The 115,343-nt window shown below is 62.0% G+C and carries 99 protein-coding genes, 1 tRNA gene and 3 pseudogenes (1 of these 103 cut by a window edge); 25 read left to right on the top strand and 78 right to left on the bottom strand.

The genetic code is table 11. The features are described from left to right. Window positions 1–21: 21 nt before the first annotated feature. The 5 genes from ACVIGB_RS34055 to ACVIGB_RS34035 all read right to left on the bottom strand — a co-directional run bounded on the left by ACVIGB_RS34055 (window position 22) and on the right by ACVIGB_RS34035 (window position 4,717). Entirely contained in the window at window positions 22–789 is a 768-nt protein-coding gene (locus ACVIGB_RS34055) for an SDR family oxidoreductase (RefSeq protein WP_092122178.1), read from the bottom strand. A gap of 38 nt (window positions 790–827) precedes the next feature. Beyond that, window positions 828–1,268 carry a TIGR01841 family phasin gene (phaP, locus tag ACVIGB_RS34050; protein ID WP_456719373.1) on the bottom strand — a complete coding sequence of 147 codons (441 nt, stop codon included), beginning with the start codon at window positions 1,266–1,268 and terminating at the stop codon, window positions 828–830. 60 nt (window positions 1,269–1,328) lie between these two features. Then, a complete protein-coding gene (locus ACVIGB_RS34045; protein ID WP_092122169.1) occupies window positions 1,329–2,138 on the bottom strand; it encodes an esterase/lipase family protein in 810 nt (269 codons plus the stop codon). A gap of 180 nt (window positions 2,139–2,318) precedes the next feature. Further along, on the bottom strand, window positions 2,319–3,401 hold the full coding sequence (locus ACVIGB_RS34040; RefSeq protein WP_456719374.1) for an AraC family transcriptional regulator: 1,083 nt from the start codon (window positions 3,399–3,401) through the stop codon (window positions 2,319–2,321). A 293-nt stretch (window positions 3,402–3,694) separates the two neighbouring features. Then, window positions 3,695–4,717 carry an AraC family transcriptional regulator gene (locus tag ACVIGB_RS34035; protein WP_456719375.1) on the bottom strand — a complete coding sequence of 341 codons (1,023 nt, stop codon included), beginning with the start codon at window positions 4,715–4,717 and terminating at the stop codon, window positions 3,695–3,697. Between the two features lie 311 nt (window positions 4,718–5,028). On the opposite strand from ACVIGB_RS34035, the gene ACVIGB_RS34030 reads away from it, so the two are divergent. The 3 genes from ACVIGB_RS34030 (at window position 5,029) to ACVIGB_RS34020 (ending at window position 8,092) form a co-directional block, all read left to right on the top strand. After that, a complete protein-coding gene (locus tag ACVIGB_RS34030; RefSeq protein ID WP_456719376.1) occupies window positions 5,029–5,787 on the top strand; it encodes an acetoacetate decarboxylase in 759 nt (252 codons plus the stop codon). A 21-nt stretch (window positions 5,788–5,808) separates the two neighbouring features. Further along, a complete protein-coding gene (locus tag ACVIGB_RS34025; protein WP_456719377.1) occupies window positions 5,809–6,783 on the top strand; it encodes a 3-hydroxyacyl-CoA dehydrogenase NAD-binding domain-containing protein in 975 nt (324 codons plus the stop codon). Between the two features lie 109 nt (window positions 6,784–6,892). After that, window positions 6,893–8,092 (top strand): CaiB/BaiF CoA transferase family protein, encoded by a 1,200-nt coding sequence (locus ACVIGB_RS34020; RefSeq protein ID WP_456719378.1) that lies wholly within the window; start codon window positions 6,893–6,895, stop codon window positions 8,090–8,092. 328 nt (window positions 8,093–8,420) lie between these two features. On the opposite strand, the gene ACVIGB_RS34015 is transcribed toward ACVIGB_RS34020, so the two are convergent. The 5 genes from ACVIGB_RS34015 to ACVIGB_RS33995 form a co-directional block, all read right to left on the bottom strand. Further along, window positions 8,421–9,494, bottom strand: coding sequence for an AraC family transcriptional regulator (locus ACVIGB_RS34015; RefSeq protein WP_456719379.1), 1,074 nt, complete (start codon window positions 9,492–9,494; stop codon window positions 8,421–8,423). A 171-nt stretch (window positions 9,495–9,665) separates the two neighbouring features. Continuing rightward, window positions 9,666–11,066: an L-serine ammonia-lyase gene (locus ACVIGB_RS34010; protein WP_171948205.1), complete on the bottom strand. Its 1,401-nt coding sequence runs from the start codon at window positions 11,064–11,066 to the stop codon at window positions 9,666–9,668. Continuing rightward, on the bottom strand, window positions 11,063–12,232 hold the full coding sequence (locus tag ACVIGB_RS34005; RefSeq protein WP_456719380.1) for a M20 aminoacylase family protein: 1,170 nt from the start codon (window positions 12,230–12,232) through the stop codon (window positions 11,063–11,065). Before ACVIGB_RS34005 ends, ACVIGB_RS34010 begins: the two co-directional genes overlap by 4 nt. Window positions 12,233–12,254: 22 nt before the next feature. Beyond that, window positions 12,255–13,604, bottom strand: a complete 1,350-nt coding sequence (locus tag ACVIGB_RS34000; RefSeq protein ID WP_456719381.1) for a DUF3100 domain-containing protein — start codon at window positions 13,602–13,604, stop codon at window positions 12,255–12,257. A 245-nt stretch (window positions 13,605–13,849) separates the two neighbouring features. Continuing rightward, on the bottom strand, window positions 13,850–14,443 hold the full coding sequence (locus tag ACVIGB_RS33995) for an N-acetyltransferase family protein (protein ID WP_456719382.1): 594 nt from the start codon (window positions 14,441–14,443) through the stop codon (window positions 13,850–13,852). Between the two features lie 197 nt (window positions 14,444–14,640). On the opposite strand from ACVIGB_RS33995, the gene ACVIGB_RS33990 reads away from it, so the two are divergent. Together ACVIGB_RS33990 and ACVIGB_RS33985 are read left to right on the top strand one after the other, a co-directional pair. Beyond that, a complete protein-coding gene (locus ACVIGB_RS33990) occupies window positions 14,641–16,248 on the top strand; it encodes an AMP-binding protein (RefSeq protein ID WP_456719383.1) in 1,608 nt (535 codons plus the stop codon). Window positions 16,249–16,425: 177 nt separating this feature from the next. Continuing rightward, the gene (locus tag ACVIGB_RS33985; RefSeq protein ID WP_342725785.1) at window positions 16,426–16,620 is read left to right on the top strand and encodes a hypothetical protein; all 195 of its coding nucleotides are present in this window, start codon (window positions 16,426–16,428) and stop codon (window positions 16,618–16,620) included. Between the two features lie 111 nt (window positions 16,621–16,731). Here the strand turns inward: ACVIGB_RS33985 and ACVIGB_RS33980 are convergent, their stop codons facing one another. The 4 genes from ACVIGB_RS33980 to ACVIGB_RS33965 form a co-directional block, all read right to left on the bottom strand. Beyond that, the gene (locus tag ACVIGB_RS33980) at window positions 16,732–17,646 is read right to left on the bottom strand and encodes a DUF5996 family protein (protein WP_456719384.1); all 915 of its coding nucleotides are present in this window, start codon (window positions 17,644–17,646) and stop codon (window positions 16,732–16,734) included. A gap of 97 nt (window positions 17,647–17,743) precedes the next feature. After that, complete coding sequence (locus tag ACVIGB_RS33975; protein ID WP_092122139.1) at window positions 17,744–17,953, bottom strand: hypothetical protein; 210 nt, start codon at window positions 17,951–17,953, stop codon at window positions 17,744–17,746. 293 nt (window positions 17,954–18,246) lie between these two features. After that, on the bottom strand, window positions 18,247–18,438 hold the full coding sequence (locus ACVIGB_RS33970) for a hypothetical protein (protein WP_092122137.1): 192 nt from the start codon (window positions 18,436–18,438) through the stop codon (window positions 18,247–18,249). A 133-nt stretch (window positions 18,439–18,571) separates the two neighbouring features. Continuing rightward, entirely contained in the window at window positions 18,572–19,468 is an 897-nt protein-coding gene (locus tag ACVIGB_RS33965) for a bestrophin family protein (protein ID WP_456719385.1), read from the bottom strand. 355 nt (window positions 19,469–19,823) lie between these two features. Here ACVIGB_RS33965 and ACVIGB_RS33960 point away from each other — a divergent pair, with 355 nt between their 5' ends. The 4 genes from ACVIGB_RS33960 (at window position 19,824) to ACVIGB_RS33945 (ending at window position 24,777) form a co-directional block, all read left to right on the top strand. Beyond that, complete coding sequence (locus ACVIGB_RS33960; RefSeq protein ID WP_456719386.1) at window positions 19,824–22,088, top strand: FdhF/YdeP family oxidoreductase; 2,265 nt, start codon at window positions 19,824–19,826, stop codon at window positions 22,086–22,088. Window positions 22,089–22,238: 150 nt separating this feature from the next. Further along, window positions 22,239–23,651, top strand: a complete 1,413-nt coding sequence (locus ACVIGB_RS33955; protein WP_456719387.1) for a cytochrome ubiquinol oxidase subunit I — start codon at window positions 22,239–22,241, stop codon at window positions 23,649–23,651. A gap of 5 nt (window positions 23,652–23,656) precedes the next feature. Continuing rightward, entirely contained in the window at window positions 23,657–24,661 is a 1,005-nt protein-coding gene (cydB, locus tag ACVIGB_RS33950; protein WP_456719388.1) for a cytochrome d ubiquinol oxidase subunit II, read from the top strand. Continuing rightward, on the top strand, window positions 24,661–24,777 hold the full coding sequence (locus tag ACVIGB_RS33945) for a DUF2474 domain-containing protein (protein WP_456719389.1): 117 nt from the start codon (window positions 24,661–24,663) through the stop codon (window positions 24,775–24,777). Before cydB ends, ACVIGB_RS33945 begins: the two co-directional genes overlap by 1 nt. 80 nt (window positions 24,778–24,857) lie before the next feature. Here ACVIGB_RS33945 and ACVIGB_RS33940 read toward each other — a convergent pair whose 3' ends face one another. From ACVIGB_RS33940 to ACVIGB_RS33850, 19 genes are all read right to left on the bottom strand, one after another. After that, window positions 24,858–25,154: an Hsp20/alpha crystallin family protein gene (locus ACVIGB_RS33940; protein WP_456719390.1), complete on the bottom strand. Its 297-nt coding sequence runs from the start codon at window positions 25,152–25,154 to the stop codon at window positions 24,858–24,860. A 69-nt stretch (window positions 25,155–25,223) separates the two neighbouring features. Next, window positions 25,224–26,189, bottom strand: a complete 966-nt coding sequence (locus ACVIGB_RS33935; protein ID WP_456725015.1) for a Dyp-type peroxidase — start codon at window positions 26,187–26,189, stop codon at window positions 25,224–25,226. A gap of 412 nt (window positions 26,190–26,601) precedes the next feature. Then, a complete protein-coding gene (locus ACVIGB_RS33930; protein WP_456719391.1) occupies window positions 26,602–26,856 on the bottom strand; it encodes a DUF2171 domain-containing protein in 255 nt (84 codons plus the stop codon). A gap of 89 nt (window positions 26,857–26,945) precedes the next feature. Then, on the bottom strand, window positions 26,946–27,173 hold the full coding sequence (locus ACVIGB_RS33925; RefSeq protein WP_456719392.1) for a DUF2171 domain-containing protein: 228 nt from the start codon (window positions 27,171–27,173) through the stop codon (window positions 26,946–26,948). 57 nt (window positions 27,174–27,230) lie between these two features. After that, window positions 27,231–29,843, bottom strand: a complete 2,613-nt coding sequence (clpB, locus tag ACVIGB_RS33920; protein ID WP_456719393.1) for an ATP-dependent chaperone ClpB — start codon at window positions 29,841–29,843, stop codon at window positions 27,231–27,233. A 50-nt stretch (window positions 29,844–29,893) separates the two neighbouring features. Beyond that, on the bottom strand, window positions 29,894–30,307 hold the full coding sequence (locus tag ACVIGB_RS33915; RefSeq protein WP_229165128.1) for a thioesterase family protein: 414 nt from the start codon (window positions 30,305–30,307) through the stop codon (window positions 29,894–29,896). Between the two features lie 3 nt (window positions 30,308–30,310). After that, window positions 30,311–30,907, bottom strand: a complete 597-nt coding sequence (locus ACVIGB_RS33910) for a superoxide dismutase (protein ID WP_456719394.1) — start codon at window positions 30,905–30,907, stop codon at window positions 30,311–30,313. 361 nt (window positions 30,908–31,268) lie between these two features. Further along, entirely contained in the window at window positions 31,269–31,661 is a 393-nt protein-coding gene (locus ACVIGB_RS33905; protein WP_456719395.1) for a hypothetical protein, read from the bottom strand. Window positions 31,662–32,278: 617 nt separating this feature from the next. Beyond that, the gene (locus ACVIGB_RS33900; protein WP_456719396.1) at window positions 32,279–34,282 is read right to left on the bottom strand and encodes a sensor histidine kinase; all 2,004 of its coding nucleotides are present in this window, start codon (window positions 34,280–34,282) and stop codon (window positions 32,279–32,281) included. A gap of 11 nt (window positions 34,283–34,293) precedes the next feature. Beyond that, the gene (locus ACVIGB_RS33895; RefSeq protein ID WP_229165124.1) at window positions 34,294–35,682 is read right to left on the bottom strand and encodes a sigma-54-dependent transcriptional regulator; all 1,389 of its coding nucleotides are present in this window, start codon (window positions 35,680–35,682) and stop codon (window positions 34,294–34,296) included. A gap of 137 nt (window positions 35,683–35,819) precedes the next feature. Continuing rightward, on the bottom strand, window positions 35,820–36,101 hold the full coding sequence (locus ACVIGB_RS33890; RefSeq protein WP_456719397.1) for a chaperone modulator CbpM: 282 nt from the start codon (window positions 36,099–36,101) through the stop codon (window positions 35,820–35,822). Further along, a complete protein-coding gene (locus ACVIGB_RS33885) occupies window positions 36,098–37,006 on the bottom strand; it encodes a DnaJ C-terminal domain-containing protein (protein WP_456719398.1) in 909 nt (302 codons plus the stop codon). Before ACVIGB_RS33885 ends, ACVIGB_RS33890 begins: the two co-directional genes overlap by 4 nt. A gap of 83 nt (window positions 37,007–37,089) precedes the next feature. Then, on the bottom strand, window positions 37,090–37,272 hold the full coding sequence (locus ACVIGB_RS33880) for a hypothetical protein (RefSeq protein WP_456719399.1): 183 nt from the start codon (window positions 37,270–37,272) through the stop codon (window positions 37,090–37,092). An 83-nt stretch (window positions 37,273–37,355) separates the two neighbouring features. Next, window positions 37,356–37,853 carry a DUF992 domain-containing protein gene (locus ACVIGB_RS33875; protein WP_456719400.1) on the bottom strand — a complete coding sequence of 166 codons (498 nt, stop codon included), beginning with the start codon at window positions 37,851–37,853 and terminating at the stop codon, window positions 37,356–37,358. Between the two features lie 149 nt (window positions 37,854–38,002). After that, window positions 38,003–39,901, bottom strand: coding sequence for a molecular chaperone DnaK (dnaK, locus tag ACVIGB_RS33870; protein WP_456719401.1), 1,899 nt, complete (start codon window positions 39,899–39,901; stop codon window positions 38,003–38,005). Between the two features lie 190 nt (window positions 39,902–40,091). Continuing rightward, window positions 40,092–40,685, bottom strand: coding sequence for an Hsp20/alpha crystallin family protein (locus ACVIGB_RS33865; RefSeq protein WP_456719402.1), 594 nt, complete (start codon window positions 40,683–40,685; stop codon window positions 40,092–40,094). 169 nt (window positions 40,686–40,854) lie between these two features. Continuing rightward, window positions 40,855–41,472: a nucleotide exchange factor GrpE gene (gene grpE / locus ACVIGB_RS33860; protein ID WP_456719403.1), complete on the bottom strand. Its 618-nt coding sequence runs from the start codon at window positions 41,470–41,472 to the stop codon at window positions 40,855–40,857. Between the two features lie 58 nt (window positions 41,473–41,530). Continuing rightward, window positions 41,531–42,094, bottom strand: a complete 564-nt coding sequence (locus tag ACVIGB_RS33855; protein WP_456725016.1) for an HdeD family acid-resistance protein — start codon at window positions 42,092–42,094, stop codon at window positions 41,531–41,533. A 337-nt stretch (window positions 42,095–42,431) separates the two neighbouring features. Further along, window positions 42,432–42,596, bottom strand: a complete 165-nt coding sequence (locus ACVIGB_RS33850; protein ID WP_171947950.1) for a hypothetical protein — start codon at window positions 42,594–42,596, stop codon at window positions 42,432–42,434. Between the two features lie 512 nt (window positions 42,597–43,108). On the opposite strand from ACVIGB_RS33850, the gene ACVIGB_RS33845 reads away from it, so the two are divergent. Next, on the top strand, window positions 43,109–43,972 hold the full coding sequence (locus ACVIGB_RS33845; protein WP_244549730.1) for an AraC family transcriptional regulator: 864 nt from the start codon (window positions 43,109–43,111) through the stop codon (window positions 43,970–43,972). A gap of 42 nt (window positions 43,973–44,014) precedes the next feature. Here ACVIGB_RS33845 and ACVIGB_RS33840 read toward each other — a convergent pair whose 3' ends face one another. From ACVIGB_RS33840 to ACVIGB_RS33785, 12 genes are all read right to left on the bottom strand, one after another. Beyond that, window positions 44,015–45,247: an ABC transporter substrate-binding protein gene (locus ACVIGB_RS33840; protein ID WP_456719404.1), complete on the bottom strand. Its 1,233-nt coding sequence runs from the start codon at window positions 45,245–45,247 to the stop codon at window positions 44,015–44,017. 81 nt (window positions 45,248–45,328) lie between these two features. After that, a complete protein-coding gene (locus ACVIGB_RS33835; RefSeq protein ID WP_456719405.1) occupies window positions 45,329–47,200 on the bottom strand; it encodes an AMP-dependent synthetase/ligase in 1,872 nt (623 codons plus the stop codon). 1 nt (window position 47,201) lies between these two features. Beyond that, window positions 47,202–47,981, bottom strand: coding sequence for an enoyl-CoA hydratase/isomerase family protein (locus ACVIGB_RS33830; protein WP_456719406.1), 780 nt, complete (start codon window positions 47,979–47,981; stop codon window positions 47,202–47,204). A gap of 29 nt (window positions 47,982–48,010) precedes the next feature. Then, the gene (locus ACVIGB_RS33825) at window positions 48,011–49,141 is read right to left on the bottom strand and encodes an LLM class flavin-dependent oxidoreductase (protein ID WP_456719407.1); all 1,131 of its coding nucleotides are present in this window, start codon (window positions 49,139–49,141) and stop codon (window positions 48,011–48,013) included. Window positions 49,142–49,336: 195 nt separating this feature from the next. Beyond that, window positions 49,337–50,104, bottom strand: a complete 768-nt coding sequence (locus tag ACVIGB_RS33820) for a creatininase family protein (RefSeq protein ID WP_456719408.1) — start codon at window positions 50,102–50,104, stop codon at window positions 49,337–49,339. Further along, window positions 50,105–50,872 carry an enoyl-CoA hydratase/isomerase family protein gene (locus tag ACVIGB_RS33815; RefSeq protein WP_456719409.1) on the bottom strand — a complete coding sequence of 256 codons (768 nt, stop codon included), beginning with the start codon at window positions 50,870–50,872 and terminating at the stop codon, window positions 50,105–50,107. A gap of 165 nt (window positions 50,873–51,037) precedes the next feature. Continuing rightward, window positions 51,038–51,757 (bottom strand): ABC transporter ATP-binding protein, encoded by a 720-nt coding sequence (locus tag ACVIGB_RS33810; protein WP_456719410.1) that lies wholly within the window; start codon window positions 51,755–51,757, stop codon window positions 51,038–51,040. After that, window positions 51,750–52,475 (bottom strand): ABC transporter ATP-binding protein, encoded by a 726-nt coding sequence (locus ACVIGB_RS33805; RefSeq protein WP_456719411.1) that lies wholly within the window; start codon window positions 52,473–52,475, stop codon window positions 51,750–51,752. The genes ACVIGB_RS33810 and ACVIGB_RS33805 overlap by 8 nt, the downstream gene beginning before the upstream one ends. Further along, on the bottom strand, window positions 52,472–53,473 hold the full coding sequence (locus ACVIGB_RS33800; protein WP_456719412.1) for a branched-chain amino acid ABC transporter permease: 1,002 nt from the start codon (window positions 53,471–53,473) through the stop codon (window positions 52,472–52,474). Before ACVIGB_RS33800 ends, ACVIGB_RS33805 begins: the two co-directional genes overlap by 4 nt. 13 nt (window positions 53,474–53,486) lie before the next feature. Beyond that, the gene (locus ACVIGB_RS33795) at window positions 53,487–54,356 is read right to left on the bottom strand and encodes a branched-chain amino acid ABC transporter permease (protein ID WP_456719413.1); all 870 of its coding nucleotides are present in this window, start codon (window positions 54,354–54,356) and stop codon (window positions 53,487–53,489) included. Window positions 54,357–54,362: 6 nt separating this feature from the next. Further along, window positions 54,363–54,872, bottom strand: coding sequence for a flavin reductase family protein (locus ACVIGB_RS33790; RefSeq protein ID WP_456719414.1), 510 nt, complete (start codon window positions 54,870–54,872; stop codon window positions 54,363–54,365). Window positions 54,873–54,951: 79 nt separating this feature from the next. Further along, window positions 54,952–55,302, bottom strand: a complete 351-nt coding sequence (locus ACVIGB_RS33785; protein ID WP_456719415.1) for a VOC family protein — start codon at window positions 55,300–55,302, stop codon at window positions 54,952–54,954. A 417-nt stretch (window positions 55,303–55,719) separates the two neighbouring features. On the opposite strand from ACVIGB_RS33785, the pseudogene ACVIGB_RS33780 reads away from it, so the two are divergent. Both ACVIGB_RS33780 and ACVIGB_RS33775 read left to right on the top strand, forming a co-directional pair. Further along, a pseudogene (locus ACVIGB_RS33780) lies at window positions 55,720–55,815 on the top strand (AsnC family transcriptional regulator); the annotation flags it as partial. 54 nt (window positions 55,816–55,869) lie between these two features. Beyond that, window positions 55,870–56,346, top strand: coding sequence for an Lrp/AsnC family transcriptional regulator (locus ACVIGB_RS33775; RefSeq protein WP_456725017.1), 477 nt, complete (start codon window positions 55,870–55,872; stop codon window positions 56,344–56,346). A 277-nt stretch (window positions 56,347–56,623) separates the two neighbouring features. Here ACVIGB_RS33775 and ACVIGB_RS33770 read toward each other — a convergent pair whose 3' ends face one another. The 6 genes from ACVIGB_RS33770 to ACVIGB_RS33745 form a co-directional block, all read right to left on the bottom strand. Beyond that, complete coding sequence (locus tag ACVIGB_RS33770) at window positions 56,624–59,863, bottom strand: ABC transporter substrate-binding protein (protein WP_456719416.1); 3,240 nt, start codon at window positions 59,861–59,863, stop codon at window positions 56,624–56,626. A gap of 746 nt (window positions 59,864–60,609) precedes the next feature. Next, window positions 60,610–62,319, bottom strand: coding sequence for an arylsulfatase (locus tag ACVIGB_RS33765; protein WP_456719417.1), 1,710 nt, complete (start codon window positions 62,317–62,319; stop codon window positions 60,610–60,612). Then, a complete protein-coding gene (locus tag ACVIGB_RS33760; protein WP_456725018.1) occupies window positions 62,316–63,239 on the bottom strand; it encodes a formylglycine-generating enzyme family protein in 924 nt (307 codons plus the stop codon). Before ACVIGB_RS33760 ends, ACVIGB_RS33765 begins: the two co-directional genes overlap by 4 nt. Window positions 63,240–63,495: 256 nt before the next feature. Next, window positions 63,496–64,530, bottom strand: coding sequence for an HAD family hydrolase (locus ACVIGB_RS33755; RefSeq protein ID WP_456719418.1), 1,035 nt, complete (start codon window positions 64,528–64,530; stop codon window positions 63,496–63,498). Window positions 64,531–64,755: 225 nt separating this feature from the next. Beyond that, the gene (locus ACVIGB_RS33750) at window positions 64,756–66,477 is read right to left on the bottom strand and encodes an arylsulfatase (protein WP_456719419.1); all 1,722 of its coding nucleotides are present in this window, start codon (window positions 66,475–66,477) and stop codon (window positions 64,756–64,758) included. 188 nt (window positions 66,478–66,665) lie between these two features. Continuing rightward, window positions 66,666–67,622 (bottom strand): helix-turn-helix domain-containing protein, encoded by a 957-nt coding sequence (locus ACVIGB_RS33745; protein ID WP_456719420.1) that lies wholly within the window; start codon window positions 67,620–67,622, stop codon window positions 66,666–66,668. A gap of 343 nt (window positions 67,623–67,965) precedes the next feature. On the opposite strand from ACVIGB_RS33745, the gene ACVIGB_RS33740 reads away from it, so the two are divergent. Beyond that, window positions 67,966–68,244 carry a hypothetical protein gene (locus ACVIGB_RS33740; RefSeq protein ID WP_456719421.1) on the top strand — a complete coding sequence of 93 codons (279 nt, stop codon included), beginning with the start codon at window positions 67,966–67,968 and terminating at the stop codon, window positions 68,242–68,244. Here the strand turns inward: ACVIGB_RS33740 and ACVIGB_RS33735 are convergent. The 3 genes from ACVIGB_RS33735 to ACVIGB_RS33725 form a co-directional block, all read right to left on the bottom strand. Continuing rightward, the gene (locus ACVIGB_RS33735; protein ID WP_456749388.1) at window positions 68,235–68,678 is read right to left on the bottom strand and encodes a helix-turn-helix domain-containing protein; all 444 of its coding nucleotides are present in this window, start codon (window positions 68,676–68,678) and stop codon (window positions 68,235–68,237) included. The genes ACVIGB_RS33740 and ACVIGB_RS33735 overlap by 10 nt on opposite strands. Before the next feature lie 144 nt (window positions 68,679–68,822). Next, a complete protein-coding gene (locus ACVIGB_RS33730; protein ID WP_456719422.1) occupies window positions 68,823–69,239 on the bottom strand; it encodes a hypothetical protein in 417 nt (138 codons plus the stop codon). An 826-nt stretch (window positions 69,240–70,065) separates the two neighbouring features. Then, window positions 70,066–71,244 carry a helix-turn-helix domain-containing protein gene (locus tag ACVIGB_RS33725; RefSeq protein ID WP_456719423.1) on the bottom strand — a complete coding sequence of 393 codons (1,179 nt, stop codon included), beginning with the start codon at window positions 71,242–71,244 and terminating at the stop codon, window positions 70,066–70,068. A gap of 685 nt (window positions 71,245–71,929) precedes the next feature. Between ACVIGB_RS33725 and ACVIGB_RS33720 the strand changes: the two genes are divergently transcribed. Next, window positions 71,930–72,733: an LssY C-terminal domain-containing protein gene (locus ACVIGB_RS33720; RefSeq protein WP_456719424.1), complete on the top strand. Its 804-nt coding sequence runs from the start codon at window positions 71,930–71,932 to the stop codon at window positions 72,731–72,733. A 34-nt stretch (window positions 72,734–72,767) separates the two neighbouring features. On the opposite strand, the gene ACVIGB_RS33715 is transcribed toward ACVIGB_RS33720, so the two are convergent. The 5 genes from ACVIGB_RS33715 to ACVIGB_RS33695 form a co-directional block, all read right to left on the bottom strand. Beyond that, complete coding sequence (locus tag ACVIGB_RS33715; RefSeq protein ID WP_456719425.1) at window positions 72,768–73,058, bottom strand: helix-turn-helix domain-containing protein; 291 nt, start codon at window positions 73,056–73,058, stop codon at window positions 72,768–72,770. Between the two features lie 341 nt (window positions 73,059–73,399). Next, on the bottom strand, window positions 73,400–74,080 hold the full coding sequence (fabG, locus tag ACVIGB_RS33710; protein ID WP_456719426.1) for a 3-oxoacyl-ACP reductase FabG: 681 nt from the start codon (window positions 74,078–74,080) through the stop codon (window positions 73,400–73,402). 650 nt (window positions 74,081–74,730) lie between these two features. After that, on the bottom strand, window positions 74,731–76,176 hold the full coding sequence (locus ACVIGB_RS33705) for a coniferyl aldehyde dehydrogenase (protein ID WP_456719427.1): 1,446 nt from the start codon (window positions 76,174–76,176) through the stop codon (window positions 74,731–74,733). 84 nt (window positions 76,177–76,260) lie between these two features. Next, window positions 76,261–76,458 carry a (2Fe-2S)-binding protein gene (locus tag ACVIGB_RS33700; RefSeq protein WP_456719428.1) on the bottom strand — a complete coding sequence of 66 codons (198 nt, stop codon included), beginning with the start codon at window positions 76,456–76,458 and terminating at the stop codon, window positions 76,261–76,263. A gap of 237 nt (window positions 76,459–76,695) precedes the next feature. Beyond that, window positions 76,696–77,592: a sterol desaturase family protein gene (locus tag ACVIGB_RS33695; RefSeq protein WP_456719429.1), complete on the bottom strand. Its 897-nt coding sequence runs from the start codon at window positions 77,590–77,592 to the stop codon at window positions 76,696–76,698. Between the two features lie 114 nt (window positions 77,593–77,706). Here ACVIGB_RS33695 and ACVIGB_RS33690 point away from each other — a divergent pair, with 114 nt between their 5' ends. Next, a complete protein-coding gene (locus tag ACVIGB_RS33690; RefSeq protein ID WP_456719430.1) occupies window positions 77,707–78,612 on the top strand; it encodes a LysR family transcriptional regulator in 906 nt (301 codons plus the stop codon). 379 nt (window positions 78,613–78,991) lie between these two features. Here ACVIGB_RS33690 and ACVIGB_RS33685 read toward each other — a convergent pair whose 3' ends face one another. Further along, a complete protein-coding gene (locus ACVIGB_RS33685) occupies window positions 78,992–79,747 on the bottom strand; it encodes a bestrophin-like domain (RefSeq protein WP_456719431.1) in 756 nt (251 codons plus the stop codon). Between the two features lie 509 nt (window positions 79,748–80,256). Here ACVIGB_RS33685 and ACVIGB_RS33680 point away from each other — a divergent pair. After that, window positions 80,257–80,495, top strand: a pseudogene (locus tag ACVIGB_RS33680) (hypothetical protein). A 1,894-nt stretch (window positions 80,496–82,389) separates the two neighbouring features. On the opposite strand, the gene ACVIGB_RS33675 reads toward ACVIGB_RS33680, so the two are convergent. The 4 genes from ACVIGB_RS33675 to ACVIGB_RS33660 all read right to left on the bottom strand — a co-directional run bounded on the left by ACVIGB_RS33675 (window position 82,390) and on the right by ACVIGB_RS33660 (window position 85,737). Further along, the gene (locus tag ACVIGB_RS33675) at window positions 82,390–82,620 is read right to left on the bottom strand and encodes a hypothetical protein (RefSeq protein WP_456719432.1); all 231 of its coding nucleotides are present in this window, start codon (window positions 82,618–82,620) and stop codon (window positions 82,390–82,392) included. A gap of 377 nt (window positions 82,621–82,997) precedes the next feature. Next, window positions 82,998–84,116 (bottom strand): SphA family protein, encoded by a 1,119-nt coding sequence (locus ACVIGB_RS33670; protein WP_456719433.1) that lies wholly within the window; start codon window positions 84,114–84,116, stop codon window positions 82,998–83,000. 788 nt (window positions 84,117–84,904) lie between these two features. Further along, window positions 84,905–85,168: a hypothetical protein gene (locus tag ACVIGB_RS33665; RefSeq protein ID WP_456719434.1), complete on the bottom strand. Its 264-nt coding sequence runs from the start codon at window positions 85,166–85,168 to the stop codon at window positions 84,905–84,907. Window positions 85,169–85,647: 479 nt separating this feature from the next. Next, a tRNA-Ser gene (locus ACVIGB_RS33660) sits at window positions 85,648–85,737 on the bottom strand. Window positions 85,738–86,678: 941 nt separating this feature from the next. Here ACVIGB_RS33660 and ACVIGB_RS33655 point away from each other — a divergent pair. Beyond that, a pseudogene (locus tag ACVIGB_RS33655) lies at window positions 86,679–87,461 on the top strand (IS30 family transposase); the annotation flags it as partial. A gap of 213 nt (window positions 87,462–87,674) precedes the next feature. On the opposite strand, the gene ACVIGB_RS33650 reads toward ACVIGB_RS33655, so the two are convergent. The 4 genes from ACVIGB_RS33650 to ACVIGB_RS33635 all read right to left on the bottom strand — a co-directional run bounded on the left by ACVIGB_RS33650 (window position 87,675) and on the right by ACVIGB_RS33635 (window position 94,053). Continuing rightward, complete coding sequence (locus tag ACVIGB_RS33650; RefSeq protein WP_456719435.1) at window positions 87,675–89,129, bottom strand: trehalose-6-phosphate synthase; 1,455 nt, start codon at window positions 89,127–89,129, stop codon at window positions 87,675–87,677. Between the two features lie 214 nt (window positions 89,130–89,343). Then, window positions 89,344–90,177, bottom strand: coding sequence for a trehalose-phosphatase (otsB, locus tag ACVIGB_RS33645; RefSeq protein ID WP_456719436.1), 834 nt, complete (start codon window positions 90,175–90,177; stop codon window positions 89,344–89,346). A gap of 3 nt (window positions 90,178–90,180) precedes the next feature. After that, the gene (locus ACVIGB_RS33640) at window positions 90,181–91,671 is read right to left on the bottom strand and encodes an MFS transporter (protein WP_456749253.1); all 1,491 of its coding nucleotides are present in this window, start codon (window positions 91,669–91,671) and stop codon (window positions 90,181–90,183) included. Between the two features lie 348 nt (window positions 91,672–92,019). Next, window positions 92,020–94,053, bottom strand: coding sequence for a methyl-accepting chemotaxis protein (locus ACVIGB_RS33635; RefSeq protein ID WP_456719439.1), 2,034 nt, complete (start codon window positions 94,051–94,053; stop codon window positions 92,020–92,022). Window positions 94,054–94,515: 462 nt separating this feature from the next. On the opposite strand from ACVIGB_RS33635, the gene ACVIGB_RS33630 reads away from it, so the two are divergent. Both ACVIGB_RS33630 and ACVIGB_RS33625 read left to right on the top strand, forming a co-directional pair. Beyond that, entirely contained in the window at window positions 94,516–95,688 is a 1,173-nt protein-coding gene (locus tag ACVIGB_RS33630; protein ID WP_092121940.1) for an FIST N-terminal domain-containing protein, read from the top strand. Next, window positions 95,685–97,058, top strand: a complete 1,374-nt coding sequence (locus ACVIGB_RS33625; RefSeq protein ID WP_092121937.1) for an ATP-binding response regulator — start codon at window positions 95,685–95,687, stop codon at window positions 97,056–97,058. Before ACVIGB_RS33630 ends, ACVIGB_RS33625 begins: the two co-directional genes overlap by 4 nt. A gap of 102 nt (window positions 97,059–97,160) precedes the next feature. Here the strand turns inward: ACVIGB_RS33625 and ACVIGB_RS33620 are convergent, their stop codons facing one another. The 4 genes from ACVIGB_RS33620 to ACVIGB_RS33605 all read right to left on the bottom strand — a co-directional run bounded on the left by ACVIGB_RS33620 (window position 97,161) and on the right by ACVIGB_RS33605 (window position 101,806). Continuing rightward, a complete protein-coding gene (locus ACVIGB_RS33620) occupies window positions 97,161–97,901 on the bottom strand; it encodes a LuxR C-terminal-related transcriptional regulator (protein WP_456719440.1) in 741 nt (246 codons plus the stop codon). A gap of 117 nt (window positions 97,902–98,018) precedes the next feature. Then, on the bottom strand, window positions 98,019–98,699 hold the full coding sequence (locus ACVIGB_RS33615; RefSeq protein WP_456719441.1) for a response regulator: 681 nt from the start codon (window positions 98,697–98,699) through the stop codon (window positions 98,019–98,021). A gap of 138 nt (window positions 98,700–98,837) precedes the next feature. After that, window positions 98,838–100,064 (bottom strand): c-type cytochrome, encoded by a 1,227-nt coding sequence (locus ACVIGB_RS33610; RefSeq protein WP_456725020.1) that lies wholly within the window; start codon window positions 100,062–100,064, stop codon window positions 98,838–98,840. Between the two features lie 26 nt (window positions 100,065–100,090). Further along, the gene (locus ACVIGB_RS33605; protein WP_092121926.1) at window positions 100,091–101,806 is read right to left on the bottom strand and encodes a PQQ-dependent dehydrogenase, methanol/ethanol family; all 1,716 of its coding nucleotides are present in this window, start codon (window positions 101,804–101,806) and stop codon (window positions 100,091–100,093) included. A 403-nt stretch (window positions 101,807–102,209) separates the two neighbouring features. Between ACVIGB_RS33605 and ACVIGB_RS33600 the strand changes: the two genes are divergently transcribed. The 4 genes from ACVIGB_RS33600 to ACVIGB_RS33585 all read left to right on the top strand — a co-directional run bounded on the left by ACVIGB_RS33600 (window position 102,210) and on the right by ACVIGB_RS33585 (window position 107,297). Beyond that, a complete protein-coding gene (locus ACVIGB_RS33600) occupies window positions 102,210–102,695 on the top strand; it encodes a (2Fe-2S)-binding protein (RefSeq protein ID WP_097675807.1) in 486 nt (161 codons plus the stop codon). 90 nt (window positions 102,696–102,785) lie between these two features. Further along, window positions 102,786–105,125 carry a xanthine dehydrogenase family protein molybdopterin-binding subunit gene (locus ACVIGB_RS33595; RefSeq protein ID WP_456719442.1) on the top strand — a complete coding sequence of 780 codons (2,340 nt, stop codon included), beginning with the start codon at window positions 102,786–102,788 and terminating at the stop codon, window positions 105,123–105,125. A gap of 10 nt (window positions 105,126–105,135) precedes the next feature. Further along, on the top strand, window positions 105,136–105,936 hold the full coding sequence (locus tag ACVIGB_RS33590; protein ID WP_456719443.1) for an FAD binding domain-containing protein: 801 nt from the start codon (window positions 105,136–105,138) through the stop codon (window positions 105,934–105,936). Between the two features lie 248 nt (window positions 105,937–106,184). After that, window positions 106,185–107,297 (top strand): CaiB/BaiF CoA transferase family protein, encoded by a 1,113-nt coding sequence (locus ACVIGB_RS33585; protein WP_456719444.1) that lies wholly within the window; start codon window positions 106,185–106,187, stop codon window positions 107,295–107,297. 186 nt (window positions 107,298–107,483) lie between these two features. Here the strand turns inward: ACVIGB_RS33585 and hppD are convergent, their stop codons facing one another. After that, window positions 107,484–108,602, bottom strand: coding sequence for a 4-hydroxyphenylpyruvate dioxygenase (gene hppD, locus ACVIGB_RS33580; RefSeq protein WP_456719445.1), 1,119 nt, complete (start codon window positions 108,600–108,602; stop codon window positions 107,484–107,486). Between the two features lie 123 nt (window positions 108,603–108,725). On the opposite strand from hppD, the gene ACVIGB_RS33575 reads away from it, so the two are divergent. Together ACVIGB_RS33575 and ACVIGB_RS33570 are read left to right on the top strand one after the other, a co-directional pair. Further along, complete coding sequence (locus ACVIGB_RS33575; protein ID WP_212316585.1) at window positions 108,726–109,202, top strand: Lrp/AsnC family transcriptional regulator; 477 nt, start codon at window positions 108,726–108,728, stop codon at window positions 109,200–109,202. Between the two features lie 85 nt (window positions 109,203–109,287). Continuing rightward, complete coding sequence (locus tag ACVIGB_RS33570; protein ID WP_456719446.1) at window positions 109,288–109,599, top strand: DUF1272 domain-containing protein; 312 nt, start codon at window positions 109,288–109,290, stop codon at window positions 109,597–109,599. Between the two features lie 246 nt (window positions 109,600–109,845). Here the strand turns inward: ACVIGB_RS33570 and fahA are convergent, their stop codons facing one another. From fahA to ACVIGB_RS33545, 5 genes are all read right to left on the bottom strand, one after another. Beyond that, a complete protein-coding gene (fahA, locus tag ACVIGB_RS33565; protein ID WP_456719447.1) occupies window positions 109,846–111,117 on the bottom strand; it encodes a fumarylacetoacetase in 1,272 nt (423 codons plus the stop codon). Window positions 111,118–111,265: 148 nt separating this feature from the next. Beyond that, complete coding sequence (hmgA, locus tag ACVIGB_RS33560) at window positions 111,266–112,612, bottom strand: homogentisate 1,2-dioxygenase (RefSeq protein ID WP_456719448.1); 1,347 nt, start codon at window positions 112,610–112,612, stop codon at window positions 111,266–111,268. After that, a complete protein-coding gene (locus ACVIGB_RS33555) occupies window positions 112,612–113,568 on the bottom strand; it encodes an MBL fold metallo-hydrolase (protein WP_092121897.1) in 957 nt (318 codons plus the stop codon). Before ACVIGB_RS33555 ends, hmgA begins: the two co-directional genes overlap by 1 nt. A 28-nt stretch (window positions 113,569–113,596) precedes the next feature. Beyond that, a complete protein-coding gene (locus ACVIGB_RS33550; RefSeq protein WP_092121894.1) occupies window positions 113,597–113,824 on the bottom strand; it encodes a DUF2783 domain-containing protein in 228 nt (75 codons plus the stop codon). Between the two features lie 10 nt (window positions 113,825–113,834). Then, window positions 113,835–115,343: the 3' portion of an FAD-dependent oxidoreductase gene (locus ACVIGB_RS33545; RefSeq protein WP_456719449.1), read on the bottom strand. Its footprint extends 120 nt past the window's final position; 1,509 of the gene's 1,629 nt are visible here — the last part of the coding sequence; the start codon falls outside the window, past its right edge; it ends in the stop codon at window positions 113,835–113,837.

Genomic DNA, 115,343 nt, shown 5'->3' with positions numbered 1-115,343 from the left:
TCCCTTCTATGGTCTCTCGGATCAGACGGCGGTCACGCCGCCGTCGACCGCGATGGTCTGGCCAGTGATGAATGCACAGGCATCGGAGGCGAGGAGCGCGGCGACGCCCTTGAGATCTTCGGGGCCGCCCTCACGATTCATCGGCGCCATATGCGCGGTCGCGCTCTGGTCGAGCTGCGCGGTCATCTTGGTCGGGAAATAGCCCGGCGCGATCGCGTTGACGTTGATGCCGAGCGGCGCCCATTCATTGGCGAGCGTGCGGGTCAGGTTGACGACCGCGCCTTTGCTCGTGTTGTAGGCCAGCGTCGGCGTGCCTTCCGGATAGCAGCCGGTAAGGCCCTGGATCGACGCGATGTTGATCACCTTGCCGCTCCGCCGCGGCACCATGCAGCGGCGGCCGACCTCCTGGGTGGCGATGAAGATCGCAGTTACATTCAGGTTGATCACCTTGTTCCAGCCGTCGAGCGTATGCTCGATCGTGGCAGCACCCCAGGAAGTACCGGCATTGTTGACGAGGATGTCGACCGGGCCCAGCGCGGCCACGACCTGCTCGATCATCGGCGCGATTGTCTCCAGCCTGCCCATGTCGCAAACCACCGGAAGCGCCTCGATGCCAAGCCCTTTGAGGTGAGCAGCCGCGGCATCAAGCTCATCCCGCTTGCGCGCGGTGATCGCGACCTTGGCGCCGAGTTCGCCCAGCACCTCGGCGATCTGAAGACCGAGACCTCGCGATCCGCCCGTGACGAGCGCGACGCGACCTGTCAAGTCCTGCAACTTGGCCAGACTCATGGCTTTCCCCCGCTTGTTGGCGCCTCACACGCGCAGCACTACTTCGGCTGCAACAGCTTCTGAAGGTTCGTAAGGTTCTCCTGCATGCGCTCTTGCATGACCATCCAGGCGTTGTTGCGCGCCTGCGCCTCCATCTGCGACAGCTCGCGGAAATCCGCGACCGCCTTCTCGACCTGCTGCCTGGCGGTCTCCGTCTGCTTGGTCATGGCTTCACCGCTCGCGAAGCCCTTCATCGCCGCCTGCCACTGCGCGAGCGTCTCCTGCAGGATCTCGTTGCGCCGGCTGACCAGCGCCTGGATGCCTTCGTAAGCCTGCCGGTTCGCCTCCACCAACGCTTCGATGTCCTTGCGCTGCCACTCGACCAACGCGGCGACATCGAACCCGGGCAGCGCGAACTTCTCGGCCATTTTCTTCAGATCCCCGAGCCACGGCATCGCGCCCGTGCCACCTGCGTCGGATTGCCTGTCATCGGTCCCCATCGACGTCCTCCTTCTGGTGTTTGGCTGGCGGCGGCGAAACGCCGATCCTTGGACTACGCGTCAGGCCGCCGGCCAGCGCGGCCGAAACAGGGCGACGCTGTCATCGGCCCGATCCGGATCGGGGTAAACCATGCCGCGGAGACCGCTGCGGTCGAATGGCGACCATTCTTCCTCCCCGAGCGCGAGGCGGTCCGCAATCGCATAGAGCACGGCCGGATTGTGCCCGAGCCCGCAATGACTGCCTTCGACCTCGATGTTCTGCGTCCGGTCGGCATGCTGCTCGCGGCAACCCCACCACGAGACGATGCCGTCGGTGCGTGAGTAGATCGCCGTGCTCGGTACCGGCGGCGGCAACTTCATCATGTCCCTGTCGGGCCAGTCGTCGACCTGGCGCTCGCTCAGGATCTCGTAGAGACGCCAGGCATTGCTTGCCTTCGGCTCGTTGGCGAACGGGCTGCCAAGCGTGATCACCTGGCGGACCAGATCGGGTGCGCGCCGTGCAATCTCGCGGGCAAAGACGCCGCCGAGGCTCCAGCCGATCAGGCTGACCTTGCGCTTATATCGCTCGGCGAGCTCGGCCAGCCTTGCGTCCATGGCAGCCTCGACGCCGGGACGCGGTCCGCGATTGGGTCCGAGCTTCCAGCCATGTACCGCGTAACCTTGCGCCTTCAGGTAGGCGCGCAACGGTCGCGTCGAGATATCGCTGGCGGAGAGCCCCGGCAATACGAGGACCGGATGTCCGTCGCCGCGCGGCGCGCGGCGAAGCAGCGGGTAGCTTGCGAAGAACGCCTGCAGCTCCCAGATCCCACGCACCTCGAGCGCGAGCAGCAATTGCGACGGCGGCGCAGAGCGGTCGACGACCGTATTCATGCAGAATGTCCCCTCCCGAATCATGCAGCGTGTCCCGCACGACCCGACATTTTATGATTGCTGCCTCGCTCCGCGAGCGGCTCCGTGCGGACCCGATCGCGCAACCGCGCATCCTCTTGGTCTCAAAACGCTATCGAGCAGGTCAGACCCGTAAAAGGTGCAATTGGCCCGCTTGACCGGTTAGTTTGGGACATCCGCCAATAAATCTTGCGCCCCTGCTGCGATGCGTGATGCCCGGCGATCGCGGAAGTCCGAAGGGCTCTTGCCGGTCCAGCGGACAAAAGCGTGGCGGAAGTTCGCCGCGTCACTGTAGTCGAGCCGCGCGGCGATCTCGTCATTGGTCATTTGCGTGTTGCGCAGATAGCCGACGGCGAGCTGCATACGGACCTCGGAGACGATCTGCCGGTAGGTTTTCCGCTGCAGCTGTAGCCTGCGGCGGAACGTCCGCGGATGAATCGCGAGCTCCTCCGCCATTGTCTCGATACTCGGGAAGCGGCCGGGATGCTCGACGAGCCGTCGCCGGATGTCGGCGGCGAGGCCGTCGTCCCGCGCCACATGATCGAAAAGCTGATCATAGAATCGGCCTGCCATCGCCCTGGTCATCTCGTCGGGGCAGACCGCCGGATGGTCGATCCAGGCCGCGTCGAATTCCAGCGCGTTCCTGCACTGGTCGAACTCGACCGGACACTGGAAGATGCGATCGTAGGTCCGAGCGTGCGGCGGCGGCGCATAGGCGGCGCTCAGCTTCGAGAAGCGGAACGAGCTGCCATAGACGTCACGGCTCAGCGTCTGATAAGTCGCAAAGGCGAATTCAAGCGCGAACCGATAGACGTCATCGGCCGGATCGCGTGAGAGCAAAGGCTCGAGCAGACAGCTCACCGTATCGTCCTTGCGGGCAAGGTCGATGTCGGCGACCGTTCCGAGGATGCGACCATACTTGGCCGCGAAGTCGATGACTTCTGCCCGCGTCCGGCTGCTCAGCATGGCATAGCCATACATGCCGTAAGCCATGACATGCATTCGTTCTCCGGCGCGAAACGCGACCGACGGATCCCGCGACAGCCGCATCGCATTGCGAAAGACCGTCGCGACCTGCCGATAGGAGACGCGTACCGATGAATCCCTCAGGTCGGCACTCGTCAAATTGGCCCCGCCGAGCGCGCGTGACGCGGAGATCCCGTCCTCGGCCAGGACGTCCACCACCGCAGCGATCCGTTGCGGCGAATAGAGACACTGCAAGAGATTTGGTGACGGGTGATACACGAGCTTCCTCGTCCGCCTTGCGCGCCCGTTTCCGGTCCCGCAATCCGGGAGGGTAGTAAGCCGGACCAGGCAAGGGAAGGTTCGATTGGTCGCGTTTGGGGGTGAGTTCCGGACAAGACCGGCCAAAAGAAAGACCGCCGAGGGAGGGCGGTCCAGGTTGGGAGAACGCGATCGCGAGCGCAACCACGGCGCCAAGCTTACGCGCGCTTCGGCCGCGCAAAAGGTTCGATTGAACCAATTTGCCGGTGAACTACGGACAGAGCCGGCGAAGCGCCCCTTCGATATCTCGGGTTTTAAAGACCCGCGTCGCCCCGGAACTCGGATGGATTCCTGCCGGTCCAGCGCGAAAAGGCGTGGCGGAAGTTGGCCGCGTCGCTGTAGCCGAGGCGGCTCGCGATCTCCTCATTGGTCATGCGCGTCTTGCGCAGATACTCGATCGCGAGCCGCATGCGCACCTCCGCAAGCAGGCCGCGATATGAGGTTCCCTCCGCCTCGAGCCTGCGCCGCAGCGCGCGGGGATAGATGTCGAGCTGCTCGGCGATCGCCTCGATACTTGGATAACTGCCCGGCTGCTCGATCAAGATCCGGCGGATATCGGCAGCAACGCCGCCGGCGCGGTTCACCTCGCCGAGGATCTCCTCGCACATCTCGCGCGCCATGGCGTGGGTACGCGGATTTGCCAGCGTCCGCGGGCCGTCATTGCGTGCGTATTGGTATCCACAATGATGCTGATCGAACAGGACCGGGCATCCGAAAAGATCACGATACGCCGCTGTGGATGGCGGCGGTGCGTAGTCGAGCAGCACGCGCGAGAACCCGAAGCCCTGACCGGAGCGGTCGCGAATGGTCGTCAGATGCGCGGCCAGTGCGAACTCCACTGCGAAGCGATGCACGCTCTCGGTCGGATTCGGCCAGTGCATGGGCTGGAACGTCGCCACCACCGTCTCACCATCATAAGAGAGGCCGAAATCGCAGAACGGACCCACCACGCGGATGTATCGCGCTGCGAAGTCGCGGGCCGCCGCATGCGTTGCACTGCTCAGCAGCGCGTATCCGTACATGCCATAGGCGGTAACATGCATTCGCGCTCCGGAGCGCAGCGCGATGGCGGGGTCCCTTGCCAGCCGCAGCGCATTGCGGATCACCGTGTCGAGCTGTCGATAGGATATTCGCGTCGTATGAGACTCGAGCTGGCCGATCACAAGCCCGGTGCCCTCGAGAACCTCAGCTGGATCAATGCCCTGCTCGCGAAGCTCGGCCGCGATGGCCGCGATCGAATGCGGCGGGAATATTCGCTGCGCGAAGCTGGGCAGCATTCGGCTCGGCGATTGGCTTGCGTGCGAATCTTGCCTAGTCATTCCGATCGCATGTCCCTCGCATTCCGCGCGTTCCCGCTCCACGATTGATCTACCGCTCCAAACGTAAGCCCGATCACGCAGGCGACGCAATGATCGGGTACCCGCGCGCTGCGCGCCGCATTCCGCGTCCGGAAGTCACCCGGTCGGCGGTCCAATCGCACCTTTCTCCGCCTCGCGAGATCGCTAGGCTCGCGATGCCTTGCTCGACAACCGGCACGCAGCCGGAGGGCCCACACGGACCGCGGCAAGCGCCATCAAGGGAGGAGCGGATGCGACGGGAGGACATTCTCAAGCAGCTGACGACGCCAATCGGCGCCCAGGCATTTCCCCGCGGACCGTTTCGCTTCACCAACCGCGAATACCTCAACATCCTGTATCGCACCGACATCGAGGCGTTGCGCGCCGTCGTTCCCGAGCCGCTGGAGATCGACGATCCGCTGGTCCGCTGGGAGATCATGCGGATGCCCGACACCTCCGGTCTCGGCGACTACACCGAATGCGGCCAGGCAGTCCAGGTGCGCTTTGGCGACGAAAAGGGTGAGTACCTGCACGCGATGTACCTCGATAGCCTGCCGGCGCTGGCGTCCGGCCGCGAAATCAGCGGCTATCCCAAGGTGATCGGCAAGCCGAAGCTCTATATCGATTCCGACACGCTGGTCGGCACAATGGATTATGGCAGCCTGCGCGTGGCCACCGCGACGATGGGTTACAAGCACCGCGCGCTGGACCTCGAAAAGGCAAAGGCCGAGATCTGCGTACCGACCTTCATGCTGAAGATCCTGTGGACCTATGACAGTCCGAAGCCGGCGGGCGAGCCGCGCATCTGCGAGCTGCTGCGCTCCGAGATCACCGACATCACCGTTAAGGGCGCATGGACCGGCCCGGCCCGGCTGGAGCTGTTCGCCCACGCATTGGCCCCGATGGCCGATTTTCCGGTGCGCGAGATCGTCGCGTGCAGCCACATCATGACCGACTTGACGCTGTCCCGCGCCAAGCGCTGCCACAACTATCTCGATCAGCCGCGGTAAGCGGACACGTCGGAGAAAGCCATGCCATCATCCGCAGATCGCGCCGCGGCGCTCAACCGCTATCGCAATGTGTGCGTTATCGGGGCCGGCGTCATCGGCTCCTCCTGGGCAGCGCTGTTTCTCGCGCACGGGCTCAATGTCGTGATCAACGATCCGCAGCCCGGCATCGAGGCCACGACCAAGGACGCCCTGATCAAGATCGCGCCGACGCTGCTGAAGCTCGGCCTGCCGCATGAGCGGTTGGAGCGCAACCTGCGCTTCGAGCCGGATCTCGCCCGCGCCGTCGCCGGTGCCGACCTCGTGCAGGAGAATGGCCCGGAGAAACCCGAATGGAAACAGCAGCTCTGGGCACAGATCGAGGCAGCGGTGCCGAGGCATGCGTTGCTGTTGTCCTCGAGCTCGGCGCGGCCGGCCACCGAGCAGGCGCAAGAGATGAAGGATGCAAGCCGGCTGCTCGTCGGCCATCCCTTCAACCCGCCGCATCTGATCCCGCTCGTCGAGGTCGTTCCCGGCGAACAAACCGATCCGCAGGCGACCGCCGACGCCGTGGCGTTCTACGAGGCGCTCGGCAAGGTGCCGCGCGTGCTCAAAAAGGAGATTCAGGGCTTTGTCGCCAACCGGCTGCAGCGCGCGATCATGCGCGAGGCCTGCTACCTCGTGCAGGAAGGCGTCGTGACGGTCGACGAATTGGACGACATCGTCACCAGCTCGATCGGGTTGCGCTGGGCCGTGAACGGGCCGTTCAGCTCGTTTCACATGGGCGGTGGACCGAAGGGACTCGAATCGTTCTTCCAGCACCTCGGCAAGAACATGGCCGCGTCGTTCAAGGTAATTCCGCAGGTCGATCTCGACGATGCGCTACAGCGCAGGATCATCGACCAGGCTGCGGCGTCTTTCGGCAGGACGCCGATCCCGCGGATGGAGCGCGAACGCGACGACACGCAGGTGGCGCTGTTGCACGTGCTGGCGGCACGCAACGGCAGGGATCGCACATAGTCGGCTCGCCCTCAAAGCTGCGCGCGCTCGCAGACACAGGCGGTCGCCATCTTTCGGAATCCAGACGCGCCCGGGATGATCCTCGGGCATCAAGCGGAGACGGACGCTCATGAGCATCTTCGAGGGATTGAAAGTCATCGACTGCGGCAGCTTCATCGCCGCGCCAACCGCCGCGACACTGTTGGGAGACTTCGGCGCCGACGTGATCAAGATCGAACCGCCCGGCGCAGGCGACGCGTTCCGTCAGGTGCCGAAGCTACCGGGCATGCCGAGATCCGACCAACCGTATGGCTGGCTGCTCGATAACCGCAACAAGCGCGGCCTTGCGCTCGATCTATCGAAGCCCGAAGGCCAGGCGGTGCTGCATCGCCTGGCCTCCACCGCCGATGTATTCATCACCAATTATCCGCTCGCCGTCCGCAGGAAGCTCGCGATCAGCTACGAGCGGCTTGCCGCGGCGAATGATCGGCTGATCTACGCATCCTTCACCGGCTATGGCGAAACCGGCGACGAGGCGGGAAAGCCGGGCTTCGATGTCACTGCCTACTGGGCGCGTTCAGGCCTGATGGACATGGTGCGGAGCGACGCCAGCACGCCGCCGGCGCGGGCGCTCGCCGGCATGGGTGATCACCCGTCGGGTGTTTCGCTGTTCGCGGCCGTCGCGGTGGCGCTGTATCAGCGCGAGCGGACCGGCCGCGGCACCCGGGTCGGCTCCTCGCTGCTCGCCAACGGCGTCTGGTCGAACGGCATCATGGCGCAGGCGGCGCTGTGCGGGGCGACGTTCACGCCGCGGCCACCGCGCGAGAATTTGTTCAATGCGCTCGGCTGCTATTACCGCTGCCGCGACGGCCGCTGGCTGCTGCTCGCGATCGTCAACGAACAGCGCGACTTTCCGACCGTGGCGAAATGCCTGGGCCTCGACGATCTGCTCACTGATCCGCGCTTTGCCAAGCAGGCTGATCGCTTCGCCCGTTCCGCGGAACTGATCGCTCTGTTCGACGCGGCATTTGCGACGCGGGACCGGGACGAATGGCGGGCGCGCCTCGATGAAGCCGGCATCGTCTTCGAATGCGTTGCCGAGATGGGCGACCTGTGCGCCGACCGGCAAATGCTGGCAGCCGGCGTGCTGGTGCCATTCGAGAACGACGAGATGCTGACCATCGACAGCCCGTTCTTTGTCGACGGTGCGACCAAGGTGAAGCCGCGCAAGGCACCCGCGGTCGGCGAGCACAGCACGCAGATCTTGCGCGAGGCCGGCTACGATGACGCGGCCATCGCCGGGATGCGCGAAAGCAAGATCCTGGCATGATGCGCTGACCACCGGCCGCCTTCATCGCGCGCACGAGAAAAGGCCGCGCCCTCGGGTGAGGAGCGCGGCCAGTCTCGAGGCGCCCGAACCGGGGGGCACCACAGCGGCGATGCGGCGCAGCTGAGGTTCGGAGGACGCCCCCGAGCAGAAACGATCAGCGCCCGACGCGTCCCTTACTCCTTGACCAGCCATCGCGCTTACTGTCGATCGCCAATCTATGCGTGGAGTTCGACCACGAGGAGGTTCGACGAGGCCGGTCCGGAGGTGACTTATGGACAGCGCGACGTAACGAACGGCCAGACGCGGCGCCGTCCTGCCCGCACGGTCTTCACATCGGCGAAGAGACCCGGAAGTCGGAGGGGCTCTTCCCGGTCCAGCGGATGAAGGCATGCCGGAAGTTGGCGGCGTCGCTATAGCCCAGCCGGTTCGCGATCTCCTCGTTGGTCATCGCGGTCTTGCGCAGATATTCGATCGCAAGCCGCGTCCGCACCTCGGCGAGCAGCTCACGATATGATGTATCTTCCGTTTCGAGCCTCCGCCGCAGCGCGCGAGGATGCATCGAGAGCCTCTCGGCGATCGCCTCGATGTTCGGATACCTGCCGGGCTGCTCGATCAGCACCCGCCTGACATCGGCGGCGATCCCGCCCGCATGATTGACCTCGGACAACACCTGCTCGCACATCTCGCGCGCCATTCCGTGGGTGCGAGAATCGGCCAACGCCACCGGCCCGTCGGCCTGCGACAGCTGGTACCTGTACTCGTTGCCGCGCTGGCGAAACAAGACCGGGCAGTCAAAGATCACCTGGTAGGCGCGGGCATGCGCCGGTTCGCCATAGGCGAGGGAAATCTGCGAGAAGCGGAATGACTCGCCCGCCAGGTCCTTCATCGTTGTCAAATGCGACGAAAGGGCGAACTCGGCTGCAAAGCGATGCACGTCCTGCGTCGGATTCGGCCAATGCAACGGCTCGAACGCACAGACGACCGCCGCGCCGTCATACGAGTATTTCGCATCGCACAGCGGGCCAACGACCCGAAGGTATCGATTGGCGAATGCGCGCGCATCGTCATAGGTCGCGCTGCTCAGCAACGCATATCCGTACATTCCGTGCGCCGTCACCCGCATGCGCTGTCCGGCATTGAGTGCAACGGTCGGTTCGTTCGACAGCCGCAATGCATTGCGAACCACGATGTCGATCTGCCGGTACGAGATACGCGTCGTGTGAGCTTCGAGCTGATCCTCGGTCAAGCCGGTGCCCGCCAGCGCCACGGACGATCGAACCTGTTGCCTGCCGAGCTCGGCGATGATGGCAGCAATCAACTGCGCCGAATACACATGCTGGTCGAAATCCGGCGGCAATTGACATTCCGGCACGGCGTCTCGCAGACGCCTTCCAGCGCTCATGGTCGTATTCCTCCCTAGGCTTGGAGTCTTGCTTAAATCGAAATCATTCGCAATGCTGGCGGCAGCTGGCCGGCTACCCCTATCCCCAGCAACGGGCAGCGCGCAGCGGGTCGTATCCAGCGATGCCGAATTCGGTCGCGAGGTATTCCGTCGGCGCCGCCGTGCTTCTGGTCAGCACTCCACGACATTCACCGCGAGCCCGCCCAGCGACGTCTCCTTGTATTTGGACTTCATGTCCTCGCCGGTCTGCAGCATCGTCTTGATGACGGCATCAAGCGAGACATAGTGCTTGCCGTCGCCACGCAGTGCCATTCGGGCGGCGTTGATGGCCTTGACGGCCCCCATCGCATTGCGCTCGATGCAAGGGATCTGCACGAGGCCCCCAACCGGATCGCAAGTAAGACCGAGATTGTGCTCCATCCCGATCTCGGCGGCGTTCTCGACCTGGGCCGGCGCACCGCCGAGCACGGCCGTCAGGCCGCCTGCGGCCATCGAGCAAGCGACGCCGACCTCGCCCTGACACCCGACTTCCGCGCCGGAGATCGAGGCATTCGCCTTGTAGAGCATGCCGATCGCAGCCGCGGTGAGCAGGAAGGTAACGACGCCGTCGTCGGTCGCGCCCGGACAGAACTTGACGTAGTAGTGCAGCACCGCCGGGATCACGCCGGCGGCGCCGTTGGTCGGCGCGGTCACGATCCGTCCGCGCGCTGCATTCTCCTCGTTTACCGCCATCGCGAAGGCGTTGACCCAATCCATCGCCGCCAGTGGATCGACACTCTCGGTATCGCTGTTGCGGGCCGACAGTTCGCGATAGAGAGCCGGCGCGCGACGGCGAATGTTCAGCGGCCCAGGCAGCGGTTCAGCCGCGCCCGCATTGTCGATCCCGAAGCCGCGGTCGACGCATTGCTTCATCGTCTCCCAGATCTTCAGGAGGCCGGCACGGACGTCGGCGTCGGTGCGATGCACGCACTCATTGGCCAGCACCATGTCGGCGATCGAGCGCCCGCTCGACTGAGCGCGTGCGACCAGCTCGGCGCCGGTTCCGAACGGATACGGCCAAACCGGAAGCTCGCCGCCCGCGCCGCCAGCCACGTCGCCCAAGCCACGTTCGATCACGAACCCGCCGCCGATCGAGAAGTAATAGCGCTCCGCCAGCAGACTGCCGTCGGCCGTGAACGCCGCAAGACGAATCCCGTTGGGGTGTTCCGGCAGCGCGCTGTCGGGCTGGAAGATGATGTCGCGCCCGCGCCGGAACGGGACCGGGTGAACATTGAGCAGCCGCAACTCGCCGGAGCGCCGGATATCCGCAAGCTGCGGCGCCACCTGGGCCGGATCGACCGTATCGGGCTTTTCGCCGAGCAGACCGAGGATCACGCCGAGATCGGTCGCATGCCCGCGCCCGGTCGCGCCCAGCGAGCCATAGAGGTCGGCGCGGACCTGCGCCGTGCTCGAAAGAAGCCCATCCCGCTCGAGCGCGCGGACGAATTGCCCGGCCGCCCGCATCGGCCCCACCGTATGCGAACTCGAGGGGCCGATGCCGATCTTGAATATGTCGAAGACCGAAAGCATCAGGCAGCAGGCAGTTGTTGCTTTACCAGCTCGACCCAATAGGCGGCGCCGAGCGGCAGGATGGCGTCATTGAAATCGTAATATGGATTGTGCAACGGCGGATCGTTGGCGGTCTCGCCCGCACCGATGCAGATGTAAGCTCCCGGGCGCTCTTGCAGCATGAAGGCGAAATCCTCCGATCCCATCGCTGGCTTGATGTCGGTTTGCACCTGTTCGACGCCGACGAGGTTTGCGGCTGCCGACGCGGCGGCATCGGTTTCCGCGGGCGTGTTGATCACCCCCGGATAACCTCGCATGTAGCTCAGATCGATCTTTGCGCCATGGGTTTGCGCCACGCCGGCGCACACCTGCTTCATGGCGGCCTCGACCTGATCCTGTATCTCGGCGTCCAGCGTTCTCACCGTGCCACGTAGTGTAACGGTTTCGGGCACCACATTCCAGGTGTCGCCGCCGTGGATCTGGGTAACGCTCACGACAGCGGCGTCCATTGCGCCGATGCGACGGCTCACGATGCCCTGTAGCGCGGAGACAAGATCGGCCGACACCAGGATCGGGTCGATGCCCCTCTCCGGCGTCGCGGCATGACAACCGCTCCCGGTCACCACGATCTCGAAGGTATCGAGGAAGGCCGTCGCAATGCCGGTCCGGATCGCGAATTTTCCGCGCGGGATATTCGGAATGTTGTGCATCCCGTAGACCGCGTCGGCGGGAAACATCTTGAACAACCCTTCCTCGACCATCTTCTTGCCGCCGCCTTCATTCTCCTCGGCGGGCTGGAAAACGAAATGGACGGTGCCGCGGAACGGCCGGTGACGGGCGAGCTGCACGGCAGCCCCAAGCAGCATTGTGGTGTGGCCATCATGGCCACAGCCGTGCATCTTGCCGGCGCGGGTTGACTTGTGGACGCGGTCCCCGAGTTCCTGGAGATCGAGCGCGTCCATGTCGGCGCGCAGCACGATCGTCGGGCCATCGCCATTCTTCAGCGTTCCGACCACGCCGGTTCCGCCGAGGCCGCGATGGACCGGAATCTGCATCTCCATCAGCGCATCGGCCACGAGCTGGGCGGTGCGGTGCTCCTGGAACGCGGTTTCCGGGTTGGCATGGATATCATGACGCCAATCCAGCATCCGGGCACAGATATCGTCGGCGATTCCAAACTTCTTTGACATGCGTTGGTCCACCTGTCGTTGGTTAGCGATGGAAGAATTCGGCGATCAATGTCGCACCGAGGAACGTGCCCGAAGCGGCCGTCAGCGAGACCACCACGATACGCCAGCTCAGCTTCCTGAAGATCGGAAGATCCTTGGCGACCGAGAAGCCGGCGAGCGTCAGCACGGGGGTCGTGAAAGCCAGGAAGTTCAGCTTGTCGACCGAGCCGATCATCGCGTTGGAGAACGGCAGCAGGCCGGGAATACCGAGCACGGTGGTGACCACGACCAGGATCAGGATGTGCGGCACTTTCGACAGCAGACGGGCAAGGACGTCGACCAGCAGCACGACCGCGAGCACGACCAGCAGACCTGCGCCCGATTCCAGCAGCGGAACCTTGTAGGTAAGCGAATTGCCGATCAGGACGCCGCCCGCAACGGTGATCCAGGCGAGCAGCGAGTCGGAGAAGCCGAACGTGCCGTGCTTGGTCTCGCCGGCGCTGGCGATCGAGGGCCCGAGGTTTCCCGACGAGAAGTTCGAGAACCGGCCGAGCACGGGCTCCAGCCTGTCATACAGCCAGGAGCACACCGGCAGCGAGAAGAACAAGGCGAAGTAGAAGCCGAGAACGGCGGTCATCAGGTTCGCCGCCGAGGCGATCGCAATCAGCTCCTTCGCCATCTCGGGCTGACTGTGGCCGTTGATGGTGCCGATCGCGGCCGCCATCATGCTGCCCGAACCGACGCCAGCGCCCATCGCAAGCGACCGCGGATCGAAGATGTGCAGGCTTGCCACAAAGCCGGCCAATAGCGCGATGAACAGCGCGCCGAGCACGGTGCCGGTGATGTACTCGGCCAGCACGCCGCGTCCTTCGGCGGAGTTCATGCCGTATTTCTCGCCGATGATCACCATGTTGCCTTCACGGCCGATCGAGAAGGTCGCGCCGACCGCTTCGCGCTTGACCCCGAGCAGGAGCGCAATCGGCAGGCCGAGGACGAGCGTCCCGAAGGTGTGCCCGAGCTCCTGGAAGATCAACGCCCAGCCGGCCTTCTGCACCTCCGGCAGCGCGCCGCCGACCGTGAATGCCATCTTGATCACGAAGAGCAGCAGGCCTGCGTTGAGCAGTTGTCCCGCATAGGTCTGCAGGCCGGGCCCGATCCGCGTGGCGGCAGGCAGATAACGCCCTGAGAGGCCCCATGCGGCCGCAATCAGCAGCGCCCACACCATCGGTTGAAGCAGCACCTTGCCCGGTCCGATCTGGAACTGGACGATCCCGACCGTCTCGGCGACGGCAACGATGATCAGAACGGCAACGAACAGCGTGAGCTTGCCGGTGCTTGCGGGATTGACCGCCTGGGCGGCCAGGTCTGCGGAAGGCGAAGAGGTCGACGTCATGATGCTGGACACCTCCAGAAAATGATTGCGAGGCAATGCGGTGAACGGTGAACCAACTTGCCCGCGCAGCATCGGGGAGAAAGCATCTTGCATCAATGATCGTGTCGACCAGTCTTTGTTGCATTTTTTGCAACACTGGCGGGACGAAGATCCGGCCCGCAAAAGCCGGCATGACCGCGACCGTTGCCGTCATGGATGCGAACGGTGCGAGGACGGCGAAGCCATTCCTCGGCTAGTCCCCCGTGCTAGTCGAGCGCTCCGGACGAGCCGCCCGGTTCGAGCTTCTGCACATCCGCCACGTTGACGCCAAGCACCACGATGTCGTGCGTCTTGCCCTGAAGGTCTTTCACCTGGTCGCGCAACAGAGCCTCGGCGCGGAAGCCGAGTGCTTCGAAAATCGCGATCGCGCGGGTCTGGTCGGACGTCATCTGTACGGTCAGGCGTTCCAGGCCCATCGACAGCGCGAGGTCAAACGCCTCATTGGAAAGTGCCCGTCCGATGCCGGTGCCGCGCACATGCGAGGCGATCACGGTCCTGATCTCGCCGACATGGGCCGACCACGACATGGGGTCCCGCACGATCGTGCCGCACCCCACAACGATGTCGTCCTTGACCACCAGCAGGCTGACGATCGAGCCGCGCTCGATCTCCTTGAGCCATGCCGAGAGCACCTTCGGCTCGCGGATATTCCGCGGCAGGAACAGCATGTCGTGCACGGCAAGCGCGTTGGCAAACTCCAGGACGGCGGCCTCGTCGGCAGGCCCCATCAACCGAAACTCGACGTCCCCGCTCTCGAAGTTGACGCGACGCGGATAGGATCGCATCTTGGTGTTCCTCATGCAGATCGCTCACTCAATCCGGAATCCAGACTTCGCCGCAACCACCTTGCGAGGATCGCAGCGCTCTTTCCGCCTGTCCTGCACGCAGGAGCCAGATCAAGCAAGCCGGGTGTACCAATGTCCTAATATAACTCCTGAAACGGCCCGTTTGCACCTTTCCGTCTCGATATGAGCACATAAGCCTGGCGACAATGACCATGAGCGCTTCCAACGACACCCTCGAACGACCGCTGCACGAAATACTGCGAAGGCATGCCCGTGAGCGGCCAGAGAAACCGGCCTGCATCTGGTATGGCCGCGCCATCACGTTCCTCGAGCTCGACCGCGCGAGTGATGCATTCGCGGCGCGCCTGCAACAGCTCGGCGTCGCCAAAGGCGAGCCGGTCGCGTTGTTCATGAACAACTGCCCGCAATATCTGATGGCGCAATACGGCATCCAGAAGATCGGCGCCATTGCCTCGCCCTGCGGGGCGCTGAACAAGGAGCACGAGCTCGCCTACCAGCTCGACGATCTCGGCGCGCGCGTGATCGTCGCGGCCGAACCACTATTGCCGATCGTAGGTCAGGTCCGCGACAAGACGAAGCTCGAGCATGTCTTCGTGGTCCGCTACCCGGACCTGCTGCCCGAACGGCCACCGATCGGTATTCCGGATGAGCTGCTCGCATCCGGCTCCGAGCCGGCCGGTACGGCCGGCGAAGTTGAGGACTTCCTCTCCGTCGCTGCAAGCGGCGCGGCGCCGCGCGATGTCGCGATCGACATGAACGATACGGCGCTGATGATCTACACGTCCGGCAGCACGGGCCGGCCCAAGGGGGCGATGCTGTCCTATCGCAACGTCATCTTCAAGACGGCCGCGACCGTGAACTGCAACGGGATCGGCACCGATGACGTCCTGCTCTCGATCGCGCCGCTTTATCACATCGCCGGCATGGTGATGGGCGTGAATGCTCCGGTCTACGCCGGCGCGACGTCCGTGCTGCTGTACCGGTTCGATCCGCTCGTGACGGCACAAGCGATCGACCGCTATCAGGTAAGCTGGTGGTACAGCGTGGCGCCGATGAACGTCGCGATCACGCAGCTCCCGAACATTTCCGACTTCGAATTGAGGAGCCTCCGCGTCAATCCCGTGACCAGTTTCGGTATCGACTGGACCGAAGCGCTTGCCAGGCAGTGGCAGGCCGTCGCGCCGAACTGCGAGAGCTTCGAGGCGGCGTATGGGCTGACCGAGACCCACACGGTCGACACCTTCATGCCGCGCAACGCAATACGCTGGGGTACCCATGGCAGGCCGGTGCCCGGCAACGAGATCCGGATCGTCGATCCCGACTCCGGCGCAGACCAGCCAGCCGGCGTCCCGGGCGAAATCGTGATCCGCGGCCCGGGCGTATTCAAGGGCTACCGCAATCGTCCTGATGCGACCGCGGAGGCGCTGCGCAATGGCTGGCTGCACACCGGCGACATGGGCCGCCTCGATGCCGAGGGCTATCTGACCTTCATGGGACGCTTCAAGGAGATGATCAAGGTCTCCGGCTACAGCGTCTTCCCGGAAGAGGTCGAATCGATTCTGAACAAGCACCCCGACGTGGCGGCGTCAGCCGTGATCGGCGCGCCCGACGCAACCAAGGGCGAGGTGGTCAAGGCCTTCATCGTCCTGGTCCCGCGTGCCGAACTGGACACCGCCCAGCTCGTGGCATGGGCGCGCCAGAACATGGCGCCTTACAAGGTACCGCGCGATGTCAGCTTCGTTGCCGAGTTGCCGCGCTCACCGGCCGGCAAGCTGTTGCGGCGGTTGCTCAAGGACTAACGCTGCAGCGAACTTGCCCCGACCGGCCGACGGCGCCAGCCAGAAATCCCGATCGGCCATGTCCCAAAATCACTCCCAATTTGGTCCGACAGCACCTTTTCGGGAATCGATGTCCATTGGACATGTCGTTTTTGGATCCCGGCGATTCATCGATAAGAGCAAATTGCAGCCTGCGACATGTTCAGTCACGACAACGAATGCTCGAGCATCAAGTACCAGCGACGCATGAAACGGATGATCGAAGCGCTCACAGGAGAACTGACGCTACAAGGCATTATCGGTCAGGGGACCACCACGGATCTGCGGGTGGACATCGTCAGCCTGGCCGAAACCGCACTCATGGCGTGCGACTTCGATAAGGTCGCGGACTGATGCGGCCACCTGAGCAGAAAAACCTACCAATTGAGCTACTGCCGAAGTCTGGCGTTTCGCCTCCAACACGCCGTCGTGATACACGAGCGGTTGTGGGTGCAAGGTCGCGTGTCACTCCGGCCGGCCGCCACCCAACAGCCCGGAATCCCACCCTGCAGCGGTTGCGCCAGCGTGATAGGTGGATACGAGGAAGCTCAGCAGGTCTCGTTCGGGATCACCGGACTGGCGAAGGTCATCGTAGTCGAGAAGGAATTCGCCCATGCCGGCGTCCCAGCGGGCCGCGGCCGGAGCGACCTTGGCGTTCTCGATGCCTTTCGGCTGCGGGTACGTGAAGGAGTAGAACGCGGGCCTTGGATAGGAGGAATCGCCCGACCACCACCCCATCTCGATCAACTCCGCATTCATCGCATTGCGTCGAATGAAGCCGATATCTTGCGCGGGTGTGACGGGCTTGCCGTTGTAGAACACCACGCGAATGTCCAACGTCCCCCACATCAGGCCGATGGGTTGCGTCTTGCCCGTGAACCGGCCTTGAAAGACCTGGAGAACGCGTTGCGTGCTGAGGAGGATGCGCCACCACGCGTTGACCAGGTCGCGATCGTACGGGCGCACTTCCTTGTCCTCATTGAAGGGGATCCGAAGGGGTACTTCCTGCGGCAAGGGAGTGATTGAAGCGTCAATGCCGGCATGCCGCAGCTGACCGAGCAGAGCCTCGACGAGAGCGGCAACGGATGTTGGCCCCAGCGGCAATTGTCCCGATGCGCCCGAACTCGTGAGCCACTGCAGCTCGTGCGAGATGAAGTCCGCGCGGACCTCGTAAACGCCGCCGGCATAGCGGATCGGGCCGGTGGTCAGCCCTCTCGCGCTGAGCCACAACGGCACCTCGGCCCACTGCGCCTGAAACGGTTCGGCCAGCTTGAGCTTGCCGACGGCCTGTAACGCCATGTGCAGAAGATTTCGCGTCGGCTCGAAGGCTGAGCAGGAAAGGGCCGGCCAGAAATCGGAAGTGCTCTTGTCAGCAGTCATGGCGTGTCCTCACACAAGGCACTTGGACGGCCTGGCGGCAGGATCGACTCAGCGAACATTCGTCGCCATATAGCCTCTTCCAACGTGCCGCTTCCGGTTAGCGGTTCGCGTCGAGGTTATCGGCAATGACCTTGTCGATGACACCTTCATTATGCTGGATGAACTCGTCTCGCGACATGCCGGAGGCCTGCCACAAGGCCTGAAGGCCGGCGTCCCTGTGAAGCCATTCGTTTCGGGTCTGATGGTCGATCTTGTGCCGCCGTGCGTCCTGTGATCCGTGGGAGGCTTTGTCATGATCCTTGGACATTGAGGTTCCTCCTTGTCGCTATCAATGACGTTCAACGTTGCGCTCTACCGGATTGTTCGAACCAGCAGGAGTTTCCGATCCGCCGGAGCATCGAAAGTCCTGATGGCAAAGAATGCGCCAACTTGGGCACAGAAACAATGTCAATGGCTTGGAAGCGAGACGGCTGGCGACGACGGACATTTTGTCCGTTCCGTTGAGGACAGGCTGTCCATCGGCGATGCCTCACCTGCCCCGCGCACGCTTTTGTGAGCCACGCGCCCGGCACCTCCATTGCGCATGAATCTGTCCCGAGCCTAATCGGCCTCGTCGAGCGGCGGCCGGGGCGCCTGAAAGCCGTGCGCATCCGCGAACCGAAGCGCCTCGACGATCATCGTCTTCATGGCCTCGGGTCCGTCATCGTGCGTGATCTCATACTCCAGGAGGAACGAGGCAAACGCATCCTCGTCGATCTTTTCGAGCGCGTCGGCGAGTTCATTCATCTTCATACGGACCTCCTGGACCTCAATCCCACTCGGATAGGCTCATTCAGTATATGCCACGGCAACCATCATATGAAGGTCGAGGCGTTGCGCGATCGAAGGGAAGCTCGCGCTGACCTGCCTGGATCGGAGGTTCCGCCTACTTCAGCACATTGTCACGCGCCTCGATCGGCGCCGGAAGATCCCGCTCTCCGAGCAGGAATAGAATCTCGCGCTCGATCATGCGCCGCATTGCGTCCAGCGGGAGAGCGTTCGGCTCCAGTCCGAACGGATCCTCGAGTTGGTGGCCGAGCGCGTCGAGGCCGAAGAAGGTGTATGCGACCAGCAAGACTGGCAGCAGCGTCCACCAGTCCAGCGATCCGGCAAGCGCGAACGGCAACGTCACGCAGAAGATCAGGGCGGTCCGGTGCAGCAGCAGGGAATAGGCGAACGGCACGGGGGTGGATGCGATGCGTTCGCATCCGCCCTGCACGTCGGAGAGCGCGCTCAGCTGCCCCTCGAGGACGGAATAGTGGATCGGCTCAATCCGGTCCCGCTTCATCAATGTCAGGCATTGTGTTCCGATCTGGTTGAGCACGGTATTGGTCGGGTTGGGCCCGCCTGACGCGGCATCGATGTCGCGCCAATGTCCGATCGCCGCCAGTTCATCCTCACCGCGCAAGCGGGCTGCCAGTCCGGCGCAGAAGCCGCACAGGCCGCGGAGCAGCACGCGCCGCTCGTCATCATCGAGGGTGGAGGTCTGACGCGCGAACGAGCGACAGGCGATGATCAGCTTGCCCCAAAGCTCCCGGCCTTCCCACCAGCGCTCATAGCAGGCGCTGTTGCGGAAGCTCATGAAGACCGATAGCGCGATGCCGATCAGCGTGAAGGGAACGGCGCTGATCCGCGCAAAAATGCCCGGATGCTCCATTGCGGCGAGCACTGCCAGCACGCTGATCAGGGCAATCGCGACCAGATGCGGCGCGATCCGCGGCAGGATCGAGCCGTTGACCGCAAACACGATGTCCCTGAAGCCGGGCTTGGAGCGCACAATCATGTCGACCTCCGCGGCACGCAGGAGCCCTCCTCGAGATTGCAACTCGAGCCTGACGTCGCGCGCGTATCGTCACCGGCGATGCCGAGTACATCGGTCGCCACGATCAAATTTGGACATCGTCGGAAGCGACCTTCCGACATGGACGATTGGTGGTTCACGCAGTCTCCCCGATTCAACCGGGCGTACTGAAGCAACCTCCGCGCCAATTCCGGAATGAAGTCCAGTCAGTCACTTAGAGCGCGATCGGCTTTTAACGCCGGACATTTTGTCCGCGCAAAAGGACAAAATGTCCATAGAAATCAATATGATAGCGTGATCTAATTCCGGCATCGCGGATGACTGGGGAGTGCTTGCAATGACCGACCACAAGCCTCGTTACAAGGCCTACCATCATCCTGCGGGCGGCTGGGGCGCAGCCGGCGCAACCGCCAAGGTGCTGCTCGAGCAGAGTGTCGTCACCAAAGGATCGCGCGCATTGCTGGCGATGAACCAGCCCGGCGGCTTCAAATGTCCGAGCTGCGCTTTCCCCGATCCTGACTGCAAGAAGACGCTGGAGTTCTGCGAGAACGGCGCCAAGGCGCTGGCGTTCGAGGCGACCAAGCGAAGGGTCACGCGAGAATTCTTCGCCACATACACAGTGTCCGAACTGATGGAGAAGTCGGACTACTGGCTTGAGATGCAGGGCCGCCTGACCGAACCGATGCGCTACGACGCGGTTTCCGATCGCTATGTGCCATGCGAGTGGGACGAAGCCTTTGCGATGATCGGAGATCATTTGCGTGCGCTGGAGAGCCCGCACCACGCGGAATTCTACACCTCGGGACGCACGCCCAACGAGGCGGCGTTCCTCTACTCGATCTTCGTCCGCGCATTCGGCACAAATAATTTTCCCGACTGCTCGAACATGTGCCACGAGCCGACCAGCCGCGGTTTGCCTCCCTCGATCGGCGTCGGCAAGGGCACCGTGGTGATGGAAGACTTCGAGCACGCCGAAGCCATCTTCGTGATCGGGCAGAACACCGGCACCAACTCTCCGCGCATGATGACCAATCTGGTCGAGGCGCGAAAGCGCGGCGTGCCGATCGTGGCCGTCAATCCGATGCCGGAGCGCGCACTGATCCGCTTCACCGAGCCGCAGGATGTCATTCAGATGGCGACCTTCGGATCGACCCCGATCGCCAGCGAGTTCGTTCACATCAAGATCGGCGGCGATCTTGCCTTGTTCAAGGGCATGATGAAGGTGATGTTCGAGCGCGAAGCGCAGGGCGAGACGGTCCTCGATCACGACTTCATCCGCGAGCACACTGTCGGGTTCGATCTGGTCCGACAGGACGTTCTGGCCCAGTCGTGGCCCGACATTGTCGAGATTTCCGGCATCGAGGAGGCACAGATCCGCCGTTGCGCCGAGATCTACATGCGCTCCCGGGCAACAATGATCTGCTACGGAATGGGACTGACCCAGCACCAGGAAGGATCGCGGCTGCTTCAGCAAGTCGTGAATCTGCTGCTGATCAAGGGCAATTTCGGCAAGCCCGGCGCCGGCATCGCGCCGATCCGCGGCCATTCGAACGTCCAGGGCGACCGCACCGTCGGCATCGACGAGAAGCCGACCGACGACTACCTCGACCGCGTGAGCGACGTCTTCGGCTTCGAGCCGCCGCGCGGACACGGCCACCATACCGTCGAGACCGTCGATGCGATGCAGAACGGCACGGCCAAGGTCTTCATCGGCATGGGCGGCAACTTCGTCCGTGCGGTCCCCGATACCGAGCGATCGTACGCGGCAATGAGGAAGCTCGCCCTGACGGTCGGCATCAACACCAAGCTCAATCGCGGACATCTCGTCCACGGGCGTGATGCGCTGATCCTGCCGGTGGTCGCGCGGTCCGAGGCCATCTACACCTTGGCCGGCGAGCAGTTCGTCACGATCGAGGACTCGATGTCCACCGTCACGGCATCGCGCGGCGTGCTGGCGCCGGCAAGCTCCGATCTGCTCCCGGAGGTCGAGATCGTCTGCCGGATGGCGCGCGCGACGCTTCCCGACAGCAAGATTCCGTGGGAGAGCTATATCGAAGACTACAGTCTGATCCGCGACAAGATCGCGGAGGTCTATCCCGAGATCTACAGCGACTTCTCGGAGAGAATCAAACGCCCGCAGGGCTTCCACCTCGACGTGCCGCCGCGCCGGCTGGTCTGGCCGACCCCCAACGGCAAGGCCAATTTCCTACTGATGCCCGGCCTCGAGGTCAATGCTCCGGTTTCGGATCCGGCGATGTTGCGATTGGCGACAGTTCGTTCGCACGACCAGTTCAACACCACGATCTACAGCTATAACGACCGCTATCGCGGCGTTTACAACGACCGGATGGTGCTGTTCATGAACGCCGATGACCGGGCGGCGCGAGGGCTCGCTTCGGGCGCGCGCATCGCCCTCGAGACGATCAGCGATGACGGCGTGCGGCGCCGGGTCGAGGGTCTCACGGTGCTGGACTATCCGATGCCGCGCGGCGCGGTCGCGGGATATTATCCCGAGCTGAACCCGCTGCTGCCGCTCGAATATTACGACAAGATCAGCGGCACGCCGGCCGCCAAATCCATTCCGGTTCGTGTCGTCGCGTAGAGCGTTTTCGGGCGAAGTGGGCACCGGTTCGCGTGAAGAAAGCGCGTCAATACGAAAAGCTGGAGCTTCGGCTCTGATTCAATCAGAACCGAAGCTCTAGCGGGCGACTCCACGGATTGCGGAGAACTTCGGTTTCATAGGGAGGCAACATTGCTTGGGCAACTCGACCCGGTAATCCTGGCGCGTGCGCAGTTCGCGTTCACCGTCTCCTTCCATTTCATCTTCCCGGCCTTCTCGATCGGACTCGCAAGCTACCTCATGGTGCTGGAGGCGCTCTGGCTGAAGACAGGAGAAGGCGTCTACGCCAATCTCTACCGCTACTGGCTCAAGATCTTCGCGGTCACGTTCGGCATGGGCGTGGTGTCGGGCGTCGTCATGTCCTACCAGTTCGGCACCAACTGGTCGGTGTTCTCCACCAAGGCAGGACCGATCATCGGTCCGCTCATGGCCTATGAGGTGCTGACGGCGTTCTTCCTCGAAGCCGGCTTCCTCGGCGTCATGCTGTTCGGCATCAGCAAGGTCGGCAAGGGCCTGCATTTCTTCGCGACCTGCATGGTGGCGCTCGGCACGCTGATCTCGGCGACCTGGATCATCGCGGTGAACAGCTGGATGCAGACGCCCGCGGGCTTTGCGATCAACGCCAAGGGGCAGTTCGTGCCGGCCGACTCCTGGCTGCCGATCATCTTTACCGCGAGCTTTCCATTTCGCCTCGTCCATACCGTGATCGCGGCCTATCTCACCACTGCCTTCGTCGTCGGCGCCGTCGGCGCCTGGCATCTGCTCAGGGACCGCAGCAATCCGGGCGCACGCAAGATGTTCTCGATGGCGATGTGGATGGCCGCGATCGTCGCGCCGATCCAGATCCTGGCCGGCGACGCGCATGGGCTCAACACGCTGGAGCATCAACCGGCCAAGGTGCTGGCGATGGAGGGCGACTATCAGCCGAGTCCGAACGGCGCCCCACTGATCCTGTTCGGCCTGCCGAGCAATGACGAGGCGCGCGTCCGTTACGAAGTCTTGATACCTCACATCGGATCGCTGATCCTGAAGCATGATCCCTATGCGCCGCTTCAGGGCCTCACCGACTTCCCGCGCCAGGACTGGCCGCCTGCACATATCGTGTTCTGGTCGTTCCGGATCATGGTGGCGCTGGGATTTGCGATGCTCGGTGTCGGCCTCTGGAGCCTCTTCGCCCGCGCGCGCGGCAGGCTCTACGACTGGCGCTGGCTGCATCGCGTCGCGGTTGCGATGGGACCGGCCGGCTTCATCGCCGTGATCGCCGGATGGGTCACGACCGAAGTCGGCCGCCAGCCCTTCACGGTGTACGGCCTGCTGCGGACCGCGGAATCGCATTCGCCACTCGCTGCCCCCGCGGTCGCCGCCTCGCTCGTCGCCTTCGTGCTGGTCTATTTCAGCGCGTTCGGGGCCGGCACCTATTATCTGCTGCGGCTGATGGCCAAGCCGCCGGAGCGCAAGGAGCCGGAGCTGCCGAACCTGCCGCAGCGCGCGGCCGGCATCACACCGGCGGCAGGTGTCGGGGCGCCGCTGACGGCGGGGGAGTAAACGCCATGATCAGCATCGACCTCACCATCTTCTGGGCGGCGATCATCGGCTTCGCGGTGATGGCCTATGTCGTGATGGACGGCTTCGACCTCGGCATCGGCATCCTGTTCCCGAGTTTCGCGGTCGGCGACGAGCGCGATCAGGCGATGAACTCGATCGCGCCGGTGTGGGACGGCAACGAGACCTGGCTCGTGATGGGCGGCGGCGGGCTGTTCGCAGCTTTCCCGCTGGCCTACGCCATCATTCTCCCGGCGACTTATCCCCTGATCATCGCGATGCTGCTCGGCCTCGTCTTCCGCGGCGTCGCGTTCGAATTCCGCTGGCGAGACGCTGGCCATCGCGCGCTGTGGGACATGGCCTTTTCGCTGGGCTCGGTGGTCGCAGCACTGGCACAGGGCATCACCCTCGGCGCGATATTGCAGGGCGTCCGTGTGGAGAACGACGCCTATGCAGGCGGCTGGCTCGACTGGCTGAGCCCGTTCAGCCTGCTGACCGGGATTGCCGTCGTCATCGGCTATGCCCTGCTGGGCGCAACCTGGCTGATCTGGAAGACGGAAGGAACGAGCCAGCGCCACGCGCGCCGCCTCGCCTTCTGGCTCGGTCTCGGGACGCTCGCTGCGCTTGCGGCGGTGAGTGCGGCGACGCCTTTCCTGCATTACGATTACTGGCGGCGTTGGTTTGCGCTACCCGGTGTGCTGCTCACGGCGCAAGTGCCGCTGCTGGTCGCGATCTGTGCGGCGACCCTGTTCTGGGGCCTCAAGCGCGATTTCGAGCGGCTGCCCTTCGCGATGGCACTCGCGCTGTTCCTGCTCGGCTTCCTCGGTCTCGGCATCAGCATCTATCCCTATGTCGTCCCCCGCGCGGTAACGATCTGGGATGCCGCCGCGCCTCCCGAGAGCCAGTCCTTCATGCTGGTCGGCGCGCTGGTCATCGTCCCGGTCATCCTCGCCTATACGGGCTGGGCCTATTGGGTGTTCCGCGGCAAGGCCGGCGTTCACGGATACCATTGATGGAGAACCGGCTTCCGCTCTGGCAACGGCTCGCCTGGATGGCCGCGATCTGGGGCGCGAGCGTCATCGCGCTCGGGTTGGTCGCCGGCCTGATCCGCCTCGTCCTGACAGGCTGACGTCGCCCCAACGGAAGAAGCAATCAGGCGGCGGCGTAACGTCGAACCGGTCAGCGATCCTCGGCCGGATCGCGTCGCGCTCAGCTCTGCTCTCGGGCTTTTCGCTTCGGCAGCCGCACCGTCAGCACGCCATCATCGAAATCAACGCGCATTCGATCGGGGTCGACCGAACATGGCAACCGCATCACGCTCAAAAATCTGAACGAGCGTCCCACGCGACAACGGCCTTCCCGCTTGTGCCGTCCCTGGCTTGGTTCGGCGAGAATGGTGAGCACCTCACCGTCGACCATGACCTCGATCTCGTCTTCGCTCAGGCCAGGCAGGTCGGCAATGACCACCACATCGCGTTCGTCTTCGTACACGTCAAGGTCAAGCATGCGGGGACTGTGCGGTTACGAGACTGCCTCGATCACCCCGTCGCCATGTCAAAATTGCACGGATTTCCATCATTTGGATTTGGCAGCCGGCACCTTCGACGCAAGTTCCGGCTCGACGTCGTCGAGGAAACTCGCCGATGGCACGAAGAACAGTGCGCCGGTCACGGCGCGGCTGAAGTCCAGCAGCCTGTCGTAGTTTCCGGGCGGCCGGCCGACGAACATGTTTTCGAGCATCTGCTCGATACGATGCGGCGATCGCGCGTATCCGATGAAGTAGGTGCCGAACTCGCCCTTGCCGAACTCGCCGAACGGCATGTTGTCGCGAACGATTTCCAGTTGATCACCATCCTCGACAATGGTCGTCAGGACGTTGTGCGCATAAGGCGCCTTCGCCGCGTCCAATTGCTCGATGTCGGAGAGCTTGTGTCGACCGATGATGTTTTCCTGTTGCTCGACCGGCACTGCATTCCAGCGCGCCAAATCGTGCAGATACTTCTGCACGATGACGTAACTTCCGCCGGCGAAGGGCGCATCCTCCTCGCCGACAACGGTTGCGCGTTCGGCGTCTGCGCCGACGGGGTTTTCCGTCCCATCGACAAAGCCCATCAGATCGCGGTCATCGAAGTATTTGAAGCCGTGCACCTCGTCGATAACGGTCACGACGTTCCCGAGCCGCGACATGATCTGCGCTGCGAGCTCGAAACACATATCCATGCGAGTGGAACGGATGTGGAAGAGAAGATCGCCCGGCGTCGAAACCGCATGATGCACGCCGCGAATTTCTTGAAACGGATGCAGATCCTTCGGTCGCGGCGCGCCAAACAGCCGGTCCCAGACGCTGGAACCTATGCCCATGACGCACGACAACCGCCCCTCGAGGTCACGGAAGCCGACGGCCCGTAACAGCGAGGACAGGTCCGCGCAGAGACCACGCACGGCGACGTCGCTTTCAGGTCCCGAATTGACCGTCACGACCAGGAAGATGGCCGCCCGCGTGAGACGCGCGACGACCGGTTGCGGAACAGCAGACGGCACACCTTGCTCCTTTGGACACCTCTGAGAGGTCTCTAATCCATGTCTCGAAAAGCGTGCCCGTCGGCTTTCACGCCCAAGATGACACTCGAGGGCACCAGGTCCTGGGCACAGGTGCCGTCGAACATCCAATCGCCCTTGTCCGCAAGGTCAGGGAGATTTGCGCCCTTGCGTACATACAGTCCGATCGCCGGTTTCTTCACATTGATGTAGAGATCGTACTCTTCCATTTTACCAACCTTCCTGAAACACGGGACCTACCGTCTTCCGCTCCGGGATCGCGCAAGCGACGTGCCAGAGCGCAGGCGTCACGACGTCAACCGCTAGCTTGGGAGCCCTGGCTCTCGGGAGTGCCTGTCCGGCCCAGACCGGACAAGCCGTCTCTCGCACCTGGCACGAGCGACACGACTGCCGATCACAGCTTGACCGGCCGCCCCGACTTCTCCTCTTCCAGAGTGACGGCAATATCCGCATTGGCGGAGAGGCGAACCTTGTCGCCTTCGACACCCGCTACGAAGCCCATTTCAATGTAGTGATGATGACCTTCGTGATGAGCAAAGCTGTCGGACTTCTTGAGCCTGATGCGATCGCCCTCGACACGATCGACTGTGCCGACGTGAACGCCGTCCGCGCCGATGACTTCCATATTCCCTTTGATCTGGTCCGCCATGAGTTGGTTCTCCTGTCCAATTTCTAACTAGTCCGAGATTGTTTTCAGCGGCCTGGGAGCCCTCGACACGCTCCCCTGCCGCCACGCCATCAGTCCTCGAAAAGCCTGGCGATGTCGGCGTCGCAGCAAAGCCGAACCTTGTGGCCCTCGACGTTGTTGACGAGATCGAGGCCGATATAGTGATGATGCTTCTTGTGCGAACCGCCGTCGCGCTTCTTGAGCTTGATACGATCACCCTCGATGCAGTCCACCGTGCCCAGATGATCGCCATCGAAGCCGACGACCTCCATGTTCTCCCTGATTTCGTCCGTCGCCATGCTTCCTCGTCAGTCCTCGCTTCGCCCTGATGTCCGCCGCCGCCTCGGATCACGGCCTCAAATCATGACTTCATCGTCCTGGTCCGCGGTCGGCGCGGCCTTGCCGTTGAAGTTGAGGCCGTCCTTGCCCGCCGAGATCTTGACCTGCGAACCGTCGCGCACATCACCAGCGAGCAGCATCTCCGCCAGCGGGTCCTGCAGGTAGCGCTGGATGACGCGCTTCAACGGACGGGCACCGTATGCCGGGTCCCATCCCTTGTTGGCCAGCCAATCCCGCCCCTTGGCGTCGAGCGACAGCTCGATCTTGCGATCGTCCAACAGCCGACGGAGCCGCGCAAACTGGATTTCGACGATCCGGCCCATCTCGTTCTTCTGAAGCCGATGGAAAAGAATGATGGCGTCGATCCGGTTGAGGAACTCGGGCCGGAAATGAGCCCGCACCATCGTCATGACCTGCTCGCGCACCGCGCTGGTTTTCTCGCCTTCCCCCTGGTTGACGAGCAGCTCGGCCCCGATATTCGAGGTCATGATGATCAGCGTATTGCGGAAATCGACGGTGCGGCCCTGGCCGTCGGTCAGGCGTCCGTCATCGAGCACCTGCAGCAGGATATTGAACACATCCGGATGCGCCTTCTCGATCTCGTCGAACAGCACCACCTGATACGGTCGCCGGCGCACCGCCTCGGTCAATACGCCGCCCTCGTCATAGCCGACATAGCCAGGCGGCGCGCCGATCAACCGCGCGACCGAGTGCTTCTCCATGAACTCGGACATGTCGATCCGGACCATCGCCGTCTCGTCGTCGAACAGAAATTCGGCAAGCGCCTTGGCGAGCTCGGTCTTGCCGACGCCGGTCGGTCCGAGGAACATGAACGAGCCCATCGGGCGATTGGGATCCTGCAACCCCGCACGCGCGCGGCGCACCGCCGTCGACACGGCGCGTACGGCTTCGGCCTGACCGACGACGCGCTTGCCGAGCGCCTCCTCCATGTGGAGCAGCTTCTCCTTTTCGCCTTCCAGCATCTTGTCGACCGGAATCCCGGTCCAGCGCGACACGACCTGCGCGATGTTGTCGGCGGTCACCGTTTCGCCGGTCGACGTGCTCTCGCTGGTTTCGACCGCGGCAAGCTTCTTCTCGAGTTCGGGGATCCTGCCGTAGGCAAGCTCACCAGCTTTCTGGAATTCGCCCTTTCGCTGTGCATTCGCGAGTTCGGTGCGAAGCCGCTCGAGCTCGCTCTTCATCTTCTGTGCGTCGGAAAGCTTGCCCTTTTCGGCCTGCCATTTCGACGTCAAATCGGCCGACCTCTTCTCGAGATCGAGCAATTCCTTCTCCAGCGTCTGCAGGCGGCTCTCCGAGCCGGCATCGTTCTCCTTCTTGAGCGCCTCCTGTTCGATCTTCCGTCGGACGATCTCGCGATCGAGGTTGTCAAGCTCCTCGGGCTTGGAGTCGAGCTGCATCTTCAGCCGGGCGGCCGCCTCGTCGACGAGGTCGATCGCCTTGTCCGGCAGGAAGCGGTCCGTGATATAGCGGTTCGATAGCGTCGCCGCCGCGACCAGCGCCGAATCCGAGATGCGAACACCGTGATGAAGCTCGTACTTCTCCTTGAGACCGCGCAGGATCGAGATCGTATCCTCGACCGTCGGCTCCGACACGAACACCGGCTGGAAGCGCCGCGCCAATGCCGCGTCCTTCTCGACATGCTTGCGGTACTCATCGAGCGTGGTGGCGCCGATGCAGTGCAATTCACCGCGGGCCAGCGCCGGCTTGAGCAGGTTGGAGGCGTCCATCGCGCCGTCGGTCTTGCCGGCGCCGATCAACGTATGCATCTCGTCGATGAACAGGACGATGCCGCCCTCGGCCACCGTCACCTCGTTCAGGACCGCTTTTAACCGCTCCTCGAATTCGCCGCGATATTTCGCACCGGCGATCAAGGCGCCCAGGTCGAGCGCAAGCAGCTTCTTGTCGTTCAAGCTCTCCGGCACGTCGCCGTTGACGATGCGCAACGCCAGCCCTTCGACGATGGCGGTCTTGCCGACGCCGGGTTCACCGATCAGCACCGGGTTGTTCTTGGTGCGGCGCGAGAGCACCTGGATGGTGCGGCGGATCTCCTCGTCGCGACCGATCACCGGATCGAGCTTGCCGTCGCGCGCGGCCTGCGTCAGGTCACGGGCGTACTTCTTCAGCGCGTCATAGGCGTTCTCCGCCGATGAGCTGTCGGCCGTGCGCCCCTTGCGCAGCGCGTTGATCGCAGCCTCCAGATTTTGCGGCGTGACGCCACCATCTCTCAGAAGTCCAGCCGCATCGCTGTTTCGATCCGAAGCCAGGCCCTGAAGCAGCCGCTCGACCGTGACGAAGCTGTCTCCCGCCTTCCCCGCTGCCTGCTCTGCCGCGGTGAACACGCGGGCGGTCTCGGGCGCGAGATAGACCTGTCCCGAGCCGGCTCCCGATACTTTCGGGAGCTTGTTCAACGCTGCTTCCGTTGCTTTGAGGATCGCCCGCGAATTGCCGCCGGCGCGGTCGATCAGGCCGCCCGCCAGACCTTCGCCGTCATCGAGTAGCACCTTGAGGATGTGAAGAGGCGTAAACTGCTGGTTGCCCTCCCGCGTCGCCAGCGACTGTGCGGACTGGATGAAGCCTCTCGCGCGATCGGTATACTTTTCAACGTTCATGGAACCACCTCAAGCCAGCAACACCGGCGCATGTCGTCTCCGTTCCGATTTTATCGACCCGTCGGCGAGCGCGCCCTTTTCGCCTCGAGGTGCTGTTCCAATCGACCGAGGTCGATCACCATGCGCTCATGGGTGCCGCTGCCGATCTCTTCGGATTCGTCATGGGCGGTCACCGCGAAGACCAGGCGCCGTCCATCGACGCCGGTGACTTCGGCCTCTGCGGTCACCCGCTGTCCCGCCGGCGTCGCGGCGATGTGCCGGACGTCGACCGCAGTCCCGACCGCCGCCTCTCCGGGTTCGAGATAGCTCCGGACGGCGTTGAGCGCCGCATTCTCCATCGCAAGGATCATCACCGGCGTCGCGAGAACCGGCGGTAGCGTCGGGTCCTTGAACTGGCTGGCCAGATGTTGCGGCTTCACGTCGAGCGTGAAGCGGCCCTTTGCGCCAAGAGGCACCGGCTTCATGTTTCACACCGCCTTCTGGAACAGTTCCTCGACATAGTCCCAGTTCACGAGGTGATCGAGAAACGCCTTGACGTAATCGGGCCGGCGATTGCGATAGTCGATGTAGTACGAGTGCTCCCAGACATCGCAGCCGAGAATGGGTTTGGCGCCGTGCACAAGCGGACTTTCGCCGTTCGCAGTCTTCATCACGACGATCTTTCCATCCTTCACGGCCAGCCAGCACCATCCAGAGCCGAACTGGCCAATACCAGCTGCCACGAAGTCGTCCCTCATCTTCTCGGTCGAGCCGATATCCGCGTTGATCCGCTTCTCGAGGCTGCCAGGGATCGCGCCGCCGCCTCCTGGCTTCATCCACTTCCAGAAGTACGTGTGATTGAGATCCTGGCTCGCATTGTTGAAGAGCGGCGTGCTCCTTCCAAAGGAGCCGACGACGACCTCCTCGAGGCTCTTGCCTTCCCATTGCGTGCCCTTGATCAGCGTATTGAGAGCGTTGACGTAGGCCGCGTGATGCTTGTCGTGATGATACTCGAGCGTTTCTTTCGACATGTAGGGAACGAGCGCATCATGGGGATAGGGTAGATCGGGGAGGGAAAACGACATGTGACTTCTCCGGCTCATGATCTGCTGTGTGAGCGAACATCCGGGTTTGCTATCGACGTAGGCTCGATCGCTCATGCCGATAGTGCGTATCGCGATCCGCCAGGTCGCAATCGCGCCGATCCGACGGATACTTCCTCAGCAACCGACGTGCCAACTCAAACGGCGCGGAATATCAATACGTTACAGAGCGACAAGAACGCGCCGTTGGACAAGTTGTCGAGACAACGCGAGACAAACTGTCCGAGATGGCAGGAACCAGACGAGGCTTGAACAGACGTTCTTGCGACAGCAAGCGACGTACGCGGTTCACTCGACGCATCGGATGCTCGCACAAGCCTTGATGCGCGACCCGCCCGCCGTCCTACGTCTTCGGTCCGTACATCAACTCGAGTGCTGCAAGCGCAGTCAGGATATATCCGCCATCATTGTCCATATCGTCATCCGTAGAGAGATCAAATTCCCTCCAAACGCCCTCAAGATTGCCGGCCCTTCTTTCGTTGATGACCTTGGTAGCCAGATCACTTATGACGCCGAACTGCACAAGGTCGTAGTGCAGGCCGTCGGCATCGGAAAACAGACCGTGCTTGCGCAGGAACGCGGCCATCGGCATCGACGTTTCGCTGAGGTAGAAAAGCAAGTCGCCCGCGTCCAAGGGCCGATCCATCGCCTGGGGCACGAAGCCGACCTGCTCGACAAGTTGAGCAGCGTATGATCGAAGATCGGTCGTGAGCTGGTTCAGCGATACAACAGGCATTGCGGATCTCCTCACCTGTGAAAACGGATCCTCGACCGGCCCGGGTTTGATCGGTCCCTGGCTCTAGCCGCCTGATCGGATAACGACGCGCGCACTCAGGTCTCTACTTGACCCTGCGGCCATGGAAGAACCCGGCATTCGTCGTGTTCTCACGAATGTTGGCCGTTTCGCCTTGCTCCGCCGTGTTCTTCGCCTTTCCCTTCGGCTGCGGCCCGGCATTGCGGTCGGGTTCCGATCCGGTCCCCTTTGGACTCCGGTTCGCAGGCGGGACAGGTGGCATCTTGTTGTGACGTGACATGGCGGCAACTCCCTTTGAAGACAACGGATCGCAACTCCTGCCGATATCGTGGGAGATCGAGCAACTGACGTGCCAAATCGAACCAGCAACGAAATCAGCCTCATAGCGTGACAGTTCTCACCGGGATAAAGACAATTTGTCAGTGCCAGGTCAAACAAACTGACCGGCGAATTTGTTCGTCGAAATCCTCCATTGTAATTGACCATCGCGCGACGCAATTCGCGCCACGTCGCTTTCACGTGTCTAACGCTGCGCCACGGCGAATCGTTGCACCGCGATCGCCTTGACCTCGAAAGGTCGGGCAAACTATCTCTCGCGGTCAGCCGGGAGCTTCTCGCAGCCAGACCGAAAAGGTCGTGCCCTTTCCCAATTCGCTTTCGACCGAGATCCTACCACCTTGTCGGGTCACGAGCATCTGGCTAATTGATAGCCCGAGGCCGGTGCCTTCCCGTCTCTTGGTCGTGAAGAAGGGATCGAAGATCCGTTGCATGATATCGGGCGTCATGCCGGCGCCGGTGTCGCCGACCTCGATCACAACGCCACGACGGAGACCTTCCTGGCGATCAAACGTCCGCAGCGTCAGCCGTCCGCCGTCGGGCATTGCGTGAATCGCATTGACGATCAGATTCACAAGCACCTGCTGTAGCTCGGTCCTGTTCATCGAAATCGGGCGCGATGCGCGATACTCCTTGTCGACGGTGATCGTCGTCTTGTTCAGCAGGTGCTGGACCAGCGGCAACGTATCGTTCACGATCTCGTCCGGCTGATACTGCTCCACGAAGCCCGCGTATTCCTGCGGCTTGGCGAACTGAAGCAGTCTGGTGACGATCTCGCTGATCCGTTGCAACTGCTCGTCGATGAGCCGGAACTCGGTCTTCGCGGCATCGACCTTGCTCCCCATCAGGTCGCGGATGACTTCGAGATTTCCCTGCACGACGGCGATCGGATTGTTGATCTCATGCGCGATGCCGGCGGTGATTTCACCGATCGCAGCAAGCTTCTCCGACATGATGAGCTGCTTGGTGGTTGCCTCCAGCTGCTGGTTGGCGAGTTGCAGCTTGCTGGTACGCTCCTCGACGCGCTGATTGAGCTCCTCATTCCATTGCCGCAGCTGGGTATCGCGCTCGTGAAGCTGGTCGAGGAGCCGATCGAGGTGGAGCGCAACCCGACCAATCTCGTCCTGATCGCCAGCATGCCCGGTTCGGGCGTCGAGCTCACCCCGTTCGACCCGGGTAATTGTACCTGTCATGCTCTCGAGAGGACGGAAGATCGCCGCGGCCCATCTCAGAAACAACGGGACAGTCGCGGCAACGGCAACCAGGAAAGCAACCGCGATCTCGATCAACGTCCGGCGCTTCGCTTCGGTGAAGGGCTTTTGAAGAAAGCCGGCGTAGAGCATTCCCACGCGATGATTGTAGCTATCGAGCAGCGGCTCATAGCCCGAGACATACCAGTCGTTGACGACGAATGCACTGTCGAACCAGCTGCCGCCGTCGTCGAGGACGGCCTTGCGGACCGCCGCCGACACACGGGTGCCGATCGCACGCTGCGTCTCGAACAACTCCACATTGGTGCTGATGCGTACGTCATCGAGAAACAGGGTGACAGTGCCACGGCTCTCCTGAGGCAGGCCCAGGCCATGATAGATAAGATCATTGATCGTATCGACGAAGGCGAGATTCTGATTCAAGAGGATGCCGCTTACCAGCGCAGCACGCCGACCGTCGGGCAGCATCAGCGGGTTGGCCGACTGAAGGATCAGGCCGCGCGTTTCCTCCGCCTTTGTGCTCGGAGCGCTTCCGACCGTCGGAACGAGATCGATTCGTGCCCGCCGCGCGAGATCAGGCGATACCGCCGAAAGCTCGGTCGCCTCGAAAACGTCGATCGCCGTCCTTGCGTGCCCGTCAAGCGCGGTGCTGATGACCGGCCAGTTCCAACGGACGGAGGCCGACGCAAGGGGATATTCGCTGGCCACGATATGTCCGCCGTCGACCACGATATAGAGAAAATCAAACCCGCGGGCTTGCGCAGTTTCATTGAGAAGTGCCGCAAGATCGTCATCAGCACCACCTTGCTTCTGCAAAATCTTCTGAAACCGCGCGGAGCCGGTGACGAAAGCCAACTGATCTTCCGTATTCTCCATGATGCGGGTGAGATACTGATGCGCGATGGTCAGATCATCGTGGACCTTGGAGAGCAGCGCTTCGTCGAACTTGGTGTTCCAGCGATAGATGCTGATCCCCAGCAGTAGCGGGAGGATCACGAGCATCGGCACGAGGGCGATCGCCAGCAATCGATAGCGAACCGAGGGCCGATTGCTCATCGAGCGAACGGCTATACTTTCCAGCTTGCGCATTTGCGGTCGACCGTCTTACGCGAGATGCCAAGCCGCCGCGCAGTTTCGTCGCGATCTCCGCCTGTCTCGCGAAGGATAGCCAGGATATGGCGTCGCTCCACCTGAGCAAGACTCTCCCCGCCGCTCTCGCCATGATCAAGGGCTCTCTCGAAATCCTCTGGGAAGGTTCCGAGAATGATGGTCCGCTCGATCAGATTGCGCAGCTCCCGGATATTCCCGGGCCACTCGTAGTGCGTCAGGGCCGCGCGCACACGCTCGCCCATGGGCACGGCAGGCATGCCGAGCTGCTGGGAAATATCGCGCATGAATATTGCGGCGAGCTCAAGGACGTCCTCGCCGCGGTTTCGAAGCGGCGGCATGCCGATTTGCATGATATTCATTCGGAAGTAGAGATCAGCGCGGAAACTGCCGGCCTCGACCCGGCTTGGCAGATCGGCATTGGTGGCGAAGACGAAGCGGGCGTCGAACGGGACTTCTCGTTCCGCCCCAACGGGACGCACGCGGCGATCCTCGAGAACGCGCAGCAGCTTGCTTTGCAGCGTGTACGGCAATTCGCCGATCTCATCGAGAAACACGGTCCCGCCCTGTGCGTGCATGAACAGGCCCTCGCGAGCCCGTCCTGCACCCGTGAACGCTCCCTTGAGATGGCCGAACAGTTCGCTCTCGATCATATCGGCGGGAATCGCGCCGCAATTGATCGGCACGAAGAGCTTGTCAGCGCGATTGGAGAGGGAATGAAGCGAGCGGGCGGCAACCTCCTTGCCGGTTCCTGATTCGCCGGTAAACAAGACTGGCGTCGGCAACGGAGCAACTCGCGCGATGATATCGCGCACCTGTTGTATGGCGCCCGACTGACCCAGCAGCTTGTTACGCAGGAACGTTTCGTATGAAGCGGATGTCAATTCATGACGCAGCACGTAATTCTCTCGCTGCAGCCGCGTTCGGTCCAGGCATCGGGCCACGGCGTTGAGCAACTGATTGGAACGGAACGGCTTGATAACGAAATCGACGACGCCGGCCCGCAAAGCCACGATGGCTGTATCGAGGTCGGCGTAGGCCGTCATCAGGATCACATCGGCGAAGAAGCCGATCGCCCGTTGTTCGGCAAGCCAATCGAGACCGGCTTTCCCGGGCATGACGTTGTCAAGGATGACCACATCGAAATGCCGGCTGTCGAGCTTGCGCGACGCCTCCTTGGCATCCGCCGCCTCCTCGATCAGCTTGCAACGCGGCCGCAGAATCTTGACGAGAAAGTTGCGGATGCCGGGCTCATCATCGATAACCAATATCGACGCCTGCGAGAGCCAAGGGCCGAACTCCGGGCCGCCGACAGGTTCGACAACTTCCTGGGTTGAATCCTCCGACATTCGGCCCTTCTCCTGACGCCGCCTGTACCCTAACAGGGGACAGGCCCAAGAACCACAGCATCACATCCGTGCAAAAGCCCGTTTCAACGTTCGTACGCCGGCGCCGACCCGATTTCCGGCTGCCGCCACGGCGAAGACTAGGTCGCCTCTCCGCTGACCTCATCATGCAGCCGCGCAAGCACCCGCCGCATGCCATGAAGCTGGTCCACGAGATGAAGCACCACATCGATGCCTTCGTCGTTGACTCCCATTCCGGCCGCAAGATCCTGAATGAAGCGCGCGCGGGCGACGTCGCCCTCGGTGAATGTCATCCCGGTGATGGTCCGCTCCGGGATCAGCCACTCCTGCTCGAGCCAGAATTCCAAGGTCTGCCCCCGCACACCGGAAGCAATCAGAAACTCCTGCCTGCTCATGATCATGATGCACCGCCTTCGCGCGGGTTGAATTCCTTGCCCTTGCCCCATCCCGACACGAACGCCTCAAGCTCCGGGTCCGGCGAATTCGGCAGGACGATCTTCAACTTCACGAGTTCATCGCCGCTTCCGCCGCCATGGCGCGGTGCGCCCTTTCCGCGCAGGCGAAGCGTCGTCCCGGTGTTCGATCCCTTCGGGACCGACATCGTCACTTCGCCGGTCGGCGTCGGGACGCGCACCCGCCCGCCCAGAACAGCCTCAGACAGCGAGATCGGCAATTCCAGCGATATGTTGTCACCGTCGCGCGTAAAGCGCCGGTCGGGCAGGACTTCCACATCGATAAGCGCATCGCCAGGCCCGCCCCTGCCGGTGCCGGGCGCACCTTTGCCTTTCAGGCGCAGGATCTGACCGTCGACCAGCCCGGGTGGGATCTTCACATCCAATGCGCCGCCGTCCGGCAACGTGATGCGCTTGTTCCGACCCGTGATCGAATCCACGAAATCGATTGCAAGCCGATAGTGCAAATCTGCGCCGCGACGATTCGCGCGCGCCCGTTGACTGCGCTTGAGAAGCTCAGCGAACGGGTCCTCGCCGTCCATGAAATCGGCGAAGCCGGCGCCGCTGGTGTAGGGATGACCGTCGTCCGCGCCGGCGAAATCCCGGTAGAAATGATGTTGCGGCTGTTCCGCACCTGACGCGTCGATCTCTCCATCGTCGAACCGTTTCCGCTTCTCGGCATCGCCGAGCAGATCGTAGGCGGCCGCGACTTCCTTGAACTTCTCTTCGGCTTTCTTGTCGCCGGGGTTGAGATCCGGATGAAGTTTCTTTGCCAGCTTGCGATAAGCCTTCTGGATGTCGGCGGCGGAAGCCGACGATGAGACGCCGAGCACATCGTATGGATTGGTCGCCACTTCAGGTCTCCCGGCATCGGGACGTCGGGATCGCGTGACGGAAAAGTTCGCGAGCCGCGGTGCTGTTCGATGGCAGGCTGACGCTATGCAACATGGCCCGGGTCCACATATCCTGAATAGTTCTTGGCCTGCTGCGGCGTCATCCGCGTCGGATCCGGCTCCCCCGGCACACCCCGCGGGCCGAGCTTGGCCCGCGCGATGTCATCCTCCGTCAAACGCGGCTTGCCGTCGTCAAGCTGTCCATTGCCTCCGTGGTCTATTGCCATGGTTTCTCCCTGATCTTGCGAGGAGCCTTGTGGCTGGCATTCGATTCAGAAGACCGAACGGCTCTTGAACGCAACGCTCCGCGTCATCGCCCCGGTTGCAAGGTGAGGCTCTCGACGCCGGCGGCAATGATCACGCCGGTCGACGCCTGAACGCTGAGCGGTTGCAGCGCGATGCTGTTGTTCGAGCCGCCCAGCAGCACGTTTCCGCCCACGCCCACCACGGCCGCCGCCATGGCGTCGACCCCGACATAGGTGCCGGCAAGGTCGCCGCGACCGGGTTGCACCACGGGCGCGAACACATTCCAGGCCAGCGCCGTGGTCTCCGTGAAGCCGATATCGAGGCCGAGCTTCTGCATTGTCGCAACGTAATAGTCTTCCGGCATTCCGTTGATCCGCAAGACACATCGAAGATTGACAACAGCCCCCACGAGGAATCCGACGGTCGCGCCACCGAGGCACTCGAGCACGCCGACTTGCACCTTCTGTGCCGGTTGCGCCGGTTGCTGCGCAAGGCCGGGCGACACAAGCGCGCTCAGCATGGCGGTGGCAATAACGATGGAAAGACCCCGATGACGTCGCATGAGAAACCCCCTTTTGTGAGTTGGAAGACGATGCCTACTGGGCATCAAGGATAGAGCCTGAGTGAACCGATCGAGGCGGTCCGGGCAATTCGCGTCGCCCGGACCAGCCGATATTTGTGTATGCGCGGGAGGCCCCGGCCGCAGCCTCGCTACATCGACTTCTTCTCGTCGTCGCCGATCTCCGTAAACTCGGCATCGACGACGTTGCTGTCAGCGTGACCCGGGCTGGCGCCGGACGTCCCTTGCGACGCAGCGTGGATCGCCTCACCCAGCTTCATCACGCTCTGCTGGAGCACGCTCGCCTTGGTGGTGATCGCAGCCGCATCGTCGCCCTTCAGCGCCTCGCGCAGATCCGACATGGCGTTCTCGACCGCACGACGGTCGGGATCAGAAAGCTTAGAGCCATGCTCGGCGACCGTCTTTTCCGCGGAATGCAGCAGCGCCTCTGCGGTGTTCTTCGCCTCGACGGCTTCCTTGCGCTTCTTGTCCTCGACCGCGTGCGCCTCGGCCTCCCTGATCATGCGCTCGATGTCGGCTTCGGACAGGCCGCCGGACGCCTGGATCTGGATGCGCTGCTCCTTGCCGGTCGCCTTGTCCTTCGCCGAGACATTGACGATGCCGTTGGCGTCGATATCGAACGTGACCTCGATCTGCGGCACACCGCGCGGCGCCGGGGCAATACCCATCAGGTCGAACTGCCCGAGCAACTTGTTGTCGGCGGCCATTTCACGCTCGCCCTGGAAAACGCGAATGGTCACCGCACTTTGATTGTCTTCGGCCGTCGAGAACACCTGGCTCTTCTTCGCCGGAACGGTGGTGTTTCGCTCGATCAGGCGCGTAAACACGCCACCCAGCGTCTCGAGACCAAGCGACAGCGGCGTGACATCCAGGAGCAGAACGTCCTTGACGTCACCCTGCAGCACGCCGGCCTGGATCGCCGCGCCGATCGCGACAACCTCGTCGGGGTTGACACCTTTGTGTGGCTCCTTCCCGAAGATCTTCTGCACGATCTCCTGGATCTTCGGCATCCGGGTCATTCCGCCGACCAAGACGACCTCGTTGATATCCTGGGCCTTGAGGCCCGCGTCCTTGAGGGCGTTGAGACAGGGCTCGATGGTCCGTTGCACGAGATCGTCGACCAGGGATTCGAACTTCGCGCGGGTCAGCTTGACCTGGAGATGCTTGGGACCTGATGCGTCGGCCGTGATGAACGGAAGGTTGATCTCGGTCTGCGTCGTGGTCGAGAGCTCGATCTTGGCCTTCTCCGCGGCCTCCTTGAGCCGCTGCAGGGCAAGGTTGTCCTTGCGCAGATCGATGCCCTGCTCCTTCTGGAACTCGTCGGCCAGGTAGTTCACCAACCGCATGTCGAAATCTTCACCACCGAGGAAGGTGTCCCCGTTGGTGGCCTTGACCTCGAACACGCCGTCGCCGATGTCGAGAATGGAGATGTCGAACGTACCGCCGCCGAGATCGTAAACCGCGATCTTGCTTTGCTTCTTCTTCTCCAGACCATAGGCGAGCGCTGCGGCCGTCGGCTCGTTGATGATGCGCAGCACCTCCAGGCCTGCGATCTTGCCGGCATCCTTGGTCGCCTGCCGTTGCGCGTCGTTGAAATAGGCGGGGACGGTGATGACCGCCTGCGTGATCTTCTCGCCAAGGTTGGCCTCGGCGGTCTCCTTCATCTTCTGCAGGATGAACGCCGATATCTGCGACGGCGAATAGGACTTCCCGCCGGCCTCGACCCAGGCATCGCCGTTCGAGGCCTTGATAATCGTGTAGGGGACGAGCTTCTTGTCCTTCTCGACCATCGGATCGTCATAGCGACGGCCGATCAGGCGCTTCACCGCGAAGATGGTGTTGGTGGGATTTGTCACCGCCTGGCGGCGTGCGGGCTGACCCACGAGGCGCTCGCCGTCGCTCGTGAACGCCACGACCGACGGTGTTGTGCGCATTCCTTCCGCATTCTCAATGATGCGGGGGTTCTTGCCGTCCATGACGGCAACGCAGGAGTTCGTCGTTCCGAGATCAATACCGATTACTTTTCCCACTGTCGCACCCTCCTGTTTTTCCTGTTTGCTGTTCTTCACCGAACTGGTGCAGGTTGCTCGCCTGACCACCATTCCGGCGCGGCGAAGCTATCGGCGTCCAATGCGTGTGCGTGTCGTTCGTCGATATGGGTGGCGCAATGGCCAGCAAGGCCTGGCGCAGACCCGCTCGATCTCCAGCACGATGCACGTCTCATGACGCCTTCGGCTTCGGATCGGCATTGTACGCCACTTCCGGTGCGGCCGCTCCGGCTTTGTTCCGGTCCGGCGCCGACGCTTCGCCGCCCTGCGCGGCAACTTGAACGGGTATTCTGCGGGCGCGTTCCTTCTCCCTGTTGATCGGCAACATCACCGTCAGAACGCCATTGTCGAAGTCGGCTTTCATCTTGTCGGTGTCGACCGAATAAGGCAGGCGCAACGTGCGGAGCAATGTGCCGTAGGTACGCTCGAGGATGTGGAAGCTCTCCTTGTCGTTCGTCCGATCCAGCGTCTTCTCCGCGCGAATGGTGAGGATGTCGTCGACGAGCGTAACGTCGATGTCCTCCGCCCTCACACCGGGGAGGTCGGCGCTGATCCGCATCTCGCCATCGGTCTCACTCACATTGATGCTGGGCATGAAGGGGCCCTGCTGATCGACGTTGGGACGCGACTGATGATGAAGACGGCCATGCAGGAAGACCTCGCCAAACAGCCGATTGATCTCGTGATGGAGCGAATGGAAGGGAGCTTCGATATCGCGCTGAAGTGGATTGCCCGATCGAACAGGTGCGGTGGAATTCGGCGCCATCATTCTCTCCCGGTAAGACGACGGACTCTTTAATTCGGGCTCTTCTTTGCAACGGGCATGCCATCCCCTGCAGCCAACGGTAACAACGACTTAGAGGCGCATCGATCGCGACGGCGGACATTTTGTCTCTGTCGTGCAGGACAAGTTGTCGGTGGAGCGGGATGGGTTTTCATGCCCCACTCGCGATGCCGACCTTCGCGGGACGCAATGCGCGGGAGCCAATCGCGTAACCCGGCTGCAAAACCTTCATCACGGTGCCGCGCGGTACGGACGGATCCGGCACCTCAAACAATGCCTCGTGGAGATTGGGATCGAACCGCTCTCCCACCGGATCAAGCTTTCTGATGCCGTGCTTTTCCAGCGCGCGCAGCAACTCCTTCTCGGTGAGGCCGACACCTTCAACCAGAGTCCTCAGCGCCGCCTCCGGTTCCCGGACACTGGCGGGGATGCTGGCAATGGCTCGCTCCAGGTTATCGGCCACGATGAGCATATCGCCGGCAAATTTCGTGATCGCGTATTGGCGCATGTTGTCGAGATCGCGCTCGGCGCGACGGCGCGTGTTCTCGACCTCAGCCAATGCGCGCAGCAAGCGGTCCTTGAGCTCGGCGTTCTCGGCGAGGAGTTGAGTGTGATCCTCCGATGAAGGATCGCTTGCTGCGGCTCCCCCGGAGTCCGCCGCGCCGCCAGGGTCAGGCAGGGCATCGCTCGAGGTTGGCAGCGCGTGAGCCGAACCTGCCGGGCGGTGTCCGCGCGGATTGTCGTCGGGTGGCCATTTTCTTTCCGTCATCTAGCCCTCCCTTGCAGGCTGACAGCGCTTTGCTGTGCTGTTCACCGGGTGGTGCCCGCTAGGCTGCGCGAAACCGCAGGCCGAGGCCGACAAGCGCGCACCCCTGAAAAACAAGATCGATCGCCAGGACAAGACCAAGCAACCACAGACTGTTGACCGGCCAGCCAAGCAAGAAAACGAGCCCTGCGATCGCGGTGACGACACCCGAGGCGACGATCCAGCCCCAGCCGTGATCGGTTCTCGCCTGGAATCCGAGCCAGAGGCGGGCGACGCCCGACGCGACCGTGAGCAGAGCCAGCATCAGCGTCAGAAAGACCGAGGCAAGCAGCGGATTCATCGATGTCACGACGCCGGCGGCAGCGTAGAGGACGCCACTGAGCATCCACCACAGGAAGCCGCCCCAGGTCTTCACGCGGAGCGACTGCACGATCTGCATGACCCCGGCGACGATCATTCCCGCGCTCACGTAGTAGACCGTCACGATCGTCGCCAGCAGCAGGTTGCCGGCCGCGACAGCGCCCAGAACAATGAAGACGAGCCCGAGGCCGACGAACCAGCCCCATTTGGCGTGCACGTCCGCAAATGCGCGAGACAGCATGGACGCATGATTTGTGGTTGTCATAGGACCCTCCGAGAGTCGAACCGGCGAGCCCGCTTCAGCCATGTGCAACCGGCACTCCGGCGTGAAGGCCTATCGCCACAGCACACTCGCCACGGCACACCAGAGCAACAGACATGCCAATCAGGAAACCACGTTACGTCAGACGCTTGGTGGTTCGACCGCATTCAAGAAGGACAATTTGTCCGCGCGCCACGGGACAGAATGTCGAGGGCAGGCCGCCGCTGGGGAAGCATCGTTGTGACGAGGAAACTGCGGTGGCTTGGTCATCAACCGCCAACCCTCCCGGCACCTGGCCAGGCCGTCGCGAGGTCCGCTACCGCGGAAGACGTCTCAACGGTCAGTCTCTTGAGGGCTTCGGCTGAGTTTCACTCACAGGATCGGAGGCCGGAAACGTCTCTTCGAGGCCTTCTTCGAGCTTGGTCATTTTCATATCCGCCTCGATCGCCTTCTTGGGATCTACCGCGAGCTTGTCGACGGGGGCAGGATCAAATTTTTTCTTCATGGACACTCTCACTGGTGGACTGGTCCGCATGAATGCTGACTGGATCATCCAGTCGCCGATATCCTAGCACATCCACCTCACGCTGGCAGAGAAGCAGCCACGCCGCCAGGGTTCAGCGGCCCGCAGCGGCAAGATCGCATACCGCATTTAGGAGCAGAGCCGATAGGGGCTCTTCTGCACGGAGACGTATGGAGCGGGCCGTGCTGCCGCTACCGGATTCACGCGCATCAATTGCGTTCGCTCTGGCCGTGCAACAACGCGCGAGCTTACTGGACCGAGGCTCTCTCAACGATCCGCAGGCGGGATGCCAAGCGGCGACCGCAACCAACGAGGGCAAATCGCCTCGCGGCCGGCGTCAGGCGGCCCGCATTCAGCCTGCCGCGGCATTTTCTCTCGACCGCCCTACTTTCCCGTGACGATCATGTGTCTGAGGGCTATCCTCTGAAGGAATCCTCCGCCGGCCTCATGGCCGCCACAACAGACCGGAACTGCGGTCTCCACGCGAGAATTCGATGCACAAGTCACCCGCTGTTGAAACGAATGACGGCTTTGCCCGAATGAATTTGCCGGACCTTCGGATCAATTACGATCCGATCGATCCGGACCAGTTCGACCGACCAATTATCTCTCTCTGCATCGAGACCGGCCAGGGGAACGATGAGCTCCCACTTCATTCGCACAAGAAGGGGCAATTGGTGGTCGCCTCTCATGGATCGGTCATGTGTCGTGCACCAGGAGGACTATGGATCGTTCCGCCGCAGGGTGCGGTATGGATACCCGCCGGAGTTCTGCACAGCAACTGCATGTCAGGTTCCAGAAAGGTCTACGTCGTCTTCATCGATCCGCAGGCGAGCATGCTTCCGACGACCTGCTGCACATTCACGATATCGTCGCTCGTCCGCGAGTTGATCCATCGATTGTCGGTATTTCCGCCCCTGTATCCGATCGAGGGGCCGACAAGTCGACTCGGGCGCGTATTGCTCGACGAACTGGTGCAGATGTCCACCGAGCAGCTCTACCTGCCGATCTCCGCTGATAGCCGGCTCCAGCATCTGGCCACATCCCTTCTCAATGATCCTGCCGATCGGAGCACGGTCGAGGAACTGGCTGCACGATACGCGATGAGCGAGCGCACATTCGCCCGTCTGGTATTCAAGGAAACCGGGATGACGTTCGGGCGCTGGCGACAGCGGCTTCACATCCTGGTCGCGTTGCAGCGACTATCGGACGGATCTTCCGTACAAGCCGTATCACTCGATCTGGGCTACGAGACGCCCAGCGCTTTCATCACCATGTTCAAGAAGGCAATGGGCAAGAGCCCTCGTCGCTTCCTCGCCGAGCGGTCCAGCTTCGTCAGCCGCGAACCGGTCGAATAAGCAGCTTGCGACTTCGTATCCTGAGCCGCGGCCGGCAATGCTCTATCTCGAATTGAACGGCACCAGCGGGTACTGGAGGGTTGCCTCGGCCACGGCTTGCGGCGCCACCACGCGCGGCCTGCCGTTCTGCCCCTGCAGCAGAGTCACGTCGCCTCCCATGTTTTGACCGCTGGCATCGAACTTGATCCTGCCGCTGGACATCAAGATCGGCGTCATATCGGTTGCCTTGAGCGCGGCATGGATAGCGGCCGATTCAGAAGAGCCGGCGCGGCTCACTGCGTCCGCAACGATCTGCACGGCCTCGAACGCGCATCCTGAATTTGCGTCAAGCCAGTCGTTTGGATAGTCGGACGCAAACCGCTTGAGGATCGCTGCGGCGTCGGGAGCCTTCGGGTTGTACCACAGTGTCGACAGTATCGCGCCGTCACCGTATTTGCCCAATGCGTCGTAGTATGCCTTGTCCTGGACTCCGTTCGAGTTCGGCGAGAAGATCAATTTGGGATTCCATCCCTGCTTGACGCATTCCCGGATGATCATGATGGCATCGTTGACGCGCGTCACCGATACCAGCGCGTCGGCGCCCGAGGCTTTCGCCTTCGCCACCTCAACCGAGAGATCCCTCGCCTTCTCGTCGTACGGGATGTACTGGGCAATCTTCAGAGGGACATCGACCTCCTTCCAGGCCTGATCGATGCTGGCCGCGGTCGATTGCCCCATCGTGTTGTTGAGATGCATGATGGCCGCACTCGTCGGCACATCCTTGAGCGACGACAAGAGCGACTTCAGTTCGATCAGCGACTTCATGACGACCGTCAGCGACGTCGGATAGTAACGAAAGACCTGGGTGAAACCCTGCGAAGTCACCTGGGTCGCACTCGCGATATGCACCACCATCGGGACTTTCGCGGCTTCCGCGGCCTGCAGCGCCGATATCGTGGCGCCCGAGTCCCAGGCCCCGATGAGCACCGTGCAGCCCTGCCGGATCAGGTTCTCGGCGGCAATTCGTCCGTTCTCCGGCCTGCTCTGCGTATCGGCATGGATGATTTCCATGTCTATTCCGAACTTCTCCTTGGCGAACTTCGCACCGGCGTCGATACCGCGCACACAGGCCTGGCCGGGAAATGCCAAAACGCCGCTGCTCGGATTGATCGCGCCGACCCGCACCTTGGCCGGGGTGGCTGCCCTCGCTGGCCACGATACCAGGCCGGCAGCGGCGCCAACGCCGCTACCGAGCAGCGCGCGGCGGGTCAGACCACTTTCGTTGCGATTCTTCACGTGACGTTCCCCTTCCGTTGACTGCATGAAAATTGGGGCGATCCGGACGCATATGCGTCGGCGCAAACCCGGTCGCTCAGATCACGTCTTCATCTCGGCCTTGACCAGGTCGTCTTCACTCTCGTCGTAAAGCGTATCGATCAGCGACCTGTACCTCTCGAGAATTTGTTTGCGGCGTTTCTTCCGGGTCGGGGTCATCATCCCGTTCTCCGGGGACAACTCCTCCGGCAGTATTCGGAAGGCCTTGATCTGCTCGGCCCGAGCCAGTTTGCTGTTCGCCTTGGCGATCTCGCCTTCAATCAAGCGGACGACGATCTCGGAGTTTGCCAGCTCCGCGTACTGCGTGATCCGGAGGTCGCGCGATCTCACCCAATCCATCGTCGCGGTCGCATTGACCTCGATCAGCGCGGTGAGATACTTCTTCCCTTCTCCGATCACCGCCGCCTCGGAGATGAACGGGCTGTGCCGGATTTCATTCTCGATCTGCGTCGGGCTGATGGACTTTCCGTTGGAGGTGTTGATGATCTCTTTTTTCCGATCAACCAGCTTGAACAGGCCTGTCGGGCCGATATCGACGATGTCTCCGGTGTAGAGCCACCCATCGCGCAGCGCCGCCTTGGTTTCCTCCGGCTTGTTCCAGTACCCGACAAAGAGCCCCGGCCCCCGGACAATCATCTCCCCGTCCTCGAGAACCGCCGTCTCCCAGGCCGCATCATGCACGGGCACGCCAACGGTGCCGGCTTCCGGCCACTCCGCCATCTGGACCAGATTGGCGCCTACCAGTTCTGTCTGGCCGTAGCATTCCTTCAGCTGCAGTCCCCAAAGCTGCCAAAGGGACATGAGTTCGGACGGCATCGCAGCCGAAGATGTGTAGGTGATCGCGAGCTCCTCGAACCCGACTTCAGCAAGCAGCGGTCGAAAGATCTGGTCCTGGCACACGGCGAACAGCGCCGATATCAGGGGATCCGGCATGCCGCCGGCCTGGCGGTCGTCGAGCGCCTTGCGGGCGATCGTCATCGCAAACTGATAGTCCTGCTTCTGCTTCGCCGATCCGGAATGAACCTTGCTGAGGATCTGGGTGGCAAACCGCTGATAGAAGCGGGGCGGCGCCGTGAAATACGTCGGCTTCACATCCTTGATGGTCTGGGCGAACTCCATGCTGGTCTCGCCGAAATGCGGCACCATCCGGGCCAGCAAAGGCAACGTCGTCGCTTGCGCGCGCGCGACGGTATGCGACATCGGCAGATGCACGACGACGCGGTGCGTGTCGGAACGCATCCTCGGGCTGAACGTCGTCACGCTGTGCGCACCGGCGAGCAGCGACAAATGGGTCAGCATCGCGCCCTTCGGAAAGCCGGTGGTGCCGGATGTGTACCCGATGCTGACCACGTCGCTCGCCCTCGCTTTCTCGACCTGCTTGCGAAGGAATCCATCGGCGTCGACCGAGATCCCTTCGCAAAAGGCGCTGAGCGAGACGACGTTCGCCGCCGCATCGATCCCGTTCCATTCCGGATCGAGCACGATGATCTTCCGCAACTTTTCGGCCTGGCCGGACGCCAGGACGATGCCAAGCTGAAGCTCGCTGCCGACAAAGATGAAGGAGGCGCCGGAATCACTCAGGTAGTAACCGACTTCCTCCGGCGACGAGGTAAAATACACGCCGACCATGACGCCGCCGGCGCAGATCGTCGCCATATCGGCGAGCAGCCATTCCTGGGATACATCCCCCATGATGGCTGCGCGATCACCGCGCGCGAATCCGGCTTGCTGCAGAGCGGCCGCCAGATTCGCCACCTGACCCGAATACTGCCGCCAGGTCGCGGCGATCCATGCGCCGCGACGCTTTTGCTTGTAGGCGACCGTCTCAGGCCGCTCCGCCCGTCGCGCGTTCAGAAGCTGCGGAATGGTCACGTCGACGAGTTGAGCGCCCGAGGTGATGGATTCGACGTCCATCTCACCGCTCCGCGAACCGCTTCCGCTTCTCGGCGAAGGCGGCGACGGCCTCGCGGCGCTCGGGCAGCGCGAAGGTCAGCATCTCCAGCGCGGCCGAGGTGTCGAGCACCAGGTGCGCATACTGCTTGATGATCTTGTTGACGCTGTACTTCGTCCAGATGATCGACTCCCGAGGGCCGCTTGCAAGCATCTCGGCGTATTCGATCGCCGCGTCCTTGACGTCCCTGCCCGAAATGACCTCGTTGATCATGCCCATGGCGGCGGCCTTCTCGGCGGAGATGAACTCTCCCGTCATCAGGTAGTGCTTGGCACGCACCGGCCCCATCAACAGCGGCCAGATCACCGCGCCGCCGTCACCCGCAACCACGCCTGCCGTGACATGCGTATCGGCAAATCGCGCGGTCGGACTCGCGAAGATGACATCGCAAAACAGCGCAAGTGTCGCCCCGAGCCCGACGGCAGCGCCGTTGACGGCTGCCACGATCGGTACCTCGACCTCGAGCATGTTGCGGAGCAGATGGCGGCCGCTCCTGGTCGGCGACGGCAGCGGGCCTTTGTCGAGCGACTTCTGGTCGCCGCCCGAGCAAAAGCCGCGCCCTGCGCCGGTCAAGACGATTGCGCGAACGTCCTTGTCGTGATCCAGGTCGACGAAAACCCGCTCCAGCTCCTCGTGCATCTCCCAATTGATCGCGTTCAGGATTTCCGGCCGGTTCATCGTCACAACGGCAACGCCGCTGGAGTGCTTCTCGACGAGCAGGTACTTGTAGCTGTGCTGTGACATCGCTGGCTCCGTTCCGTTTCCCTGTGAATTCACTTTTGAGGCCGCATGGCCCGGATTTGTGCGAGAATGTCTTCCGTGGGCCGCACGACGTTGTTCTTGTCGTTGAAGTGCGGAATGATGTAGCGGCCGCACATTTCGATCGCTTCCATGATCTTCTCGTGGCTGACCGAGTCGAGATGCAGCAGCACTTCGTCGATGCCCAGCTCCTGGAACTTCTCGATCTGGCGAATAACGGTGTCGGGACTCCCGCAAACCGTTGTCGCCGAATGGTTGAGCAGATAGTCCCAGTCTCTTCCCGCGCGCTCCATGGCCGGAACGCTCTCGCTCATATACGCATAGTCATCCGCGAGCTTCGCCAGACGGGGATACGCGTCGGTGGAGATCCTCGCGTAGTGCATCAGCGGCTCGGCGTAGTCGTCCTTCGCCTTCTGGTCCGTCGGACCAATGCCGAAGAACAGCGGAAGGCCGACGCGCGGACGCTCGAGCGGACCCTGTTCGTCGCGCTTCCAGGCGCGTCGATAGGTATCGAGAAGCCTTTGCTGGACGTCCCACCCCTGGTAAATCGAGGCGCTCATCACGGCGAGGCCCTCGGATCCCGCCCAGGCGTGACTGCGCTCGCTCGTCGCGGCGATGCCGATGACCGGATGCGGCTTCTGCAGGGGCTTTGGCACGAGCATCCGCGGCGGAATCTGGTAGTACTTCCCCTCGAAGGTGAAGATATCCTCGCGCATCGATTTCTTCAGAAGCGCGATCCCCTCTTCCATCTGGGCAAGCGTTTCGCTGGGATCGACGTTGAAGGCACGCATTGCGATGGTCGTGTTGGCGCGGCCGGCGTAGAACTCCATGCGGCCATGCGACAGAATATCGGTAACGGCCAGCCGTTCCGCCGAGCGCAAGGCGTGATTGATCTTCTGCGGCATCAAGGTGACCGCAGACCTCAGCTTCACGCGCGATGTCACCGCGGCGAGATAGCCGTAGACCACTTCCGGAGCGGAGCTCGAGATGCCGCCGAGCGCGACGTGCTGCTCGGACAGCGCGACGCAGTCGAACCCCATCTTTTCCGCGAGGCGCACCTCGTCGACCAGTTCGTGCAGTCGCCGCGCATAGCTCTGCCCGACCTGGGTTTCCTGCTCCGACCAGAACCCGAACGAAAGTGCCATCTTCTAAAGTCCTCTGGGAAATTCGAGATGGCAGAGAATTTCATAGGCACGGCAACATTTTCGTCCGAATGCTGGTGGCGGCCGCGCAGCTTTCCAAATTTTGTGCTGCGGGCAGGCGGATCACATCCTGTCCGCAATCAACACCACCGCTGGCAGTTTCCCGCGCCAGGCGGCGCGTAAGGGGCCAGCGTCGCCTCATCTGGCAAACGAGGTCGCCAGAAGATCCGCGATCGCCTCGAGGCATTGCGCACCGATCTCGACGGTCGATCCATGCGGATCGCCAATGATCCCGTTGTGCGTGATCGACTTGATCCCATTCTTCCACATGGACTGAAGCTGCTGTTCAGACAGCGCGCCCAGGTACCCCACCTCGAACCGGTCCAGCCGCACGCTATCGGGTCGGAGCCACATCATGAGCGACGTCTCCGCGATATCGGCGTGCCCGCCGACTGCGTTGGGATCACCCCCGGCATCTCTGACGGCGCTTCGCCACCTGTCGACCCAGGCAATTGCGTCGCAGAACGCATCGATCTCAACGTCGGACGCAACCGCACGCCTCAATCGAGGAAGCATGTCGCGCAGGACGGGAAAGTTTCCGATGTGGCCGGAGAACAGCAGGATCCGCTTGAAGCCGTGCTGGGCAAGACTTGTGCAGTAATCCAGGCAGATCGATTCGAAGGTTTCCGGTCGAAGCGAGATCGTACCGGGGAAGACAAGATGGTGGGCCGAACAACCGATCTTGATCGTCGGGGCGATCAGGGCATCGCCAAGATGCCCTGCCACTTTTGCCGCGAGGGCGTCAGCATGGTCGGCATCCATGCAAAGCGGAAGATGCGGCCCATGCTGCTCGACAGCGCCGCACGGAATCAGGACGGTCGTACGTCCCTGCGCCAGGGCAGCCGATACGGCCTCGAAGCTCATCAGCTCCAGGCGGATTTCTTCAAGGGATGGCAGTACGGCCATTCAAGCCTTCTTTGAATTCTTCGACAGGAAGCGGGCGCGCGCGTCTGCCGAGCTATCCCCGGTCAAATAGGCGCCGAGATCCTCGATCGTCATCGCCTCAAGCGAAGCGTCATCCATTTGTCCCGTCAAGTTCAACGAGCGCTTTACCGCGGCGAATAGTTTCGGTTCCTTCCCGCGAAGATGCCTGCATACCTCCACGGCACGGTCCATCACATCAGCGGTGGTTGTGACCTCGCTGATCGCTCCGATTTCGAGCGCCTTCCGGGCGTCGACCAAGTCGCCCCGGTAAAGCAATGCCTGTGCTTCCCGAAGCCCCAGTTTCCGCACGGCTTGCCGCATTCCCTTGGCCGCTGGCAGGAGACCGTGGTTTATCTCGGGAAACCCGATCATGCAGGCGTGATCTGCGACGACGTAATCGGCGTGAAGCAGGAATTCCAGGGCGCCTCCGACCGCGTAGCCACGGACGGCACACACGAGCGGGCCCGGATAGCTCTCCATCTCGCACAGGAGCGCGTGGAAGTCCCGCATGCGAGGTCTGGATATCTCGAGGCCGGCGACTTCCTTGATATCGCCACCCGCACTGAAGAAGCGATCACCTCCGCCGGTCAAGACGATACCTGGCGGTGACGCTTCAGCGGACAGCGCACGAATCGTGTCCAGCAAACGCTTGACCAGTTCATTGTTCAAGGCATTCGCCGGCGGCCGGTTCATGGTCATCGTAACCATGTCGAGATCGCGCTCGACGCGAAGGGTGTCGTCGTTCTGCATGGGGTCAACCTATGCGACGCCCCCCGGAATCGGTTGCCATACAACGCATCCGTATTGGCGAGCGTCGACACAAATCGCCGCCGCAGCGCTGGATCGCAGCATTTCCTGCTTCATACGCTCCGTGTTCCACGCCGGTCGGATCAATGCCGCAGCCGCGAAACGCCACTACATTCCAAGATAAGCGCTCTGAATCTCAGAATTGCTCAGCAGTTCGTCGCTCGGTCCGTGCAGCACGATCGAGCCGTTCTCGAGGACGTAGCCGCGATTGCTCAACGCGAGAGATTTTGCGACGTTCTGCTCGACCAGCAACACCGTGATCCCTTGCTCGTGCAGCGATTTCACCACGCCAAACATCACGTCCGTCAAGGCCGGCGACAGCCCGATGGACGGCTCGTCGAACATGACGATTTCAGGCTTCGACATGATCGCGCGCCCGATGGCCAGCATCTGCTGTTCGCCACCGGATAGCGTCCCGGCCAATTGCCGCCTGCGCTCTCGAAGCCGCTCAAACAATTGATAGACGCATTCAAGCGCCTCAAGTCGGCCGGCTTTCGCACGCTTCAGGGAACCACCCAGGAGCAGATTTTCCTCGACGGAAAGGCTCCCGAAAATCTGCCGGCCTTCGGCGACCTGCGCAATGCCGCGTTCGCAGACCTCCCATGGCGGCATCCCGGTGATATCGACGCCATTCATTTTCACGACGCCGCTCGAAGATGGCACGATGCCCGATATCGATCTGATCAGCGAGGTCTTTCCCGCACCGTTCGCACCGACGACGCAGATCAGCTCGCCCTTGCGGATCCGCAAGGAAACACCGTTCAGCGCGTTCGATCCGTCATACGCGACGGAAAGGCCGTCGATCGATAAGAGCGCCTCGTCAGGCATGGAAGCCCGCCCCCAGATAGCTCTCGAGGACCATCGGATCTGCGACCACCTCTTCAGGGCGTCCTTCGGCGATCTTGGCGCCGTGATGAAGGACGACGACACGCGACGCGACCTCCATCACGATCCGCATGACGTGCTCGACGAGCAGGATCGTCAGTCCGCCCTCGGCAAGTTTCCGCAGCACGCGGACAACACCCGCGGCTTCGGTGGGGCGGAGGCCCGCCATGACCTCGTCCAGCAGCAGCAGCCTAGGTCGCGTGGATAGCGCCTTGGCGGTTTCCAGCATTTTGCGATCCGGCAGCGTCAGTTGGTCCGTCCTCGCATTGGCCTTGCCGGCAAGTCCGACGCTTTCAAGGGAATCGTACGCCTTCGATCTGGCTTCGTCGACGCTCCTGGTCCAGCTGAAGGCTCCGACCATGGCGTTCTCGAGCACCGACATGTCGCGCATCGGCCGCACGATCTGGAATGTCCGCGCGATACCCATCCTGCAAACAAGTTCAGGCGGTGCGTTCTCGATCGGGTGTCCCGCGAAGACCACCTGCCCGCTGGTCGGCCGCATGGCGCCCGCAACGAGATTGAAGCATGTCGTCTTTCCTGCCCCGTTCGGCCCGATCAGTGCGGTGATCCGTCCGGCTTCCAGTGCGAAGCTGACATTGTTCACCGCGACCAATCCGCCGAACGATTTGGAGAGATTCTTCACCTCGAGCAAGGCAGTCATTCTTCAGCCTTCCTCGGTTGCGGCAGCCACAGCCGGGATGGCAGCTGGACTGTCTTGCAGAGCCGCACGATCGCCGGCCAGATGCCGTCGGGCAGGAACCAGACGACCAGCACCAACACGACACCGTACGCGATACTGTTCAGTCCCGGGATCCGAAGACTGTCGCCGAGAGCGCTCATCAGATGGTTCAGGGGAATAGCTGCGAGCGACCCGACCAGCGGACCAAACGTCGTGCCCAACCCGCCGACCACGGGCCCTATCAGGACGTCGACGGAGAGCCCCATGCCCATGATCGAATCCGGGAATATCGATCCCTGCACCAGCGCCAGAATTCCACCACCCACGGCTGCGGTCGCCGCCGAGATCGCAATCACAAGGATCTTGTGCCGGAATGCGCGGACACCGAGAGCGCGCGCGGCCTGTTCATCGTCCCTCATCGCTCGCCAGACATATCCGAAGTACGATCGCGAGATCATTTCGGTTCCAACGATCCCCAATGCCGCCAGAGCAAGAGCTATGAAGTAGTAGAAGCGCGCGTCACCCCGGAGCATCGAGATGTCGATTGCGCCCGTCGGCGCGGGAAAGAACAGCCCCTGCATGGCGCCAACAAACTCCCAGCCACCGAACATGATCCGGGCGAATTCGGCAGCGGCAATCGTCAGCAGGGCGAAATAGATTCCACGCACTTCAAACCGGAAGCTCAACCACGCCAGCACCGCGCCGGCAGACCCGGCAATGACCATTCCGAGCAAAAGGCCTATCCACGGAGAGACGCCGTACTTGACATCGAGGACGGTCACCGAATAGGCGCCCAGACCGACAAAGAGGGCATGGCCGATCGACAGTTGCCCGCCGATCCCCAGCATCAAATTCCAGGATTGCCCAAGGAACGTGAACAGCAACACGATCGTCAGCAACGAGATGAGGTACGGGCTTGCCAGCGCGCCGACCAAGGCAAGGACAACAAGGACCGATCCCCCGGCGAGCCGCCGCTTCATTTCCGTCCCGCCATCAAATCTCTTTTGCACCAAAAAACCCTCTCGGACGGAAAATCAGGACGAGGATCAGGAGCGCATAGGGAAGCGCCGTCTTCATCGACGGAGCGAACATCAGCGCGGCAATCGCTTCGGCGACGCCAATCATCAGGCCCCCCAGCAGCGCTCCACTGAAACTACCGAGACCACCGACGATGACTGTCACGAAGGCCAGCAGGGTAAAGTCGACCGCGAGATATGGCTGGGCGTCGAACAAGGGAGATATCAGTGCGCCGGCAACGCCCGCGCAGGCCGCTCCGATACCAAACGTCACTGCATAGATCCGAGGAATGTTCAGGCCGACGACAAGGCCGCCCAAGCGGTTGTCCGCGGCCGCCCGCAAGGACCGACCGAACGATGAAAACTTCAGATACACGCCTAACAGCGTGATGAGCAGGCCTGCGGTTGCCGCCGCCTGAAGTCGCGCCAGATCCAGCGTCACGAAGCCGAGCGATACGGTCTGAAACGAGAGCTGGGATGCGGTCGGGCGCGGATCCGGGCCGAACGCCACCAGCAGGGTGCCGCTGAAGAGCAGCGACAGACCGATGAAGGCGATGAATTGATAGTGATGGGCCCGGCCGACGAACCGCTTGACGATCAGGGTCTCCAGAAAATATCCAAAGATGAACATCACGACCGCTGCGATCGCTGCCGCGACGATGATCGGCACGTCCCAAAGGCGGACGGCCCAATAGCCGATGTAGACGCCGAACACGACCATCTCACCGTGTGCGAAGTTGACGACGCGCATGACGCCAAAAATGATCGTCAGGCCGAGCGCCACGAGCCCGTAGACGAGTCCGAGCAGAATGCCGCTCGCGAGAACATTGAGCCAGAGTGACAGCATCGGTGGTCACTGGCGCTTGGGCACGGTGAATTCACCCTTCACATAGACAAGGGGTTCGCGATCGGCGTTTGTCGCCTGCGCCACCACCTCGCCGACGAAGATCGTATGACTGCCGGCATCGTGCGAACCGGACACTCGGCAATCAAAGCTGCAGATCGCCTCGACGAGACTCGGCGCTCCCGTCGCGAGCTCGCGCCACAAGCCTTCGCTGAACCGTATGTCGCCCTTGCTGCCGTCCTGGCCTGCGAATTTCTGCGCCAACGCTGCGTGATCCGCCGTGAGGATGTTCCAGCAGAATGATCCGCTCTGCTTGATCGTATCGTGGGCGCCGGCCGACTTGTTGACGCAGACGAGCACGCTCGATGGCTCGGTCGACACCGAGCAGCCGGCCGTCAATGTCAAACCGTGCCTGCCCGGCCGCGCGCCTGTCGTGACGATAGACACGGCGCCCGGGACGTTGCGCATGGCGCTACGGAAGTCCGTGCTGCTGAACACCGGGATTTCTTGACTGGGCATGGGCGACACTCGGAAGTTCATCATGATGGATTGCTCCGATACATAGAGACCAAGCTGTCCAGAGAGCTGATTCGCCTGCCTATCTGGGTGCGGCTTGAAAGAGCTGGATCGTATTGTTTTCCGGGTCCCTGAAATCAGCGACCCGGCCGTGCGCGCCCATGTCACGGACCTCGCCAAGCGCTTGCGCGCCCTGCGCCTGCGCGCGCTTCAGAGCCCCCTCCAGATCATCCACCTCGAACACGAGGACGGCATTCCGAGACGGCACGGAGACGGATTCGGCCGGGCTTGCGATGCAAAGGGCGGCATTCTCGCCTGCGAATTGAATCCACTTTCCGCCGTCAGCGAAGCGGATCGGCAATCCGAGCGCCTCGTAAAACCCGGCCAGCGCTTCGGGCTTCGCGGCGGTGAGGTAGGCCTGCTTGAGCTTCATGTGTCACTCCCGATTCCGAGCGCCCCGTCGATCTGCGATTTCTCCGCAGACTTCGGCTGTCCTGCGATCGTGGCGCAGCGGCCCCGGCATGAATGCTCAAACAGTTCACCTCCCGCATGATCAATCGGCATCTTATGCTGCCGCATCCAGCCTTTGGCGTCATTCCTCAGCGGCCGCGGGTCGGCGATCGCATGCTCCGGGTACCCGAAGCCAACCACGACGTCCCTGCCATCTCTGCGGCGCCGGATATGCGGCCAGTCCGAACGGGATTGACCGTTTTTCGATATAAGTCGTCATTTCGTCGAAATTCTACAACCGCGGCTGCGGTTAGCATTCGTGTCATCGAGATGTCACCACGCGAGATAACGCGCGGCACCGGGCCTCGATACAACGACCATTTGCCCATGGGAGAATGACATGACAACGACGGCTCTCGACAGGATCGACATCAAGATTTTGAACGAGCTCCAGCAGAACGCCAGTCTGACCAATGTCGAGCTTGCTTCCCGCGTCAACCTTTCGCCGTCGCCGTGCCTTGTCCGAGTTCGTACGCTCGAGAAGCTTGGCGTGATCGATCGACGGATCGCCGTACTCGATCCGGCAGTCCTCGGCATCGGCGTCACCGCCTTCATCCAGGTTAAGCTTGAGAAGCAGGTTCAGCTATCGCTTGAGAACTTCACGCGCTCAATCGATCGCCTGAGCCAGGTGATGGAGTGTTACCTGATGACGGGAGACAGCGATTACCTTCTCCGCGTGATGGTGTCCGACATCGCGGCTCTCGAAGACCTCATCGTAAACAAGCTCTCGCGCATATCCGGTGTTACCAGCATCCGTTCAAATCTGGCATTGAAGCGGATTTCTCACAAGACGGTGCTTCCGATCGACTCGGACCAGCCCGTTCAGATCAAGTCGTCTCATTCAAGCTCCCGACGCATCGATCGATCGGCCGAGCCGCAATACGACGCTAGGCCTCAGCCGAAATTTGACGGCAGCATGAGCATCGAGACTTCGCGCGCGCTTGATCACAATACGGCCGGTCTCTAGCGGCCGACGTGCCCTCGAAGGATGGCCGCGACGCCATGCTGACCACCCGCCGGATCCCGACACCTCGTCAACAATGCCGGGGTCTGCCGCCTGGCCATTTTCGTGGGTCGTAGGAAATCGCGCGAGATCGCAATCTGGCGTGCAGAATCGAGCGGTGGCGGAGGGAGGGAACCTAGAATGAAACTTGCTCAGAGCGCCGCCGCAATAGCCGCCAGGCTCACCGCCGCCCCCGTAACGTATTGAAATTGCTTCTTAAACGCCGTCGCCACCGGCGGAATCAACCAGCACGGCACTCTTCGCATTCCGTCAGCATGAATTTGGCCACGGGATCGCCGGGAAAGGCCATAAGGACAGAGTGATAAGCCCGCTGCGCTGCCGCAACATCACCAGCCTCGAAACATTGCGAAGCTAGCCGCGTCATTGCACAGAGCTGCTCGTCCCGGTCGCGAGCCCTCAGCTCCGCATCGGAGCTGGTGCGCAAGGCAAGCAATTCAAAGATCATGAACTCGGTCTTGCGGCCCTTGACCTGAACCCGCTTCAAGGGTCGCGCCAATATCTCGGCCCCTACTTGGTCATAGATGCTGTCGCTGATGCAGATGGTTGTGCCAAACTGCTTGTTAATGCCTTCAAGTCGCGCCGCGACATTTACGCCATCCCCCAAAGCGGTGTAGCTCAGCCGGGCCGAGGAGCCGACATTGCCGACCAATACGTTGGCACAGTTGAGCCCGATCCGGATGCGGATTCGCGGCCGTCCTTCCGCTTCCCAGCTATCGTTCACCCGCTCCATGCGCCGTGCCGCTCGCAACGCGCCCGCGCAGGCGCGCAGAACATGGTCGGGGCACTGAATCGGAGCATTCCAGAACGCCATGACACCGTCGCCAATGAACTTGTCGACGGTTCCGCCTTCTACCATGATCGCGCCGGAAACTTGCTCGAGATAGGTCGAGATCTGCACCAGCAAATCGTCCGGGGCCAGGGTTTCCGAGTGTGTGGAGAAATTCTCCAGGTCGGAAAAGAACACGGTGAGGAACCGCGGCTCGACGCCCAGGGTCAGCGGAATGCCCGACTTGATGAGCTGGCGGACCACATCGAGCGGAACGAAGGAGGAAAACGATTTCAGCGAGTTGCGAAGCAGCGCAGCTGCCGATTCAAGCCTTGCGATTTCCCTGATGTTGGATGGCCGCGATGCCGGCGCGTCGAATTGCAGACTTTCGATGGCTTGCAATTGCTGCGATACGTTTTCTACTGGCCGCGACAGCCGGCTGGCCGCGATATAGATGAAGAACAGCTCGATCGTGGTGAGGATGATGATGACCACCATGATCAACCGATTGGTCGCCTTCAACGTCCCCACGAAATCGTCGATTGGCGTCAAGGTGATCACCTGCCAGGGCTGGCCAAAGCCATCCGGGAAATTGGCGAAGGCCGCAATCAGATCCCGTCCGTTTGCAGGGGACCGAAAAACGAAACTGTCGGTATCGGCACCGGCGTGTCGGCGAGAAGCCTCACGGACATCCGGATCGTCGATATCGGTCAGGGTCGCGATCTTGAGTTTGCCGTTCTCGACGCGCACGCTCTTCTGCATATACGGGAAGGCGATGATCTCGCCGCTATTGCGGTCGGCGATCAGGGTGACGCTGTGCGCGCTGGCGCGGTGCTTGTCGAGAAACCGCGACAACACGTCCATGGTGATATTAGCTGTTGCGCAGCCGAGAAAATCGACGCCATGGAAGATTGGAACGCGCAAGTAGAGAATGGGGAATCCGGTGTCGGGATTGATTGCGGGCTCGGTCACCGCAAGGGTCCGTGTCGTCTTGGCCGTCTGATAGCCGGGTAAGGTCCTGATGTCCAAGTCGGTTGCAACATCGTACCCGCCGATTAAATGCGGCCAGACGTCAAAAAATTTGCGATGCCGAACCCGCGAGAGCGCAAAGGTGATCGCATCGATATAGCTGGCGTGCCAATTTGCAGCCGCCGGAATACGGGGGTCGTTACGTCTGCGATCGTCGTCCATGCGGGTGACGACCCTATGATAACCATCCTCGAAACTGACATAGACGGCGTCGATATGCGCTGCTGAGGTCAGCGCGCGGTACAACAGATCATTGCTTTGCTCGATGCGGAAATAGCCGGGATCAGCGGCGGCCACGTCGGCGAGAAAGCGCAACGGGGTTTCGGTGCTGTCAATCAAGTTCTCGGCGCGCTCGACGCCGGAGCGGCTGGTCTGCGCGACCGCATCGTTCAGGATCGATACCATGCCGGCGGAATTCTTGTTGTAATTGTAGATCAGGATGAAAATGAGAATGGGAATGCTGAGGCAGATGAACAGCAACGACATGACAAAACTCAGCCTCGGCCGCCCTATCGTGGCGACCGGCGGAAATGCTCCGAACCGGGCTAGTGCCCTCCGCAGGGAGCGGCTTCGGTACAACGCCAGCGCCATAATCGCCAATCCGACAACCACAAACAAAACTGCGATCAGCCAGTGCCCTTCGATGTCGTCTTCGCCAGTCCACATCAGTCCCGCGGGCAGCGTATCGTCAGCCAGCAGCCCGAGCTTGTGATAGGTCGTGGCGATGAGTCGCCAATGGGCAGCATCCTGCTCACCGATCCGGCCGGGGCCCGCCCTGACCAGGGTATCCATGTGGGCAGCTTCGAACAGCAGGGCCTCGCGGCTCTTTTTTGCCGAATAGGTCTTAAGGATGAGATCGACCGTCGCCTCCTTGTGCGCCAGCGCATAGGCCCAGCCTTTCAGACTCGCAGTCCTGAATGCCGCCATACGTTCTGGGTGGGCCTTCACCTCGGCTTCGGAGGTGCACAGATTGTCGCCGTAGAAATCGATCCCATACGCCGCGGGCGAGAATGTGCGATACGCGGCGCCGAGCTGTTCAAGGACGAATGGCTCGTTGGTGTTGTAGGCGACCATCGCGTCGGCCTTGCCGGCCAGGAGATCGCGTGGATCGCCCCGGTGGTCAATGCGCGGCATCGCCGCATAATCCACACCTTCGTGCTTCAACATGGCAGCGATTTCATCGCTGCCCGGCGTGTCCATCAGCGTGCGGCCCCGCAAGTCCGAGACGCTTCTGATGTCGGCCCGGCGCGGCACCAGAATGATGGCTGGGGACTGCTGGAAGATGACGGCCAGCACGACCAGGTGGCGGCCCATCACCCATTCGCGCAGGACGCTGGAGGTGCAGACGCCGAAATCCGCTTGGCCGCCGGCAACCGCTTCGGCGGCGTCGATATCGGGACCGCCCTCGCGGATCGTTACATCGAGACCAATGTCGCGGTAAAAACCCTGCTCCAGTGCGGCGTAGTAGCCGGCAAACTGGAACTGGTGTTTCCATTTAAGTTGCAAGGACACTGGATCGAGCGCAACGGCAGGATGCGATGCGAGCAGGATCAGGCAAACGGCCAATGCCAGCTGTCTCAACATGGTCGGCTGCTGCGCAAGCGCGGCGAGCAGCCACGCTGCCCCTGCTCCGCCCAAGCGTTTGATGAACTCGCGCTGTCGCATCGGACCCCACTGAGGACATGCCTTGCGCAATCCTTGAACTGTAACAGTTTAGAGCCGTCGACGGTATTGAATTGCGAATGCAGCCCCACGCGGATCAGATCATTTCGAGTTTGGGTCTTTTGGACAAGCAGAAACGGCTTGCGATCGCGCGTCAGTACCGTTGGGCCTGGCCGTGATCAGCTATCAGCGGCTCATCGCGTCGCTTGAACCGCAGGTCGGTTATCCCTGGACAGCGTTACAAGTGAAACGCGTGCAATCCTGGTAAACGCCCCGACATTCGTTGGTTGGTATTTGTTTCTTGGCCACGCAATCGCGATATCGTGCACGACAGGTGTTTGCGCATTGCCGCTTGTCGGTCTGAGCCGCCGCGAACAAGCGTGAGGCGAAATCGGTGTCGCGTGCATCAAGTGTTCCCATACTAGCGACCGGCGAAAGCAATGACAGAAGCACTGCGCAGAGAGCGCAAACGGCGTTGTTCGATCTCATAACTAGTTTCCTCCCTGCACAACGCACCTGAATGGTCATCGGTTCAGTGATGGCGTCTCACCGGCATATGGCTCGTCGCGCATCAATCAGGCGGCTTGCGTTTGTTGCTTCGTTGATTACTCAGCTCGTTTGCCTCGCCCGCCACGCGAAATTCTTTCGGCAGCGGCATTGGTCTCGTTTGCAGCCTGCAAGCATGTTGGGGCGAGACGCTCGTCATGACGGACGCCCGGCTTGGGCACCCGTCATGAACTTCAGCGTACCTACTTGGCGATGGCTGCCTGGGCTGCTGCGATTTTCGCTTTCACGGCATCGAGATTGAAGCTTGCGCCCCTTTGCATCGGCGGAAACTCGATCGCCGTCATGGCCAGTTTTTCCACCTGCTGCTGGACAAACACGAAACGCCAGAACTCGTATTTGAACCAGTCGAAGTATTGCTGGGCACCCTCCTTGGTCCCGCTATTTGGCCAGCCGGTGCGCTCGAAGGGATCGAGGCGAAGGTTGATCAAATAGGGCACATCGGGCTTGGTTTTTTCACCCAGCCAGCCTCCAGGCTGGTCGATAAAACGATATTTGAAGTCGTCGATGCGCACGGCACCAAGCTCGCTTTCGCCGAAATAAAAGATTTCGTGCCGGTTCGACGGGCCCTTTCCGGTGATCATGTCCATCTGGTTATAGCCGTCCAAGTGACACTTATAGGTGGTGTCACCAATCTGTTTGCCCTTCTTCAGCTCTTCGGCGATGTTCGGGTTACCGGCTGCCGCGAGAAAGGTCGGAAACCAGTCCAGCCCGGAGATGATACCATTCTCAACCTTGCCGGCCGGCACCTTGCCCGGCCAGCGGATCATGCAGGGTACACGGAACCCACCTTCCAGGACTGTGCCCTTGCTCTGCGCGAACGGCGTCTGTCCACCGTCCGGCCAGGTGAAGACCTCTGTGCCATTATCGGTCGTGAAAACTACAATGGTATTGTCATCGACGCCCATGTCCTTGAGTTTCTGCATCACGATGCCGACGTCGTCATCGAGCTGCGCCATGCCGGCTTCATGGATGGTCCAGCCGTTCTTGGAATTGCGCAGCGCCTCGTATTTTGGCGACAAATGGGTGACGATGTGCATGCGGGTCGGATTGAGCCACAGGAAGAACGGCTTGTTGTCGGCCTTGGCCTTGTCGATGAACTTCAGGGCGAGGTCACGGATTTCGTCGTCGACGGTTTCCATCCGCTTGGGATAGAGCGTGCCGGCGTCCTCGATCCTCTGCTTGCCGACCTTGCCCCAGCGTGGGTCCACGGTGGCATCGTCGACATTGGTCGCATAACAATGGAGCATGTTGCGTGGACCGACGGTGTTCAGCAGCTCCTGCGGATAGCCGGGATGTGCGGGGTCCTCCATCGCGTCGAGGTGATAGAGATAGCCGAAGAATTCGTCGAAGCCATGCACCGTCGGTAAAAATTCGTTCTTGTCACCAAGGTGGTTCTTCCCGAACTGCCCGGTGGCGTAGCCCATTCCCTTAAGTGCGGTAGCGATCGTTGCTGCCTGTGCCGGTATGCCTGTGGATGCGCCGGCCTGACCGACCGTGGTCATGCCGGTTCGAATCGGCAACTCGCCGGTGATGAAGTTGGCGCGTCCCGCCGTACAACTCGCCTCGGCGTAGTAGTCGGTGAACATCATGCCTTCAGCGGCGAGCTTATCTAAGTTCGGGGTCCGGCCGGCCATCAGGCCCCGGTGATAGGCGCCGATGTTCCACATGCCGATGTCGTCACCCATGATGACAACGATGTTGGGCCGCTGGCCGGTCGACGCGGGCGCCGCGGTCGGTTGTTGCGCTTCTGCGGGACTTGTCAGTCCGGCAGCCGAAAACGCCGAAGCTGCGACAAGAGAGCTACCGCTGAGCAACAGATCGCGACGTTTCAAACCTGTGCTGGATGACGTGGCGCTTGTCTCGGAATTTTCTGGAATCTTGTCGCTGCTCATGACGTACTCCTCTTCCTGACGATGCAACGGAAACCGACGTGGCTGGCCGACGTATCGATCGGCTCGGCATGGCGCGCGGCCGGACGATAACGGCGGCAGTAGTTGGGAGCGCAAAGATGCGAGCCGCCCTTGAGCACCTTGCGTGGAATCCTGATCTTCGGATCCCGTGGGTCGTAGCTTGCCGTCTCCGGACCACCGCGCGGGTTTTCCGGAATGCAACACGCCTTCGGCGCATCGGCCTCGTGCTTCGCCGAGTACCAATCGGTGGTCCACTCCCAAGCGTTGCCGATCATGTCGTGCACACCGTAACCATTGGCCGGGAACGCTGTGACCGGCGAAGTCCGCTCGAACCCGTCGGTCGCCAGATTCTCGTGCGGGAAGTTGCCCTGCCAGGTGTTCGCCATATGCTTGCCGCCGGGCATCAGTTCGTCGCCCCAGGCAAACTCGGCGCCATCCAAGCCACCGCGTGCGGCGAATTCCCATTCGGCCTCGGTCGGCAATTCCTTGCCGGCCCACTTTGCATAGGCTTCCACGTCACGATAGGCGACGTGCACGACCGGATGATCGTCGAGTCCGCGGAGGTTACTGTGCGGTCCATAGGGACGACGCCAACTGGCCCCGAATCTAAACGTCCACCATTCGCCCCAATAGCGCAGGTCGACAGCTTGCTTGGGCGGTGTGAAGACGAGGGAGCCGGCCTTCAGCATGTGCGGCAATGCGTTCGGATAGTCCTTTGCATCGGGTGTCAACTCGGCGAAGGTCACGTAGCCGGTGGCGTTGATGAACTCCCGGAATTCAAGATTGGTGACGGGCGTTCGGTCTATCCAGAACCCGTCCACGACAATCCGGTGCGCCGGCGCCTCCTCCGGATAGTGCCCATCCGATCCCATGCGAAAAGTCCCGCCCGGAATATAAACCATTCCCTCGTCTGCGGGGCGCTCGACCGCTTGCCCTCGGGCATATTTCGTACTGGTGAAACTCATTACAAACCCCGACCCACAGCGACCATCAGATTGCCGCATCGCGGCCTCTCGCACTATGCAGTTTCGGCAAAACTACCATCCTGCAAGGGGCCCGCCGACTGCGGCAACAAAGTTTCACCATGCGTCGCGTTGAGCGATCGAAATACGCTCCACACTGCATTGGCGCCGTCACCGGGCTTCGCGGTTTCCGTCCTTACTCAAAGGCGAAGATCCGCTTCCAGTCCCTCTTCATGTCGACCACCGTCCACCGGTTGACTGCCGCGGCGTCCAGCGCCACGTCCAGTTTCCCAAAATCTGATTGACGGTCATAGGCATATTCGCGTTCGGCGTCGGTATGGCGGACGATTAGGCCAAACCGAGCGCCGTCGGTGAGCGTCGTCCATTGCAGCATTTCGAGGTCGCCGTCAGAGTTACCAAAGGCTGCTATCGGTCGGAGGCCTATACGCTCGTTGATACCGATCGGCTTATCTGCCTTGTCGTTGACGAAGTTGACTTCAGGAAGGCGGAATAGAGTCGGGGTACCGTCACGCATTTCATATCGGGTCTTGATCGACGATCCGACAACCTGCTCCGGAGGGACGCCGTAGACAGAATCCGTCCATGGTCGCATGAACTCGATGCCGCCGCCTGACACGATGAAGGTCTTGAAGCCGTTCGTCCGCAGGTAGGCAAGCAACTCCAGCATCGGATGGTACACCAACTCGGTGTAAGGTCGTCTGAAGCGGCGATCGCGCGCGTTCGCAAGCCAGTCAGTGACGATCGTCTCAAACTCCACCGTTGTCATGCCGGCATGCGTGACCGCGACCAGTTCGGCCAGGCCCTTTTCGCCGGAAGCCGCCACCGCCTTCAGGTCGCCATCCAGCACCGCCGCGAACGGCTGCTTGTCTTTCCATTCCGGATGCATCGGAGCCATGATTTTCACGCGGTCGAGCACAAAGGCGAGCTGCACATACATTGGTTGCTCGACCCAAAGCGTGCCGTCATTGTCGAAGGTTGCTATACGCTGATCGGGTGGCACGAAATACGGCCCGCCGTGCTCCGTGACGCGCTCGACGAAGTCGAGGATAGACGCCTTGGCGGTGCCGTCATTCCAGGAAGGCAGCGCATCGCGCTGCGCTCGTGCCATCGCCGCGCTGGAGTGAAGTGAGGCTGAAAGCAACGGAAGCACCGCCAGCGAAGAGAGAAGGACGCGGCGATTAAAGTGAGGAGATCTCGTGACTGGCTTCATGATCGTCTCCATTTGCTCCGGCACATGCCGCTTAGTTGCTTGACGGGAGCAGCCTCAGCTTCTCTAGGGCTTGCCTCGACCGAGAATGAACCTGGCCTTTGCGGAAAGCCTTCGGCTTAATGAGTCCGCGGAAAGCCCGTGACGAGAGGTGACGAGGACAACCGCTATGTCTGGCAGTGAAGCGGCCGGCTCGTTGGAGCCGACCACCTTGTTCGGACGTCGAAGTCATTCGCTCTGGTGGCCGGCCTTCTTCATTTCCGCGAGGATGCCGTCGAGGTTATAGGTCTCCGGCGCCTGCATCGGAGGGAAGTCCTTGTACGAGAAGAGCTCCTTTTCCCAGAGCAGTTGGCCGAGGGGCAGGATATTCCAGTCGTAGAGATAGGCTGTGCTCGGCGAGCCGATCGAACCGGCATAGCCCAGCAGCGATTTGGCATCGGAGCCGACTGTCTGCTCGAATGGGTCACGCTTGATGTTGGCGACCTGCGTCCAATGGAAGCTCTGCGCTCCGAACAACCCGCCGGTGCCGGTGTCCGGCACCATCGTGTAGTACATCTTCCAGTTCTTGTAGCGTACCGCCGATGGCTGCGCGCCGGTGTAGTAGAAGAAGACTTCGCGCGCCGACTTGTCCGTGCCTTCGAGATAGGCGCGCTGATCGACGCCGTCGAGCGTGGTCTTGACGATGCCGGGATAACTTCCGGCCTCGATCTGCTTCTTCAAAGCGTCGCCCTTCGGCCCGCCGGCGATGTCGACCAGCGTCGGCAGCCAGTCGAGCGCTGACATCATCTCGTTCTTGACCGTGCCCGGCTTGATGTGGCCCGGCCAGCGAACGACCAGCGGAGCGCGCATGCCACCTTCCCAGGTGGTCAGCTTGCCGCCCTTGAAGGGCGTGGTGCCACCATCGGGAAAGGTGATGTTCTCGGCGCCGTTATCTGTCGTGAAGACGATGATGGTGTTGTCGAGCTGGCCCATATCCTCGAGCTTCTTGAGGACGTAGCCGATATTGTCGTCCATCTGCTTCATGCCGGCCTCGTTGAGGCCCCAGTCCTTGCCGCCGGGCTCGCCGATCATCGCCTCGTATTTGGGGGGCAACACGGTCGTAATGTGCATGCGGGCAGGGTTATACCAAACGAAGAACGGCTTGTTGGTCTTCTTGGGATCGTTGCGATCAAGATAGTCGATGACCTTCGCCGAGATTTCTTCGTCCACAGTTCGTGATCGGTCGAGCGTCAAGGGACCTTCGTCCTTGCAGGTCTGGTTCGCTTGCGAGCCGTCCGATGATTTGCAGGCAAGCACCGGCCGCGGCGGCGTCAGGCAGGTCGTTGTCCGCGGGTCGACAGCGCCGGGCACGTCGGCGAGACCCGGGACCGGCGTTGCTTTGCACGGCGGCGCGATCCCTTGCACGGTCGGGCTCTTGTTGATGTCGGGGAAGCTCACGCCCTGCATCGCGTCGAGGTGGTACAGATACCCCCAGAACTCCTGGAAACCATGCGCAGTTGGTAGCGCCTCGGGATTGTCGCCAAGGTGATTCTTGCCGAACTCACCGGTGTTGTAACCGAGGTCGAGCAAGAACTTGGCGACGGCGGGGGTGCCAGGCCGCAGCCAGGACGGGCTGCCGGGCAGTTGCGGGGGAATCATGCCCGTGCGAAGCGGATGCATGCCGGTGAAGAAGGCATTGCGCCCAGCGGTGCAGCTCTGCTCGGCATAATATGTCATGAAGAGCGCGCCGTCGTTTCCGATGCGGTCGATGTTTGGCGTCTCGCCAACCATCAGCCCTCGATGATAGATGCTCGGCTGCATGATGCCGATATCGTCGCCCATGATGAAAAGAATGTTCGGCTTGCCGGCCGGCGCCTGGGCGGATGCCGTCAGGGTCATTGCGGGCAGGCTTATTGCTGCCAAGGCAACACTTGAAACCAGCATGCTTCTTAAGCTTTTACTGATGTTCATGACTCCAGCTCCTCCGATTGCGAATCGCGATGCGTGTTAGGAAAGATCCTTCGGATTCCGGCGCTTGGTTGCAGGCAACAGATCATTTTTGCCGACGGCTATCGCCGTGGCCGTCCGCTTCCTGTCGATATCGATCTTCCTAGCGACGCGTAGGGTGCGCTATGCGACTTCGGCAGAAACCTTTCAGATCATTCCGTTTTGGATCTAGCGCGGCGCAGCGTTGACGAAGGCATTTCGCCGAACACGGCGCGGTAAGCCACGGCGAAGCGTCCGAGCTCAACGAATTGATGGTCGCGCGCGATCGCCGCCACACTTGCCGTCTTCGGATCGGCGCACCGCAATGCCGCGCGCGCCATGTTCAGGCGGCGCAACAAGTAGTACCGGGTCGGGCTCATGCCCAGAAATTCGGCGCAGCACTGTCGCAGGGTTCGTTCGGGCACGCCGATTGCCGCGGAGAGCTGCGAGACGTTCAAATGCGGCTCGCTTCGAGCGGCCAAGGCTTCCTCGAACCGGATCATGACATCGGTGTGGCGTCGTCTCCGTCTTGGGCTTTCGGCGGTAGCGCCGGTTGTCAGGCAATTGACAAGCGCGTGAAGCAATTCTTGCTCGAGGGCTCGCGCAACCTCCGGATTGGCGATTAGCGCACGGTTGGTTTCAGCGAGCCGACACACCTTTGAAAATAGCCCCAGCAAGCCTTTTGCGGCATCGCGCGCGGGCCGCGTGACCTGGCCTTGCGATGGCGGTCTGATGCTTTGCCCGGTCAGGGCCCTGCTGCAAGCCGCGAACTGCTCAGGCGGAAGCGATATAAGCCCCCAAACGCCTTCTGCATCGGTCCGCTGATGCGCGCGCTCGCCGAGACCATGGAATACGACATCGCCGAAATCCAAGCCAAGCCCGCAATACGCAAAGGACGATTCTCCGCTCGCGGGGAACGAGATGATCGCCTGGGCCGGCGGCAACACAAGAAAGCCGATGCGCGGGAGATTCTCCCGCCCGCGAAGCACGTGCAGCCCGCCCAAATTCAACCACGTCAGTCGCCCGTTGAAGTCTCCCCCGGCGGTGACGAAGAGACTGAGCCTCGCAGCTCCAATTGCGGCGCTGTAGTCTTCGGGACTGGCAAACGTGGCTGTGCCGTGCTCCGCCATCCAGGCCGTCTCATTCGATGCGTGCCGTCATCGCGAACCGCAATGGCCGAACGTGCAGGATGGAAGATCAGAGGCGATCCGGCTATGCAACTTCGGAAGCTGAAGGTGCTTTCCGGGACCGCGTTCTGTTTCCCCCTTCGGGGTTTGGAGGATTTGCAGCGAGCCGCACCAGCAAGTCTCGGACGATACGGGCGGAAATCCTCTGCTTGATGGTTTCAGATCCCGGGTTTTGGTCGTGGGCCCGCACGATCGGATATATTTTTCCCGTTGGCCACATGCAGGGATATCTAAACTTCAACTACGGCGAATTCGATGCGGCTAATCGGCCGTCTGGCTGGAATACGTGGCTGACATTCGCGATTTCGCCTACGGCAGCCACGGATGCGACGCCGACGCAGCACCGCATCACGAAGTAGGCGATCTGTATCCGCTCGTCCGTTCAGAAGCAGGATTTGGCCGGCCCCTCGGAGCGTGGATTGCCGTTGATGTCACTGTGCTCTTCCTATTCGTCAGCCAACAGCCCGCGCTGTGCAGCGCCATCCAAGCCGGACCTAGCAATATCGACTATGCGAAAACGGCAGCTCAATCCGTCGTGGCGCTGCCTTCAAGTGTCTACTGGTAGGTAACGCCCGCGAGCGACGATGGGCGCCTCAGCAGTTCGGGCTTGTCTTGCACCGGCCTGCGCAACGTTTCCGAGGGAGACTCCCCAAACAAGTTTCGATAAGAGACTGAAAATCGGCCAAGCTCCCAGAAGCCGTGGTCGGTGGCGACCCGCGTGACGGTCGTCATCACGGGATCTGCGCGCAATAGTGCGCGGCGTACCAGATGCATTCTTCGCAGGGAGAGATACCGGATCGGTCCCATTCCCAGATGCTCCACGCAGGCGACACGGAGCGTCCGCTCCGCCGTGTTAAGAGCCGCGCAGATTTCTGTCAGGTATAGCGACCGGTCGGGATTTGCTTCCAAAAGCTCTTCCAACCGCAGAACAATTATATTGTGACGACGACCGCCGCCGCTTATCTCGGGCTGCTCGCCCTCAGTTAGGCACCTGACCATCAAGTGGATTAGCTGCTGCTCCAGGGACCGAGCCACTTCGGTCAGCTCTAGAATGTCGGGTGTCGCCCTGGCCATTCGCCCGATAATCTCATGCAACGTCCGCAATCGCGTCATCAAGTTAGGGCTGGGCCGAACGACGTGCTTTTAGGGAGAAGGTTCAAACTTGCCGCCCATTAGCGCTTGGCACGCTGCATCAAAGTCATCATCAGTCAGAGACATTCCGCCATAGCGGCTGTTACCCGCGGTTCTTATGTGCATCACATCGGAGTTGGTAACTATTTCACAGTGCGAAATGTTCGCGCCGCGATGTTGCATATCTCGCTGATGTACGTCGGTGAGGAAGCCAATCACTTTGCGCCCCGGTCTCACTGTGCCGACCTGGACTTGCGGTAATGTTTCGTGGAGACGCTGCATCCAGAGTTTGTTCAAATTGATCTGCGTCAACTCCGCGTGAAATTCTCCTTTGGTCGTCGGAAGTATCTCCCAATCCGCAGATCGAATAGCCGCCTGATAGAGAAACGTATCTCTAAACGCGAAAATCTGGCTCGAAGGCATTTTCATTCCCACCGAGTCTCGTCCGCTTCGCCCAGCGCTCGGGTTTGACGCCCCAAAAGCGACATCAACCCTACCTTGCGGTGGGGTCGCTTGGAAGGAGCTTTCTCAGGCAGTTTTGGCCAGCTCGTTCGTCCGACCTGTCTGAATCACGATAAACTCGTGGGGAAGATAATCAGCGGAAGCCGGCTGCAAATGCCCTATTGATGCCTGTTGGCTATTGGCTCAACTTCTGCCGAAATCGCATAGTCAACTCATAGGTTTTGGTGGCCGCATGCCCAGCGGCCCAGTTCTCAGTCCCTTATCTGAACGCGATGAAGGCGAGGGTTCGATGTACCGACATGTGGTTTTTGCCGCTTGCCTCGCATACTCAACCGCTCTGGATGATCGAGGGTGCGCAGCGCAGGAGACGACTGCAGACATGCTTGCGACGCAAATACGTAGCCAAGGATATCCCTGTAGCAACGCGCTCAATGCTGTACGGGATCCGAAGCGATCAAGGCCCGATCAAGCGGTTTGGGTTCTGAAGTGCGAGAACGCAACTTACAGAATGAAACTTATTCCGGATACGGCGGCAAACGTGCAATGCATGCGTTGATAATGCGCTTTCGCTTCAGTCGACGCGTTGCTATCATCGGAATAGTTGCCTTCAATCGGGTGTGGCCTTCCCGATGACCACGATACGTATGCTCGCCATACTTTGTATTTTAACGCGGTGCTCCTGACGATCGTATTCGGCAAAGCCTCCGACACCAGTCATGCGACTGCTCACAATGCAGGCAACACCAACGTGCCGCGCAACGCTCCAAACGACTACGTTATTGTGAGACAAGACTCATTTGATCGCTCTAACCCCGAACAGCTTGCGATCGGATTGGCCTGGTCCATCCGCCCGGCTCAGTTCGTCCGTTAAGCCGAAGCTTTTATGATTAGGCTGCGCATGGGTTGAGCTGGGCCGAGCGAGGTCGCCTATGCGAAAACGGCGACTCGGGGCAGATAAACCCGCACTCGAAGGGCCTAGCGGTGGGTGACGCGCAGCCAGCAGCGAAGGCCGCTTCAACAATACGGGCCTGTCTTTCGCGCCCCGGCGCAACGTTTCCGAGGGACATTCGCCAAACACGTTGCGATAAGAAACTGAGAATCGGCCAAGCTCCCAGAAGCCGTGGTCGGTCGCAACCCGCGTGACGGTAACGGTCGAGGGATCCGCGCTCAAGAGCGCGCGGCGCACCAGATGCATTCTTCGCAAAGAAAGATAGCGGATCGGGCCCATTCCCAGATGTTCTTCGCAGGCGGCCCGGAGCGTTCGCTCTGCGACACCGATCGCGGTGCAAATCTCCATCAAATACAGCGGCCGGTTGGGATTCTCTTGCAGGAAGCCCTCGAGCCGCGCGACGATCAGATCATGGCGGCGACTACCGGCCGTCACTTCTGACGACTCGCTTTCGTCCAGGCATCTCATCATCAATTGGATTAGCTGTTGTTCGAGAGCACGCGACACCTCGGGTATCGCAAGAACATCGGGGGTCATCTCCGCCATTTGTCCAACCATCTCATGCGCCATCAACAGGCGCCACATGAGGTCAGAATTCGGTCGCACAACAAGCTTGAGCGTTGCTTCCTGGTTTTCGCGACCGGTTATGGCCGCGTAAGCCGCCGCGAAGTCGTCGTGCGTCAGGGACATCGATCCCCAGTGGCGGTTCGCCCCGTTTCGTTGATGTTGGGAACCCGTCCTCAGGATGATAATGTCACCGAGCACGACTTCATGGCCGCAGTATACCATCACCTGTTCCCCGGTGAGGAACGTAATCGCTTTGCGACCGGGCTTGGCGGACCCAGCGACGACATGCGGCAGATTCTCATGGCCGCGCTCCATCCGCAGCTTTTCCAAGTCGATTTGCGTTAACTCTGCCCGAAACTTACCCGTGCACGTGGGAATGACTTCCAAATCGGAGATGCGCAGAGCTGCCTGATACGGCAACGGATCGGAAAAGACGAAAGAGTTGGTGAAGGGCATCCCACACTCCTTGCCGAACTGGAAAATTGTTTTGCCGCGCGAAGAGCGGCGTCCAAATTCTATAAGAGGTCGTTGGCGGTTTGCTCCGGGGACGAAAGACCTGATCCGGTCATGGCCTGGACTGCAATCGATAGTGGCGTCTTCACTCAGGGACAAACAGTTCCCCAATAGGTCGGGAACCTGACATAAAACCTATGCGTGTGCAAAGCAAAAGAGACGGCGAGCGAGCTCTTGGGTACTGACGATTTTCATCGCATTGCGCGTTCCTCTCACAATCAAGAATCTGACGGCCGGAAAGATCGCCTTCCATCCTTCTCACTTCGATCAGGTCCACCCTGTCTACGGTAGCCGCGTCCACAACGGCGTCGAGACCTCTGTAACACTCTACTGCAACAGATCGCCGACGGAATTGCATGCGCGGCGACCGGATGGGGCGGCGGATGGAATTGTTGATGCCGGCGGGCTTGGCTGATTTGCCGTCGATGAAATTGACATCAGGCGACCGAAAGAGCGGAGTCCCATCCCGGAATCTTCTGCTATCCGGCCGCTTCTGCATAGTCGATTGATTGAAAATGCCTCATACGATCCGGTAGCGCGCCATCCGCACTGGGAGGTAACGTTCACCTAAGTCCTGACTTGGGTCGCGCCAAAACGCCTTTCTTAGCAATAGCGGGGATGGCTTCAAATGAAACGATCCGCAAAACGCCGTCGTTGGCTGATCATTCTCGGGGCCGTGCCAATCGTCTATTTCATATCGGCCTACCTCGTGTTGCCTGCGATGTGGAGCCACCATGAGCATGAGCCAGATTTGACGAATCTGCCCATGGTGACACATACCGCTGCCGGCATTCCGGGCGACGCCCTGAACGTCGGGCTTGTCGGCGGCAAGGAAGACGTCATTCGCGCCATGAATGCGGCTGAATGGTTTCCCGCCGATCCGATCACGTTGAGGACGAGCATCGAAATCATCGGAAGCGTCATGCTTGACCGGCCATACCGGGACGCTCCCGTTAGTCCGCTCTACTATCAAGGGAAAAAGGAACAGCTTGCTTTCGAGAAGCCAGACGGCAGGAGCGCCGATCGGCGGCACCATGTCCGGCTGTGGCAGGTTCTTGAAAAAGGTACGGATGGTCGCCCAGTTTGGCTCGGGTCGATCACCTTCGATCGTGGTGTCGGACTAAGCCACGACACGGGGCAAGTCACCCATCATATCGGACCGGATATTGATGCTGAACGTGACCTGCTGATGCATGACCTGAGGGTGGCTGGCATGGTCGAGGCGTTTTTCCAGATTTCCGGAATAGGACCGACCCTCTTCGGTCGAAATGGAGAAGGCGACCCGTATTACACAGACGGAGAAATCGACGTCGCCCGCCTGGTCGTGAACGGTGCCAGGAGAACCCAACCGCCAGCCGAATTGCCGCCTCCGACCCTGATTGCCCTCAAGGACCAAGCTTGGCACGGAATCAGCCGACAAGTCGCTCAATGACGTTTGTCGCAGCTTCGGCAGGGGTCGATCCTGGTCACGCGGGCGCTAACGCTCGAAGACTCTCTTGCCTCCGATGGAGACCTGTACACTTGCAGAACCTCGACCCATCAGCATAACTTTGTCCTGCAGGTCCCAGCGCCCGATGATTTGATGTTTTCCCTCGGGCGTATTTTATCAGGCCAGCAGACTGAAGGGTATGCGCGACGACAGTCACACTGGTTCGCCTGACCCCGAGCATTTCTCCGGTCTTCTTGGGTGAAAAGTAGAGTGTCGGGCCCGCCAGCTCGCTCGCCCGCAGCAGCCAACGGTGAAGACGTGCCTGCACATGGTGCGACGCAAAACAAGCCGTCGACGTTTACTCGGCATCCTGGCTCCGCAACGTGGACGCCGATGCTTCGGAGATTGTTTTCGCGTTCGGCAAGGGCGACCGGGGAGGGTCGGGGTGCGCCTACCGGCGCTGATGGCACTGCACTTGGAGTGGTGGCTGGTAATCAACCGCGAACGTACGACGAGACATGGCGAACGTCCGGTCTCGGTAGGCGTGAGGTCGGCATCAGTTTTTCCGGCACCTATGACGGCGAGAGTGGGGCATGCGAAGCCACCGCGCTGGCAGGCAAGCCCAGCATTCGGTTTCGTACCGTGCTTCGAAAGCTGGTAGCGGCGTTTTCAGACCCGTCCGTTGACCGGCAGCAACGCGCCGGTGACGCCGCTGGCGGCATCGCTCGCCAGGAAGAGGATGACATCGGCGAGTTCCGTCGGCCTCACCCATTTGGCAGGATCGGCCTTCGGCATGCTGGCGCGGTTTGCCGCGGTATCGATGACCGAGGGCAGCACTGCGTTCACGGTGATCTTGCCTTTCAACTCGGCAGCTAGTGACTCCGTCAACTTGTGCAGGCTCGCCTTCGACGCCGCATAAGGCCCCATGCCCGAGCCGGCCTGCAAAGCGCCCATCGCGCCGATATTGACGATGCGGGCTGCCCGCGAGTTGAGAAGATGCGGGATCGCCGCGCGCGAGGCATTCAGCGCGTTCTCGACATTCAGAGCATAGATGCGCTGCCAGGCCTTGGAATCGCCATCGGCGACGGTCTCGAAGGTAAATCCGCCGGCAACATTGATCAGCGCGTCGATCGCGCCGAAATGAGCGGCGCCGGCATCGATCGCTGTTTTCGCCTGTGCTGCATCAGTCAAATCGATGCGGCCGAGTTCGATCCGCTCGGCTGTTGCCGCGAGCTGCGAGTCAGCATGATCGATAGCGGCGACCCGCACGCCCAGCGAAAGGGCTTCCTCAGCGACCACATTGCCAAGCGCGCCCAGCGCGCCTGTAATGACAACGACTTTATCCTTCATGGTGTTCTCCGCGCGAATGAGAATGAATCGAGGCCGCAGCCGCTATGGTTAGGAGAGCTTCATTTGCAACGTTGCGCCACCCCTGCTGAGATCGACCGCGACAATACGGAGAGTGAACGCCGATACAAATCCAGCGTCTGCTAAGGCTTGGGCAATTTTCTCGGACGAAATGGCGGCGAACTTTGCTGCGCTATCGCTGCGTTGGACGTTGAGGAACAAGGTCGCGCTATGCTGACTGCAACCACGAGACCTTTTGTTGCACTTTCCAGGGTTGCTCATTGCTCTCTGATCATCCCCATCTCCAGGCCCGGCGACGCGACGACCTGAGTTGGTCTCCCTTCTTCGGCCATGGTAGTAGCGGGCGGACGCCAAAATCCCATATCCATAAGAACGCGGTCCGCGCTTTGTCGTCTGGCGGTGCGCGAACTGGCTGGCTTGCGCTTCAGTCGCGAAGAGGCTGATCCGATCGTGGAAGATCTCGACCCGTAGCGGAGGCCGATTTGCTCATGGCGGTCGACGGATTTTCGACCATCACGTATCTTGGAAAGTGGCATACGCGCCGTATTTCTCTTTGAGCGTCGCGCATTGACGCAGGGTCCTCCATTGGCTCTTCACCATGTTCGCTTACCCAGACATGCTCACATCACACATCACGTCTTCCATTTGATCATCGTCTGCAGGACGCTCATTGCGCGGCCGGCGTAGGGCGGCTGAAATAGCATTTGGATCGGCGAGAGAGGGCCCTGGTAGAAGACCGGGCGCAATTTTGAAAAGGTGTTAAACCCTTCGCGTGCGTGGTAGTGGCCCATGCCGCTCGCCCCGACTCCACCGAAAGGCAGGTCGTGCTGGCCGACGTGCAGGAGAGCTTCATTGACCGATACGCCACCCGACATGACCCGCGAGATGTAGAAGTCGCGTAGCTCGGCATTGTGAGTGAATGGATAGATCGCCAACGGGCGGTCGTGACTATTGATATAGTCGGCAACCTCCTGCCGATCTGCATACGTCTTGATCGGCAAGATCGGGCCAAAGATCTCGCGCTGCATGACAATCATGTCTTCCGTCGGATTTAGCACGAGATGCGGCCCAAATTTGCGACGCTTCGCGTCCGGAATCTGCTGTTCCGCAAGATTGACCAGGAGCGCGCCCTTTGTACGGGCATCCTCCAGCGTCGCCTGCAGCCGCGTGAAAGACCGTTCATCGATGATCGACGTGTAGTCCTGGCCGTTGATGTCCGGGAAGCGGTCGGCAAACAGTCGCCGGCAATGGCGGACGAACTCGTCCTCACTTCCTCTGGGCAGAAACATGTAGTCGACATTCGTACAGATTTGACCGGCATTGAACATCTTCACCCAGAGAATGCGCTCCGCCGCTGTTTTGACCGGGAAGTCAGGCCCAACAATCGCAGGTGCCTTGCCGCCCAGTTCAAGCGTGACAGGGGTGAGGTTGCGGGCCGCGTTGGCCATGACCGAGCGACCAGTAGAACCGGATCCCGTGAACAGCAGATGGTCGAAGGGCAATGACGAGAATCCCGGTCCTCGTCCGCCGCCATCCTCGAAAAAGGCAAGCTTCTCGATCGGAAAATACTTTGGGGAAACGCGCATCAGAACCTGGGCGAGCGTGTCTGAATTTTCTGACATCTTGACCATCGCTCGATTGCCGGCCGCCAGAATCGCTGCGAGCGGGCAGAAGCTGAGATTGAGCGGAAAATTCCAGGGAACGATGACCCCGACAACGCCGAGCGGCTGCGGGATGACACGATTTCGCGCGAGCGGATAGGTCATGAAGTCGACGTGTCTGCGCTGCGGCTTCATCCACTTCTTCAAATGTTTGACTGCGTCGGCGACGGTCTCCAGGACAACGAAATATTCGGCGAACAGGGTTTCGAATTCAGACCGGTTGCCGTAGTCGGCGTTGATCGCTGCCACCAGCTCGTCCTTATTGTCCTTCAGAAGACGCGTCAGCGACTTCAAGTCAGCTATGCGCTGAGCATAGGATGGCTCCGGCGCCGCCAGGTAAGCCGCACGCTGTTTGTCAAAGCAGGACTGGAATTCAGTGGGAATGTCGATCGAACGGGAATTGACAGGCATGTTCATGATGCTCCCTTTCTCTTGGTTTTTCGCGTGTCCTCCCAGCTAAATAACGAGGGCGCGTGTGACCGTGACTGCATCAACTCCAAGTTAGTGCATGCTTGCGTTCGCATGAGCGGAGCCGGGCCTTTCATCCACGATCCGCTTGATAGCATGAGCGCAGCGGCCGCACTGGGCGCTGCATCCGAGGCAGGCATACACCTCGCTCATACGGGGCCGTCGCGCCTCCTTTACGACCAATGACCGCACCTGATGGTCGCTGAACACATTGCAAGAACAGACGATCATCGCCTTCTCCTAATCAATACCAATGAATCGGATGAAGACCGCCACAAGCGCGGTGCTCCGCCCAGCCGCAAGCATGATGGTTTCCATTCGGGTCATCTCGGCGTGGCAAAGAGGCCGCTCGCGGACTAGATGGTTACGCATTTTAGCTCCTTCCGAGGCATCGCGAACGCCTGCTGCTGCGCCTCGATTGCGCTACCCACACGGGCGGGAGCAAACCAGCACGCCTGGCGCGGTCGTTCACGCGGCCTCCTCGTTAGCTTCGGTCTGTAGGTCGGCTTCGGTGAAGCCATAGCCGCCGGGGCGCAGCGCCGAATGCTCGCGCTTGGAGTGGACTAGCGGGTAGAACATCTGCGTCGTCCAGCGCTCCGGGCCAAAAAGAATGTCGTCCTGCAGGCCGATCTTGGCCGGATATTTGCGCGTGATATGCGCCGTGCCGAATAGCACGTCCCAGAAGAACAGCAGATTGCCGAAGTTGCCCTTGTAGTGGCCGATGCCATCTTCGTTGGTAAGAGCGTGGTGCGCCCAGTGCGTGGCCGGCGTGGAGATAGTGCGCTCCAGCACCCACATCAGCGGATGCAGCGCGCGGATGCGGTACAGCGGCGCGTCCCACGCCCAGGCGCAGTGCGCGCCCAGGATGACCGACAGCTTGATCACCAGGTACGCCGCGTAGACCGGGCCGAAACCAAGGTACACCGCCACGCCGCCGATCCACAGGCCCGGCATCATCAGGTAGTAGAAGAAGTTGTTGCGGTAGGTAATGCGCACGCTCATGTAGGCCGCGCTGTGGTGCGCCCGGTGCAGCGGCCACAGCAGCGGCGTGTGCGAGGCGCGGTGCCAGAGGTACTGCGTGAGGTCATCGCCGATCAGCAGCAAGCCGGCCATGGCCCACCACGGTAGGTTGGCCCAGGCGTTGTGCTGCGCGGGCATGAGCCAGTTGCACAAGGCGTTGCTGCTCAGCAGTGCGATCGGCTGGGTGATGGCGATCAGGCTGACGAACATGAGCACCTCGAGCCAGGTGTCGTTAGCTGTCGCGTTGCCGCGTACGAGGGCTTGGTAGCGCCGGGTGATGAACTCCATGGCGGCAAAGCCCAGGATGCAGGCGCCGATCAGCAGGTATTGCAGTTGCGAGCTCATGTGGGGCGTCTCCTACCGCTCTCATCTTTTGCGTTGTGAGCGCGACATTAGGAGTGCGGTCAGGATGCGTCCAATGCATAATCCACATCATTCTAATGCATGGAGAGCAACACCATGGATTTGCGCCGCCTGAGCCACGCCGTCGCGCTTGCCGACACTCGGCATTTCGCCCGCGCCGCCGAAGCCGTCCACTTGAGCCAGCCGGCCTTTAGCCGCAGCATCCAGGCCATCGAGAGCGACCTAGGTATCCGCCTGTTCGAACGCGACGTTGGTGATGTCCGCCCCACGCCGGCCGGCGAATTCGTCATCGAGCGAGCGCGCAAGCTTCTGTTCGAGGCACGTTGCCTGCTGCGCGACGTAGATCTTTACCGCGACAGCCAGCTCGGCGACACGCCCTTCGGTGTCGGACCGCTGCTGACGGCCACCCTGATGCCGCGCGCGCTTGTGGCGCTGCGCCGCGAGCATCCGCAGGTGGCGCTGCGCATGGAGGTCGGCAACTGGTTGCAGTTGCTGGAGAGCCTGCGTTCCGAGAACATCGAGTTCTTTGCCGCCGATGTGCGCGACATGCCCAGGGATGCCACGCTGGACATCCAGCTGATCGGGGGGCAACCGGCCCACCTCTACGTGCGAGCAGGCCATCCGCTAGCCGGCCGCGAGCACAAGCTGCAGGAAGTCTGGGCGTACGGTCTCGCGGTGCCGAAGCTACTGAGCCCCTCAAAGGTGGAACTGGCCGCCCTGCTGGGCCTGCCTGAGGGCCAGGAGGCCACCATTGCGCTCGAGTGCGACAACTATGGCATGCTCAAGACGGTCGCGCTGACCACGGATACCGTTCTGGGTGCGACGACCGCGGCGGTACGGGAGGAGCTGGAATCCGGGACGCTCGTCCGACTTATCGTGCACGGCTGGCTATCGCCGACGTCGACCACGGGCATTGTGCGTTTGCGAGGGAGAACCTCGTCGCCGGCAGCCAAAGCAGCCATTTCAGCGATTGTGCGGGCCGCGGGCGAGATCAACGTGTAGGCGCCTTACAGCACCGGCGCATGGTTCGGTGCGGATGTTTGTGAAATGTCAGGACCGATGTCAGACGGAGCCGATGTCAGGACGGAGCCGGTAGCCGGTGAAAAACGAGAGGCTGGCGCTCTCATCGAAAATTTAAGACCGCTCTTGCCCGGCTGCGCCGGCGAATGATCGACCGCCGTATGGAAATCCGAATCGAGCAAGCGGATGGCTAGGGCTGGCCATCTGGCCAGCCCGTATCCTCCCGATCTCCATGAAATTTAGGTGCGATGCATTTTACAAATACGCTCAGGTTCCGGGATAGCGCGCTCCCCGCACGTTTGGGGGCGCCCTCAGAAGGACGCCGAAACCGATGGGATGCAATACCGCGCGGACCAGTCGTCTACTGCGGACGCCCAAGGGCCACACTTTCAAGGTTTTCCGGACCGACATGAATGAGACCGTGACGTGGGGCGTCGATATCGGCGATCAAAAAGAACGAGATTGCGACCACGAGCGGAAGGACGAGAGCCAGTCGCATAGAAGATCGCGCACGATAGCCCAACAACACCGTGCAGCACAAAGCGATTGCTGCCATTAAGAGCCATGCAGCAATAGGAATTCGGTTCCACTCTGCTGCCTGAGCGTCGCCCTGAGCCTTAAACACATCATTCATGCCGGCGACTATGAGGGCGACCACAGGCGTTGGTTGCGCCGCCGCAGCTTCGCGGATGGGAGCCCAGAGATCGCCCTCCAGTTGGCTGGTGCGCTGAGCTATCTGCGCCCGTCGCGAAATGTCCCTGATGTCATAAAACAATATGCGCTGATCAACATATTCTCTCAGCAGCTTGCGTACTTTCTCGGCCTCTACTGGCTGCAATAGTTCGGCTCGCGCTATTTCAGTACGGGTCGCGCTGGCCTCCGCTTCTTCAAGCCTCTTGCGCTCTTCGTACCGGTTCGTGGCCATCGCGAAGCTAAAGCCTATGATCAGCGCCAAGAGTGTCAGTGTGGCCGCAAGAATGACGCCCAAATCGTCTTTATGATCTGCCGTGACAGTTGGGCATCGCCTGTGCAAGGAGGCACCGGCTATCGTGGCAATCGACAGGAAAACGAAAGTAAGTACGAACACAAAAAAAGGATAATGCGCCAAGCTTTCCATGGTGTGTCCTCGACTGCGAGCTGATTGGCCGTTTGCCATCGTGAAAAGTTTACGCTGCCTAAGCGCAAAACGACCAGACCAGCCGCAACTCGGATCGCCTTTGACCGTTATGCAACCGTGACAGCGTGACACGTTGAACCTATACGGTCATGGGGCTTGCTGCCGCCATTCGCCCATTCGTGGCCCGTCCGCTTGCGCCAAAGTGGCTACACCGGCACCCAGCCGCTGCGACTGCAGCCTAGCGGACAAGCCGTTGCGCTGCGGATCGTGCGGGCACCGCCAGCCGTTCGTTCCGGAGACCATCGCCCGCGCGCGCCAGCGTCACGACGACGACCACTCGCACCGTCACCGCGACGGGGACAGGCGACGGCAAGGCGTCAGCGTCGAGCGCAGTTCACAGAACACCGGGCAAGCCGCGCCAGCGCACAGGCTCTCCATTCATCTAGGTCAACGTCAGCGATCCTTTGGCGCTCAGGCTGCACTCAAACAGCACGACAGGGAGGTCCGCCATGCATCCGCGTCTTGCGATCAAGTCAGCGACAGTTGCCGGGATTGCTGCTAGCGCCCTGTTCGGGCTTGCAGGTCTCACTCTCAATCCAGTCCCAGCCAACGCGGTCGTGTACTGCCAGGTTGCGTTGCCCGGGCTGGCATCGTGCTACGGCCTCGTCCGGTGGCGCGCGCGGCGGTCCGGCACAACGCCGGTGGCAATGCAAATGGTGGCGCCAACCGCCTTGGGGCACGGCGGTAAAGCACTTGTTTGCGTGTTACGAGAAGGAACCGCCGTCCCGGCGAGAGGCTTTTTGGTCGGGCGCCGACAGGCGACGTTACGAAGCGACGGCATCATGGCATGAACCACACTTGGTATGTCACTTTTGAGGTCCCGCCAGATGGCACGCTGTTAAAAACGCGACATCCGCGCCTAACCAAGACGTTTGAAACCGAAGCAGAAGCGCCTGAAAATGAGTGAACGTGCGGAGCCGAAAGAGGTCTGTCGTCGCAGCGCACTCGCTTTCCTTGGAGACGCGGCTGCATTTGGACTTGTCGCTTCTTCTGCGGTGCTGACGGTCTCTCCGGCTGAAGCCCAAACCGCCACTACTCCCGCCACCCCGCGTCGCTGCCACGGACACGGCGAAGTCTGGCACCGAGCGGCGACAGGAACGGCGAAGCGGACGCAGGAACGCCGCACGGGACGCGCAGAGCGGCGTCAGGAGCGGCGCACGGGACGCGAGGAGCGACGGAACGCGCGCCACGGCACCACGACCACCCAGCCAACAAAGTAAGCCGTTCCGTTTCGGCTGCGGCTCGGCGCTGCCGACGGTGGAGATGATGGATAGGGCCAGCTGCCTGGTCCTCCCATGCATCGCCTCTGCATAGGTCGGCGCTGACAAGAGGTTGCACAGTGGGTCTAGAGGTCTGCTAGGGCTAAATGGCCGTTGGTTGCTGATCGGCTGCAGCGGCGAATTGCGCGTTCGTCTTTGCAAATTACTATGTCTCGTCATCTGAAAATAAACAGCGCTTCGCACTAGTGACGCCCGGTTCATCGGCTCCCGGGCCGTTCGTAAGCGAGTCAGACATCAATCGTTTTCGAAGGAACAGCTGCTGCCCCGTTGAGAGCGGGGCGCAAAATCCCATCGACTCGAAAAAAATCCCTGAGTGAGAGTGGGGCCGGTCCGCGACCTGAGGGTCGCCTGAGGAATTGACCACCCCCTACCGGGCATCGTGTCAGGCCCTGCGAGTGAGCGACACGATCTCCTGGTGGATCTACGCCGTTGGTCCAAGTGGGATTCATGTTCTATTTGCCGAACTTTTTTTGTGTGAACCACTAAACGCGTCATTCTGACTGTGGGCTGATCACTTCCGATCTACTTCTTACAGCGGATATCGTCGGAACCAGTCGAACCCTCAAACGGGCCAAGAGGCGACCTTGGCATGAAGGAATGCTCTTCGGCCTTCTGTCGAATTGTGCATGCCGCTTGTGATCTAAAATTATCATATGCGTTGGGATTCCGCCTTTCCCTCGACTCCGGACATGTCGCTTCAGCGCGCCAATTGACGCGATGGGCCAACCTCAGAACGAAAGGGTTCGGAGACGGGCGCGAATTTGGCGGTCTGCGGCCACTCGCAAAGCCACGACTGCGCCGCAGCGCTACTTTTCAGAACTGGCCCGGTTGAGCAGGTGGACTGGGCCAATCCGATCGCAGGTTGTTCGGGTTATTCCGATCGAATAAGTCCTGCCTAATAAGGCCGCTCGTGCGAGCATCAATTGAAGGTGGGATTCTGTAAGGCTCATGGCTTGTTGCGACTACGGCTCCGGGCCGTACGACGCAATTGGCAGGATAGCCAGCGTATTGGCAGTAAACTACGGCACTCCCGGTTCCAGTACTTCCAGCTAAGAACCCAATTATTAGCGACGCCCACAACGCGATTGATCCCCACTTCATTTTATCCTCCTAAGGGGCAAACCACTTTCGTAGCCAATCCACGATACAGCATGATCGAAAAAGGAAGTGTCGGACTTTGGCAAAAAGCCAAGATGATTGCAGTCTTCGTCGGCGTGCGCGTCGCGGTCCCGGTCATTTCGATGGCCTCCGCTCGACTTTCGAGGGTTGCTACGAGTCGTTCGATCTCGCCGCAATCGCGGATCAGCCGCATACTCGCACCCGGCGGACCCGCCAGCCATGGCCGTCCCAGAAGCGCTGTGTCACCCATTCGCAACTGCCAAAATCGTCGTATGGCCCGCGACCTGCTCCGTAAGGGACGGGCTCATAGTAGCGGCCCGGAGCGGCGACGCCACGCTGTGCGCTTGCGGGCGTCGCGGCGAACGAACCGGCAATAGTTGCGACCGCGACAAAAGCAGCAAATGTCTTCTTCAATATAGGCCCTCCTGTGCGTGCATGGCGTGCGGCCACCCGACCACCGCACCATCAACGACGCCAAGAAATTCCCGCCATTGCATATCGCCCCCCGAGCGGGCCATTGTATCAGGTCAACTGAGTGCATTGATAGGGGCTGGCTTCGAGTGCTTGTTGCAAAGTCTTTATGTTCGTTGTGGGCCAGTTGCGTCGGTTCGACCGCTCCCCGATAGCTTCGTGGTTACCCCCGTTATCGGACATAATCAGCATCGGGCGCTAATTCGCAAAAGGGTCAAAAACGGACTCAAGCATCGCAGCGATCGGCGACGTCGTTCGATCGCCTTGTAGGCGCGGCTGAGCAAGTTTGGCGGTTCGGTGGACCGGCGGGTTGGTTGATCCTAATATTTTCTGACGATCGGCTTTGTCGTCGGAGGCGCTCCGGGCGTGGGCGGCGAGATTGAGAAGGTCACCCAGGTATTCCAGCCTGATGGCCGGTTTTCCGCAGCGAACTCTCCGTAAGCCTTAAAATTGAGATAGCCCTGCATGTCGCCGACCGGAAAAAGAAACCCGATCTGGGGACCGAGCCCAACCACCTGGGATTGGAAGCAGCCGACTCGATCGCCTGAACCGCTGTCGCAGCCGAGTTCCTTGTAGACATAGCCTACGAGGCCAACCATGACCTGCTTCGACAGGAATTGCGATGCGCCCCAGTCGAAATGCATGTCGACGCCGTTTTGATACTGCGTTGCAGTATTTTTGAAATTGTAGGTGAAGCCGAGCACCCCGGAGAATTCGTGGCCGGTCTGCGGGTTGAAATAGGTGTAGCCGCCGCCGGCGTCGATCGCGCCGTGTCCGATACCCAGGTTCGACAAGCGATCGGATTGGTAAGCGCCAACCGGGATGTCGCCGGTGATATAGGTCATGTAGTTGTGGACGCCGGCGTTCCAGCGCAATGCGAATTGCGGCGCCAAATCCCCGAAGCCCCATGTCGCGTCGCTGATGGTGTCGGACCGCGCGAAGGGAACGGTGTTGCCGAACGGGCCCGTGGCCACGCCGGACAAAGTCCCCGCCAGGCTGGTGCCGACGACGCCATAGGCTGCCAGGAGGGACACCGACGCCTGGCCGCCGAGCACTGGCGTTGCAAATACATAGCTCGGGAGCACAAAGCCAAGATCGCCGGTGGCGTTGACACTCAAATTCAGATTTGCGTTGACGGTAACGTTGGCCGGAACCCTACCGAGCGTGAATTCGCGCGCCCGCGCGACGTCGGCGCCGGCGGATACGGAGGTGTGGTAGTAGATATTCGCCCATGACCAGCCCGGCTGTTGCGGTGTGGCCGCGAGGCTTCCAAAGAGGCCGGGGATCCAGAAGCTAATGCCGCTTTCATCGGCCAACGCACACTGGGAAAAAAACGTGATCGCGGGCGCCAAGACGACTGCAGCAACGCCAAGTCTTCGTCGATGTGCTGAGATTGGCCGCCCGCTTTTCGCCGCTGCCAGTGCAATTCCCGCAGTCATATTGCTCCCCGTAAGGTGTGTCGCCTCCGATTACAATTCGGGGGACACTGTAATCCTGGAACAAGTGGGGCTCACCACGTAAATTCAGCGAGGACAGGTTTGCCAAAAAAGAGTTGGAGACTGCGGCCCATCAGCCACAGGCGCTGCAGAGGGGATAGCTGGAAATGACAGGTATTTTATCCGCAAAAAGTATGCAGTTTGTGCCAACGGCTCTGTTTCTCTGCCGCAAGTCTATCTGATCCGACAATAACTGCCGGACGTTTTCGATTTCGCCGACGCCTTCCGAGCGCACCGCGTCGCCCACCTGGCGTTGGTAGCGGAATGAGCCAATAGGGAAGTCCATCTGGTGCTTTCGCTTACCAGACAGTCTATCCGCTTTCGGATAAGAGGCGCGGCTAAGGAATTGACTATCCCACCCTTTTTCGATCGACTTCTTTCACCTGAGCGAAATCGATGCCCATCAAAGCCTTTGGTCTAAGTGGGCTTTTTGTTTTTATTTCCGAACTTTTTGCGTGTTAACCAGTAAGACCGGTCGTCGGGACTAGCTGATAAGCTTTTGACCACGCCCCGCCTACTAGTATGCGCGAGAAGCTTGCCTCATTCACTGTCCTCACTAACATGACGGCCTAGTTTCCTCCTGCTTGGTGAAGGTTAGAGCAGAGGACATAGGCGAGAAATCCCGATGCTCGCGCATCGAGACACTTCCCATGTCCTCAGCGATCTTGCTCGGCGGAGCCAGGCCGTCGCTCTCGGACCCCGCGCATGCGATGGCGTTACGCAGGTCACGTCTACTTGCGGCGATGTCCATCTCGCCGACAGCCACCCTCACGTTTCAGGCCGGGCTCGCTTTGGCTGTATCCCACGGTAGGCAAATCATGACGCGCCGCCGCCGTTAACCGACCAGCGCGCATGAACACGACGCTCTTCAATGCACGCGGCGGGAAGCCGCGCATGAACGCGGTAAGCCAGGCGAGGAATTGTGTCAGGGTATGATACCCCGAAAAATCAAGGGTATGATCCTGCAAGGACCACCGGATCGATTGCTGGGACATCACTTGGGAATCTTCAGAGTGCCATTGCGACCGAGCAATCGTTTAATCTGGATGTAGAGACTTGACTGCCCTTTCCGCGTACCCGTCGCATAGAGGAAAACTTGGTTGACGAACGTGTGGAAGGATCCATCCCCCATCTTTCGTGCCTCAGCCGGTCGGAAATCGTCGTAGATGTGGTAAGCGCCGATCACCAGGCGTTCAGAAGGTGTACCGTGCCATTGCGTGACGATGTTTGTGTTTCCGCCGCGGTCCTTGAGCGAGAGAGATTCAAACCGAGCCTCTAATAAGGGGCTTGGTTTCCCGCAAAATGCCGTACCGTACCGATTTCCGGCGTTCTAGGATTCGGAGAAAAAAGCATTCTCCAGCCCCATTCACGGCTCATATTTAGTACGGCCGGCATTCTCCGGGTCGAAAAATACACGAAAACGGCCGAGTTTTCGGCCCGTCTCCGTTTAGAGGTACGAAATTTCGGGGCAAAGTGGCGGAGAGAGTGGGATTCGAACCCACGGTACGGTTTCCCGCACACACGCTTTCCAAGCGTGCGCCTTAAGCCACTCGGCCATCTCTCCGGGAGGCCTCTCTTGAAGGGCTGAGGCGGATTTTGCAAGGGAGCGCGGAGCCGGACCACGAAATTTCCCCAATGGATTGAAAATATTGGGTAAATTGGCGATGACATCAGTCGAGCCATGCGGCCTTGCTTGCCGCCGCGCGCGATTCTGGCCGCTGGACGTCAAAGACCGGCGCAAATCAGGCCATGCAATCGATCGGCCGATCCTCGTCACGCCCAGGTGGGCAATTGCGCACCTCGGGGCAGGCATGCGGGGCGAGCCCGGAATCCATCGATCCGAAGAACGTGCAGGCGGATGGTTTCCGGGCTCTCGCGGACCTGTCATCTGGCGCGCGGCGCCATGCCACTGAGTTGCCCGACGGCAAGGCTCGGGCAGATCATGTCGCGAGAACTCGGATGTTTGACTCACAGATCGTGCAACGCACTCAATGTCGTCCCTGCTTTCGTGTTTGGTCCCTGCTGATTGGTTGGATGGAATCGGTGTAGAACGAGGCGTGGCCTTTGTCAGGGAGCACCTCGTGTCATGGAACTGAACCTGCACGCGAACGCCACCACGACACCAAAGACGCGCGCCTACATCCAGCGCAGCAAGAAGTCGGTTGCCCAGTTGGCGGCTGAACTGGGGGTCAGCGAGACCACGATCTACCGCTGGCGCGGCCGCACCACGGTTGGAGACCGTTCGCACCGGCCGAACAACCTCACGACCAGCCTGTCGGCCGTCGAAGAGCGAGCGGTTTGCGAGTTGCGGACGTCGCTGCAGTTGCCGCTGGACGACATCGTCGAGGTGATGCAGCGATGCATCAATGCCAAGCTGTCCCGCAGCGCCATTCACCGCTGCCTGCAGCGCAATGGCATCAGCCGGCTTGCCAAGCCTGACAAGCCCAAGCCCGGTATCTTCGAGACCGCCAGCATCGGCTTTATCCATATCGACGTGAAGTATCTGCCGGCTCTGCAACGCCGCACCAGCCGGCCCTGCGGGACTGCGTCGGCAAAAGCCTTGCGATGGGACATTCGCCGGAGCAGATCGCTGGTCGACTGGCGCGAGAACATGGTCGCGTCATGATCAGCCACGAGTCAATCTATCGTTTCATCTATCATCGTACGGCCCAGAAGGATTACTGGCACCGCCTGCTGCCGTGCCATAAACTCAGACGAGGGCGCCGGCGACGCCCAGGCGGCAGCCCTGCCAGCTTCATTAAACAACGGCGCTCGATCGATGAACGACCCTCCGAGGTCAAAGGCCGCGGGACGCCGGGTCATTGGGAAGCCGACTTCATGCTGTTCGCGCGATATGGCCAAGGATTGCTGGTTCTCCACGAGCGACAAACTCGCTTCAGCATCGTGCTGCATCCACTCGATCGGAAAGCTGTCCTCACCGCTCGGACCATCGCCCGTCAACTTGGCAAGCTTCCACAGGCGATCCGTAAAACCATCAGCTTCGACAACGGAACCGAGTTCGCCGAGCATCACAGGCTTCACAACGCCCTCGGCGTCCAAACCTTCTTCTGCGATCCCCATAGTCCCTGGCAAAAAGGCGGCGTGGAAAACTCCATCGGGCGCTTACGACGCTCTCTGCCACGCAAAACTGACCTCAAGTTCATCACGGCAGCCGCCCTCAGGCGCCTCGCTCAGCGCCTCAACGATACCCCACGCAAATGCCTGGACTTCAAGACACCCGCCGAGGCATTCTCCAAACTCAAATCAATCGTTGCACTTCAAACGTGACTCCATCTCCCTGCTTTCGCAGGGACGACGCCCGGAAGAAACCGCGACATCTCGGCTCAAGCACAGGCGTCTCTGGAATACTGGATCACCCGCATGCGCGGGTGATGACACCGAGTGGCTGTTTGACATTTTGAATCGGAAGACAACGATGCACGACGATGGGCAAGCGCTGGCGTGTCCATCCTCGCTGTGCGCTGGCGAACGCGTGCTCGCTCAGTGATATCGCGCGGCAAGATCCGCCGTGCGGCGGCGCGGCCACAGGCTTGGTGGCTCCGGCAGCGCCGCGGCACCCGCATTGTGCGTATCCTGCAGCGCCTCGATGAAATCGGCAAACCATTGCTGGATGGTGCCGCTGTTGAGCTTCTCCATCATGGCTTCCCAGCGCATCCGCCGCTCGGTCAGCGGCATCGCGAGCGCCGTTGCCAAGGTGCGTGCCATGCCGTCGATGTCATGCGGATTGACCAGCAACGCGGCGTCGAGCTCGTTCGCCGCACCCGCGAATTTCGACAGCACCAGCACGCCGGGGTCGGCCGGATTCTGGGCCGCGACATATTCCTTGGCCACAAGGTTCATGCCGTCCTGCAGCGGCGTCACCACGCCGACCTGCGCGGTGCGGTAGAGCCCTGCAAGCACGCCCTGGCCAAAACCCTTGTTGAGATAGCGGATCGGCGTCCAGTCGACCTCGCCATGCACGCCGTTGACGTCGGACACGAGCTTGGCGACCTCGCTCGCGAGATTGCCATAGGCCTCGATCGCGCCGCGCGACGGCGTTGCGATCTGCAGCAGCGACACCGAACGCTTCAGGTTCGGATGCAGCGTCCACATCTTGTCGAACGCCTTGATGCGGTTGACGAGGCCCTTGGAATAGTCGAGCCGGTCGACACCGATCGCGAGCTTCTCGCCATTGAGGCTGCGCCGCAGCCGGGTCACGTCGGGATGCATCATCGCCTTGGTCGCCTGCTGCGCGAACTTCCCGGGATCGATGCCGATTGGAAAAACCGCGGCGCGGGTGCGGCCGAACGACGAATTGATCACGCCGTCGCGCACCGCGAATTCGAGATCGTTCTGCACGTAGCTCAGGAAGTTCTCGCAATCCTCATCGGTCTGGAAACCGATCAGATCATAGGACAGCATCGCCTCGATCAGCTCGCGATGATTGGGCACGCCCGCGATCACCGCGCGCGCCGGCCACGGCGTGTGCAGGAAGAAGCCGATCGGCTGCGTGACGCCGAGATCGCGCAGCTCGGCACCGAGCGCGAGGAAATGATAGTCCTGGATCCAGAATACGGAATCAGGCTTGCGGAAGCGCAGCAGCGCGCGCGCCATGAACGCGTTCACTTCGCGATAGCTCTTATAGTCTTCGTGCGACGCACGGATCAGGTCTGCGCGCGAATGCATCGCGGGCCACAGCGCCGAATTGGCAAAGCCTTCGTAGTAGCCGCCATAGTGCGCGGCCGGCAGATCGAGCATCGCCAGCGCGCCGGCCCCGAGAGCTTCGACCTCTGCAAAAGGTTCCTTGTGGTTCCCGTCGCGAACACGTCCGCTGGAACCAACCCATATTGCCCCTGTCTTTTCCACCACCGGCAACAATGCCGCAGCCAGCCCCCCCGTCATGGGTTCATTGGGTTTTCCGCGCGAGACGCGGTTCGATACGACGACGAGGTTCACCCGGTCCCCTCCTGTTGGTCAACTCGCGTATTAACAACCATTCATCAAGATGGTTCCTGATCAAGGAATCTCCCAATTGAAACCAAATTCTGACAAACGCGCATGGAACTCGCGGGAACTCGCGAAAAAGAAAAATTCACGCGAGACGTACGCCACGACGCAAAACAACCGCATTCGGCAATGCGCGGCGCGACGTGCGATGCAGATGATTGGGTTAGGACAGCCTGACGTCCCTATCATCGTCGAGCAGCTGCGCGAGAAACTCGCGCACATCGCTCGGCGCGTCGAAATGTCCGGCGACGCCGGTCGCACGACGTCCGACGGAGAATGCGAGACCGTTGAAATCGGGCATGATCGCGAACACGGTCTCGTCAGTGACGTCGTCGCCGATGAAGAACGGGCGGCGTCCCTTGAAGGGCTCATGCATCATCAGCTCTTGCACGCCGGTCGCCTTGGTGAAGCCGGAATGCTTGATCTCGCAGACGCTCTTGCCCGGCAGCACCTCGATCGGCGCATTCGGCAGCTCGGCGCGGATCAGCGAGACCGCCTCGTAGATCGCCCTCTCCGCCTGCGGCGCCAGCCGATAGTGAAGCGCCAGCGAATAGCCCTTGTCCTCGAGCAGAATGCCGGGGCTGAGCTTGGCGATCGCAGCGAGGCGGCGCTTCAATTCCTTGTCGAGCGGCGGCGCGTGCGCGGCGACCGCCTCGCTGTCCGGCTGCAGCCGCATCTCGGCGCCGTGGCCGCCGACTGCGGGAAACTGCTCGGGCGCGAAGATCAGATCGATGTCGTTGAGCGAGCGGCCGCTGACCAGCGCCAGCGCGCCGCCAGTGCGCTCATGCAATTGCTTCAGCGTGGTCGACAGTTCCGGCGGCACCCAGACCTCGCGCGGCGTCGGCGCAAAATCGAGCAAGGTGCCGTCGATGTCGAGCAGCACCGCGGTGCGATCCAGCGGCGGAATCAGCGATGCCGGCGCCGGCATGCTGCCGGTCGTCGCATTGGGGGTGATGTCATCATCCAGGGGCATTTCGGCCAATTCATGCTTCGTCATAGTCTACTCCACAAATGCCAGCGGTCGCGCGACAGATTCGAGCGGTTTTCGCTCGGCCGCGACGGCATAGCGCCATGCGACGGCTGCGGCGACCAACATGAGTGCCGACCCCAGCAGGTAGCCGGCGAACACGCTGTTGCGCGATCCGGTGTCGATCAGCACGCCGAACAGCGCCGGTCCAATCACGCCGCCGATGCCGGTGCCGACCGCATAGAAGATGGCGATCGCGAGCGCGCGGACCTCCAGCGGAAACGTCTCGCTGACGGTGAGATAGGCGGCGCTCGCGGCCGGCGAGGCGAAGAAGAAGATCACCATCCAGGCGATGGTCTGCGTCTGCGCGCTGAACACCCCGATCGAGAACAGATAACCTGATAGCGCCAGCAGCACGCCCGAGATGCTATAGGTCAACGCGATCATGGTGCGGCGGCCCAGCGTGTCGAACAGGCGGCCGAGCAGCAGCGGCCCGAGGAAGTTGCCGGCGGCGAATGGCAGGATGTACCAGCCGACATTGCTGGCGGCGATGCCGAAGAAATCGGTCAGGATCAGCGCGAAGGTGAAGAAGATCGCATTGTAGAAGAATGCCTGCGCGGCCATCAGCGCGAGTCCGACCAGCGAGCGCTGCCGATAGGTGGAAAACAGCGTCACCGCGACCTCGCGCAGCGGCGTGTGATCGCGCATCCGGAGCTTGAACTTCTCAAAGCCCTCGCTCGGCTGTTCGTGACCGAGCACGGAAGTCTCGATATCGGCGACGATCCTGTGGGCCTCTTCGGGGCGTCCATGGATCATCAGCCAGCGCGGGCTTTCCGGAATCCACATCCGCATCAGCAGCACGACGAGGCCGAGCACCGCGCCGGTGAAATAGGCGATCCGCCAACCGTGATCCGGAGCAAGCAGCGCGGGATCGAGCAGGACGATCGCGCTCACCGCGCCGATCGCGGCGCCGATCCAGAAGCTGCCGTTGATGACGAGATCGGTCCAGCCGCGATAGCGCGCCGGCACCAGCTCCTGGATGGTCGAATTGATCGCGGTGTATTCGCCGCCGATGCCGGCGCCGGTGAGAAAGCGAAACAGCGCGTAGCTCGCGACATTCCACGACAGCGCGGTCGCAGCAGTCGCCGAGAGATAGAGCGCGAGCGTGATGAAGAACAGCTTCTTGCGGCCGATCCGGTCGGTGAGCCAGCCGAAGCCGAGCGCGCCGAGCACCGCGCCGGCGAGATAGGCGCTGCTGGCAAGCCCGACATCGGCATTGGAAAAGCTCATCGTCGGGCTCTCCTTCAGCGCGCCCGACAGCGCACCGGCGAGCGTCACCTCGAGCCCGTCGAGGATCCAGGTGATGCCGAGCGCCAGCACGACGCGGGTGTGGAAGCCGCTCCAGCTGAGATTGTCGAGCCGAACCGGGATCGAGGTCTCGATGATGCGGTCGTCATTTGGCGTGACTGGAGCCGCCGCCTCGTGCGTCGTCGCAGAGCTCAACCGTGTCCGCTGCAGTGTCATCAGAATGGACCAATGAGAAACGCCCCGGAACGGTGTGTTCCAAGGCTCGCTTTCCCAGGATTGCGGCAAACGGAGTGCCCGCCACGCGATGTCAACGCCGCAGGTGGGCAAGGGTTCCCGCAACGCGGGAGAGCGAGGAAAATCGCCGTAATGCTGACAACAGTTCGAGCGGGATTGATTTTGTCGTCCCGGCGAAAGCAATTCGTTCTGTCGTCCTGGCGAAAGCCAGGACCCATACGCCGCGGCCATGGCAATGGGAACGCCGCGAATTGCACGTATAACAATAACGATTGGTGGTTATGGGTCCCGGCCTTCGCCGGGACGACGACAATATCTCTGGCAGCGCGCTTACGCCGCGCGGATGTTCGCCATGAAGCGGTCGAGCTCCTCGCGCAGCCGCGAGCTCTCGACCGACAGCGAGCGGGCCGAGTTCAGCACCTCTTCGGAGGCGACTCCGGTCTCGGTGGCGCCGCGGTTGACCTGGGTGACGCTGGAGGCGGCTTCCTGGGTGCCCTGCGCGACGTTCTGTACGCTGCGTGCGATCTCCTGCGTTGCCGCGCTCTGCTGCTCGACCGAGCTCGCGATGTTGGTGGCGATCCCGGAGATCTGCCCGATCGTGCCGCCGATCTCCTTGATCGCGGCGACCGATTCCTGCGTCGCGGCCTGCATGCCCGAGATGTGGGTCGAGATCTCGTCGGTGGCTCTCGCGGTCTGGCTCGCCAGCGACTTCACCTCGGCGGCGACCACCGCGAAGCCGCGGCCCGCATCGCCGGCGCGCGCGGCCTCGATGGTGGCGTTCAGCGCCAAGAGGTTGGTCTGCTCGGCGATCGCCGTGATCAGCTTGACCACGTCGCCGATCTCCTGTGCAGCCCGCGAGAGCTCGCCGATCCGGGCGTCGGTCTGCTCGGCCTGACGCACGGCGGAATCGGCGATCTGGCTGGATTCCTTGGCGCGGCGGCCGATCTCGTCGACCGACGCCGACAGCTCCTCGGTCGCGGACGCCACCGATTGCATGTTGCTGGAGGCCTCCTCGGAGGCGCCGGCGACCTGGCTCGACAGGTTCTGCGTGGTCTCCGCAGTGCGGGTCAGCGTCCCTGCCGCGGATTCGAGCTGCACGGCGGAAGCCGACACGTTGGAGACGATCGAGCCGACGGCGGATTCGAATTCATCGGCGAATCGAATCAACTCGGTGCGCCGTGCGGCCGCGCTCACCTTGTTCTGCGCTTCCTGGGTCGCGGCATCGCGCTCGGCCTTGGCGACCGCCTGGACCTTGAACTCTTCGACAGCGCCGGCCATCTCGCCGAGTTCGTCGCGACGGCCGAGGCCCGGCAGCACCACGTCGAAATTGCCGGCCGCAAGCTCGCGCATCGCCGCACACATCGCCGCGATCGGGCGCGAAATGCCCTTGCCGAGCAGGAATGCCCACACCAGCCCGAGCACCAAGCTGCCGGCAGCAAGCATCAGGATCAACTGCTCGGTTTCGCCGATCATCGAGTGCGATTCATTCTCGAGCCGCTTCTGGTCGGCGAGCAGGTCGGACTTCATCGCCGCCGCACCCTGGCTGATGGCGGCTGCGGATTCCGTCATCTCGACGGTCAATTCGTCGATCGACTTCGCATTCGCGATCAGCTTGGCCAACGCCTCGCGGTACTCTTCAAGCAACCCGGTGATGTCCTTCACGCCCTGGGCGATCCGCTCGTTCTTCGAGGTGATCCCCTTCACGAGATTGTCGGCGAATTTCAGCCGGGCGAGCGCGCTGGTGGCAACGGTCTTGTCGCCGTTGACGACGAACGTGTTGACGGCGCCAGTAATCGACTGCAGCTGGTCGGCGACCTTCTTGGCGCCGAACTGAATCGACTGCAGCTCGGAATCGTCGGCATTGCTCGGCAGATCGTCGAGCTTGTAGCGCATCGAGGTCGCACTGCGGACCAGCTTGTTCTGCGCGGTCTGCGCGCTCTCGTCCTTGATACGGACGATCTCGGCAAAGATCTTGGTGAAGGCGCGGAATTCGCGCTCCAGCTTGGTGACCTGCTCGAGCCGGGCCGGATTGCTGGTGCCCTTCATCGACGCCACGATGGCGTCCTTCAGGCTGGCCTCGGCAGCGAGCGCGGCCTTGGCATCGTCCTCCTTGCCGGTCGCGACGTAGTAGCGCGCCAGCGAACGGTAGGAGATCAATTCGCGATCGATGTTGCGGGCAAGGTCGGCTTCCGCGACGCTCTGGCGGTAGGAGCCGACACCGGCCGAGACCCGCTCGAAGCCCATATAGGCAAAACCCATGGTGGCCGCCGACAGCGCCAGCGTGACGGCAAAGCCGAGCATGATCTTGGCTTGAAATCTGAGGGTTGGGAACCTGATCGACAGCGATCGCTTGAGTCCCGGCATTCCAACCCCCGTCTTCATTCTGAAAACCACGCGGGGTCCGGCAGCAACCCGCCCCAGCCCCCGGAGGGCAAAACTAAGGCAGAATCAATAAGGCCCGGTAAATGGGCAACAGGGTCAGCCAATTCGGCACGCGCTACTACCTTGGTCGGGCTCGGGGGGTGGGCAAGGTGATTGACGCGCGGGTCCGGCCCGATACTTTAGAACCGATCAAACCTGTCCCTGCCCGGGCCAGGAGAACACATCGGGAGGTGTCCCATGTCATCGCGTCGAGCGGCGCCGTTGGCGCTTGCGGCGAGCGCAGCTGCCGGCGAAGTCGCCCGGCCCATGACATTTCCCCTCACGACCTAGAACCGGCGGGCCTGACCGCAACCAATCGCGGCATGGCCCGTACGCCCTTACGACCCGCGCTGTCACGACAGGCCGCGCCAAGAAAAACAAAAATTCTGGTCAGGGAGAACGCCTTTGGCGAAGCAGAACGGCAGCGCCACCGACAGCATTGTCGTGGTGCAGGCAAAGACCGACGGGCCGCGGCAAGCAGCCGACGAGATCGCGCGCCAATTGGCGGCGGCCGATCTCGCCATGCTCGTGGTGTTCGTGTCGCCGTTCTATGATCCGCAAGAATTCATTGCCGAGCTGTCGAGGCAGGTGCCCGACGTGCCGATCTTCGGCTGCACCACGGCCGGCGAACTGTCGCCCGGCGGCTGGGACGAGGACAGCGTCGTCGCGATGGGCTTCAACGCCGCCGATTTCGTCATCGCGGCCCGTCCGCTGTTCGATCTCGCGACATTCCGGGTCGATCACGGCCGCTCGATGTGCACCGAGTTGCAGAGCGAATTCGCGCAACGCACCGAGCATTGCGATCACACCGACGATTCCTTCGGGCTGCTCTTCATCGATGGCATGTGCCAGCGTGAGGAAACCATCATGTCGGCGATCTACGCATCGCTCGGCGACATTCCGGTGGTCGGCGGCTCCGCCGGCGACGGCCTGCGCTTCGAGAAGTCCTGGGTCTTCTACGGCGGCGAAGCCTTTACCGACGCGGCCGTCCTGATCCTGATCCGGACCCGGCTGCCGTTCCGCACGTTCAAGTGCGACCATTTCGAGCCGACCTCGACCAAGATGGTGGTGACCGAGGCGGACATCGAGCACCGTATCGTCAAGGAGTTGAATGCCGAGCCTGCCGCGCTGGAATATTCCCGCGCGGTCGGCCTCAGCGACAGCAAGCTCGAACTGTTCTCGTTTGCCGCGCATCCGGTCCTGGTCCGCGTCGGCGGCGCCTATTACGCGCGGTCGATCCAGCGGACCAATCCCGACGGGTCGCTGCAATTCTTCTGCGCGATCGACGAGGGAATGGTGCTGACGGTGGCGCGCGAGCGCGACCCGATCGACGTGACGAGCCGCCTGCTCCAGGAGCTGACCGAGGAGCTCGGCGAGGTCTCGATGTTCATCGGCTTCGAATGCGTGCTGCGCCGGCTCGATGTCGAGCAACGCCAGCTGTCGCGGGAGATGTCGGAGCTCTACCGCCGCAACAAAGTGATTGGCTTTCAGACCTATGGCGAGCAGTATCGCTCCATGCATGTCAACCAGACGCTGACCGGCATCGCCATCGGCAAGCGGGCCGTCGCGCCGCAATGACCGACAGCAAGACCACGCGCATTGCGGCCCTCGAACGCGAAGCCGAGAAGCTGCGCAAGATCAACGCGGCGCTGATGTCGCGCGTCGAACGTTCGACCGACCAGCAGCTCAACGCCTTTTCTCTGTTCGAGACCGCAATTGCGCTGGATCAGCAGGTGCGCGACCGCACCCAGCAGCTCAAGCAGGCGCTGCAATCGCTGGAAAAGACCAACGGACGCCTGCTGCAGGCCAAGCAGCAGGCCGAGGCAGCAAGCTCGCTGAAATCATCGGTGCTGGTTTCGGTGACGCACGACCTGTTGCAGCCGCTCAATGCGGCGCGGCTGACACTGTCCGCGCTGGCCGAGATGGCCAACGAGCCCAAGAGCGGCGCGCTGACCGACCAGATCGACCGTTCGCTGGCGACGCTCGAGGACATGTTGCGGACGCTGCTCGACATCTCGAAGCTCGATGCCGGCGTGCTCAGGCCCGAATTCGGCCCGGTCGCAATCGCCTCGCTGTTCGAGCCGCTGCAGCAGGAATTCGTGGCAACCGCCGCCAAGCGCAACCTCGGCTTCCGGATCATGCCGTCGTCGGCGGTGGTTCGCTCCGATCCGCTGATGCTGCGCCGGATCCTGCAGAACCTTGTGGCCAATGCGCTGCGCTACACCCAGCGCGGCACCGTGCTGATGGGATGCCGCCTCAAGGGCGACGACATCTGCATCGAGGTGCATGACACCGGGCCGGGCATCCCGGAAGCCCAACGCGAAGCCATCTTCGTCGAGTTTCAGCGCGGCGACGCCGGCGCCGGCGACAAGGCAGGTATCGGGCTCGGTCTTTCGATCGTGCGCCGGTTTGCCGACCTGCTCGGCCACAACATCAGGCTGAGTTCGCGCGCCGGCAAGGGCTCGGTGTTCTCGGTCACCGTGCCCCGCACCCTGGATCCGGTTGCGATCCCGGTACGCGAACAGGCCAGCGTCGACTATCGCTACGGCGGCATGGAGGGCGCGAAGATCCTGCTGATCGAGAACGACCTCTCGAGCGCCGAGGGCCTTGCCCATCTGCTGGAGAAATGGGGCTGCGACGTCGCCGTGACGATCTCCAAGACCGAGGCGCTCGAGCGCATCCACGCGCTGGACGGCATCCCCGACGCCATCATCGCCGACCTGCACCTCGACAATGGCGAGACCGGCATCCAGGCCGTCGACGTGATCCGCGGCGAGATCAACGCCAAGGTTCCGGCGATCATCGTGACCGCCGACTACTCGGCCAAGGCCGCCTCCGACGTCTCGGCCTTTGGCCACGAATTGCTGAAGAAGCCGATCAAGCCCGCCGAGATGCGCTCGCTGCTGTCGTTCCTGCTGGCGGCGGAGCAGTCGAGCGCGCGGCTATGATCAGAGCGTTTTCGAGTGAAGTGGATACCGGTTCGCGTGAAGAAAACGCGTCAAGATAAAAACCTAGAGCCCCGTTCCGATTCCATCGGAACGGGAAAGGCTCTAGTCGCTATGCGACGGCGGCGAGGCCGTCACCGGCGCGTGGTCGTGCTTGCCGAAATCCAGTTTCGACAGCGCGATGATGGCCTCGGTCCGGCTGCGCACGCCGAGCTTCCGCAGGATCTCCGAGACGTGCACCTTCACGGTGGTGACCGAGATGTCGAGCTGATAGGCGATGTGCTTGTTCTGCAGGCCGCGGCAGATCATGTCGAGCACGCGAAGCTGCTGCGCGGTGAACTGGCCGAGCTGCTGCACCAGTTGCTTGGTGTCGGCCTGGCCCTTCCGTGCGGCCGCCGAATCGCGGAAACGGGTCGGCAAGCACACCTCGCCTTCGAGAATGCCGCGCAGCAGGCGCGCCAGCTCGAGCTTCGGCGTCGACTTCGGAATGAATCCGGAAATGCCGAGCGAGATGGCGCCGCCGATGATCCGGGAATCGTCATGCGCCGACACGATCACGAGTGCGCTGCGCGGGGCGGCGGCACGCACCCGGTAGGCGCCGAGCAGGCCCGTGGTTCCTGGCATCGACAGATCGAGCAGGATCAGATCGAGGCCGTCGCGCGCGGCGATCACGTCGAGCGCGCCATCGATCGAGGTCGCCTGCAGAACTTCGGCGTCGGGAAACTCGGCCCCGATCACACCGATCAGGGCGGCACGGAACAGCGGGTGATCCTCGACGATCAGCAGTCGAGGCGCACCCGCCTTGTCGAGCGGCGGCTCGTCCGCCAGGGGCGCGATCGTGGTCAATGCTGCGCCGTCCTCCCTCGGATGCTCATGACAGCCATTGTGCGCACGACGTTATCTCAAAGCCGATCGTCAGCCTATAGGCGGATAGTCAAGGCGCCCGCCTCGCAGTGCAGCAAGCTAGGGTGCCTTCTCTGCCTTCGCTCCCGCGCAGGCGTCAGGAACCGGGAGCGGAATCTTGCCGAGCTCGATGATCGCCTTGTTGCGGCTGAACAGCTTCAGCTTGCGCAGGATCTCGGTGACATGCGCCTTCACCGTGGATTCCGCCAGCCTGAGCTCGGAAGCGATCTCGCGGTTCTGCAGGCCGCGGATGATCAGGTGCAGCACGCGAATTTGCTGCGGCGTCAGCTTCTGGATCCGCTCGCGCAGCGTCCGCGCCGTCTCGGACTGATCCAGTGCGCCGACCGCAACAAAATCCCGCGGCGCCGAGACCGATCCGCTTAGCACGCGGGCGATCGCCTGCGACAGCTCGCCGAGCGAGGTTGACTTCGGCAGATAGCCGACCGCGCCCATTTCCAGCGCCTCACGGATGGTGTGCTTGTCCTCCTCGCTCGAGACGATGGCGATCGGTAGCCGCGGATAGCGATCCCTGATCTTCTGGAAGCCGGAGAAGCCGACGACGTCGGGCAGCAGCAGATCGAGCAGCGCGAGGTCGATATTCGGCTCGCTGGCGAGGATGCCTAGCGCCCCCTTGATCGACGTGGCCTCATAGATCCGGGCATCGGGATGCGAGATGCGGATGGCGTTGCCAAGCGCCTCCCCAAACAGGGGGTGATCGTCGATGATCAGGAACCCCATCATGAGGACCCTCGCACTGCTCGAGGCTTTTCCGTTCCGATTGAATCGGAACGGGGCTCTCGACTCATGTTCTGACGCGTTTTCTTCACACGAACCGGTATCCACTTCGCTTGAAAACGCTTCTATTGCGGATCGCAGCAGCTAGTTCGACCCGCCGGTATCCTGCACACTCTGCAGATAGGCATATACGTTTCTGAGCTCGTCGTCGCTGAAGACGTCCTTCCAGGCCGGCATGCCCTTGGCTGGCCGCCCGTCATGGACCGTCTTCCAGAATGTCTGTTCCATGTCGTCAGCATAGCGCTTCTTGAGCAGCCTGAGATCGATCTTTCGCTCGGCCTGCACCGCGTCCGGACCGTGGCAATGGGCGCAGGTGCCGTTGAAGACCTCCCGCCCCGCCGTGGCGTCGCCTTTGGCATCCCCTTTGGTATCTCCGGCGGTTGCAGCGGTCTGGACCGGTTTCTCGGCCGAAGTCGCCTGCCCGACCGTGACGGGTTCGCTGGCTCCGACGGACGACGTCGTCGCCCGGTCTGCCTGGCCGAACTTCACCGGAGCGCCGTTCGGCACGCCGTATTTGGCAAACAGGGCGGAAATCTCCGGCTGCAGCGAGGGCAGCACAGCGTCGACTTCATCGCGCAGCGCGCCGGACGCCTTGGCGAAGCCGATCGCGGTCGCCCAGAGCAGGCCGTCGCCCTCGGTCGACACGATCTGGTACTTGTCGCCATAGCTGGTCTTGTTGAGCCACCCCGCCACCGGCGCCCAGATGAAGGCGATGTCCGCCTTGCCCTGTTCGAGGGCCGCCATGCCCTCCTCCGGGCTGAGCACGGTGACTTTCTCGATGTCGTCACGCAGCGCGAGCAGGTTCTGCGGCGTCGATTGATACTGCACCGCAACCCGCAATCCCTTGAGGTTGTCGATGCCGGCGAGCTTGCGATCCTTCGCGCGATCCTTGGCGCCGACCAGCGCATAGCCCTTATGGGCGATCGGCTTCGAGAAGATCACCGCCGGGCCCATGAAATCGTCGACCAGCGGCAGGCCGACCATGGCGTCGCACCGCTTGCTGAGCAGCGTCTCCCGCACGGTGCGCTTGCCGAAATAGGACTTGTACCAATTGGTGCTCACGGTGCGGCCGAGCTTTTGCGCCACCGCCTGGCCGATCTCGAGATAGAGGCCGGGCTTGCCCGGGTCGTCGCTCGAAAACGGCAGATTGGTCGGGTCGGCGCAAAGCCGCAGCGGCGGTTTTGTCTCGTCGGCGCCGGCCGCCAGGGCCGGCACCATCAGCAGGGCGGAGAGCAGCACGGTCCGGATTGCATGTTCCAGCCGCGTGGTGCGCGAGGGGGTGCGCAGTTCGTTTCGGGCGATGCAGGACACGGACAATGCTGCCTCCTTGACGATCGTTATTGCAGGGCGAACACGAACAGCGAGCCGCCTTCGGGCGCCGCGGCGACCATCTTCTTGCCGATGTCACCGAGGAAAGCCGGCAGCGCGGCAGTGCGTCCGACCACGATCGCGACATATTGCTTGCCGTCGACCGAATAGGTCACTGGACCCGCGCCGATGCCGCTGCCGAGGTTCTTGCTCCACACCACCTTGCCGTTCTTGGCATCGATGGCGCGGAAGTCGCCGTGCAGATTGCCGGAGAACACCAAGTTGCCGCCCGTCGTCAGCGTACCGCCGTTGAAGGGCAGGTCTTCCTTGATGCTCCACACCTTCTTGTTGGCGACCGGATCCCAGGCCACGAGTTCGCCGAGGAAGCCGCCGGGGCCTTCCTTGGTCGGGAATTCGGCGCCGAGATAGAACACGCCGCGCTTGTAGTTCACGTCGCTGACCGACCAGTCCATGCAGACGTTGTTGGTCGGGATGTAGACGAGGCCGGTCTGCGGGTTGAACGACATCGGTTGCCAGTTCTTGCCGCCGATCAGGTTCGGGCAGATGTCCTTGGCGGGATGGCCGGGGCCCGGACGCTTGTCCGGATCCTCTTCCGCCCGCATCGTGTTGATATCCCACTTCTTGGCCCAGTTGGCGAAGACGTACTTCTCGGCCGAGATCATCTTGCCGGTCTCGCGGTTGGCCACGAAGAAGAAGCCGTTGCGGTCCGCCTTCATCAAAACCGGCGTCTCGCTGCCCTTGATCTTGAGGTCGGCGAGCAGCAGTTCGTTGACGCCGTCATAATCCCAGGCGTCGGCCGGCGTGCCCTGAATGTGCCACTTGATCTTGCCGGTGTTGGGATCGATTGCCAGCGTCGAGGCGGTGTAGAGGTTGGTCAGCTTGCCGAAATTGCCGTCGCCGGTGGAGCGCACGCCGGTATTCCACGGTCCCGGATTGCTGGTACCCCAGTAGACGGTGTCGGACTTGGCGTCGTAGGAGCCGACCAGCCAGGCGGCGCCGCCGCCATGCAGCCCGGTGTCGCCCTTCCAGGTGTCGCTGCCGGGTTCGCCCGGCGCCGGCACCGTGAAGGTCTGCCAGAGCAGCTTGCCATCCTTGAGCGAGAAGGCCTGCAACGAGCCGCGGACGCCGTATTCGCCGCCGCCGAAGCCGGTGATCACCTTGTCGCGGACGATGAGCGGCGGTGAGGTGATGACCGAGCCCTGCTTGTAGTCGACGACGGTCGAGGTCCAGAGCTCCTTGCCGGTCTCGGCATCGAGCGCGGTCAGCTTGCCGTCGAGCCGGCCGACGAAGATCTTGCCGTCGGCATAGGACACGCCGCGGTTATTGACGTCGCAGCAGGCGTATTGCAGCACATCGTCAGGAATATCGGGCTGCCAGGTCCATTTGCGCGCGCCGGTCGCGGCATCGACTGCATAGACGTATTTCGGCCCCCACGACGTCGACACATACAGCGTCTTGCCGATCACCAGCGGCGACGACTCATTGGAGCGCAGCGAGGCCAGCGACAGCGAATAGACCAGCTGCAGCTTGCCCGCGTTCTCGGAATTGATCTGCTTCAGGGGGCTGAAGCGCGTATTGCCGTAGTCGTGGCCGGCGATCGCCCATCCGTTCGGATCGGACGCCGCCTTCACGACGGAATCATTGGCTTTCGACGCGCCAATGCTTGCCATCACCATGGCGACCAGCGACACACCGGCAAAGAAAATCCCGCTCCTCAGCTTCATTGGCTTCCTCCAATATGGTTTCGTTGCCGCGATGGATGCATCGCGCGCGCGGATCGATACCCAATTTCATGAACCAGCGATCTTCTGTCGCTGCGTCGGCGATGAAAATGACAGCAACGCTTTTGCGTCGTTATAGGCGGAAGGTAGTAGCAATCGCGGCGGCGATTTTGGCGCGCCGTAGCACCATCAGCCTGCCGAAAACCGCTTGCACTGCGGGGTGATTTCACCGCGCCGGAGCATGCTCCCGGCAGCTTGCAAATTGCCCATTGAACGGCTGCCTGCTAGGATCGGAAGTACAGCCCGGCGCCTTCACGACAGGGCCGCACCTACGACTTTGATCGCGGTTACGTCCCATATGAAGCGTGGTCTACTGGGCCCATAACGAAGCTATTGGGAGAAACGCGTGTCTACAGTCAAACTGACGGTAAACGGCAGGGCGGTTTCGGTCGACGTCGAGGACCGAACCCTCCTCGTGCATCTCTTGCGCGAAAACCTCAACCTCACCGGCACCCATGTCGGCTGCGATACCAGCCAGTGCGGCGCCTGCGTCGTCCATGTCGATGGGCGGGCGGTCAAATCCTGCACCATGCTGGCCGGCCAGGCCGCGGGCTCCAATGTCACCACGATCGAAGGCCTCGCCAAGGGCGACGAGCTGCACCCGATGCAGGCGGCGTTCCGCGACAATCACGGCCTGCAGTGCGGCTATTGCACCCCCGGCATGATCATGTCCGCGGTCGATATCGTGCACCGTCATGGTGGCAAGCTCGATGAGGAAACGGTCCGCCACGAGCTCGAAGGCAACATCTGCCGCTGCACCGGCTACCACAACATCGTCAAGGCGGTGCTCGACGCCGCCGGCCGCATGAAGGTCGCGCAGGCCGCCGAATAGCCGGCCCACGCAGTACACACGATCAAGCTCATCACCGCCGGTCTCGATGGAAACGGCGGCAAATCGAATCTCCGTCGGGAGGACTAGACTATGGGTGTTGAAGGAATTGGCGCACGCGTCGTGCGCAAGGAAGATCGCCGGTTCATTACCGGCCAGGGACGTTACGTCGACGACGTCAAAATGGTGGGCATGAGCTACGCTCACTTCATCCGCAGCCCGCACGCACATGCCAAGGTCAAGGGCATCAACTCCGCCGAGGCCATGAAGATGCCCGGCGTGATCGCGGTGCTGACCGGACAGCAGATCGTCGACGACAAGGTCGGCAATCTGATCTGCGGCTGGGCGATCACCTCGAAGGACGGTTCGCCGATGAAAATGGGCGCGTGGCCGGCGATGGCGCCGGAGACCGTGCGCTTTGTCGGACAGGCGGTCGCGGTCGTGATCGCCGAGACAAAGAACCAGGCCAAGGACGCGGCCGAAGCCGTCGTCGTCGACTATGAAGAGCTTCCCGCGGTGGCCGACGTCAGGGCCGCGATCAAGTCGGGCGCACCGCAACTGCATCCCGAAGCCCCCGGCAACATCGTCTATGACTGGCACATCGGCGACGAGGCCGCGGTCGGCGACGCCTTCAGCAAGGCCGCCAACGTGGTGACGCTCGAGCTCACCAACAACCGCCTGGTGCCGAACGCGATGGAGCCGCGCGCGGCGATCGCGCAATATGACCAGGCCGAAGAGCACTACACGCTCTACACCACGTCGCAGAATCCGCACGTCGCCCGCCTCGTGCTGTCGGCGTTCTACAACATCGCGCCCGAGCACAAGCTGCGCGTAATCGCACCCGACGTCGGCGGCGGCTTCGGCTCCAAGATCTACATCTATCCGGAAGAGATGGTGGCGCTGTGGGCGTCGAAGAAGGTCAACCGCCCGGTGAAGTGGACCGGCGACCGTTCGGAGGCCTTCCTCACCGACGCGCATGGCCGCGACCACGTCTCGAAGGCGGAGATGGCGTTCGACAAGGACAACAAGATCCTTGGCCTGCGGGTGAAGACCCACGCCAATTTCGGCGCCTATATGTCGCTGTTCTCCTCGGCGGTGCCGACCTATCTCTACGCGACGCTGCTGTCGGGCCAGTATGTGATCCCGGCGATCTACGCCGAGGTGATCGGCGTCTACACCAACACCACGCCGGTCGACGCCTATCGCGGCGCCGGCCGTCCCGAGGCGAGCTATCTGCTCGAGCGGATGATGGAGACGGCGGCGCGGCAGCTGAAGGTCGACCCGACCGAGCTGCGCAAGAAGAACTTCATCAACGCGTTCCCGTATCAGACGCCTGTGATCATGGCGTATGATGTCGGCGACTTCCACGCCTCGATCGATGCCGCGATGAAGGCAATCGACTATGCCGGCTTCCCGGCCCGCAAGGCCAAGGCGAAAGCCAGTGGCAAGCTGCGCGGCATCGGCGTCTCCTGCTACATCGAGGCCTGCGGCATCGCGCCGTCGAAGGCGGTCGGCAGCCTCGGCGCCGGCGTCGGTCTGTGGGAATCGGCGGAGATCCGCGTCAATCCGGTCGGCACCATCGAGGTGCTCACCGGCTCGCACAGCCACGGCCAGGGCCACGAGACGACGTTCTGCCAGATCATCGCAGAGCGGCTCGGCGTGCCGATCAGCCAGGTCTCGATCGTCCATGGCGACACCGACAAGGTGCAGTTCGGCATGGGCACCTACGGCTCGCGCTCGATCGCGGTCGGCGGTGCGGCGATCGTGAAGGCGATGGAGAAGGTCGAAGCCAAGGCGAAGAAGATCGCGGCGCACGCGCTCGAAGCGTCCGAGAGCGACATCGTGATCGAGAACGGCGAGTTCAAGGTCACCGGCACCGACAAGGCGATCGCGCTGCCGATGGTCGCGCTCGCGGCTTACACCGCGCACAACCTGCCTGACGGCATGGAGCCCGGCCTGAAGGAGACGGCGTTCTACGACCCGACCAACTTCACCTTCCCGGCCGGCGCCTATATCTGCGAGCTCGAGGTCGATCCCGGCACCGGCAAGACCACCTTCGTCGACTTCGTGGCAGCCGACGATTTCGGCCGGCTGATCAACCCGATGATTGTCGAGGGCCAGGTTCACGGCGGCCTTGCGCAGGGCATCGGCCAGGCGCTGCTCGAGGGCGCGATCTATGACGACACCGGTCAGCTCGTGACCGCGTCGTTCATGGATTACACCATGCCGCGCGCCGACGACCTGCCGTCGTTCCAGCTCTCCCACACCACGACGCTGTGTCCGGGCAACCCGCTCGGCGTCAAGGGCTGCGGCGAAGCCGGCGCGATCGGCGCCTCTGCTGCCGTGATCAACGCGATCACGGACGCCATCGGCAACAACAAGCTGGAAATGCCGGCGACGCCCGATCGCGTCTGGCACGCCATTCACGGTTGAGGAGGATACGATGTACGAGACCACTTATCACCGCGCATCCTCGATTGACGATGCCGTGGCGCAGTTCGCCAAGGGCACGGAGTCCAAGTTCCTGTCCGGCGGACAGACCTTGCTCCCCGTGATGAAGCAGCGCCTTGCTGCGCCATCCGATGTGATCGACGTCGCCAAGATCAAGGACATGATCGGCATCGACGTGTCCGGCGACACCGTCACCATCAAGGCCGCGACCACGCATTATGACGTGGCGCAAAGCGACGCCGTGCAGAAGGCGATCCCGGCGCTTGCCAATCTGGCGTCGATGATCGGCGATCCCGCCGTGCGCTATCGCGGCACGATCGGCGGCTCGCTCGCCAACAACGATCCGGCGGCGGACTATCCGGCGGCGGTGCTGGCACTCGCCGCGACGATCAAGACCAACAAGCGGTCGATCGCGGCGGATGATTTCTTCAAGGGCCTGTTCACGACGGCACTCGAGGATGGCGAGATCATCACGCAGGTCGCGTTCCCGATCCCGGCCAAGGCCGGTTATGCCAAGTTTCCGAACCCGGCCTCGCGCTTCGCCCTGACTGGCGTGTTCGTCGCCAAGACCAAGTCGGGTGACGTCCGCGTCACCGCGACCGGTGCATCGCAAAGCGGCGTCATGCGGGTGGGGCCGATCGAGCAGGCGCTGAAGGCGAACTGGGCGGCTTCGGCACTCGACAGCGTCACGATCGCGGCGAGCGGCCTGCTCGCCGACATCCACGGCTCGGCGGACTACCGCGCGAACCTGGTGAAGGTGATGGGACAGCGGGCGGTGACTGCCGCCGGCTGATAGCGCCTAAACACAAGTCGAGCGGCGGCGCGCAGCGATGCGCGCCGTTCGCGTTTTACTGGCGGCTCGTTTTACCGGCGCTTCGGGGCAAAAGACCCTTGCCACATCGCGCGTTCGGCGAGACAATTTAGCTAATCAGCTAATTAAAAATACCGTCCCACGGACGGCTGGGAGAACGCATGACATTCGGCACCAAGCCAGCCGTAAGCACCTCAGCCGCATAACGCCCACAACGAACGGATAACAACGTGCTCGATAAACCTGCCTCCCAAACCGCCGCTCGCACCTCGGGCCCGCTCTCCGGCTTCCGCATCGTCGAATTCGCCGGCATCGGCCCCGGCCCGTTCGCCTGCATGCTGCTCGCCGATATGGGTGCCGAGGTCATCACCCTCGATCGGGTCGGCGCCGGCAAGAATTTGAAGGCGGTGGCAACCCGCGGCCGCAAGGTCATCGAGCTCGATCTCAAGAACAAGGCGGCGATCGCTGAAGTGCTCGACCTGCTCAGCCATGCCGATGCGCTGATCGAAGGCTTCCGCCCCGGCGTGATGGAGCGTCTCGGTCTCGGCCCGGACGTCGTGCTGGCGCGCAATCCGAAGCTGGTCTTCGGACGCATGACCGGCTGGGGCCAGGAAGGCCCGCTGGCGAACGCCGCCGGCCACGACATCAACTACATCTCGATCACAGGCGCACTCGCCGCGATTGGCACCAAGGAGAAGCCGGTGCCGCCGCTCAATCTGGTCGGCGATTTCGGCGGCGGCGCGCTGTATCTCGTGGTCGGCGTGCTCGCAGCGCTCCTGGAAGCGCAGAAGTCCGGCAAGGGCCAGGTGGTCGACACCGCGATGTGCGACGGCGCGGCCTCGCTGATGTCGATGTTCTACGACATGCGCGCGCAGGGCCGCTGGAGCGGCGGCCGCGACCAGAACTTCCTGGACGGCGGCGCGCATTTCTACGGCGTCTACGAATGCTCCTGCGGCAACTTCATCTCGATCGGCTCGATCGAACCGCAGTTCTACGCGCTGCTGCGCAAGCATGCCGACCTGACCGACGCCGACTTCGACGCCCAGATGGACCGCAAGGCCTGGCCGGCGCTGAAGGAGAAGCTGACCAAGGTGTTCAAGGGCAAGTCGCGCGCGGACTGGTGCACAATCATGGAAGGCACCGACATCTGTTTCGCGCCGATCCTCACCATGGAGGAAGCGCCCGACCATCCGCACATGGCGGCGCGCCAGGTGTTCGTCGAACGCCACGGCGTCACCCAGCCCGCACCCGCGCCGCGGTTCTCGCGCACGCCGTCCGCGATCCGCGAGCCGGAGCTGGCTGATATCGGGGATGTGACGAGTGCATGGAAGACGGGAAAATAGCCTCGCTGTCGTCCCGGCCAAGCGAAGCGCGAGCCGGGACCCATAACCACGAAACGTGATTATGACGCACGATCGTTCCGCGGGACTACCACCCGATCCACTCGATCAATTCCACGGTATGGGTCCCGGCGTTCGCCGGGACGACACCTGTTGGCTGTGCGCTAGCGTCGCACTCCTACGACGTCTTCAAGCCGCGTGATCGACCTTGAGCACACCGCGGCGGATCTGGTCTTCCTCGATCGATTCGAACAGCGCCTTGAAGTTGCCTTCGCCAAAACCGTCGTCGCCCTTGCGCTGGATGAACTCGAAGAAGATCGGCCCGATCGCATTCGCCGAGAAGATCTGCAGCAGCACCTTGGTCTGGCCGCCGTCGACGACGCCCTCGCCGTCGATCAGGATGCCGTTGGTCTTAAGCCGCGCCACGTCCTCGCCATGCTGCGGCAGGCGGGCATCGATCCGCTCGAAATAGGTCTCGGGCGGCGACGGCATGAACGGCAGGCCGTCCGCGCGCAGCGTCTCGACCGTCGAATAGATATCGCGCGCGCCGCAGGCGATGTGCTGGATGCCCTCGCCGTGATAAATGTTGAGATATTCCTCGATCTGCCCGGAATCGCCGGCATCCTCATTGATCGGAATCCGGATCTTGCCGTCCGGGCTGGTCAGCGCGCGGGAGAACAGGCCGGACGCGCGGCCCTCGATGTCGAAGAAGCGGATCTGGCGGAAGTTGAACAGCTTCGCATAGAAGCCGGTCCAGACATCCATCCGGCCGCGATGGACGTTGTGGGTGAGGTGATCGACGTAATACAGGCCCGAGCCTGCGGGACGTGGATTCTCCGCCCCTAACCACTCGAACTCGGCATCATAGGCCGAACCCTTGGCGCCGTAGCGGTCGACGAAATACAACAGGCTGCCGCCGATGCCCTTGATCGCGGGCACATCGAGCGTCTTCTCCGCGGACGACACATCCGCCGGCTCCGCGCCGAGCGCGATCGCGCGCTCATAGGCGAGCTTCGCATCGACCACGCGGAACGCCATCGACGGCGCGCAGGGTCCGTGCGCGGCGACGAAGTTGAAGCCGTGACTGCCCGGCTCCTCATTGACGAGATAGTTGATGTCGCCCTGGCGATAGACCGTGATCTTCTTGGTGGTGTGGCGGGCGACCGCGACAAAGCCCATCAGCTTGAACAGGGCATGCAGCTCGCCGGGGTTGGGGTGGGCATATTCGACGAACTCGAAGCCGTCGGTGCCCATCGGGTTCTCAGTGCTGATTTCGGCCGGCGGCGCATCGTGCGGAAACGGACCCATGACGGTAACTCCCTGATTTGTCTGGAGATCAGTTTCCGTCACCTGCTGCGCAACGTGCGTGCAAAATGGCCCCTGATTTGCTAGAATCGCGCACGATCCGTGCATGAAATGGACCATTTGCGCATGCCAGACGTCGATGCCTTCGACCTCAAAATGCTCGCCGCGCTGCAGGACGACGGCCGGCTGACCAACCAGCAGCTCGCCGACCTGGTCGGGCTCTCCGCCTCGCAATGCTCGCGGCGACGGATGCGGCTGGAGGAGGAGAAGGTGATTTCCGGCTACCACGCCGACCTTGCCGGCGAGGCGCTCGGCTTCGGCCTGATCGCGTTCATCCACATCACGCTTGCGACCCACTCGCCCGACAACGCCAAGCGGTTTCGCGAGCTGGTCAACCGCGTCGACGACATCCAGGAGGCCTATGCACTGACCGGCGACGCCGATTACGTGCTGAAGGTAATGCTGCGCGATCTGAAGAGCCTGTCCGACATCGTCAACAACGTGCTGATGCCGCACCAGAGCGTGGCGCATGTGCGCTCATCGATCGTGCTCGACCGCCTGAAGGAGAGCACCAAGCTGCCGCTGAAATCACTGCCGACCTGACCTGGCGCAAATCGAGGGAATTCCGTCATTCGCTTTCCCGGCCCGATTTGCGATCATTCCTCCAACATCCCCGAGAGAGGCGACCATGGCGCTGCAGCTGCGACCGAACTGCGAATATTGCGACAAGGACCTGCCACCGAGCGCGCTGGAGGCGCGGATCTGTTCGTACGAATGCACGTTCTGTGCGGATTGTGCGGAGACCAAGCTCGGTAATGTCTGCCCGAACTGCGGCGGCGGTTTTGCACCGCGGCCGATCCGCCCGGCCAAGCCGTGGCGGGCGGGTGTCTGCACCGTGAACCAGCCGCCGTCGGACAAGCGGGTGCATCTGAAATACAGCCTCGAGGACTGCGCGACGAATACGGCGCGGCTGAGGGATGTCAGGCCTGAGGAGCGGTAAGTTTCCTCTCGTCATTGCGAGCGAAGCGAAGCAATCCATCCTTCCCCGCACGAGCACAGATGGATTGCTTCGTCGCTTCGCTCCTCGCAATGACAGTCCCGTTGCTTGGGCTCCCTCCCCCTGCAAGGGGGAGGGTGGGGTGGGGGTCAAGCCGCGGGCACTGGCACGCGTGGTAAGACCAGATCCCCACCCGGTTTGCTGCGCAAACCGACCTCCCCTTTTCAAGGGGAGGTGAAGCGGCGCGAGCTACTCCGCCGCGACGATCGTGGCCTCGACCTCACCGAAGCCGACGCGATAGCCGTCGCCCTGGCACCAGCCGCGCATCACAAGCGAGTCGCCATTTTCGAGGAACGAGCGCGTCACGCCGCCGCTAAGCTCGACCGGCTCGGTGCCGTTCCAGCTGATTTCCAGGAGGCTGCCGCGCTGATGCTTTTCGGGACCGGAGATCGTGCCGGACCCTAAGAGATCGCCGACATTCATCGCGCAGCCGCTCGAGGCATGGTGCACCAGTTGCTGCACCGACGACCAGTACATGTATTTGAAGTTGGTGCTGCAGATCGTCTTCGCTTCGTTCATCGCACCGGCGCGCAGCGCGACGTCGAGCTGCAAGTCGTAATTGTTCGGCTGGGTCTGCTTGAGATAGGCCAGCGGCTCCGGCTGCTGCGCCGGGCCCTGCATGCGGAACGGCTCCAGCGCCTCGCGCGTCACCACCCACGGGCTGATCGAGGTCGCGAACGCCTTGGCCTGGAACGGGCCGAGCGGCACATACTCCCATTGCTGGATGTCGCGCGCGCTCCAGTCGTTGAGAATGACGAAGCCGAAAATCATCTCCTCGGCCTGCTTCTCGGTGAGTATCTCGCCCATCGGCGAGGCCTGGCCAACCACCACGCCCATCTCGAGCTCGAAGTCGAGCCGCTTGCAGGGGCCGAAGCTCGGCACCTCCGCGGTCGGCGGCTTCAGCTGGCCGCGCGGCCGCCGCACCTTGGTGCCACTTACCACCACGGTCGAGGCGCGGCCGTTGTAGCCGATCGGCATGTGCAGCCAGTTCGGCTGCAGTGCATTGTCCTTGCCGCGGAACATGACGCCGACATTGGTGGCGTGCTCCTTCGACGAATAGAAATCGGTATAGCCCGAGACGGCAAACGGCATGTGCAGCCGCACGTCAGCCGTCGGCACCAGCGCCCGCGCCCGCAACTCCCTGTTGTCGCGCAGCTCCGGATGATCGGCGCTCAACAGCTCGCTAATCCGCGCCCGCGTCGCCGACCACACCTTCGGCCCGAGCGCCATGAAGGCGTTGAGTGACGGCTGCGAGAACACGCCAAGCGGCCCGACATCGAGCCGCGAGTCCTGCTCGAGCTCCCAGAGGTCGAGCACATAGTCGCCGATCGCAACGCCGACGCGCGGCGCGAGGCCGTCCTTCGACGAGAACACGCCGTAGGGCAGGTTCTGGATCGGGAAGTCCGAAGTGGGCGCGATGTCGATGAAGGAGCGAAGCTTTGGGTCATTGGGGTGGGGCATGATCTCGTCCCTGAAATGGTCGGATACTATTTCTGTCGTCATTCCGGGATGCGCCGTCAGGCGCAGGCCCGGAATCCATAACCACGATCGTGAGTATGGATTCCGGGCTCATCGCTTCGCGATGCCCCGGAATGACGGGGAGTTGTGTTTACGGCTTGTTCGGGTCGAACTTCTTCTCCAACCCCTTCCAGCAATCCGAGTAGTCATCCTGCAGCGTCGATGACGTCGCGGCGTGCTGCGTCACGCGCTGCGGGAAGCGGGTCTCGAACATGAAGGCCATCGTGCCGGTCAGCTTCACCGGCTTGAGCTCGCTCGTGCTCGCATGCTCGAAGGCTTCGCGGTCGGGACCGTGCGGCAGCATCATGTTGTGCAGCGAGATGCCGCCGGGCACGAAGCCTTGCGGCTTGGCATCGTAGACGCCGTAGATCAGCCCCATGAACTCCGACATGATGTTCATGTGGTACCACGGCGGGCGGAAGGTGTTGTCAGCCACCATCCATCGCTCCGGGAAAATCACGAAGTCGATGTTCGCGGTGCCGGCAGTCTCCGACGGTGAGGTCAATACCGTGAAGATCGACGGATCGGGATGATCGAACGCGATCGCGCCGACCGGCGAGAAGGTGCGCAGGTCGTATTTGTACGGCGCGTAATTGCCGTGCCAGGCGACCACGTCGATCGGCGAATGCGGCAACGTGGTCTTGAACAGCGCGCCGCCCCACTTCACGTAGAGCTCGGTCGGGGTGTCCTTGTCCTCATAGCTAGCCACCGGCGTCAGGAAGTCGCGCGAATTGGCCAGGCAGTTGGCGCCGATCGGGCCGCGCTCCGGCAGCGTGAACGCGCCGCCGTAATTCTCACAGAGATAGCCGCGCGCCGGGCCATTCGGAATCTCGACGCGGAATTTGACGCCGCGCGGGATCACCACGATCTCGCCCGGCTCGGCATCGATGCGGCCGAATTCGGTGACGAGGCGCAGATTGCCCTGCTGCAGCACGAACATCATCTCGCCATCGGCATTGTAGAAATGCTGATCGACCATCGATTTGGTGATGAGATAGATGTGCGCCGCCATGCCGGCCTGGGTATTCGCGTCACCGGCCGTAGTCATGGTCTGCACGCCCTGCAGGAAGGTCATGTCCTGCTTCGGGATCGGCGCCGGGTCCCAGCGCAGCTGCGCGATCGGCATGTCGTATTCGTGACACGGCGCGGTGCGCCACAGCCCGGCATCGGCCTTGGCGAAACGGCCGGAGTGCCGCACCGACGGGCGAATGCGGTAGAGCCAGGAGCGCTCATTGGTGCCGCGCGGCGCCGTGAACGGCGAGCCCGACAGTTGTTCGGCATAGAGCCCATAGGGGCAGCGCTGCGGCGAGTTGCGCCCCATCGGCAGCGCGCCGGGCAACGCTTCGGTCTCAAAGCTGTTGCCGAACCCGGACATGTAGCCAGGCGTGACTTGCCCCGAGCTGCGAACGATCTGATCAGGTGAGGTATTGATGTTCATCATGATCCTCCTTGCAGGGCGGCCCACATTTCCTGGTCGCGCTTGTCGGTCCAGATCACGGGATCGTCGATCCCGGACGCCTCGTCATAGGCGCGCGAAACGTTGAACGGCAGGCAGTGCTCGTAGATCGCAAACTTCGAGAATTTCGGATCCATCACCTCGCGGGTCGCCGCCATCGATTCCTTCAAGCTGCGGCCCTTGGCGACCGAGGATTCGGCGGCACCATAGAGCGTGGTGACGAAATCGCGGGTCATCGCGATCGCATCGCGGCCGGTCTCGAGACCCTTCAGCGCATCGCCGCGGCCCGGCGCGATCGCCTTCGGATTGAAGGCGCGGATCTCGTTCAACGTCATCGGCCATTCGCGCAAATGCGCATCGCCGCAATAGCAGGCCGAGTGGTACTCTATGAGATCGCCTGAGAACATCACCTCGGCATCCGGCACCCAGGCGACGATATCGCCCGAGGTATGGCCGGCGCCGAGTTGCATCAGCCGCACCTCGCGCTTGCCGAGATAGATTGACATCTCGCCCTCGAAGGTCAGCGTCGGCCAGGTCAGCCCGGGAATGCTCGCCGCGTCCTGAAACAGCCGCGGGAAGCGGCCATATTCGGAATCCCAGTCCTGCTGGCCGCGCTCCTGGATCAGGCGATAGGTCTCCTGCGAGGCAACGATGCCCTGCGCGTGATAGGCGGAGGCTCCGAGCACGCGCACCGCGTGATAATGCGACAGCACGACATATTTGATCGGCTTGTCGGTGACGGTCTTGACCCGCTCGATCACCTTGTTGGCCATCGCGGGCGTCGCCTGCGCGTCGAACACCAGGCAGCCGTCGTCGCCGACGATGACGGCGGTGTTGGGATCGCCCTCGGCGGTGAAGGCGTAGAGATCGGTGCCGATCTCGGAGAAGGTGACTTTCTTCTCCGCGAGATCCGTTGTCGATGCAAAACCTTTGGCCATCAGTTCAATCCTGTCCGTTTGATCAGTGCTATTGTTGTTGCTGTTGTTGCTGCTGGCTCGCGTCCAGCGTCCGCCGCTTCGCCAGCGCGATCGCCTCGCGCAGCACGTCGAGATCGCCGATGTGGTTGGCGAGCACCAGAACCAGCGCGGCATCGAGATCGGCGCTCTGCGCCTCGGTGAGGCCGCGATGCGCCTCGACGATGGCGCGGAAGGCGTCATCGGGTTTAGCGAAGTTCGAACTGGTCGACAGCGCCATCGCAAAATCCTCAGTTCAGGCCGGATGCGCGCGCCAGCGCCGCATCGAGTGCCGGCCGTTCTGCGTTCCGGAAGCGCGCCGCGACATAGCCGTCCGGCCGCAGCAGATAGGCGGAGCCGGGCTCGGCATCGTAGCGCTTGCCGGCAAGGCCCTGCGCATCGACCAGCCCGCCCTCGCCGCCAACGCGGATCGTACCGACGCCGTCAGGGACATCGACAGCCGCGCCATTACCAAACTCCAGCAGCGTGAAACGCGTTCCCTGCTTGATGAAAACCTCGGTCAGATAGCTGGAACCGCCGCCTTGCTCGGTCACCGGCGCGTCCACCATCGAGGCGCCCGGCCGCGGGCCGCCGCGCCAGCTGTCGCGATCGCCACTCGACAGCGGCGTGTCGTAGACCGACGGCACCGACAGCCGGCCGCCATTGACCATGCGCTTGCCGAACTCGGTATCTTTGGCGAGCGACAGCACCGTTTCGCGCAGCCGCGCCTCCTGCCGGGTCACCGGCGCCATGAAATCGGTCGAGCGGGTGGACTCGCGGATGTTCTCGTCCGCCGCCGCGCTGCGCTCGATGTGATAGGTCTCCAGCAAGCCTTCCGGCGACAGCCGGCGCAACACGCGATCGAGCTTCCACGCCAGATTCTCGGCATCCTCGAGCCCGGAATTGGCGCCGCGTGCGCCGAACGGCGAGACCTGGTGCGCGGAATCGCCGGCGAAGATCACGCGGCCGTGGATGAACTTGGCCATCCGGCGGCACTGGAACTTGTAGAGCGAGATCCATTCGAATTCAAACTTGTCATGCCCGAGCATGCGCTCGATCCGCGGCCGCACGTTCTCGGGCTGCTTCTCGGCCACCGGATCGGCATCCGGGTTGAGCTGCAGATCGATCCGCCAGATATCGTCCGGCTGCTTGTGCAGCAGCGCCGAACGTCCCGCATGGAACGGCGGATCGAACCAGAACCAGCGCTCGGTCGGGAACGCCGCTGTCATCTTGACGTCGGCGATCAGGAACTGGTCCTCGAACACCTGCCCCGCAAAGTCCGCACCGACCATCTGCCGCAGCGAGGAACGGGCGCCGTCGCAGGCGACGACGAAGGAGGCGTGCACCTGGTACGCGCCCTCAGGCGTAGCGATGGTCAACGCGACGCCATCGTTGCGGCTGTCCAGCGCGATCACCTTATTACGCCAGCGCAGATCGATTTCAGGCAGCTGCTCGACCCGGTCGACCAGATAGGCCTCGGCGTAGAACTGCTGCAGATTGATGAAGGCGGGCCGCTTGTGGCCCTCCTCGGGCAGCAGATTGAACTGGTAGAGCTGCGAGGCGCCATGGAAGATCTTGCCGACGCTCCACACCACGCCCTTTTCGACCATGCGGTCGCCGACGCCGAGGCGGTCCCAGAATTCCAGCGAGCGCTTCGAGAAGCAGATCGCGCGCGAGCCTTCGCCGATCCGGTCGGCATCGTCGAGCAGCACCACGCGCTGGCCGCGCTGCGCGAGATCGATCGCGAGCGACAATCCCAC

The sequence above is a fragment of the Bradyrhizobium sp. USDA 4341 genome (assembly GCF_054063755.1).
This window is presented reverse-complemented; position numbering and strand designations above follow the sequence as displayed.

What these genes read in the sequence shown, in the direction of transcription:
- hppD (WP_456719445.1), bottom strand. Translation starts at nt 108,602, where the DNA reads ATGGGTCCGTTTCCGCACGATGCGCCGCCGGCCGAAATCAGCACTGAG.
- ACVIGB_RS33685 (WP_456719431.1), bottom strand. Translation starts at nt 79,747, where the DNA reads ATGGAAAGCTTGGCGCATTATCCTTTTTTTGTGTTCGTACTTACTTTC.
- ACVIGB_RS33635 (WP_456719439.1), bottom strand. Translation starts at nt 94,053, where the DNA reads ATGCCGGGACTCAAGCGATCGCTGTCGATCAGGTTCCCAACCCTCAGA.
- ACVIGB_RS33745 (WP_456719420.1), bottom strand. Translation starts at nt 67,622, where the DNA reads ATGGCGGAGCACGGCACAGCCACGTTTGCCAGTCCCGAAGACTACAGC.
- ACVIGB_RS33915 (WP_229165128.1), bottom strand. Translation starts at nt 30,307, where the DNA reads ATGAAGCCGGTGCCTCTTGGCGCAAAGGGCCGCTTCACGCTCGACGTG.
- ACVIGB_RS33765 (WP_456719417.1), bottom strand. Translation starts at nt 62,319, where the DNA reads ATGAGCAGCGACAAGATTCCAGAAAATTCCGAGACAAGCGCCACGTCA.
- ACVIGB_RS33845 (WP_244549730.1), top strand. Translation starts at nt 43,109, where the DNA reads ATGCACAAGTCACCCGCTGTTGAAACGAATGACGGCTTTGCCCGAATG.
- ACVIGB_RS33575 (WP_212316585.1), top strand. Translation starts at nt 108,726, where the DNA reads ATGCCAGACGTCGATGCCTTCGACCTCAAAATGCTCGCCGCGCTGCAG.
- ACVIGB_RS33970 (WP_092122137.1), bottom strand. Translation starts at nt 18,438, where the DNA reads ATGAAGATGAATGAACTCGCCGACGCGCTCGAAAAGATCGACGAGGAT.
- ACVIGB_RS33625 (WP_092121937.1), top strand. Translation starts at nt 95,685, where the DNA reads ATGACCGACAGCAAGACCACGCGCATTGCGGCCCTCGAACGCGAAGCC.
- ACVIGB_RS33730 (WP_456719422.1), bottom strand. Translation starts at nt 69,239, where the DNA reads ATGAAAATGCCTTCGAGCCAGATTTTCGCGTTTAGAGATACGTTTCTC.
- ACVIGB_RS33755 (WP_456719418.1), bottom strand. Translation starts at nt 64,530, where the DNA reads ATGAAGCCAGTCACGAGATCTCCTCACTTTAATCGCCGCGTCCTTCTC.
- ACVIGB_RS33985 (WP_342725785.1), top strand. Translation starts at nt 16,426, where the DNA reads ATGTTCAGTCACGACAACGAATGCTCGAGCATCAAGTACCAGCGACGC.
- ACVIGB_RS33995 (WP_456719382.1), bottom strand. Translation starts at nt 14,443, where the DNA reads ATGAGGAACACCAAGATGCGATCCTATCCGCGTCGCGTCAACTTCGAG.
- ACVIGB_RS33555 (WP_092121897.1), bottom strand. Translation starts at nt 113,568, where the DNA reads ATGGCCAAAGGTTTTGCATCGACAACGGATCTCGCGGAGAAGAAAGTC.
- ACVIGB_RS33700 (WP_456719428.1), bottom strand. Translation starts at nt 76,458, where the DNA reads ATGATCGTCTGTTCTTGCAATGTGTTCAGCGACCATCAGGTGCGGTCA.
- ACVIGB_RS34000 (WP_456719381.1), bottom strand. Translation starts at nt 13,604, where the DNA reads ATGACGTCGACCTCTTCGCCTTCCGCAGACCTGGCCGCCCAGGCGGTC.
- otsB (WP_456719436.1), bottom strand. Translation starts at nt 90,177, where the DNA reads ATGACGAAGCATGAATTGGCCGAAATGCCCCTGGATGATGACATCACC.
- ACVIGB_RS33550 (WP_092121894.1), bottom strand. Translation starts at nt 113,824, where the DNA reads ATGGCGCTGTCGACCAGTTCGAACTTCGCTAAACCCGATGACGCCTTC.
- ACVIGB_RS33960 (WP_456719386.1), top strand. Translation starts at nt 19,824, where the DNA reads ATGACCGACCACAAGCCTCGTTACAAGGCCTACCATCATCCTGCGGGC.
- ACVIGB_RS33670 (WP_456719433.1), bottom strand. Translation starts at nt 84,116, where the DNA reads ATGACTGCGGGAATTGCACTGGCAGCGGCGAAAAGCGGGCGGCCAATC.
- ACVIGB_RS33835 (WP_456719405.1), bottom strand. Translation starts at nt 47,200, where the DNA reads ATGGACGTCGAATCCATCACCTCGGGCGCTCAACTCGTCGACGTGACC.
- ACVIGB_RS33900 (WP_456719396.1), bottom strand. Translation starts at nt 34,282, where the DNA reads ATGAGCAATCGGCCCTCGGTTCGCTATCGATTGCTGGCGATCGCCCTC.
- ACVIGB_RS33865 (WP_456719402.1), bottom strand. Translation starts at nt 40,685, where the DNA reads ATGGCGCCGAATTCCACCGCACCTGTTCGATCGGGCAATCCACTTCAG.
- ACVIGB_RS33830 (WP_456719406.1), bottom strand. Translation starts at nt 47,981, where the DNA reads ATGTCACAGCACAGCTACAAGTACCTGCTCGTCGAGAAGCACTCCAGC.
- hmgA (WP_456719448.1), bottom strand. Translation starts at nt 112,612, where the DNA reads ATGAACATCAATACCTCACCTGATCAGATCGTTCGCAGCTCGGGGCAA.
- ACVIGB_RS33795 (WP_456719413.1), bottom strand. Translation starts at nt 54,356, where the DNA reads ATGCTGTCACTCTGGCTCAATGTTCTCGCGAGCGGCATTCTGCTCGGA.
- fabG (WP_456719426.1), bottom strand. Translation starts at nt 74,080, where the DNA reads ATGAAGGATAAAGTCGTTGTCATTACAGGCGCGCTGGGCGCGCTTGGC.
- ACVIGB_RS33800 (WP_456719412.1), bottom strand. Translation starts at nt 53,473, where the DNA reads ATGAAGCGGCGGCTCGCCGGGGGATCGGTCCTTGTTGTCCTTGCCTTG.
- ACVIGB_RS33815 (WP_456719409.1), bottom strand. Translation starts at nt 50,872, where the DNA reads ATGCAGAACGACGACACCCTTCGCGTCGAGCGCGATCTCGACATGGTT.
- ACVIGB_RS34015 (WP_456719379.1), bottom strand. Translation starts at nt 9,494, where the DNA reads ATGAGCGCTGGAAGGCGTCTGCGAGACGCCGTGCCGGAATGTCAATTG.
- fahA (WP_456719447.1), bottom strand. Translation starts at nt 111,117, where the DNA reads ATGCCCCACCCCAATGACCCAAAGCTTCGCTCCTTCATCGACATCGCG.
- ACVIGB_RS34035 (WP_456719375.1), bottom strand. Translation starts at nt 4,717, where the DNA reads ATGCTGCCCAGCTTCGCGCAGCGAATATTCCCGCCGCATTCGATCGCG.
- ACVIGB_RS34030 (WP_456719376.1), top strand. Translation starts at nt 5,029, where the DNA reads ATGCGACGGGAGGACATTCTCAAGCAGCTGACGACGCCAATCGGCGCC.
- ACVIGB_RS33930 (WP_456719391.1), bottom strand. Translation starts at nt 26,856, where the DNA reads ATGGCGGACCAGATCAAAGGGAATATGGAAGTCATCGGCGCGGACGGC.
- ACVIGB_RS33770 (WP_456719416.1), bottom strand. Translation starts at nt 59,863, where the DNA reads ATGCGACAGCGCGAGTTCATCAAACGCTTGGGCGGAGCAGGGGCAGCG.
- ACVIGB_RS34005 (WP_456719380.1), bottom strand. Translation starts at nt 12,232, where the DNA reads ATGTCAAAGAAGTTTGGAATCGCCGACGATATCTGTGCCCGGATGCTG.
- ACVIGB_RS33790 (WP_456719414.1), bottom strand. Translation starts at nt 54,872, where the DNA reads ATGCCCAGTCAAGAAATCCCGGTGTTCAGCAGCACGGACTTCCGTAGC.
- ACVIGB_RS33595 (WP_456719442.1), top strand. Translation starts at nt 102,786, where the DNA reads ATGGGTGTTGAAGGAATTGGCGCACGCGTCGTGCGCAAGGAAGATCGC.
- ACVIGB_RS33855 (WP_456725016.1), bottom strand. Translation starts at nt 42,094, where the DNA reads ATGACAACCACAAATCATGCGTCCATGCTGTCTCGCGCATTTGCGGAC.
- ACVIGB_RS33695 (WP_456719429.1), bottom strand. Translation starts at nt 77,592, where the DNA reads ATGAGCTCGCAACTGCAATACCTGCTGATCGGCGCCTGCATCCTGGGC.
- ACVIGB_RS33905 (WP_456719395.1), bottom strand. Translation starts at nt 31,661, where the DNA reads ATGCCTGTTGTATCGCTGAACCAGCTCACGACCGATCTTCGATCATAC.
- cydB (WP_456719388.1), top strand. Translation starts at nt 23,657, where the DNA reads ATGATCAGCATCGACCTCACCATCTTCTGGGCGGCGATCATCGGCTTC.
- ACVIGB_RS33750 (WP_456719419.1), bottom strand. Translation starts at nt 66,477, where the DNA reads ATGAACATCAGTAAAAGCTTAAGAAGCATGCTGGTTTCAAGTGTTGCC.
- ACVIGB_RS33735 (WP_456749388.1), bottom strand. Translation starts at nt 68,678, where the DNA reads ATGGTCAGGTGCCTAACTGAGGGCGAGCAGCCCGAGATAAGCGGCGGC.
- ACVIGB_RS33890 (WP_456719397.1), bottom strand. Translation starts at nt 36,101, where the DNA reads ATGATCATGAGCAGGCAGGAGTTTCTGATTGCTTCCGGTGTGCGGGGG.
- ACVIGB_RS34055 (WP_092122178.1), bottom strand. Translation starts at nt 789, where the DNA reads ATGAGTCTGGCCAAGTTGCAGGACTTGACAGGTCGCGTCGCGCTCGTC.
- ACVIGB_RS33690 (WP_456719430.1), top strand. Translation starts at nt 77,707, where the DNA reads ATGGATTTGCGCCGCCTGAGCCACGCCGTCGCGCTTGCCGACACTCGG.
- ACVIGB_RS33720 (WP_456719424.1), top strand. Translation starts at nt 71,930, where the DNA reads ATGAAACGATCCGCAAAACGCCGTCGTTGGCTGATCATTCTCGGGGCC.
- ACVIGB_RS33640 (WP_456749253.1), bottom strand. Translation starts at nt 91,671, where the DNA reads ATGACACTGCAGCGGACACGGTTGAGCTCTGCGACGACGCACGAGGCG.
- ACVIGB_RS34045 (WP_092122169.1), bottom strand. Translation starts at nt 2,138, where the DNA reads ATGAATACGGTCGTCGACCGCTCTGCGCCGCCGTCGCAATTGCTGCTC.
- grpE (WP_456719403.1), bottom strand. Translation starts at nt 41,472, where the DNA reads ATGACGGAAAGAAAATGGCCACCCGACGACAATCCGCGCGGACACCGC.
- ACVIGB_RS33810 (WP_456719410.1), bottom strand. Translation starts at nt 51,757, where the DNA reads ATGCCTGACGAGGCGCTCTTATCGATCGACGGCCTTTCCGTCGCGTAT.
- ACVIGB_RS33605 (WP_092121926.1), bottom strand. Translation starts at nt 101,806, where the DNA reads ATGAAGCTGAGGAGCGGGATTTTCTTTGCCGGTGTGTCGCTGGTCGCC.
- ACVIGB_RS33785 (WP_456719415.1), bottom strand. Translation starts at nt 55,302, where the DNA reads ATGAAGCTCAAGCAGGCCTACCTCACCGCCGCGAAGCCCGAAGCGCTG.
- ACVIGB_RS33925 (WP_456719392.1), bottom strand. Translation starts at nt 27,173, where the DNA reads ATGGCGACGGACGAAATCAGGGAGAACATGGAGGTCGTCGGCTTCGAT.
- ACVIGB_RS33760 (WP_456725018.1), bottom strand. Translation starts at nt 63,239, where the DNA reads ATGGTTTATATTCCGGGCGGGACTTTTCGCATGGGATCGGATGGGCAC.
- ACVIGB_RS33725 (WP_456719423.1), bottom strand. Translation starts at nt 71,244, where the DNA reads ATGCCCTTCACCAACTCTTTCGTCTTTTCCGATCCGTTGCCGTATCAG.
- ACVIGB_RS33880 (WP_456719399.1), bottom strand. Translation starts at nt 37,272, where the DNA reads ATGGCAATAGACCACGGAGGCAATGGACAGCTTGACGACGGCAAGCCG.
- clpB (WP_456719393.1), bottom strand. Translation starts at nt 29,843, where the DNA reads ATGAACGTTGAAAAGTATACCGATCGCGCGAGAGGCTTCATCCAGTCC.
- phaP (WP_456719373.1), bottom strand. Translation starts at nt 1,268, where the DNA reads ATGGGGACCGATGACAGGCAATCCGACGCAGGTGGCACGGGCGCGATG.
- ACVIGB_RS33665 (WP_456719434.1), bottom strand. Translation starts at nt 85,168, where the DNA reads ATGTCCCAGCAATCGATCCGGTGGTCCTTGCAGGATCATACCCTTGAT.
- ACVIGB_RS34020 (WP_456719378.1), top strand. Translation starts at nt 6,893, where the DNA reads ATGAGCATCTTCGAGGGATTGAAAGTCATCGACTGCGGCAGCTTCATC.
- ACVIGB_RS33850 (WP_171947950.1), bottom strand. Translation starts at nt 42,596, where the DNA reads ATGAAGAAAAAATTTGATCCTGCCCCCGTCGACAAGCTCGCGGTAGAT.
- ACVIGB_RS33805 (WP_456719411.1), bottom strand. Translation starts at nt 52,475, where the DNA reads ATGACTGCCTTGCTCGAGGTGAAGAATCTCTCCAAATCGTTCGGCGGA.
- ACVIGB_RS33820 (WP_456719408.1), bottom strand. Translation starts at nt 50,104, where the DNA reads ATGGCCGTACTGCCATCCCTTGAAGAAATCCGCCTGGAGCTGATGAGC.
- ACVIGB_RS33945 (WP_456719389.1), top strand. Translation starts at nt 24,661, where the DNA reads ATGGAGAACCGGCTTCCGCTCTGGCAACGGCTCGCCTGGATGGCCGCG.
- ACVIGB_RS33975 (WP_092122139.1), bottom strand. Translation starts at nt 17,953, where the DNA reads ATGTCCAAGGATCATGACAAAGCCTCCCACGGATCACAGGACGCACGG.
- ACVIGB_RS33940 (WP_456719390.1), bottom strand. Translation starts at nt 25,154, where the DNA reads ATGCTTGACCTTGACGTGTACGAAGACGAACGCGATGTGGTGGTCATT.
- ACVIGB_RS33965 (WP_456719385.1), bottom strand. Translation starts at nt 19,468, where the DNA reads ATGATTGTGCGCTCCAAGCCCGGCTTCAGGGACATCGTGTTTGCGGTC.
- ACVIGB_RS33570 (WP_456719446.1), top strand. Translation starts at nt 109,288, where the DNA reads ATGGCGCTGCAGCTGCGACCGAACTGCGAATATTGCGACAAGGACCTG.
- ACVIGB_RS33615 (WP_456719441.1), bottom strand. Translation starts at nt 98,699, where the DNA reads ATGATGGGGTTCCTGATCATCGACGATCACCCCCTGTTTGGGGAGGCG.
- ACVIGB_RS33980 (WP_456719384.1), bottom strand. Translation starts at nt 17,646, where the DNA reads ATGACTGCTGACAAGAGCACTTCCGATTTCTGGCCGGCCCTTTCCTGC.
- ACVIGB_RS33590 (WP_456719443.1), top strand. Translation starts at nt 105,136, where the DNA reads ATGTACGAGACCACTTATCACCGCGCATCCTCGATTGACGATGCCGTG.
- ACVIGB_RS34025 (WP_456719377.1), top strand. Translation starts at nt 5,809, where the DNA reads ATGCCATCATCCGCAGATCGCGCCGCGGCGCTCAACCGCTATCGCAAT.
- ACVIGB_RS33910 (WP_456719394.1), bottom strand. Translation starts at nt 30,907, where the DNA reads ATGTCGTTTTCCCTCCCCGATCTACCCTATCCCCATGATGCGCTCGTT.
- ACVIGB_RS33895 (WP_229165124.1), bottom strand. Translation starts at nt 35,682, where the DNA reads ATGTCGGAGGATTCAACCCAGGAAGTTGTCGAACCTGTCGGCGGCCCG.
- ACVIGB_RS33875 (WP_456719400.1), bottom strand. Translation starts at nt 37,853, where the DNA reads ATGCGACGTCATCGGGGTCTTTCCATCGTTATTGCCACCGCCATGCTG.
- ACVIGB_RS33705 (WP_456719427.1), bottom strand. Translation starts at nt 76,176, where the DNA reads ATGAACATGCCTGTCAATTCCCGTTCGATCGACATTCCCACTGAATTC.
- ACVIGB_RS33825 (WP_456719407.1), bottom strand. Translation starts at nt 49,141, where the DNA reads ATGGCACTTTCGTTCGGGTTCTGGTCGGAGCAGGAAACCCAGGTCGGG.
- ACVIGB_RS33990 (WP_456719383.1), top strand. Translation starts at nt 14,641, where the DNA reads ATGAGCGCTTCCAACGACACCCTCGAACGACCGCTGCACGAAATACTG.